Origin of the sequence: Undibacterium sp. TC4M20W (assembly GCF_049340245.1) — a bacterium.
Classification (GTDB): domain Bacteria; phylum Pseudomonadota; class Gammaproteobacteria; order Burkholderiales; family Burkholderiaceae_D; genus Undibacterium.
In genome coordinates this window covers 51578-164628 of sequence record NZ_JBMPPI010000005.1, presented here as the reverse complement: position 1 = coordinate 164628, position 113051 = coordinate 51578, and the positions used below count along the sequence as shown (strand labels likewise).

Here is a 113051-nt window from a genome sequence, read left to right as displayed (position 1 = left end):
CACCGAGGATAAACTGGAATTTTGAAAATGGCGACACCCTGACCACGCAGAGTTTTGTCAATGCGAACCGTTTTGATGGGCATTTCAGTGAGGTAAGAACGCCTGCTATCGTTGGCGTATTGCCACCAGAATTGATTGGCAAGGAGAATAGTTTAAAGCCAATTTATGCAAGTGACCTGCAAAATGTGCACTCCGATTTCTCCATGTTGCGTACCAACCTGAACTGGATACACAAGCTGGCAGATAGTGCCAAGCTCGATGTCAAACTTGGCCTGAACTACAACAAGCGCAATTCTGATGTGGAATTGTGGGGTTATGGCGAGAATAATGCACAGATACTTGATCGCAGGAGCATTTCTGGCGCTACAGACAAAGGCCTGACCATGAGCGGCAAATACAGTGCGCCATTTGTTCAGGATCACTCGTTTGTATTTGGCTGGGATGGCGCGTATAGCAAGCGTGGTGAAACACGTACGCAAGTTGACCTTAGTAACACTTTGCCGTTGATCAATCTTGACGAAAACTTCAATGCCGATGTGACCCGCATGGCGGTGTTTGCACAGGATGAATGGAATGTCACCAAGCAGTGGTCCGTGTACGGCGGCTTGCGCTGGGAGGGTATTGATACCCGTAGTAGTGGTGCCTTCAAAGCGAGTAGTACGGATCCGACGAACACGCCGTACAGTATCCATAACAGATTCAGCGTCTGGAGCCCGATACTGCAAACTTTGTACAAACTGCCAGACAGCAAGAACGACCAGATCAGGCTGGGGCTTACCCGTACTTACAAGGCACCAGATACCAGCCGTTTGATACCGCGCCGCTTCATCTCGAACGATAACAAGAACCCGAATAGCCCGGACAGCATGGGCAATCCTAATCTTAAGCCGGAGCTGGCCTGGGGTCTGGATATGGCCTATGAACACTATCTGCCTGGTGGTGGCATGCTCAGTGCCAGCGTATTTTTCCGCCGGATCAATGATTTTACGCGTACGCAGTTGGTCAAAGAGGGGACTGACCCGAATGCGGTGTACGTCACCATGCCAGTGAATGATGGTCAGGCAACGACCAAGGGCATAGAGCTGGAGGCTAAATTCCCTTTGCGCGCGATGGTGGAAGGTGCGCCGGCTATCGATTTCAGGGCGAATCTCTCTTTCAACTGGTCCAGCATCAGTAGTGTGCCTGGCCCGAATAACCGCCTGGATTCACAAACGCCTATCAGTGCCAATTTGGGCATCGATTACAAACTGGATAAAATACCATTGACCCTGGGCGGTAATGCCAGCTTCCAGACCGGTGGTCCGGTGAATATTTCTACGGTACAGAGCTCTTATTCCGTGCCCAAGCGTGTACTCGATGTATATGCCCTGTGGAAATTTGATCCCAAAACCAATTTGCGTGTTTCCCTGGGCAATCTCCTGCATCAGGATAATGTCAATATCGGAACTTACAGCGATAAGGGTTCAATAATCCAGACGTCGGTCACCCCTACCACCGTGACTGCCCGCGTCATGTTTGAGCACAAGTTCTGACATTATCAGCACTGAAACGAGAAGGGCACTTCAGTAATGAAGTGCCCTTTGTCTATATGCAGAGGCTTGGTGTTTAAGCCAAGCGGCCAACTCAGCTTATTTCTTGCTTTCTTGCTTTGGTCTGCAGTATGAAGGCAGGTTGGCTGGTGGTACTGTGGTCTTGTCTATGCCTTTGACGGTCATTTTTTCTGGTGGTGTGCCTGTGGCGCATACCCATGCCACTGGCACGATGGGCGCATCTTCAACCACTGCCGGGCGCAGGCTCAGTACCTTGCCTTTTAGTACACCGTGGGCATTATTGCCAAAAGTGATATTGACCACTCCTTCTTGCACCTCGACTGAGCTGATGAGGTTGCTGACAATTTTGTCGGCGACTGGCAAGCCAGCTGCAATATTGTCTGTCGGAAACTTCTTTTCAGTTTGCCAGGTAGCGGCGACCGGTTTTTTCGCGATATCGGCAAACTGTATGCCGACTTCCAATTGCTCCCTGACGACCTTGAACATATAGGATGGAACAGCCATGGCGGCCAGGATGGCAATGACGCCGATGACTATCATCATTTCCAGTAAGGTGAATCCTGAGTGTTTTTTCATAAAGCTGATTTTTGTTGAATGTTGAGTTTTTAGGAATATAGCGGATAAGCCTTGCTTATCACAATCTAAATATCAAGAGAATGTACTTCTGCAGCAGTTGGCGACACCTGTTGGTGCAATAAGCTATGACACAAGTAGCCCTATCGTTGATAATGCGGGCAAACCAATTATCTTTTGCATCATGAATGATCCTATCCCTATATTCGGCTTCACCACCACCTTGCTGGAGCTGCTTTCTTCTGCCTTGTCCGTCATTACGGTCGCTCTGAATATACGGCAGATACACTGGGCCTGGCTGTTTTCTATCCTGTCCTCTGGCATGTATGCAGCCGTGTTTTTTAACACCAGATTGTACGGAGACATGGGTTTGCAGTTTGTCTTTATCCTGGTATCGGTCTGGGGTTGGTTCAACTGGCTGCGTGGCGATGATAGTCATGAGCGTTTGCAAGTCACACGTTTGAATGCGCAGAGCAGGTGGAATTCTCTAGGGGTAACTGTGCTGGCCTTTGTCTTGCTGGCCTGGTTCCTCAAGACCTATACCGATACTGATGTGCCTTACGCAGACGGTTTTTTGACCGCAGGCAGTTTGCTGGGGCAGATTTTGCTCAGCCGTAAAAAACTGGAGAACTGGCATGTCTGGATCATCGTCGATGTGTTGTATGTTGGTCTGTATGTCTATAAGGGCCTGGTGCTGACGGCGCTGCTGTATGCAATTTTCGTTATGATGGCCATCATGGGCCTGCGTGCCTGGAGTAAAACATGTCCTCAGTAAACCGTGTCGTCATATTGGGGGCCGAGTCCTCAGGTAAATCCATACTGGCAGAAGCTTTGGCCGCGCATTACCAGACCTTGTGGGTGCCCGAGTATTTGCGTGAATTCGTTGAGCAGAATCAGCGTGTTCCTAAGGCAGAAGAGCAAATCCTCATCGCCAGGACACAGGTGCAACGCGAAACCGAGCTATTGAAGCAGGCTAAGCAATGGCTGTTCTGCGACACTGGCCCCATCATGACAGCTATCTATAGCCGCCATTATTTTGGCGAGCCGGATGCTGAACTGGCTGAACTGGAACTATCGCATCAATATGATTTTTGCATAGTCACTGCACCAGATTTTCCCTGGCAGCCAGATGGCTTGCAGCGTGAATCTGCCTATGTGCGTGACCGCGTACATCAGGAAGTATTGGATGTGCTGGATGAGAGGGAAATCCCTTTCTTGCTGGTTGAGGGAAGTAACCATTCCAGACTCGAACAAGTGCAGTTCGCTTTATCTTTCCTGTTGAGCTAATCCATAAAAAAAGCACTGCAACCTTGCGGAAGCAGTGCTTTTCGATTTGTTGCGATGATGGCTTAATTGCTTTCCATCAGGCTCTTCAAGTGATCAGCGCGGGCAGGGTGGCGCAGTTTTTTCATGGCCTTGGATTCAATCTGGCGTATACGTTCACGCGTTACTTCAAATTGTTTACCTACTTCTTCCAGCGTGAATTCGGTACTGGTTTCCAGGCCAAAACGCATGCGCAAGACTTTGGCTTCGCGCGGGCTTAAAGAATCCAGTGCCTCTTTCAGTTTCTCTTGTACGGATGCCTGCATCGCTGCTGCCATCGGCGACAAGGTCATGCTGTCTTCAATGAAGTCACCGAGTTGTGAATCACCGTCGTCACCGATAGGCACGTCGAGCGAGACTGGTTCTTTGGCAATCTTCAGGATTTCCCGGACCTTGCCTTCTGGCAAGCCCATTTTTTCAGCAATCGCTACCGGCTCTGGCTCCAGGCCAGTGGTTTGCAAGAGCTGGCGACGTACGCGGTTCATCTTGTTGATGGTTTCTATCATGTGCACAGGTACACGGATAGTGCGTGCCTGGTCGGCAATCGCACGGGCAATCGCCTGCCTGATCCACCATGTCGCATAGGTAGAGAATTTGTAGCCGCGACGGTATTCAAATTTATCCACGGCCTTGAGCAAGCCGATATTGCCTTCCTGGATCAGGTCCAGGAATTGCAGACCACGATTAACATATTTCTTGGCGATGGAAATGACCAGGCGCAAGTTGGCCTCGGTCATGGCGGCCTTGGCTTCGCTGGAACGTTTTTCACCAGCCACCATCTGCTTGTTGATTTCACGCAGGTCAAACAAAGGCAGACTGACATTGTGTTCGAGGTCGATCAGTTTTTGTTGCAATTCACGGGCAGCATGAATATTGCGGCCCAGGATGGCAGCATAGCTGGATGTGCCATTCATTTCCTTGTTCAGCCATTCTGGATTGGTCGCATTCTGGCGGAAATGCTCAACAAAATACGCGCGTGGCATGCCGCATTTATTGACCATCAATTCCAGCATCTGCTTTTCAGTCTGGCGCAGCGTCTTCATTTGCTTGCGCAGAGAGTCGCACAGTTTTTCTGCGGTCTTGACGCTGAAACGCATGCCTTGCAGTTCACGGGTGATAGCAATCTGCGCCTGCTGATAAGAAGGAGATTTATAACCATCCGTAGTGCGGGCAGCCTGCATTTGCTCAAAGCGCATGGCGACGATTGCAAATTTTTGCAGCACTACGTTTTTCATGTGCTGCAATTGCTCGTCGCTGATGCCACTGGCGTTTTCTGCTACTGCATCATCGTCGTCATCAAGATCGTCGAGATCATCATTGTCGCTGAGTTCTATGGCAGGTGCGTCAGATGCATCAGGGTCCAGCAGGCCATCGATGATGTCATCCACGCGGATTTCATCTTTGGAAATTTTGTCGGCAATCGCCAGCATTTCTTGTATCGTACCAGGGCAGGCAGAGATAGCTTGTACCATGTCTTTCAAGCCATCTTCTATGCGCTTGGCGATTTCGATTTCGCCCGAACGTGTCAACAGTTCCACGCCACCCATTTCACGCATATACATGCGTACCGGGTCGGTGGTGCGGCCAAAGTCTGAATCAACTGTGGCCAGCGCAGCGGCGGCGGCGGCTTCTGCCTCATCTTCAGTGACATTGTTGGCGACGTTATCGGTCAGCAGCATCATCGCAGCATCAGGTGCGGCGTCATAGACGGCAATGCCCATGTCATTGAGGGTGCTGACAACGCCTTGTATCATTTCAGCGTCGGCAACGTCGTCAGGCAGGTGATCATTGATCTCGGCGTGGGTCAGGTAGCTACGGTCCTTGCCCAGGTTGATCAACTTGGTCAGTTGCTTGCGATATTGTTCCAGTTGCGCTTCCTGGCTTGCTGCATTGGCGGGCGTTGGCTTTTTGGCCTTGACACGCGCTGCGCGCTTCATCTCTGCTGATTCTGCTGCATTCAATGCCTGGATTTCATCATTTTCAAAATGAAATTCAGAAGACTTGCGGCCACGCTTGGCAGGCTCGCGCATCGCCGGCAAGACATAGGCCGATGTGTCGATGTCCTTGATGCTGGTGACCGCAGTAGCAGGTGCAGCGGGTGCAGAGGCAACAGACGCTGCCACTGCAGCTGTAACAGCCGCCTTAACCGTTGTTGCAGCAGGCATGGAAGCTGCCGGTGTGAATGACGTAGCAGAACTGGCATTCGCCACAGGCTTGAGCGTGACTACCGGCGCAGGTGGTGCCAGTTTGCCTGAGCCTATGCGTGCTTCGCGTTTAATGACAACCGGCGCGGCAGCCGCAGGCTGGTCAGCCAGCAGCAATTTTTTTGCCAGCTTGGGGCCGCTCTTGCGGATCACAACTACGCGCGGCTTGGCGGCCTCTGTATCTGTTATATCTTTTGCTGCATCGGTTTTATGGATGCTTTCCGTAACATCGACAGCAGCTTCAGTATTTGTGTCGGCTAATGCTACCGGCAGGGCTGTGCTGCCACTGTCGTCGCTATCCGCCGTCATTGCATCCATTTCTGTGGATGCGCTTGCTGTTTCTTCAGGCGCATCGCTGCCGTCGGCCACCGCAGCCTGTAATCTGGAACGACGTTTGGTAATCACTGTCACCGGTGTTGAGACCAGTGTCGGTGTTTCTTCTATCGAATCTACTGGATTCGACACCGGTACTACCACCTGTACAGTTTGCACTGTGGCCGTGCGCGCTACGCTGAGCGCGGGGCGGTTCAGTTGCAGTTGCGGTTTTTTACCTAATGTCAGCGTTGAGCCTGTTTTTGTTGTAGGAGAAGTGTTTGAGTCAGTTAAGCTGTTTTTCATGTAACAAATTCGAATACGACAACAAATGCTTGTCAATGGTGTTAGGCAATAGCAAGGGCGAAAAAGCTGCTGGCGATCATCATCTACAGGATCAACGGCAGGCGTGGCGCGGATAAAAAAGCCCGCTGGTAAAAGCGGGCCAGGTCATCTTGCTGAATCTGGGCCTCAAAAGAGACGAAAGGGCAGAATTATCCTCGGCTTAGGCATTCTTGACAAGCAAGACTTTGCTTTCTTTTGCAGAAAAATTTATCCCTTGCCCGCGCCGGTAAGCAGACGAGTGGCCAAGGGCCTGATATCTACAGGCTTTGCCCCTTGTTACAGCATTTTTGTTTGAGGTTTCAAGTAGTGAATAGCTTGGCAATGTTTGATGTAGATCATATGTACTTACGCTAGCTCTTAAAGAAGTTGGACAAACTGTTAAGCTAGCGTCTTTGTGCCATTATTTGTTTTTATCGCCATGCACTTTACTTTTCGCCTGAAAGCCAGCCTGTTTTGCATGTGGCTGGGCTTGCCACTGATCGCTGCGGCGCAAACCGCCCAGCCTGCCCGGTCAACTTTGAAGGTGCCTGACACTCTCGAGCAGAGGCTGAAAGCCTGTACCTCCTGTCATGGTGCTGAGGGCAGGGCAGCAACTGATGGCTTTTATCCGCGTATCGCCGGCAAGCCAGCGGGTTATCTGTATAACCAGTTATTGAATTTCAGGGAAGGCAAACGTGCCTATCCTGCCATGCGCTATATGGTGGCCCATATGTCTGACGCCTACCTCAAAGAAATAGCAGACTATTTTGCCAGCCAGCATCCGCCTTATGCCGCACCACAGGTCGCCGATGCAAATGCCGTTCTGCTGGAACAGGGCAGGCAGCTTGTGATGCTGGGCGACAAAACCCGCAATTTACCGGCCTGTGTTTCTTGTCATGGCAAGAGCATGACGGGTATGGCACCTTTCATGCCCGGCCTGGTAGGCTTGCCGCGTGATTATCTGATTGCGCAATTGGGTGCGTGGCAAACCGGTAGTCGCAAGGCACATGCGCCAGACTGCATGCAACAAGTGGCCAGCAAACTCAAGCCTGAGGATATTGCAGCGGTATCAAGCTGGCTGGCAGCACAGACTGTGCCTGGCGATAGTCTTGCTCCCATATTGAAATCGACAGAATACGGACTATTGCCGATGAAATGCGGCAGCTTGACTCAATCATCTCCATAAAAATCATGAAAAAAATTCTCATGTCCGTCCTGCTGTTCTTGCTGGTCTGCATTGTTGCGGTAGCGGGCTTTGGCTACTATCTGGTCGATGACAAAAGTACTGCAAACACGGCTGCTGACAAAACAAATACGGCAGATCAACTGCTCAGGGGGGAATATCTGGTCAAGGCTGGTAATTGCATGGGCTGCCACACTTCACGGGGCGAAGCCGCCTTTGCCGGTGGACGCTTGTTGCAAACTGACTTTGGTAACTTCAGGACGCCGAATATCACGCCTGATGTAAAAACCGGCATAGGGAGCTGGACTGCCGACGATTTCTGGCAAGCCCTGCACAATGGCAAATCCAGAGATGGCAGCCTGCTATATCCATCCTTCCCATATACCAATTACACCCAGGTCTCACGCGCAGATGCTGATGCCATGTATGTCTATCTGATGTCCTTGCCCAAGGTCGAAAAGCAAAACCAGGCGCATGAACTGCGCTTCCCTTATGATCAACGGGCTTTGCTGGCTTTCTGGCGTGCAGCTTATTTCAGGCCCGCTAGCTATCAGGAAGACAAGAGCAAGTCTGTTGAATGGAACCGCGGTGCCTATCTGGTCAATGGATTGGGGCATTGCAGCGCCTGTCATAGCAGCCGCAATAGCCTGGGCGCGAATGCCGGTGTCAAAGATTTGTCTGGTGGCGAATTAACCAGTTGGTATGCGCCTGCACTGACCAATAGCAAAGAAGTCAATCTGGCTAAATGGTCACCACAAGAATTGATCGCCTTGTTGAAATCCGGCGTCAATCAGCATACTGCCGTCTCTGGCCCCATGGCTGAAGTGGTCGCCGGTAGTACCCAGCATCTGTCAGATGCTGATATCAAATCCATGGCCACTTATCTGCAGGCCATACCTACCGTGCAGGTGGCTGAGAAGGATGTCCTGGACAAGTTCATGGCAGGTTCTGAGCTGAGTGCGGAGCGCATGGAAGCAGTCATGAAACAAGGGGGAGCACTTTATAAAACCCATTGCATGGATTGCCATGGAGCGCAGGGAGAAGGTGTCAGCAATATTTATCCGGCACTGAAATCTAATCCCGGTGTGCTCAGCCATGCCTTGTCGAATCCGGTACGCATGGTCTTGTCTGGTGGCTTCCCGCCAGTCACGAAAGATAATCCGCGTCCTTACGGCATGCCGCCTTTTGCCCATACCCTCACTGACAGCGAAGTCGCCCTGGTACTCAGCTATGTGCGCAATGCCTGGGGCAATAAAGCCGAGCCAGTTACTCCAGCAGAAGTTAATCGCTACCGTACTGCTGCAATGGAATAGAGTGGAAAATTACAATTTGATGACAATTCACATACATTTTTAAACATTCTTGCGCTTCATCCGCTTTTACACTTGTGTTAATTGACATTGTTTGCAGATGGATTTGAAATCTGCCACCCGCTTGGCGACCTGTTATTACAGTTATGTTGGCGGCGTGTGGTGGTGTCTCGAGCACTGGTGTGAACGCTGATGTAGTGAGGTCAGTGAAAGGGCTGGAATTTCTCTGGCCCGGTAGTGGCAGACCTGGTGTTATCCGACGCCCCTGTAGCTATCACTTGTCGCACTGGAAGTGACACCACCACGAAGTAGAGTATGGCAGCAGCCGCAGCCGTAGCCTTTTAGCATTGGCTGCAATCGTTGCCATACTGCCGACATACTCGAATGACTCCATCCGCCTGCCCATGAAAAGTGTTATAGATCAGCAATTTCAGTTAAGATTGCTTCTTTATAAATCTTTTTCATCATATGCGATTCAGAATCATCACTCTGCTGCCAGCACTTGCTTTCAGCATCTCTTATCCTGCCCTTGCCGCCAATAATGTAGATCAACCCACTAAAACTGCGGGACCTATCAAGAGCCTGGCAGTCGATCAAAAATCAGATGCACGTTATGTAATTACTACCGTGCCGCAAGAGTCGGCCATGGAACGCTTTGAGATGAAAGATGCTCAGGGGCGCAATATTGCCTATGTTGCCATGACAGATGGTGATGTTGGTGGCCTGGTGTTTGTTGATAACAAACTCACGGGTGCGGTTTCCAAACAGGATGCGCTGGCTTTCTATAGCTGCCGTGGCTATGCTTCTGCCACCAAATATCATTGGGCTAAAGACGCCAATGCCTGGATAGAGGGTTTGCTGGCCGCCAGCCAGCCGACTTCCACAATCACTTTGCAATTCTCTGGTAAGTCGAGCTGGCGCAGTATTGTTGAAGTTGTCAATAATCCTTCGCTTTCCCAGATCGGCTCGCTGGTCGATATAGGTACCAATCCCCTGGGTATTTTGCGCAAACTCAATAATGCGCGCGAGTCCATGGCGGAGCGTGAATTGTTTGAAAAAACCAGGCTGCGCCTGATGGAGGTCACCACCGGCACCAGTGAAGGCAAAGTAGCAGAGATCATCAAGCCTGAAGATGTTTCATTCGCAGTCGGTGGCCTGGTCATGGCTTACCCACGATTCTCTATCGAGTATTTTATTGCTGATGGTGCGGTGAAGGCGATACAGCAGCCATCCTTCCATGTCCTGTCACACAAGCAGGCAGCATTATTTTATGTGACCAATACAAAATGGGAAATGTGCACGCCAGAAAACTGGCGAAATGCAATGCCGGTAGTGAATGTTCCGGCCCCTGCAGTGAGCGCAACGCCACCTGCGCAGACGACTGAGCCAAAATAAGTATCTGCATCAAGGTGGAATCCTTCGCACATCTCCGTCGCCATCTGCTGGGCCTGGGCCTGGTATTGGCATGGTCTTGTGCCGGACTGACAGCAGGGCAGGCAAAAGCACAAGAAAAAGTGCAGACCAAAGAAAGTACCTGCTATGGAACGGTCGCCAATGGCAGGCTGGAAGCTGGCGTCAGTTTGCCAGAAAAAGGCAATAATTTTTCTGCGTATAGTGCCCTGGGCGTCAGCCTGGGGCGCACGTATGTACATTCCACCGTTGCAGAAATTATTTCTCTGGCCTATCAAGAACTTGAGCAAACTGCCAGCGACAAAGTCTTTGTCTATGGTGAAACCGGCTGGAAAACAGGTGGGCGCATGAGGCCTCACCGTACCCATAAAAATGGTCTGTCTGTCGATTTCATGGTGCCCGTGCTTGATGTCCAAGGCATATCCCGGCCCTTGCCTGGGAATATGAATAACAACTATGGCTACGATATTGATTTTGATACACAAGGGCGCTTTGGTGACTACCGCATCGACTTTGCCGCCCTGGCCGAGCATTTATACCAGCTTGATCTTGCAGCAAAAGCCAAGGGCAGGGGACTTGCACTGGTGATTATTGACCCGCCTTATCAGGCAAAATTATTTGCCACGAAGCGTGGGCCTTATCTGCAAAAACACCTGAAATTCATGAAGGGAAAAGCCTGGATCAGGCATGATGAGCATTATCATGTTGATTTTGATTTGCCCTGCAAAAAAAACACTGCTTGATTTTAAAACGCACGACCGGATGACCTGAACTTACTTTAGCTGAATATGCCCTGGACCTTTGCCCATCCACTCGCCATATTGCCCCTGCGCCGCCTGGCACCGCAGCGTTTCAATCTGATGGCCCTGGTCATAGGCAGTATTGCGCCAGATCTTGGCTACTATGTGTTTGCTTTCGACCTGGCGACACTGGCGCACCAGTGGCCGGGTTTGCTGCTGGTGTGCCTGCCCTTAGGCTGGGCTGTATTCATGTTCTTGCGTTTGATGCAAACACATTTTATTTATCTGCTGCCACAGATGCAAAGGCAGGCATTGCAGGCGCATTTGTCCCCGTCGCGCAATTTGAATGTGTCGCAAGTGATCTGGATATCCTTGTCTTTACTGCTGGGGGCGATGACGCATATAGTCTGGGATGCATTCACCCACGCCAGTGGTTTTGCGGTCGCCTACTTTGATGTCTTGCGTGAGCCGGTAGAGATCGCCGGTTTTCATACCAGCGTCTTTCATCTGGTGCAGCATCTGAGTACCTTGATTGGTGTAGGGGGATTGGCTTACTGTTACTGGCAATGGCTGAGAAAACTTCCGCACATCGTCATACTCGAACCCAGGGAGAGTGATCAGTGGCGGTATATTTTAATTGCCAGCACTGCCCTGACTGCATTATTACTCGCGTTGCCGATGGCGTTTGCCATATCTGGCGCTAAGAATGCCAGTGCAGCAAAAGAGGCATTTTTGTTTCGCTTTGCGTTGTGTGCAACGACCTGTTTTGCCATACTGCTGACGATTGCCGCTTTACTGATCGCCAGGGCCAGAGTAAAACCAGAAGCACCGGAGTAAGCAATTGATGTTCAATCAGTGGCAATATGCCTTTTACTACCTCACCCTCATCAACTTAAATGCGTAGAGAATCATGAAAATTCAAAAACTGGCAGTCCTGTTTGTCGTCGCTACTCTGTCGGCTTGTGCCCAGGTACCAAAACAGGCGACAGTATTTCATTACGCCACGATAGATGCACTGCTCGCAGGTGCCTATGAAGGTGAGCTGACTGTTGATGAGCTGAAAAAGAAGGGTGATTTTGGCATAGGCACCTTTAACCGTGTTGATGGTGAAATGATTGTGCTTGATGGCGACGTATTCCAGTTCAAGGCAGATGGGACTGTGGTTAAAGCCAGTGGCGGACAATTGACGCCCTTTGCTGTAGTCTCCACTTTCAAAGCAGACAATCGCTTTGAAGTCAGCAAAGAAACCAGCATGAAAGAGCTGGAAGACATGCTCGATGAACGACTGGTCAATAAAAATCTTTTTTATGCAATCAGGGTAGATGGCGACTTCAAACAGTTGACTACACGTGCCATCTCGCCGCAGGACAAGCCTTATAAACCTCTGGCAGAAGTGACCAAGACCCAGACATTGTTTAACTTTAGCAATACCAAGGGCACCCTGGTTGCATTCCGCAGCCCCGGTTTTGCCAAGGGCTTTAATGTGCCGGGTTATCACTGGCATTATCTTTCTGATGACCGCAAGGCAGGTGGCCATGTTCTGGCACTCAGCCTTAGTCAGGGGACGATCAAGGTCGGGGCGGTATCAGATATAGAAATCAAACTGCCCGCCAACAGCATGTTTGCTAACACCAATCAGACTGTTGATCGAGCTACGGAATTGAAGGCAGTAGAGAAGCTGCGCAAGGACTGACGTAATCCCTGTTTCCTTAGTTTTTTGAACCAGGATCAGTACTCAGATTCCAGTTCAGGATATTGCCGTTCTTGTCGGTGACGGTCGTCATTTCCTTGAATATCCTGGCTTGCAAACTATCGGGCAGGCGCACGAAATCGACGCTGTTAACAAAGCGGTCACCGCGCATGAAGGCCCATGTAAAGAATTTCATGGTGGCGGTGGTTTGCTGCGCATCCCTGGCACGCTGTTGCATGATGATAAAAGTACCCATGCTGATAGGCCAGGTTTTTTGCCCTGGTTTGTCAGTCAGCATTTCTTCAAAATTGGCATCGGTTTTCCAACTGCTGTTTGACAGGGCTGCAGAAAATGCCTCGGCAGAAGGGGCGATGAATTTGCCATCGCGATTTTGCAACAGGGTGTAGTCGAGTTTTTCTTGCGTTACATAATTAAAGTCAATGTAACTGATAGCGTACGCCGTTTTCTTGATCGTGCTGGCAATATTGCTGCTGCCTTTGACTTGTATCAAACGGCTGTTCCAGGGGATAGTGAAATTCCTGCCATACTTGGCCTGCCAGTTTTTGCTGACCTTGCCCAGGTAATCAGAAAAATTGTAAGTCGTGCCTGAACCATCCTGGCGCACGATGACTTCTATATTCTTGTTTGGCAAGCGCAAGCCCGGATTAAGCGCCGTGATCGCAGTATCGTTCCAGCTGGTGATCTCGCCGGAAAAAATATTCGCAAGGACTTCGCCCGTCAGACGTAGTTCAGCGGTTTTGATACCTGGCAGATTGATTACCGGTACCACGCCTGAAATAGCTGAGGGAAACTGTATGAGTTTGTCCTTTTTCAGATCAGCCTGGCTAAGGGCCGCATCGCTGGCGCCAAATTCCACACTGTTTTCCTTGATTTTCTTGATACCGGCGGACGAGCCGCTGGCCTGGTAAGTGACCGTAACACCAGCGTTTTTGCTATAAGCATCCGCCCATTTCTGGTAAAGGGGTGCCGCCGCGGAAGAACCTGAACCCTGAATGTCGGCATGGGCAGTAAGGCTGGCAAGAGGGGAAAGCAGTAAAACCAGGGGGAAGAGCAGGGAGTTGCGTGTATTCATGATAAAAAATAAAGCTGAAAAGCCGGGAAACTGGAAACGAATTGGCGCGGATTATCTCACGAGCCTGAAAATTCCTCCCTAAAGCGGTATTTTCCGTAATGAACCTGTCATTTCTAGTGGCTATGCTTCTTCCTTGCATATCAACAATAAATTGTTTATATTGTTTACATGTTTTCTAATCTGGAGGCTGGAATGGTAACCGCAGCAACGAAAAAAGTAAGTACTGTAGTCGCAGGTGCAGAGAAAAAAGTCGTAGCCCTTAAAAAAACGCCTGTTAAGCCTGCTGTTGTGGCTGCCGGGAAGAAAGTCGTCAGCAAACCTGCTGCCGAGGTGAAAGTCGCTGCAAAAGCGCCTGTGAAAGCCCCTGTGCGCGCCAAGCCGACAGCCAGGCTGCCTGAAGCCAGACCCGTGGCCGACGTGGTCGTCGAAAAAGTCAAAAAGGCCAAGCTGGTGCGCGACAGTTTCACCATGCCAGAAAGCGAATATGCGGCGCTTGGTGCAGTCAAGAAAGCCTGCCTGAAAGCTGGCGTTGAAGTCAAAAAGAGCCAGTTACTGCGTATAGGCGTTGCCTTGCTGAGCAAGACCGACGTACCAGCGCTCAAAAAACTGATCGCAGGTCTGGCGCCGCTGAAAGCAGGCAGGCCAAAGAAAGAAAAATAATTCAGCTGCAGGAATGCGTGAATAGCAGGACATGATGCCGGGCATACATCCGGTATGTATCTGTTATGTATCTTTTATGTATTAGGTATGCGCTTTTGTTCTGCTGGCATGCAGTTTTTCAATACTATCCCCGTTCTGGTATCTGTTCGAGATCAGCCAAAACGGGGATTGTTGTTTTTCAGACTTGTCATAAAACCGACATCTTGCTGTCATCTTGCTGAAGTAATCCTTGATTATTCTTCGTTCGTCGGATCAACGAACAACATGACAAGGACGATGAATGCGATTACTCACGATACCCGCCGATGCTAATCCCAGTTTTTCCAAACTCAATCTGAGCCTTGCTACCACGGCAAAAGAAGTCAAAGAAGTACAGCGATTGCGCTATAAGGTCTTTATAGAAAGCATGGGCCTGTCTGCTTTGTCCAACCCTGATGGCCTGGATAAGGATGAGTTTGATGAGTACTGCGATCACCTGATCGTGCGAGACTCCAAAACCCTGAAAGTGGTCGGTACTTACCGCATACTGGGGCCAAATGCTGCCCGTCAGCTCGGTCGCTATTATTCCGAAACAGAATTTGACCTATCCCGCCTGCAACATATACGTAATAGCGTGGCAGAAGCTGGTCGTGCCTGCATACACCCTGATTACCGCAGTGGTGCCGTCATCATGCTGCTGTGGGCTGGCCTGGCTGCATACATGCGCCGTGAGCGTTGCTCGCACCTCATTGGTTGCGCGAGTATCAGCCTGACCGACGGTGGCCAGAATGCTGCGGCGATTTACCGTGGTCTGTCTGCGGCAGATTTCTCTCCGCTCGAATACCGCGTCACGCCACACACACCTTTCCCGCTCGATGAAATCGACAGCAGCACGACTGAGGCACGTATTCCGCCACTGCTGAAGGGCTATCTGCGTGCCGGTGCCTGGGTTTGTGGTGATCCTGCCTGGGACCCTGATTTCCATAGCGCTGATTTATTCGTCATGTTGCCACTGGCGAATCTGGATGACCGTTACGCACGCCATTACGGCACAGGGGAGCAATAAATATGAAACCAGCCGATCAGTTCCTGAGTAGCAAATTGTATAAAACCGGTAAGAAAGAAACCCAGCGTTTCCGCACTATCTGGATTTCAGATTTGCATCTGGGAACGAGCGGCTGCCAGGCGACCAAGTTGCTGCAATTTTTGCGTGCCACCGATTCAGATACCCTGTACCTGGTCGGTGACATCATCGACGGCTGGCAACTCAAGCGCCGCTGGTACTGGGACCAGACCCATAATAATGTGGTGCAGACTGTCCTGAAAAAAGCTAAAAAAGGTACAAATGTCATCTTCGTGCCTGGCAACCATGACGAGTCGATACGCCAGTTCATCGACCTCGATTTTGGCGGCATTAAAATCAGGGATGAGCTGGTGCACACCACGGCCGCAGGCAAGCGCATGCTGGTCTTGCATGGTGACCGGTTTGATGGCGTCATCGCTTGCGCCAAATGGCTGGCCTATGTAGGTGACAGCTTGTATACCGTCATCCTGAAATTTAACCAGATATTCAATAACTGGCGCGCCCGCGCTGGCATGCCTTACTGGTCGCTGTCACAATATCTGAAGCAAAAGGTCAAGAACGCGGTCAGCTATATCACGCAGTTTGAAGATGCACTGGCAGACGAGGCCCGTCGCAAAGGCCTGGATGGCATTATCTGTGGCCATATCCACAAGCCAGAAATACGTGACATCGGGGGCATCTTGTACTGCAATGATGGCGACTGGGTAGAAAGCCTGTCAGCCCTGGTGGAAGATGCTAAAGGCGAACTCAGGCTGGTAACCTGGCATGACATCTGCCACCCTGAGCATGTAGCAGATGCGGTGGCAGATATCGATGTGGACGAGACCGAACTGGAAACAGTCGCCGGATAAGTTCAGGTGCTTGCAGCCGGTTTGAACCAGGACCAGATGCGCAAACCAAACTGGTTGCAAGCCAGACCTGCTAGCACCAACAGACCAGCGCAGATTTTCCACCAGAATAAAGTCTCGTTCAATACGATAGAAGCGGTCAGCATGCCGACTACCGGCACTAGCAGAGTAAACGGCGCTATCGTCGCTGCAGGGTATTTACGCATCAGCCATGACCAGATGCCAAAACCGACTATGGTATTCGGGTAAGACTGGTAAGCAATGGCACCGATTGACGTCCAGTTCAGCTGCGCATAGGCTGCTTGCCAGGCATCCATGCCTTCCATCATGTAAGACGCCAGCAGCAAGGGTGGGCTTGCAATGGCCGAGCCCCACACCACCATCGCCAGCGGATTGACGACACCTATCTTCTTGGTGACGATATTGGCGATACTCCAGCACACCGCACCAGCAACCACCAGCAAGAATCCTATGATGGTTGCCTGCGCTTCCAGATGCATGGCAACCAGCGCCATGCCAGACAAGGCAATCAATGCACCCAGTACCTGCACGAATTGCGGTTTCTCACCCATGATGACAACGGCCAGACCCATGGTGATGAATGCCTGCAATTGCATGACCAGGGATGCCAATCCCGCCGGGAAGCCGAGCTTGATACCGCAAAACAAAAGCGTGAACTGGAAAGCAAACTGGAACATGCCGTAGGCAGCCACCCATTTCCATGATGTCTTGGGAAATGACACAAAAAATACCAGGGGCAGGGCAGAGAAGATAAAGCGCGATGCGGTGAACAGCACAGGCGGCAATCCTTGCAAACCGATTTTGATGACTACGAAATTGATGCCCCAGGTGATGACTGCAATCAGGGCGGCAAGGATGTGCGTGGGTTTCATCGTGCTTTATGGGTAAAGACGGCCCTACATACTAACAGCAAGCGGGGTTTGCTGCAGAGAGCCAGTATTTTTACCTGTGGATAAATGAATTTCAGGAGCGCTTATTTAACCACCAGGTCAGGCGACATGATGGCTTTCAGATAGGTCTGCATAATCTCGTTCTCGCGCTGCTTTTGCGTGATCCACCAGACATTGCCTTTGCGTACGCTGTACTCTTGCAAAGGGTGGCCCAGCAATTCAGCGGCGACCTGGCCCAGATAGGGCTGGTGGCCAATGATGAGTACAGGTTCACGGCTGTTCGGCCAATTGGCTGCGGTTAGTACATCGCTGACCGTGGCTGCCGGCCCCAGTTCGGGAACGACTTTATATTTCCTGCCGCAGGCGATCAGGGCTTCAGCCGTATCTCTGGTGCGTATGGTGGGGCTGGCCAGTATCCTGCAGGTTTCAGGCAAAGTACTGTCCAGCCAGTAAGCAATTTTGCTTGCCTGCTTGTTGCCCTTGCCTGTCAGTTTTCTGAATTCATCAGTCAGTTCAGCTGTCGCTGGTTCTGCTTCTGCATGACGCCAGAGGATGAGTTCCATTATTGATTATCCGTATCAGCCAGGGTGCCCAGAGTTTGCATCAGATGTTGCTGGGCACAGAAACGTACTTGCTTGGCTCTGGATTTCTTGCGGTCGTAATGTCCGTCTGAATCCAGTGTCCAGGCATTCACATTGTCTTTCAGATAGGGTTCCAGACCTTCAGAAATAACGCGTTTTTTCAATGACTTTTCCAGTACAGGGAAAGCCACTTCTATACGACGGAACAGATTGCGATTCATCCAGTCGGCACTGGCAAGATACACATCATGCGCCAGATCATTGCGGAAGTAATAGATACGGCTATGTTCGAGAAAGCGGCCTATGATGGAGCGCACCTTGATGTTTTCAGACAAGCCAGGTACGCCCGGGCGCAAGGCGCAGGCACCGCGTATGATCAGGTCAATCTTGACGCCATCTGCCGACGCAGCATACAGTGCCCGGATGACAGATTCATCGAGCAATGCATTCATCTTGGCGATGATGCGGGCAGGGCGGCCTTCACGGGCTATGCGCGCTTCATTGCGTATGGCTTTAATGATTTGCGGTTGCAGGGCAAATGGTGCCAGCCACAGATAATCAAGTTTTTTAGGTTTTGTCAAACCAGTCAGGTGGATAAATACTTCATTGACTTCTGCCGCCATCTCAGGATGGGCTGTCAGCAAGCCAAAGTCTGTATAAAAACGCGTGGTCGATGGATGGTAATTGCCAGTACCCAGATGGGCATAATGTCGCAAATTACCGCCTTCTTCGCGGCGTATCACGAGCGCCAGTTTTGCATGGGTCTTCAGGCCAACCACGCCATATACAACCTGGGCACCGGCGCGCTGCAATTTGTCGGCCCAGTTGATATTCGCTTCTTCATCAAAGCGCGCCATCAATTCGACGATGACGGTAACTTCCTTGCCCAGTCTTGCCGCCGTGATCAGGGATTCCATCAAATCCGAATTCATGCCGGTGCGATAGATAGTCTGCTTGATCGCGACTACACTGGGGTCTTGTGACGCCGAGCGTATGAAGTCAATGACGGTCTGAAAAGGCTGGAAAGGGTGATGCAAGAGTATGTCTTGCTTGCGCAGCAAAGTGAAAATATCAGCGTGCGCATACTTGCCTATGGCCTTCGCCGAGAACGGTGGGAAGCGCAGATTAGGCTGTTTGACATGATCAACCAGTTCACCGAGCCTGACCATGTTTACCGGGCCATCCACCGGATACAGACGGTCGCTGTCGAGGTTGAACTGTTCGAGCAAGAATCTTGACAAGTCCTCAGGGCAGTTCTTTGCCACTTCCAGGCGTACTGCCGCACCGAACTGACGGGTTTGCAATTCACCCTGCAATGCCTGGCGCAGATTCTTGACTTCTTCTTCATCGACCCACAGGTCGCTGTCACGGGTGACGCGAAACTGTGAATAATTGATCACCTCACGGCCATTGAACAAGTCTTCTATGTGTGAGTGTATGACTGAAGACAGCAGGCAAAACGCCATGCCATCGTTCGACAATTCATCCGGCAGGCGGATGATGCGCGGCAAAACGCGCGGTGCCTTGACGATCGCAATTCCTGTGCCACGGCCAAAAGCATCCTTGCCCGCCAGCGAGACAATGAAATTCAAACTCTTATTGACTACCTGCGGGAAAGGATGGGCAGGGTCCAGGCCAATTGGTGTTAGCAGGGGTCTGACTTCACGTTCAAAATAAGATTTTACCCAGGCACGCTGAGCTTCATTGCGCTCGGAATGACGCAGCAGATGTATGCCTTTTTTGGAAAGCTGCGGCAGGATCTCCTGATTCAGTAATTCGTATTGCCTTTTTGCCAATTGATGACACTCGTCGCTAACGCGCTTGAGCATGGCCTGGAAGGTAGGGTGTTGTACCAGTTCACCATCTATCGTGTTCTGTGCCAGCAGGCTGGCAACCCTGACTTCAAAGAACTCATCGAGGTTGCTGCCGACGATGCATAAATATTTCAAGCGTTCGAGCAAGGGGATGCTGCGGTCCTCAGCCTGAGCCAGCACACGCCAGTTGAAAGCAATTTGTGACATCTCCCGGTCCAGGAAAATCACCGAACGTGACAATTCTGGTACCGCCACTGGCTTGGCTTGCTTGGCAAGTGCCTTGATTTCAGTGTCAGGAACTTGTTTCATGTCTTCCGGCGCAGTTGCTGAAGAGGGTGTTTCCTGATTTGGCATAGTTTTTTGCATGTCATAAAGGACGTCATATATATACGCAAGCATTCTAGACGTCTTAAATGACAAGTTTATGACAAAAAAGTGATAACAAGTGCAATTATTTCACAGGCTTTGCTTCACGTCATAATCTTGTCATATTTGGCTTGTACAGTGCGCCTCGTAGTACTGAATACTGTTATTTAACTCTGAGGTGAACATGCAAATCAAACGTGTTGTCAAAACTCTCATCGCTGCAATTGGCGTCGCTGTCACATTTGGCGCTGCTCATGCTGCCGACATTACAGGCGCTGGCGCGACTTTCCCATATCCAATTTATGCAAAATGGGCAGAAGCTTATAAAAAAGCCAGTGGCAACGGTCTGAACTATCAATCCATCGGTTCCGGTGGTGGTATCAAACAAATCAAGGCAAAAACTGTCGATTTCGGTGCATCCGACATGCCTTTGAAGGCAGAAGAGCTGGAAACTGAAGGCCTGGTGCAATTCCCAGCCATCATCGGCGGTGTAGTTCCAGTGGTTAATCTGGACGGTATCGCTCCAGGCAAAATGAAGATGACAGGTGAAGTACTGGCCGCCATCTACATGGGCAAAATCACTAAATGGAATGCACCAGAAATCGCAGCCATCAATGCCGGTTTGAAATTGCCTGCTGAAGATATCACTGTCGTACACCGCTCTGACGGCTCTGGTACTACTTTCCTGTGGACAGATTACCTGACCAAAGTCAGCCCTGAGTTCAAAACTGCTGTTGGTTCTTCCACAGCCGTTAAATGGCCAGTCGGTGTAGGTGGCAAAGGTAACGAAGGCGTAGCTTCCAGCGTCAAGCAAATCAGAAATTCCATCGGCTATGTTGAATACGCTTATGTGAAGAAAAACAAGATGACTTACACCTTGTTGAAAAATGCTGATGGCCAGTTCGCTGAACCAGATGATGAAAACTTCAAATCCGCTGCTGCTGGCGCTGACTGGAGCAAAGCTCCAGGCATGTACCTGGTATTGACTAACCAGCCTGGCAAAATCACCTGGCCTATCACTGGTGCTTCTTTCATCCTGTTGCACAAAGCGCAGGCTGATGCTGAAAAAGGCAAAGAAGTATTGAAATTCTTTGACTGGGCATTCAAAAACGGTGGCGCAATGGCTGCTGAACTGGAATATGTTTCCTTGCCAGCACCGGTTGTCAAACTGATCGAAGACAACTGGAAAGCAAAAGTCAAAGATGCTTCCGGTAAAGCGCTCTGGTAATAAAAAGTTTGACCCTGTTCAGACATTGAACTAAACAAATCGAGGCAATCCGGAACTGTCCGGATTGCCTTCCGGTGGAAAAGACACCCATGACTACCCAAATGTCCTCCGTCAACATGACTGCACCAACTGCAATCCCACCCGCTAATAACGCACTACCTCAGGCCGGTCAGATCGACCTTGCGAAAATGGCTGCAGTAATGCGCCGCCAGCGTTGGCAAGATTTCTTTTTTCATAAACTGACCTTTACTTTCGCCGCCCTTGTGATGGTGGTGCTGGTCGGTATTATTATTTCTCTGTTCCTGCGCTCGATTCCGGCGATGAAGGAATTTGGCCTGTCATTCATCTGGACCATAGAATGGGACCCGGTCAATGACAAGTTTGGCGGCATGATCGCCATCGTCGGCACACTGGTGACATCGGTCATCGCCCTGTTGATTGCCTTTCCTGTCAGTTTTGGTATTGCCCTGTTCCTGACCGAGATTTGTCCTAACTGGCTCAAGCGTCCACTGGGTACGGCAATTGAATTGCTGGCTGGTGTACCGAGTATTATTTATGGCATGTGGGGTTTGTTTGTATTTGCGCCCTTGTTTTCGCAATATGTGCAACCGGCCCTGGCTGCAACGCTGGGTAAATTGCCGGTGATAGGTATTTTGTTCTCCGGCCCCATGATAGGCATGGGCATGCTGTCAGCCGGTATCGTCCTGGCAATCATGATTATCCCTTTCATTTCTTCAGTCATGCGTGACGTGTTTGAAGTGGTGCCGCCGGTACTCAAGGAATCCGCTTATGGCCTGGGTTGCACCAAGTGGGAAGTAGTCCGTAAGATTGTGCTGCCATACACAAAGATAGGTGTAGTGGGTGGTGTCATGCTGGGTCTGGGTCGTGCACTTGGCGAAACCATGGCAATTACCTTCATGATCGGTAATTCGCATCACCTGTCCTGGTCGTTGTTTGCCGCCGGTAATAGTATCGCTTCCACTCTGGCAAATGAATTTGCAGAGGCAGAAACAGTCTTGCACACATCTTCCTTGTTCTTGCTTGGCCTGATTCTGTTTGTCATCACGTTCATTGTTTTGTCGGCTGCCAAACTGATGTTGCTGGGCTTGTCCAGAAAAGAAGGAGCCAAATAATGGAAAACTCAACAATGCAATCTGCCAGCAACCCGGTGTATCGCCGCCGTTTGCTGATGCATAAACTGGGCATAGGTTTGTCGTCATTTGCGATGGCACTGGGTATATTTTTCCTGATGTGGATATTGTTTACCCTCATGACAAAAGGACTGAGTGCCGTCAATGTAGCCATGTTCACAGAGTCAACGCCTGCCCCAGGCAGTGATGGCGGCGGTTTGATGAATGCGATCTTTGGTAGCTTTGTGATGGTCGTCAGTGCCGCCCTGATCTCAACACCTATCGGTATTCTGGCTGGTATTTATCTGGCAGAGTATGGTGATAAAAGCTGGTTTGGCTTCGTCACACGTTTTGTGACCGACATCATGCTCTCTGCACCGTCCATCGTGATAGGCTTGTTCGTGTATGCAATCTATGTTGCGCACGTCAAGCATTTCTCTGGCTGGGCTGGCAGTATCGCCATTTCACTGATTGCCATTCCAGTGGTTGTCCGTACTACCGATAATATGCTGGGTCTGGTGCCGACGAGTTTGCGTGAAGCTGCATTTGCGCTGGGCGCACCTCGCTGGAAAGTGGCTTTGCTGATACGTTTGCGTGCCGTCAAAGCAGGCGTCGTAACAGGTATTTTGCTGGCAGTGGCACGTATCTCCGGTGAGACTGCACCTTTGCTGTACACCGCCCTGAGCAATCAGTTCTTCAATGCCGACATGAACAAGCCTATGGCCAACTTGCCGATGGTGATTTATCAGTTTGCGATGAGTCCCTACGACAACTGGCGTGAGCTGGCCTGGGGTGGTGCATTGTTGATCACCTTCAGCGTCCTCGGTTTGAATATTTTGTCGCGTACTTTGTTTAACCAAAAAACACAGCATTAATACTGGCCTCGATATGACTACTACTCAAGACAACCAACAGAAAAAAGCAATCGAAATCGGCGGGCTGAATTTCTTTTATGGTGCGACACGCAGCCTGCGCGATATCAATCTGAATATCTACGACAAAAAAGTCACTGCCTTCATCGGTCCATCAGGTTGCGGCAAATCGACTTTGTTGCGTACCCTGAACCGCATGTATGACCTGTATCCTGGCCAACGTGCTGAAGGCAATATCATCTATAACGGCAAAAATATCCTGGATGCGGATCAGGACATTAACTTGCTGCGCGCCCGCGTCGGCATGGTGTTCCAGAAACCTACACCTTTCCCTATGTCGGTATATGACAACATCGCTTTCGGTGTGCGTCTGTATGAAAACCTGTCCAAGGGCGAGATGGATGAGCGCGTTGAATGGGCCTTGAAAAAAGCCGCAATCTGGACAGAAGTGAAAGACAAACTCAACAAGAGCGGTCTGAGTTTGTCAGGTGGCCAGCAACAACGTCTGTGCATCGCGCGTGGCGTATCCGTGAAACCGGAAGTCTTGTTGCTGGACGAGCCAACCTCAGCGCTGGATCCTATCTCTACAGTCAAGATCGAAGAACTGATCAATGAACTGAAAGAGGAATATACCATCGCCATCGTCACCCATAATATGCAGCAGGCAGCCCGTTGTTCTGATTACACTGCTTATATGTACCTTGGTGAACTGGTCGAGTTTGGTGAGACTGATCATATCTTCATGAATCCGGTGAAGAAAGAAACTCAAGACTATATTACTGGCCGTTTCGGCTAACAGACGTACCATGCTTGCGCAGATTTATCCGTGGGAGCACGGATAGATTATATTGCGCGAGCTGGCGTTTATATTTTGCAATTGCGAATTCAGGAGAAACCTGTGACAGGCGAACACTCTTCAAAACAATACGATATGGATCTGGAGACTATACGCTCCAAGGTCTTACTGATGGGCGGCTTGGTGGAAAGCCATTTTCATGATGCGATGTCCTGCTTCCGTACCGGTAATGCGGTACAGGCAGAAGCCGTGATTCAGTCTGACCTCGAAGTCAATCGCCTCGAAGTGGCACTAGACGATATGTGCAGTCACCTCATCGTCAAACGCCAGCCAGCAGCAAATGACTTGCGCACTGTCATGGCAACCGGCAAGGTCATTACTGATCTTGAACGCATCGGTGATGAATCAACTAAAATTGCCCGTATCTCCAGAGATGCAGCAGCTGGCAAACGTGGCGTACCGATGTTCAGCGGCTATGAAACCGTGCGTGTACTGGCCAGCAGTGTGGCAGACATGTTGCATCAGTCTCTCGATGCCTTTGCCCGTCTTGACGGTGGCAAGGCTGTACAATTGATTGCTCAGGATGCGCTGATTGACAATGATTTTCGCTCCATCATGCGTAACCTGATTACTTTCATGATGGAAGATCCAAGTACGATATCATCGTCGCTAGATGCGCTGTGGGTAGCCAAGGCGATAGAGCGTATCGGCGATCATGCAAAAAATATTGCTGAACATACGATTTATATCGTTGAAGGCAAGGATATCCGTCATTCAGATTATGTGGCTAGCAAGCAGGAACAACAGAACTAATTATTGATAATGGCTACAGACACAACAATACTCATCGTAGAAGATGAACCGGCAATCGTAGAACTGGTCAGTTTTTCCCTGCGCGCTGCAGGCTGGAACACTTTTGCTGTCAACACGACAGCAGAAGCCTGGGAATATTTGCAGCGCCGTACACCTCAATTGATTTTGCTGGACTGGATGTTGCCTGATCAGAGCGGTTTGCGTCTGTTGTCCAAGATACGCTCAGACCGTCAGTTCAATGAAATCCCCGTCATCATGCTGACCGCAAAGAGCATGGAAGAAGACAAGATTGCTGGTCTTGACCATGGTGCTGACGATTATGTCACCAAGCCTTTTTCGCCGCGTGAACTGACTGCCAGAATCAAGGCCCTGCTGCGCCGCAAGAGCCCTGAGCATGCCCAGACCGCCCTGACGGCAGGCTCTGTAGTACTTGACCCTGTCAGTTGCACGGTCAAGATAGAAGACAATAAGGTCGATATTGGCCATGCTGAATACAAGCTGCTGAAATTCTTCATGGCGCATCCGGAACGCGTATTTTCACGCAGCCAGTTGCTTGACAAAGTCTGGGGCGACCATGTCGTCATCGAAGAGCGGACGGTAGATGTCCATGTTCTGCGTCTGCGCAAAGTCTTGAAGAATGCAGAATCTCTGATCAAGACCGTGCGTAGCGTTGGCTACATGCTGTCTGAAAAATAAACTGGCAACAGCGCTCATGCTATTTACGGCATCGCACACTGCATAAGCTATATGCAGTGTGGCAGCGCCATTCCTGTTTGGGAATACCTTGCAAACATTGCTCACTGATATCAGTAAAACCTATATCATTACATTTGTGCATTACATTTCAAGCAATTACTGAGAACCCTCAGGACCCACTATGTCTCCACGCCTTATTTTCTGGATTTCTGCATTTGTACGCATCGTCCTGGTTCTCATGGGAGCCGCATCTGCTATGTATATATGGGGTCCGGTAACAGGTTTGGTGTTAGGCCTGATCGGTATGGTGACCCTGTTTTGCGTACAGCTATTTTATTTGCAGCGCCTGGCAGACTGGCTGGATAACCCGAATAGTTCACGTTTGCCCGATGGCTGGGGGGCCTGGACTGATATATTTTCACGCCTGTATAAGCTGCGTCGTGATGATGAAAAAAACCAGGCTGAGCTGGCAGAGTGGCTTGCACGTTTTCGCCAGGCCATGACCTTGCTGCCGGATGGCGTGGTCATTATGGATGATGTGCTGTTTCTGGAATGGTGTAACCCGGCAGCAGAAAGCCACCTTGGCCTGAGCCATGCGCAGGACAAGGGCATGCGCGTGACCAATCTGGTGCGTAGCCCTGAATTCATGGATTACATTATCCTCGGGCGCTACGAGACACCGTTGACGCTGTCCTTCCGCGACCGCAAATTGATTGCCCACATCATCCCGTTTGAAAACCGCCGCCAGATTCTGGTGACGCATGATGTGACTGAATCAGAGCGCATAGACATGATGCGACGCGACTTTATCGCCAATGCATCGCATGAATTGCGTACCCCGCTGACTGTGATTAATGGTTTTCTGGAAATCGCTTCCATGCAGGATGACCTCGATAACCACACCCGCAATATGCATCTGAAACTGATGACAGAGCAGGGTGAGCGTATGCAGCGTCTGGTAGAAGACATGCTGACCCTGACGCGACTGGAATCGGTGGATTATCCGCCACGGCCAGAGCGCATCAGCATGCTCGGTTTGCTGGAGCAGATATTGCAAGAGGCGCATGCCCTGTCTGCTGGCAAGCATAAAATCACGCTGGAATGTACTGGCCCCGACATTCGCGGTAGTAATGATGAAATCCGCAGTGCGCTGACCAATCTGGTCACGAATGCGATCCGCTATACACCTGAAAATGGCAACATCAAGATCAGTTGGATAGATACTGCAAATGGCCCTAAATTTGCGGTGTTGGACGATGGTATAGGAATTAGTGCCGAACATATCTCGCGCCTGACCGAACGGTTTTACCGCGTCGATAAAAGCCGTTCGCGCGAGACCCAGGGCACGGGTTTGGGGTTGGCGATCGTTAAACATGTGCTGCTCAGGCACAAGGCGAATTTGTTGATTGAATCTACACCTGATGTGGGTAGTAAATTCTGCGTGCAGTTTCCGTGTTCGGCAGTCAGCGTATAAAAGCTGTCTTTCAAGAAAAAAAAGCCGCATCGGCGGCTTTTTTATTTCTTGTTTTCGTGATAGATGCGAAGTAACTCTGAGACTGGAATATCATTAATCTTCATGCCGGTAACATCACTGCTTTCTATAGTGATGTTTTTAAATGAACAGTTTGCGAAGCGGCATGCTTCCAGATCAACGCTAAAAAATTTGCTGGCCCGTAAATTTATTTCATTAAAATTTGAGTCAGCCAAATCCATACGATGAAAATCCCTGCCTTGCAAAAGTTTGCTGTCTTCCATTAGATGTCTCTTCACATTAAATTTAGTGATTACCCACTGCCTGCGTAGTGGGCAAATAATAATGTCGCCAGTCCGATTAGTTAGCTGAACGCAGCAGGGGCTGGGTTCTTTCCTTCAGCCATTCCAGCGCCGTACCGCTGACGCGTGGGGACAGACGCTGCAAGACTGTAGCATGGTAATCATTGAGCCATTTGATTTCGTCTTCACGCAATAAGTCTACTGTGATGCAGCGTGTGTCTATGGGACAGAGCGTCAGTGTTTCAAATTCCAGGTACTCACCAAATTCGGTTTGCATGGCTGGCACGTTCAGCAGCAGGTTTTCTATGCGCACGCCCCATTTGCCAGGGCGGTAAATGCCGGGCTCATTGGAGGTGATCATGCCGGGCTCCATCGCCATATGGGATTCTGCTATTGCAGGGGAAATGCTTTGCGGACCTTCATGCACATTCAGGAAATAGCCTACGCCATGGCCAGTGCCGTGACCATAGTTAACGCCATCAGCCCAGATAGGCGCTCGTGCCACGGTATCTAGCATGGGCGACAGCGTGCCACGCGGGTAACGCATTTGCGAGAGGTTGATCATGCCCTTCAAGACCAGGGTGAAGTCACGCTTTTGCGCTTCTGATACCTGGCCTACAGGAACAACGCGGGTGATGTCCGTTGTGCCATTCAGGTATTGTCCACCGGAGTCGATGAGCAGCAGTCCATCACCTTCGATGACGGAATGTGATTCCTTGGTGGCGCGATAATGCGGCATGGCACCGTTGGCATTGAAGCCAGCGATGGTATTAAAACTGGGTGAGACAAAATGAGGCTGACGTGCACGGGCCGCACAAATTTCTTCATCTATAGTCAGCTCAGTGATGCGCTGCTTGCCGAATGCACCTTCCAGCCAGGTGAAGAATTCACACAGTGCTGCGCCATCCTGCTCCATGGCTTCGCGCACGAATTGAGCTTCTTCTGCAGTCTTGCGGGATTTGGCAAATACAGAGGGATTGATGGCTTCGATGACTTTCACTCCGTCTGGAATACTTTGGCGGAAACCGTAAGTGATTCTGCGCGGGTCTATCATGATGCTGCTATCTGCTGGCAGGGCTGCCAATGCAGTAGCTGCTTCGCTATAGTCTGCCAGGCTGATGCCATCTTTGGCCAGTACCACAGCCAATTCTGTCGGAACTTTGCCTGCCGAGACGAACAATTTTGCATCAGTCTGGCTGATCAGCGCATGACCAACAAAGACAGGGTTATAACTGACATCAGCGCCACGCAAATTGAAAATCCAGGCCAGGTCATCGACAGTAGAAATAAAATGCCAGTCAGCGTTTTGGCTACGCATCTGTTCGCGTAACATCGCCAGTTTGTCGGCGCGGGCGACTACTGCATAGGGTGCTGCATGTTCATAGATCGCAGCCTGTGGCAGGCTGGGGCGCTCGTCCCACACTTTATCCAAAAGATCATGGCTGGTATTGAATCTGATGCCCTTGCTTTGTAAGGCATGTTCCAGTGCCCTGGCAGTTGCCAGACCCAATACTGCGCCATCTACACCCACCGTTTGTCCGGGCTGCAAATTGCTGGCCAGCCAGTCTATGTAAAGTGTGGCTGCAGCAGATGCGATTTTCATCATCTTGATGCCAGTTGGTGCCAGTTCTGTTTCTGCCGAACTCCAGTAGCGGCTATCTACCCACAGACCTGCAAAATCCGCTGTAACAATTAGCGTGCCTACCGAGCCAGTAAAGCCAGAGAAATAGCTGCGTCCTTGCCAGCGGTCAGGCAAATACTCTGACAGATGCGGATCGGAGGACGGCACGATATAGGCATCCAGACCCTGCGCATGCATGACAGCGCGTAATTGCACGAGGCGGGCAGGGATGGGGGAAGTGATGGCAGAAGGGCTAACAGGGCTGTTCATGGATGGATTTCCAAAGCAGGATAGACAGGATTGAGGCTAAGTTTAATACGAAGACGGCGTAAATACAGGCCGAGTTTGACGGTATGGCTTAAGTTATTTCGTAAGTTATTTCGTAAGTTATTACTTAAGTCATTGCTTAAACATCATCACTCGTCTGGATTAACAAAACTGGAGAATAGTATACCTAAAATATATTATATAAGAGCAGATATGCCGATTTCTTTAATTTCTTAAGAATCGCCGCATGACATGCGGGGCAGGCTCATTCGAATTGGCGTGGGAATATTCAAGCTCAGGCGCGAGTTCAAATTCAAAGGCGGCATACAAGTCCAGCAGACGGGGCTGGTCACTGCGTACACCGAGGCGTAATTCTTCTATGCCAGATGTCTGCGCCGCATGAATCACGGCTTCGAGTAAATGCTGTGACAGGGCTTCACCCCGAAAAGCAGGCAAGACCCCCATGCGCAGCATTTCCCAGCAATTATTTTCTGTATCCAGCGGCAACCAGCGCACCGAACCTACTGGTTCATCATTCAGCAACAGGACAAAACCGCCACCCTGCATCAAGTCATTGCAGACACGCTCACTGCTTTCATGGTGGCCGCTGGAGGTAGCGGCTACCTTGTCAGTCCAGCAAGTGCGGGTCAGATGCGCTATGAGTTGCGCATCTTCTATGACAGCTTCACGGACAACAATATTCATACGCTGGTACTGTATCTACGCACAAAAGATATTAACGTACACGCATGCCAGGTTGGGCACCAGGCCAGGCTTCCAGTATGTACAAACCTGGGTTAGCCTTTTCATCAGCAGCAGATGCTGCCAATACCATGCCTTCTGACATGCCAAACTTCATCTTGCGTGGTGCCAGGTTAGCCACCATGACAGTGAATTTGCCTATCAACTGCTCTGGCTGGTAAGCAGACTTGATGCCTGAGAACACATTGCGGGTACGGCCTTCGCCTACATCCAGCGTCAGGCGCAAGAGTTTGTCTGAACCCTCTACATGTTCACAATTGACGATCTTGGCAATGCGCAGATCAACTTTGGCAAAGTCGTCGATCTTGATTTCTTCGGCCAGTGGTTCGATATCACTGGATGCAGTTTCAGTAGCAGCCGCTACACCCTGATCTGGCTTTTCAAATAATTCATCAAAAATTTTCACATCGATTCTTTGCATCAGATGTGCGTAAGGATTGATTTTATGCAGATGTGGTAATGGTGTCGCTACATCTGCCCATTGCAGTGGGTCGATATTCAATTGCGTTTCTACCTGTGTTGCCAGTTGCGGCAAGACTGGTTTCAGGAAGATAGTCAAAATACGGAAAGCTTCCAGCAAGCGGCTACAGACTTCCTGCAATTTTGCATCGTTCTCGGCCTTTTTTGCCAGTTCCCAGGGCTTGTTGGAATCGACATAGGCATTCACCAGGTCAGCCTGTTCCATCGCTGCACGCAAGGCTTTGCCGTATTCACGTGCTTCAAACAAGGCCTGAATTTCTGGCGCAACATTGCGCAAATTATTGAGGAAAGCGTCATCTGCTGTTGCCCAGTCAGTCGCCACCACGCCGTCGAAGCGCTTGGTGATGAAGCCGGCAGCACGACTGGCGATATTGATGTATTTGCCAATCAGGTCAGAATTGACACGTAATGCGAAATCTTCTGGATTCATGTCCAGATCTTCAACCTTGGCATTCAGTTTGGCGGCGAAGTAATAACGTAGCCATTCTGGATTCATGCCCAGCTCAAGATAGCGCAGTGGTGAAATGCCAGTACCGCGCGACTTGGACATTTTTTCGCCAGATATATTCACAAAGCCATGCGCATAAACATTATCCGGTGTTTTATAGCCAGAAAACTTCAGCATCGCTGGCCAGAACAGGGTATGGAAATAAGTGATGTCCTTGCCGATGAAATGGATTTGTTCAGTCGTCGGATCAGCCATGAATGCATCGTAATCACGGCCGATTTTACCGAAGTAATTTTTCAGCGAAGCGAGGTAACCCACAGGTGCATCCAGCCAGACATAGAAATACTTGCCCGGTTGGTCAGGAATCTCGATACCAAAATAAGGCGCATCGCGGCTGATATCCCAGTCGCCCAGGCCGCCTTCGCCTTCCAGCCATTCCTTGCATTTATTCGCTACTTCAGACTGCAGGCGGTTGTCTTTCAAAGCCCAGCCACGCAAGAATTCCACGCATTTTTCATCAGACAGTTTGAAAAAGAAATGCTCGGACGATTTCATGATCGGTGTCGCACCAGTCAGGACAGAATAAGGATTCTTCAATTCTGTCGGCGCATACACGGCGCTGCAGACTTCACAGGAATCGCCATACTGGTCCTTGGCGCCGCATTTAGGACATTCGCCCTTGATGTAACGGTCAGGCAGGAACATATTTTTGACTGGGTCAAAAAACTGTTCTATGGTCTTGCTGGTGATGAAGCCAGCAGACTTCAGCTTGCGATAGATGTCCTGCGACAACTGATGGTTTTCTTCGCCATCAGTTGAATGCCAGTTATCAAACTGTATATGGAAGCCGTCGAGGTATTGTTTGCGTCCGGCAGCGATCTGCGCCACAAAAGCTTGAGGCGTGATGCCAGCTTTTTCAGCAGCTATCATGATAGGTGCACCGTGTGCATCATCCGCGCCGACGAAATGTACCTCGTGACCAGACATTCGCTGATGCCTTACCCAGATGTCAGCCTGGATATATTCCATGATATGACCAAGGTGGAAGGGCGCATTAGCGTACGGCAGGGCAGTGGTAACAAACAGCTTACGGGTCATGGTTGATGCACTTTTTATGAACGGACAAGAGCATTATTCTAACAGCGAATGCATAAATTGCAGCCGCTATGCCCTGATCCTGGGGGTAGTAAGGGAGTTTTTGTGTTATTTTGTTAATGGATGCCGTTCAAACTACCCAGGCACCATTCCTATAGACAACTTCATCGTCCAGTTTTACGGCTTCGGTAACGGCGAAAACATCGACATGATGGCGGCCTTCACCACGCTTGATATGCGGCTTGGCATAGCTGCCATGCTTGGCCCCCAGGGATAAATGGACACCGCACATGCGCTCATAAGTGCCTATGTCACGTACCGTCTTATCTTTGGAAAAGGCCTTGTTCATTCCAAAACCCAGTTCGCGCACCCAGACTACGCTGTCGTCAGCACGAATATTGGCCAGCACCCGATCAAATTCAGGCGTGGAATTGATGGCATCAACGACCTGGCCTTTTTCCACGATCAGGGTAATCGGCTGTTCCGGGCGATTGACGGTAAATGTCGTGTCGCCAAAGGCAAAGATGCGGATTTGACCATACACATCTTCCAGCGCCACCGATTCGGTGAACACTTCACCAATAGGGAACTGGCCGCCGACATTATTCATCAGGCGATAGTCGCCGACATTGAGCTTGGCTGGCTCAAATCGGCCACTGAAGACCAGTTCAGCGCCGCCACTATCGACGACACCACCGCTGGCCTGGTCAATTTTTTGTTTGAGCGCATTGCCAGTGCCGCGATAGTAGTTGGCATCATAGGCCAGCGACTCTATGTAATACAGGTTTTCATCACCTTCCATTCGTGCAAGGTGTGGATGTTCTATGACCTTCAAACCACGTTTGAATAACTCCACCCGCAGCCTGTAGGCTTCGAGGCGAAAATTGGTAGATTGTATTAACACCGCCAGATCAGACGCCTGCAAGGCATTCAAGGTCGATAAAATCAGTTCTGGTGTTTCTGCATCAAAATCGATAAAGCGTGCATTGGGCAAGCACGCGCGATAGGCGCTGGTCAGTGCCACTGCCAATGGACAGCGCTGGTCATACACGACTACAGCCTGATGTTGATCAGTATGTTCAAAGGCCAGTTGCAGGATGTCGCGCAAATGCTGTGCTGCTATTGCAACTGTTGCCGCAGGCAATATCTCCATCGGTTTTTCTGGATTTGTAGCTGGATTAACGATGGGGATGGTCATGATTTTGCCTGCGCCTGCCACATCAATAGATGCAGGCAGTTTATTTACGGTGAGAGCTTTAGCTGAGGCCGCTATTTTAACTTCTAACAGCAAAGCATGGATTTGATTTAGTGCAGTTTTCAAGGCATTATGCTTAACTTTATGGAAACTAAATGTGTATAAATACATAATATCCATGAATCTGCAGTGCTTATCTGTAGTAGTTAATCTGTATTACTTAATTCAGCGTACTCAATAAATGATGAGCAAATGTCAGGATGCCATATTGCTCATCAAAATATAAATTCACAGGGAATGAACATGATCGCCAAGCAGTTTTTAAAGTGGGTATTAGCCTTATTTGTTGCAGTCTTTAGCCATTTTGCTTACGCGCAAAATGCGGCTGCCGATGCAGAGGTCAAAGCAGCATTCGACGAAGCAAAAAAAGTCATGCAGGCAGGCCCGGCAGAAATCAAAATGATAGATCAGGCAGTATTGAAAGTGCCAGCCGGCCAAATTTTTATCCCCATGCCTGAGGCTGGTCGCATCATGCGTGCCATGGGCAATTCGTCTGACCCTAGTTTGCTTGGTGCCATCTTCCCAGAAGAAGGGCACTGGATGATTGTCGCGCGCTACCAAAAATCTGGCTATATCAAGGATGATGATGCCAAAGACTGGAATGCCGACGATTTGCTGAAAAGCTTAAAGGAAGGTACGGAAGCGGGAAATAAAGAACGTGTACAGCGCGGTATCCCTGAAATGCAACTGGTGGGCTGGGCAGAAAAGCCGAATTACGAAGCCACAACCCACAGGCTGGTGTGGTCAGCAATTACCAAGGACAAACAGGGCAGCAGCGACAGGCAGGGCGTGAATTACAATACCTATGCGCTGGGCCGTGAAGGCTATATCAGCCTGAACCTGGTGACGGCATTGAACGATTTGCCACAACAAAAATCCATCGCTAAAGATTTATTGGGGCATCTGGAATTTACAGACGGCAAGCGTTACAACGATTTTAATATCAGTACCGATAAAGTCGCTGAGTATGGCCTGGCAGCTTTGGTTGCCGGTGTCGCTGCCAAAAAACTGGGTTTGTTTGCCCTTATCTTCGCTTTCTTTGCCAAGTTCGCCAAACTGGCGCTGGTTGCCGTGGTAGGCTTGGGCGCATTGATAGGCAAATTGTTTGGCCGTAATAAAGCGTAAAGTTATAAAAGCTTGAAGCTATGAAGCTTAAAGTCCAGGCAAAAATAAATAGGATGTAATAAAAATGATGAAGCTGCTGTTCCTGCTGTTTTCCGGCGTCAAATTTAGCAAATTGCTGGCGTCGGGCGGCACCATGATTATTTCTGTCGCTGTCTATGCCTGGATATTTGGCTGGTGGTATGCCGTGGGGTTTGTCTTGCTCATGTTTGTGCATGAAATGGGCCATTACATCGCTGCCCGCCAGCGTGGTCTGAATGTAGGCCTGCCTACCTTCATCCCTTTTTTGGGGGCCTGGATAGAATTAAAAGACATGCCGCATGATGCCGAGACCGAGGCTTACATTGGCCTGGGTGGGCCATTAGCTGGCACTGTTGGTTCTATCCTCTGTTACTTCCTTGCCCGTAATTACGATAGCGATTTATTGATGGCGGTAGCGTATTCAGGCTTCTTTTTGAATCTGTTCAATATGATACCGCTGTCGCCTTTTGACGGTGGTCGCATCACTGCCGTGCTGACTCCGCGCATCTGGTTTGTCGGTGTGCCGGTGTTGCTGGCTTTGTTTTATTATCGCCCCAGCCCCATGCTGATCATTATCGGGTTACTGGCCTGGCCACAATTGTGGCGCGCCTGGAAATATGATCCTCAGGCGGAAGAGAACAAGGCTTACTACAATATGTCTGGTGAGGTACGTTTTACCTATGCGGCTTATTACCTGATCTTGCTGGGTTTTCTGGCGGTCATGACGAATGATGTGCACGAGCTGGTGCAGACAGCACGTCAGGTCAAAGGGATTTAGTTTATTGTTCCGTAAGTTTTGCTGATCGAAGGCGGGTCTGGGTAATGATTCCGCCTGCCTCTGCCTCTTCCCATCTTCCCATCTTCCCATCTTCCCATCTTCCCATCCTCCTGGACTTGCTCATGCTTGCTGGCGGCATGTATGAATTTACTCTTCCATTTGCGCTTCCCTTTAGCTGAATGATGGTGCTTGTTGCGCTACCATTTTTCGTCTAAATCTCAGATGAAAAAGCAATTTACTGAAAATTCTTCCATGCTTGTAAAAATAATCATGTGCGTGATTGATGTGCGAATCAATTGCTGACTGAGTCATTTTCATAGGAGGAATGCGTACAAAATCCCGTTTTTCATCCCATCCTGTTGATGGCGCCTGGTCTTGACCTCTTGTTTTGATAGCGCTACCATTTTCATCAATACGCCAAGCTTAAGTTGTCATTTTTCTGATGAAAAGAACCATGTCCAATCCATCAAGTACGCCAGTACTCGTCAATTTACAAGTCATCCCGGTTGCCGGTCATGACAGCATGTTGCTTAATCTCAGTGGTGCACACGGTCCATTTTTTACCCGCAATATCGTAATACTCAGCGATAGTCTGGGTAATACCGGTGTTGGTGAGGTGCCAGGTGGCGAAGCCATACGGCAGACCATACTTGATGCCCGTGATTTGCTGATGGGTAGGGGTATAGGCGATTATCAAGGCATATTGAACCGGGTGCGGGATGCTTTTGCACACCGGGATAGTGGCGGGCGCGGCAAGCAGACTTTTGATTTGCGCATTGCCGTGCATGCTGTCACAGCACTGGAATCTGCCTTGCTGGATTTGCTGGGCAAGTTCCTGGAAGTGCCAGTCGCTGCGCTGCTGGGGGAAGGGCAACAGCGTGCTGCTGTGAAAATGCTGGGCTATCTGTTTTTTGTCGGTGACCGCAGACTCACTGAACTTCCCTACATCAGCAACCGCGATGCCGACGATGACTGGCTGCGCTTGCGCCATGAAGCAGCCATGACACCCCAAGCGATTGTGAAGCTTGCCGACGCTGCCTATAAACGCTATGGCTTTAACGATTTTAAACTCAAGGGCGGCGTCTTGCGCGGTGAAGATGAAATGGAAGCCGTTACTGCGCTGGCTGAAAGATTTCCACAGGCGCGCATCACGATTGACCCCAATGGTGGCTGGTTACTCAAAGATGCCATACGCCTGTGCCGCGACAAGGCAGATGTACTGGCCTATGCAGAAGACCCTTGCGGTGAAGAAGGAAGTTTCTCTGGACGCGAAGTCATGGCTGAATTCAAACGGGCTACGGGTTTGTCAACTGCCACTAATATGATCGCCACTGACTGGCGCGAACTAGATCATGCAGTACGCCTGCAGGCGGTGGATATTCCCTTGGCTGACCCACATTTCTGGACTATGCGCGGGGCGGTCAGGGTCGCGCAGTTATGCCAGCAATGGAGGCTGACCTGGGGTTCGCATTCCAATAATCATTTCGATATTTCGCTCGCGATGTTTACGCAAGTGGCCGCTGCAGCACCTGGCGACATCACGCCAATTGATACTCACTGGATATGGCAAGATGGCCAGCGCCTGGGCAAGCAGCCTTTGCAAATTATTGATGGCATGGTGCAGGTGCCGCAAACGCCAGGCCTGGGTGTAGAGCTGGACATGGCCGAAGTGGAGCGTGCGCATCGCCTGTATCGCAGCATGGGCCTGGGCACGCGTGACGATGCAGTGGCCATGCAATATCTGATACCTGGCTGGAAGTTTGACCGCAAAAGACCTTGCATGCTGAGATAAGACATTTTCCTGATCCATGTCCTGCGCTGAATTGCGCGAACTTCAACTATTTATGGGTATCCATTCCATGCGAACATCACGATTGCTGCGGGCGCTACGGCTTTTTTTCACTGGTTTCTTATTCCTGCTTATAGGTTTGTATGCGGGATTGCATACGGATATGCTGCAAGCAGCACAAACCAGCCCAACTATCCCGGCGCGCAGCACCTATGACTTCAACCCCGGCTGGAAACTATATGTCGGCGATGCACCGGGCGCAGCAAATTCCGCCTTTGATGATGCCAGTTGGAAGGCCATCACTTTGCCACATGCATGGAACGAAGATGAAGCATTTAAAAAGGATATCGCTGATCTTTCGACTGGCATTGCCTGGTATCGCAAGCGTTTCCGTTTGCCTGCGGGGGCTGTGGCGGGCAAGGTTTTTCTGGAGTTTGAAGGTGTGCGCCAGGCGGCAGAAGTGTTTGTGAATGGCAAATCCGTCGCCTTGCATGAAAACGGCGTCATGGCTTTTGGCGTCGATATCAGTGAGGCTGTGACTGCGGGTGAAAACACCATTGCAGTGCGCACTGACAATGCCTGGGATTACCGTGAAAAAGCGACTAACCAGCGCTATCAATGGTCGAACAATAATTTCAATGCGAATTATGGTGGCATCCCCAAGAATATCCGCCTGCATCTGAGTGGCCGCCTGTATCAGACCTTGCCCTTATATTCCAATCTGGGTACTACCGGCACTTACATCTATGCGCAGGATTTTGATGTGGCCAGCAAGGCCGCCACGATTACTGCCGAATCCCAGGTCAGAAATGAAACAGCTGCCGCCAGCAGCGTGGTCTATGAAGTTGCCATCACCGATCTCGATGGCAAGAAGGTCGCCACATTTTCCAGTCAGGCACAAACCATCGCGGCTGGTCAGACAGTAATAGTGAAAGCCAATGCACGTGTCAGCAAACTGAATTACTGGAGCTGGGGTTATGGTTATCTTTATGATGTCGGCACAACACTGAAAGTGAATGGCCGTGCTGTGGATATCGTGCATACCCGCACCGGCTTTCGCAAAACTGAATTTGCCAATGGCATGATCAAATTGAATGACCGTGTACTGCAAATGCATGGCTATGCACAACGTACCTCGAATGAATGGCCAGCAGTTGGCATGTCAGTGCCGCCCTGGTTGAGTGACTACAGCAATCAGTTGATGGTAGCAAGCAATGGCAACCTGGTACGCTGGATGCATGTGACGCCCTGGAAGCAGGATGTGGAATCTGCCGATAGGGTAGGGCTGATACAAGCCATGCCAGCAGGTGACTCTGAAGCAGATGTTGATGGCCGTCGCTGGGAACAGAGAGTGACTTTGATGCGGGATGCTGTGATTTATAACCGCAATAATCCCAGCATCCTGTTCTATGAATCCGGCAACAAAGGTGTCAGTGAAGCCCATATGCGCGAGATGAAGGCCATACGTGATCAATATGACCCTTATGGCGGGCGCGCTGCTGGCAGCCGGGAAATGCTGAACAGCCAGGTAGCAGAATATGGCGGTGAAATGCTCTACATCAACAAGAGTGCCAGGCTGCCTTTCTGGGCCATGGAGTATTCGCGTGATGAAGGTCTGCGAAAATACTGGGATAACTATACTGCGCCGTATCACAAGGATGGTGATGGCCCTCTGCACAAGGGGCAAGATGCCAGCATCTACAACCGCAATCAGGATTCCCACGCCATAGAAAATGTACAGCGCTGGTACGACTATTGGCGCGAACGACCGGGCACCGGCAAACGGGTCAGTAGCGGTGGCGTGAATATCGTTTTCTCTGATACCAATACCCATCATCGCGGTGCTGAAAATTATCGCCGTAGTGGCGAAGTTGATGCCATGCGCATACCCAAAGACGGCTTTTATGCGCATCAGGTTATCTGGGATAGCTGGGTGGATGTAGAACAGCCACGCATACATATCATAGGCCACTGGAATTATACGCCAGCGACCACCAAGGCGATAACAGTGGTGTCCAGTGCGGATGCAGTGGAATTGTACTTGAACGGCAAATCACTAGGCAGGGGTGAGCAAAGTTCACGCTTCCTGTTCAGCTTCAGGGACATAAGCTGGCAGGCTGGTGAGTTGCGCGCCGTTGGTTATGCCGCAGATGGCAACAAGCTTTGTGAAGCCGTATTGAAAACAGCGGGTGAACCGGTGGCTTTGCGCCTGAGTGTCAAAGCTGCGCCAACTGGCTGGCGTGCCGATGGCGCTGACCTGGCGTTGGTTGAGGTGGAAGTCATAGACGCAAACGGCCAGCGCAATCCTGTGGCACTGAACCTTGTTAATTTTAAACTGGATGGCCCGGCAGAATGGCGCGGCGGTATTGCGCAAGGTGAAAATAATTTCATCTTGTCTTCCAGTTTGCCGGTGGAGGGAGGTGTCAATCGCGTGTTGTTACGCAGCACTACCCAGGCCGGGAAAATACGCCTGACTGCTATCACCGCAGGCTTGCGACCTGCGAGTCTGGAAATGACTACAAAACCGGTCAAAGTAGATGCCGGTCTGGGTACACAACTGGCTAGCGCGCAATTGCCGTCCTACCTGGGAAGAGGTCCGACTTCAGCTACCGCTTCATTCAAAGCATCCCGCCTGGCGATGGATATTGCCAAGGTCACAGCGGGTAGCAATGCCGACACTGCCGCCAAGTCCTTTGATGACGATGAAACCACCGCCTGGCACAGCAGCAGTGTGCCAGGTGAAGCATGGATAGCCTATGAACTGGTGCGTCCAGCCACCCTGACCGAAGCTGTTTTTAAATTCACTGGCTGGCGTGAGCGTAGCTACCCCATACGTATCAGTGTTGATGGCAAGCTGGTCTACGAGGGTTTGACACCCAAGAGTCTGGGTTATGTCAGCCTGCCTTTAAAGGCTGTGCATGGCAGTATCGTCAAAGTGGAGCTGACAGGTATGGCAACAGACAGCGACAAGGCATTTGCCATGCAAGAGGTCGCCAATCAAAAGAATACGGATACCGGTGCCAAAGTCGTCGCCAAAGGAGCGCTGTCGATTATTGAGGCAGAATTCTATGAGGCTCTGCATTAAATAGTGAGGGTAGCCAGTCTGTTGCCGTCAGCAGGCTGGCTATATTTGGATGTCTCAAGTTATTAAAAACTGGGCTTGTTCACCATCAAAAAGTACACGCCTATCATGGCGATGAATGCTGGATAGCCCAGCCATTCCCATATCTTTGCATAGCGCCAGTACATCTCTGGCAGCACAGTCGTATTGTTGGCATCGGCAACTTCGAGCATGGCTTTCATGCGTATTTGCAGCCATACCACAGGCAACCAGCAGGCACCGGCAAACAGGTACAAGACAAAGGACCACATGATCCAGGGTGTGCTCAAGGGCCAGCCTGCCATGTGCACCATGGCAAAACCGGTCAGGGGCTGAATAATCACAGCAGGTGTGGTAAAGCACCAATCAGCCAGTACCACCAGCCGCGCGACCACGACTTGCGCCTTGAATTGCCTGCTGCGGTTGGTAAAGAACATATAAAACGCCGAGCCAAAGCCGGTACCAACCAGTAAGACAGAAGACAGGACGTGCAGGGTTTTAAGCAAGAGATAGGTGTTCATTTTGTGTCTTTTCGTGTGACTGTTTGATGAGCAAATAAATAAACGAGTAAAGCCAGGATAGGCAGGTTTTTCAGGACCGGGCCAAATGGATGTAAATAATATTCAGGCGAGTAAATCGCAATGATGCCGCTATAGCCAACAATCAGGGCAATCTGCATCAGCCATAAAATGCGCCTTGGCCAGAGCAGGGTAGCCATACCCAGGCACAGATCCAGCGTCGATGCGGCCATCAGCATGAACATCGCAGGCGCACCGCTAAGGCCGAGAGGTTGCAATAAAGCCAGGCTGCCAGAGATCGGGTAAAGACCAAATGATACAGCGGCAGTAACAAACCAGACCAGTGCCAGCACATAGCGAAACAATGGCAGGCTCCAGCCCGCAATCGCGCTGCTGGCGAGCATATGGGCGGGGATGCCAGTGAACCAGTCTTTATGCGATCTTGCTGGCCTGCCCAGGTGTGTTGCAAAGCTCGTAGCATCAGCAATATTGTCTTGCTCGAGCATGCGTAAACTATCTGGTGTCAGCAGATTTTGCGGCAGCAGTGTGGCCGCGCGGGCGGCGAAGCGCATCACAGGCATGGGAATAGAAAACATGCATTGCGCAGGCATGCCCATGGCTGTTCGATAAATTTCCAGCATGCGCCGGTAAGACAGCGCTTGCGGGCCAACGGCATTCAAGACCATGCTATGACGGTTTTCATCAACAAGCCAGAGCGCGATTGCCGCGCACAAGTCATTTACATGAACGGGTTGTACTTGTTGCTCACCACGCCCCGGCAAACCAAGCACAGGTAAGCTGGCCATGCCGCGGAATAACTGGCTACTGCCACCGTCAGTGCCAACCACCAAAGAAGGGCGCAGGATCAGGTAGTTGAGGCCGCCAGGACCGATATCCATGAGTACCTTGTCAGCAGCGCGCTTGCTGCGCATATAGCCCGTCATGGTTTCAGAATGTTCAGCCTCGTTCGTGCCACCGAGAGCAGATATTTGTATGACTGCTTTGACGCCACATCTGGCGGCTGCATAAAACAAGGCAGCAGGTGCATCGCGATGAATGGCATCGAAACTTAACTCTGTCGTTTCATTGAGTATGCCGACGGCATTAATGATGACATCGATTTGCCCAAGGCTGCGCAGATGTTTTTCCCAGATGGCTGGCTCGGTATCCTGCGCATAATTGATCGCTATTTCTTCAGGATCAGTCAGGCGTTCAGGCAGTTTGGGTTTGCGTACACCGTGACAGACTTCATGCCCGGCATCTTGCAAAATCTGACTGATATGGCGGCCTAAAAAACCTTGGGCGCCGCAAATAAGAATTCTCATGATCTTGTTTTTGTAAGGGCTTACGCAAAATTGTCCGGTCAAGGCGCTGCACTGCAACTGTGCCGGTTTTGCGTAAATTTTATTTGATGTCGCAGCGACCTTCTTTGCAAGCGCGGCTACGTTTTTCAGCACGTCTGGCGGCAATGCGCAAAATGGAATCTGCAAATACTTCAGAAACCCAGTGACGGTTTTTGGCGAAATGCTCATAGCCCCAGTTACAGATGGGTTTGAGTATGGGCCAATTACTGAATGCTGTCAGCCAACCAAGGCCCGCAGCACGGTAGGCGAGGTGTATGACTTCTACACCAGTCACGACTGTACCATCGGGTTTGATGCCATGAATGACGCGCATCACTTCTGTCAAACTCACGCCATATTTTGCGACATCAAAACCAGGTGCTGAAGCATCAATGAAATTCAATTTATTCAATTGATCGCGCTCACGCAAGTTGTCCATCTCCAGCTTGCAGACAGGGCAGGATGCGTCGTACAGAAGGGTCAGTGGATAGTCGCTCATTTTAATCTTTCTCAACTTTAACTTTTATTTCTGATATTTCTGTCTAAACAGAAATGTATCTTCAAAAAAAATGCCTGAGCATTTTTTCTTGTGCGTATCAGATGAATACTGTTGCAACACGCTTATTGCTTGTCATCCCCACGCACAAATTTTTGTACTGCCGCACCCATCTTCAACAGCTTCATCAGGGTATTTGGTTCCAGTCTCAGCATTTCATCAGTCCAGGTGGTGACGGTCTTCATCAACGCCAGGGTTTCTGCTATGCGCAACTGTGTGGCCTTGTCTTCCTGATCCAGATCCGGGCTATCCAGACATTGTTGCAAGGTGGCGATAGTGGGGTTGAACTCCCTTTCCTTACGCTCGCGTACTACTGTGCGAAACAATTCCCAGACATCCAGCGAAGTTTCATAATGCGCCCTGCGGTCACCCATGACATGCGCCAGTTTTACCAGCTTCCAGTTTTGTAGCTCTTTCAGTGAATTGGACACATTCGATCTTGCCACACCCAGTGTGTCTGCAATTTCTTCTGCCTGCATGGGGCAACCGACGATATACAGCAGAGCATGAATCTGGCTCACGGTACGGTTAACACCCCATAAGGTGCCCATTTCGCCCCAGTGCAGGATAAATTTTTGTTTGACGGGTGTAAGTTCCATAAGCACAGTGTAGTTAATTCCCTTATTTCAGTCAAGACAGAAATAAAAGAATTATTAATTTCCTTAATGAAAAGATAAAATTGCTCACAATGAAGCTTAAATCTTAGGGGGCATAGATGGATGATGTACATGCAGTATTAAATTTCTGGTTTGGCCTGGATGCCGACGATGCAAAGACTGCGCAATCCCAGGCCAAGCTATGGTGGTCCAAGAGTGATGACCTCGATGCTGCAATCAGGGATGGCTTTGCCAACCTGACCGAACAAGCCATACAGGGTGAATTGTCGGGCTGGGAAAATACGGTCGAGGGCAGGCTGGCATTGATTATTCTTTGTGATCAGTTCCCCAGGAATATGTACAGGAACCTGCCTGAATCTTTTGCCTATGATGAGCAGGCCAGGCTTTACTGTGAGGCAGGCCTGCAATTGCAGGCAGACCGTCAGTTGCGCCCCATACAAAGAGTATTCTTTTACCTGCCACTCGAGCACTCAGAGTCGCTGGCAGATCAGGACAAGTCAGTTGCCTTGTATGATGCATTGCGCCGCGAGGTGCCAGAAGCACAGCGCGAGACTTTTGATGGTTTTTATAAATTTGCGATAAAGCACCGCGCGATCATTGGCCGTTTTGGCCGTTTCCCGCACAGGAATGCGATATTGGGACGTACATCAACTGCGGATGAACTGACATTTTTAGCTGGACCCGGCTCTTCATTCTAAAGCCAGAATTATCAGGCAATCTACCAGGGAGTACTCAAGCATGACAGAGCAACTTGCAAGGCCGGGCGTTTATGTTACTGAAGTGGATGGATTTTCCAGTGCTGTGGTGGCAGTGCCCACCGGTATTCCGGTATTTCTTGGCTATACGGCAAAAAATAGCGCAAAGACAGCAAAAGCAGCCAGCGCAACTCTGCCTGTACGCATTTCGTCTATGGTGGAATACATTGATATCTTTGGTGCTGCTCCACAGATAGAGTACGACTATGTCAGCAATAGCCAGGCAACACCGCCATATCAGGCCAATAAGGCTGCTCCGGCTTTTGGCTTGTACTATGGCCTGGAATTGTTTTTCAATAATGGTGGCGGGATTTGCTATGTACTTTCACTTGGTACGTATGATGATGTGATTTCTGCCGGAGCTTTTGGCAAAGACGTCTATACGCATGCATTGCCTGTTGCTGCTGCTTGCACAGAAGCCGATTTGCTGGTCATGCCAGATGCTGTGCATCTTAGCTTCGATGACTGGGTTAGCGTGTCGCAACTGACATTGCAAAGCTGTGAACAGTCGCAGCACATCATATGTGTACTGGATGTGCACAATGGCTATTTGCCTGCGGATGGCACTGCACAAGACCCCATTACAGGTGGCAACGGCAGCGGTGGCTTCTACAAGATTGCCGGGCTGGGTGAAGAGTTCAATAAATATGGTGTCAGTTATTATCCATGGCTGAATACGAATATCGTTAGCCTCAGTGATGTAGATTACAGCTGGATTTCTGCCGCCAGCTTGCCCTTGGTGGTAGCAGATTTGACGACAGAAGCCCCCGCTTTATTTCCACCCTCTACTTCAGATGCGCTTTCGCCCAAGTTGCAGTCTTATCTCAATATCGTCAACGCATTGACTCAGGCAGGCGATGCAGTGGCAGTGCGCCAGCGTCATCAAAGCCTGATGGCGGTGTCACCCCTGTATCGATCCTGCATGAGTAATATCGCTACCAGCGTTAACCTGTTGCCGCCAGCAACCGCGATGGCGGGCGTATATGCACGTACCGATCATACTTTTGGCGTTTTTCAGTCGCCCGCCAATACAACAATCATCAATGCCATTTCTCCGGCAGTGACTATCAGTGATCAGGAGCAGGAAAATTTAAATATGCCCTTGAATGGCATGGCGGTGAATGCCATACGCACGTTTCCCAACTACGGGCTGCTGGTTTGGGGTGCACGCACTCTGGCCGGGAATAGTGATGACTGGCGTTATATCAGTGTAAGGCGCACCATGATTATGCTGGAGCAATCAATAAAAACTGCATTGCTGTCTTATGTGTTTCAGCCCAACACTAACCTGACTTGGGTAGCGGCTACTTCTACGATTAGCAATTTTTTGAATACGCAATGGAAGGACGGTGCACTGGTTGGTAGCAAGGCAGCTGATGCATTTAGCGTCAGTATAGGGCTGGGTAGCACCATGAGCTCGCAAGATATACTGGATGGCGTGATGAACGTCACAGTAAAGGTCGCGCTGGTACATCCTGCAGAATTTATTGTACTGACTTTCCAGCAACAAATGCAAACAAGCTAAGCTTATTAAACTGTTTGCGAGTGCCCGGTGCTTTGCCGGGCACTCTCCGAATCACATCAAATCAATCATAACCAAATGTCGCCGTCTTGCTCAAGTTGCGGGGTGCTGGCGGTGCCTTGGGCACGAAACTGAACTGGAATTTGACATTGGTCGGGCCATCGTTCGCCACTTGCACGGTTTGCGCCAGTGGTTCGCCAAACATATTCGGCGCCCAGGCTTTGACTTCATACTTGCCCGCTGGCAGGTTATTAAGGGCGACACTGCCTGACGCATCGGTCTTGGAAAAATATGGCGTATCAACCACATAGATAAAGCCGCGCATCCAGTCATGGAAGTGGCAAACCAGGGCAACTTCTCCCGCTTTATCAAATACGATGGGAGCTGGCTCTTCTTTTTTGCTATTCACACGCAATTCAAAAGTCTTGGCAGGAGAAAATGATTTCAGGTGATGCTCGTGATTATCCTTATTGGGAAAACGCACTTGAGTGCCGCTGCGTATGACAGTCAGGAAAGGGCTGAAAGCATAATTCTCTTGCGCCACGATGCTGGTGTCGCCGGGCTTTTTGGCAGGTGAGGGCGTATCCAGCGGCGTTGCAAACAGGACGGCATTACCCATGGCTTGCCCATTCTTGTCGGTCAGATGTCCCACCAGCAAGCCAGCCTGGGCAGCCAGGGAATAACTGAATAATCCTAAAGCAGTCAATGACAGGCAGAATTTACGGGGCAGCAGTTTTACTAGTATTTGCATCAATTTCTCCTGATTTTCTTGTAAAAACAAATGAGCGCAGGGCTATTATGCTTGAACTTTATTTGGCAAGGGAGTTTGCGTTTCCTCAAGAGGCCCACTTACAACAGGCCTGTCATCAAGGATTAAGCAAGGATTAAGCAAGGATTCATCAAGGGTATATGCAGCCTCGGCACGCAAATTGCGCTAGACTTGCAGGATATCTATGGAGAATTGCATGAGTATTACAGTAGAAGACATTAAAGCCGTATTGGCAAAAGTGACAGACCCAAACACAAATAAAGACCTGATCGCGACTAAATCAGTAAAAAATATCAAGATAGAAGGCCCAGATGTCAGCCTGGATGTGGAACTGGGCTACCCGGCCAAAAGTCAGTTTGAACTGATACGCGCTGCCGTTGTGGCTGCCATTGCTGTCTTGCCTGGCGTGGGCAAGGTCGCGGTCAATGTGACCTCAAAAATCATCGCCCATGCCGTGCAGCCTGGCATCAAGCTCATGCCTAATGTGAAGAATATTATTGCTGTGGCCTCAGGCAAGGGTGGGGTCGGCAAATCGACTACCGCTGCCAATCTGGCTCTGGCCCTGGCTGCTGAGGGCGCGGCTGTCGGTATTCTTGATGCCGACATTTATGGCCCTTCCCAACCCATGATCATGGGTATCTCTGGCCGTCCTGAAACGGTCGATGGCAAAACCATGGAGCCACTGGAAAACCATGGCCTGCAAGTCTCTTCCATCGGTTTCATGATAGACCCGGATGAACCCATGGTCTGGCGTGGCCCCCTCGTGACCCAGGCCATGCAGCAATTGCTGGGGCAAACCAACTGGCGTGATCTGGATTACCTCATCGTGGATATGCCACCAGGTACGGGTGATGTGCAGTTGACGCTGTCGCAAAAAGTGCCGGTCACTGGTGCGGTCATCGTGACGACGCCACAAGACATTGCCTTGCTGGATGCGCGCAAGGGTCTCAAAATGTTTGAAAAAGTCGGCATTCCTATTCTGGGCATCGTTGAGAACATGAGTATCCATATCTGCTCCAACTGCGGCCATGCCGAGCATATATTTGGTGAGGGTGGCGGGCAAAAGATGTGTGCCGACTTTGGCGTCGATTTCCTCGGTGGCCTGCCTTTGACGATGAGCATACGTCAGCAAGCTGATTCCGGCACACCTACCGTAGTTGCCGAACCTGATGGACAAATTGCTGGCCTGTATAAAGACATCGCCCGCAAAGTCGCTATCAAGGTTGCTGAAAAAGCCAAGGACATGACCAGCAAGTTTCCGACCATCACCATACAACATACCTGAGGTGCAGGCGAGTATGGATAGTAAGGATAAGCAGGCTGATTATGCTTACATGCAGCAAGCGCTGGAGCTGGCCAGACGTGCGACCATAGAAACTTCACCGAATCCCAAAGTGGGTTGCGTGATCGTGCGTGATGGCCAAGTGCTGGGACAGGGCTGGACGCAGCCAGTCGGGCAGGCTCATGCAGAAGTGCAAGCCTTGCGCGATGCCGCTGCTAAAGGCCATGACGTGCGTGGCGCTACAGCCTATGTCACGCTGGAACCGTGCAGCCATTTTGGTCGCACACCACCTTGCGCAAACGGTTTGCGTGATGCCGGTATTGCGCGTGTGGTCGCTGCCATGCAGGATGCCAATCCACAAGTAGCCGGGCGCGGTTTAAGTATCTTGCGTGAAGCTGGTGTCGAAGTTGAATGTGTTACTTTTCCTGATCTCGCTTTGCAGGCACGTGAATTGAACATAGGTTTTTTCCAGCGCATGGAAACCGGCAAGCCCTGGGTCAGGATGAAAGTTGCTGGCAGTCTCGATGGCATTACAGCTCTGAGCAATGGTCAAAGCCAATGGATTACCGGGCCGGCAGCAAGGCAGGATGGCCATCAATGGCGGGCGCGTGCAGATGCGATTTTGACTGGCATAGGCACGGTGCTGGCAGACGACCCCATGCTGAATGTCCGCGGCATAGACACGCCACGTCAGCCGCAAAAAATTATAGTGGATTCACATCTGCGCATCTCGCCACAAGCCAAAGTGTTGCAAGGCGGTACCTTGGTCGTCTGTGCTGCACCTGATACTGAAAAACAGGGTCAACTGGAACAGGCGGGAGCTGAAGTAATTTGCTTGCCGGGTACCAATCAGCAAGTGAATTTGCCCGCCCTGATGCAAGAGCTGGGGCGCAGACAAATCAATGAATTGCATGTGGAAGCAGGCGCGACCCTAAATGGTGCATTGATTGCGCAAGGCTGCGTCAATGAATTATTGTTGTATCTGGCACCCAAGCTGCTGGGTAGTGGCGCTGGTTTATTTAATTTACCTGAATTGACACATGTAGATCAGGCGAGTGTTTTGCAATTTCACGAAATCAGCCAGGTGGGAGATGATGTGCGGATACTGGCTCGCTTGAAATAAATCATTTATATGTGAAGCCGGAAAATGTAAGGCAGAAAAGAAAAAAAGATCGTTGAATAATCAACGATCCTTTTTAACTGGTCGGAGTACAAGGATTCGAACCTTGGACCCCCTGCTCCCAAAGCAGGTGCGCTACCGGGCTGCGCTACACTCCGAAAAACTGGTCTGTCTAGTCTGATATTTACTGACATTTATTATTTCAGTCGAACCAGCTTGAAAAAACAAGATCTGTATCTACTGAAATAAAAGGGACCGTCTGTGACGATCCCTAAAATCTGGTCGGAGTACAAGGATTCGAACCTTGGACCCCCTGCTCCCAAAGCAGGTGCGCTACCGGGCTGCGCTACACTCCGAAGACCGCAATAGTACTGTTTTGAGACTTGCTTGTCAAGCCGTTTGACTTTACATCCCCTATACAACAAGTATTTATAATGATTTTTTGCTTTCAAAATAGCGTTGCTGTCCAGTAATTGGATCATCAAAACAGATGGATTTTGCCAGTAACTGCAAAGGAGCAGAAAAATCGTCCGCCTTGCAGGGCAGGGCCACCGGATAAAATGCATCATTCAAAATGGGTGCGCCGAGACTGCTCATGTGCAGCCGCAATTGATGTTTTCTACCGGTCACAGGCTGCAATTGATAGAGGCTATATTCGCCACGTCTTTCCTTGATATCAAGCAGGGTTTCTGAATTTGCCATGCCTGCCACTTCGCGCATGACAAAGAACTTGTCGGCTTCTTCTATACGGCTGTAATGCCGTAGCGGGAAAACCAGTTCTGGCAAATCCTTCGCAATGGCGTGATAGGTCTTTGTCATGCTTTTGCGCTGGAACAGGGATTGATATTGTCCGCGGGTGGCTGGATTATGTGAAAACAGCATGACGCCTGCGGTTTCCCTGTCCAGCCTGTGTATGGGGGTCAGGTCCATCAAGCCAGTATTTTTCTTCAGCCTGACCAGCAGGGTTTCTCGCAAAAACCGACCTGATGGAATCACTGGCAGGAAGTGCGGTTTATCGACCACCAGCAAATGCTCATCCTGGAACAGGATTTCTTCATGAAACGGGATAGGTGTTTCATTCTCGATTTCACGGTAGTAGTAAATACACATGCCGCGTTTGACAGCGCTATTTGCAAGCAGGACTTTGCCGTGTTGATCAACGACCTCATGTTTATCCAGGCGTGCTTGCCAGGTACTTGCACTCACATCCGGGAAGTGATTTTGCAAAAAACTGAAGACATTGTCCCAATGGCCTTCGGGTATCCAGATATAGCTGGGCGCGATACCGTCGCGTACTGGTAAGGGCAGGGGCAGGGTAGGCTGGGCTTGCATGTCTGATCGTTTATCGGATGGTCTGTTGGCGCCGCCATACTATCATGCAGGCATGGAGCAGGAGCTTGGCGGGCTGCCTGAGATCATGAAACTATCCGTCCGGGATGTTAAAACGGTAAAATGCTGGTTTTAACCATTATCGCGTTCTAGTATGTCAGCTATATCGACAGCAGGGCGCAGGCTAGTGATCTCATGACTGTACGTACCCGTTTCGCTCCCAGCCCTACCGGCTATCTCCACGTTGGTGGTGCCCGCACTGCCTTGTTCAGCTGGGCATTTGCCCGTCATTTTGGTGGCACTTTCGTGCTGCGCATAGAAGATACCGATCTTGAGCGCTCAACGCCAGAAGCTGTGCAAGCCATTCTTGACGGCATGAACTGGCTTGGCTTGCATCATGACGAAGGCCCTTACTATCAAATGAAACGCATGGAGCGCTATAGCGAAGTGCTGGCCGACATGCTGGCAAAAGGCACGGCATATCACTGCTTTTCCTCGCCGGATGAAGTTGAAGCTATGCGTGACCGCCAGCGTGCAGCAGGTGAAAAGCCGCGTTATGACGGTACATGGCGTCCTGAAGCTGGCAAGACTTTGCCAGCGATTCCGGCGGACCGCAAGCCGGTCATACGTTTTAAAAACCCGCTGGATGGTGAAGTCAGCTGGCTGGATGTCGTCAAGGGGCAAATCACTATCGGCAACCGTGAACTGGATGACCTGGTGATTGCCCGCCCTGATGGCACGCCTACCTACAACTTCTGCGTCGCAGTCGATGACTGGGATATGCAAATCACCCACGTTATCCGTGGCGATGACCATGTCAATAACACACCGCGCCAGATCAATATCCTGAACGCACTTGGCGCGACCCTGCCGCACTATGGTCATTTGCCTATGATCTTGGGCCCTGATGGCCAAAAACTGTCCAAGCGCGATGGTGCTGCTAGTGTGATGGACTATCCGCTGCAAGGCTATCTGCCGGAAACCATGCTCAACTATCTGGCGCGCCTGGGTTGGAGCCACGGTGACGATGAGATATTCTCTATGGAGCAAATGTGCAGCTGGTTTGATTTAAGCCATTTGTCTGCTTCTGCTGCCCAGTTCAATCCTGAAAAACTGGCCTGGATCAATAACCACTACATCAAGGCCGCAGACAACACGCGCCTGGCTGGTTTGATCAAACAGCAAATGCTGGATGATGGCGCGCAGTTTGATAATGCACCCGCACTGGAAGCCGTAATCGCACTGTTGAAAGAGCGCACCAATACCACAGTAGAGCTGGGGCAGGCTGCCATGCTGTTCTATCGTCAGCCAGTAGCAGACCCGGCATTGTTGACACAGCATGTGACAGATGCGGTATTGCCAGCCTTGCGCCAATACGCCGAACTGTGCAAAACCGTGGAATGGAACAAGGCAGCCCTGTCTGCCGCCATGAAACAAACCCTGGCTGACTTCTCGCTGAAGATGCCACAACTGGCCATGCCTTTGCGCTTGCTGCTGACAGGTCAATTGCAAACACCATCCATCGATGCCGTCATCGAGCTGTTTGGCCGTGAAGTCGTTACGCAGCGCCTGAGCGTAATTGCAGGCTAGAAAGTCTGGGGGCTTTACATCTGACGATGTATCCCCTATAATCTTGTTTCTGTTCTGCAGCGTCGGGGGTATAGCTCAGCTGGGAGAGCGCTTGCATGGCATGCAAGAGGTCAGCGGTTCGATCCCGCTTACCTCCACCAAATAAAGTGGCAGAGCAGAACATTACTTGTTGTCCCCATCGTCTAGAGGCCTAGGACATCACCCTTTCACGGTGAGTACAGGGGTTCGAATCCCCTTGGGGACGCCAATAAACTTCATTATTTATTGTGGACAGCAAGTAATTTACGATTTAGGTCAGCAACACGGACAGAATCTGTCCCCATCGTCTAGAGGCCTAGGACATCACCCTTTCACGGTGAGTACAGGGGTTCGAATCCCCTTGGGGACGCCAGTAAGTTCTCGTTAAGAGAGTGAAAAAAGCCTTGAGAAATCAAGGCTTTTTTTGTTTTTGCGGCATGCTTTTCTCTTCAGTTTATTTCAACTACGTATTTTGACTATATTATTTCGATAATAAGCATTCAACATGGTGTGTCAGCGAGGATGAGGGCGGAAATGGGTAAAATAAAAAATCCCCAGGTCGCAAAAGTATTCAACAACTATTCGCCGCACATACGACAAAAGCTGATGCTCCTGCGGCAGTTGGTCCTGGATGTCGCATCGGAACATAAAATATCTGACACATTGGAAGAAACCCTGAAGTGGGGTGAACCGAGTTATCTAACGAAGACTGGCAGCACAGTCAGAATAGATTGGAAAAGTTCGGCGCCAGAACAATACGCCATGTATGTTCATTGTCAGACCAGGCTGCTTGATACTTTCAAAGAGCTATACAGCGACAAACTAAAGTTCGAAGCTAACAGAGCCATCATCTTTCATCAGGATGATGAGATTCCTGTTGATGAGGTAAAGCATTGCATACTTTTGGCGCTCACTTATCACGACAGAAAGCATCTACCCATGCTGGGTGCATAAACAATATGCGTTGTTTGATGTTTTGTTTGTGCTGATTTCTGTCGTGTTGTTTGCTATGGCTTTATTATTGACTTACTTCTTGATGTAAATCTTGTCAAACTCACCGCCATCATCAAAGTGTTTTTTCTGCGCCTGCTTCCAGCCGCCAAATACATCATCGACAGTAAACAAATTCACAGGCTTGAAAGAGGCTGCATATTTCTTTGCTGCGATTTCTGAGCGTGGGCGCAGGTAGTGTTTGGCGATCAGGTCCTGGCCAGCTTCGGTATAGAGAAATTGCAAATAGGCTGTGGCGATTTTGCGGGTGCCCAGTTTGTCGGCTACCTTATCTACCACCGCGACTGGGGATTCTGCCAGGATAGAGATTTTTGGATAAACGACTTCAAAGTTGTCGCCAAATTCCTGACGTACGAGTTGCACTTCATTTTCAAAGGTCACCAGCACATCACCAATTTCACGCTGGGTGAAGGTGGTGGTGGCACCGCGTCCGCCACCATCAAGCACCGGTACATTCTTGAACAGATTTTCTACCAGTTGGCGTGCCTGAGCTTCTGTGCCGCCGGTCTTGATGACTGAGCCCCAGGCTGCCAGGTAGCTGTAACGGCCATTACCTGAGGTTTTTGGGTTGGGGATGATGACTTTCAAGCCCGGTTTGCCAAGGTCATCCCAACTGGCGATGTGCTTGGGGTTGCCCTTGCGCGTCAGGAAGACCATGGTTGAATAAAACGGTGCTGCATTATTCGGGAATTGCTTGGCCCAGTCTTGTGGCAGCAAGCCCTTGTCTGCGAGGATGTCGATATCATTGGCCTGGTTCATGGTCACGACCGAGGCTTCCAGTCCATCAATCACCGAGCGTGCCTGTTTGCTGGAACCACCGTGGGATTGGTTAACACTGATGCTTTCGCCGGTTTTCTTTTTCCAGTCCGCGACAAAGGCGGGATTGATGTCCTTGAATAATTCCCTGGTCACGTCATAGGATGCATTCAGTATGCCGGTGGCAGCTTGTGCCGTGCTGTAAAAGGCAAGCAGGCTGACACTGGCAATCAGCAATGCGGCGGCGAAAGTGGTGCGGCGCTGGCGTTGGCGGGTTTTGATTAACTGTTTTACATGTGCGATTTTGCTCATTTTTTGCTCTCGGTTTGCGGATTGTCCATCTTGCGCAAAAATGCCAGACTTGTGAACGATGATATTTTTACTTGCTTAGACTCGTAAGGAATAAGTGGCATGGAATAAGTGACATGGCCTACGCGAAATTGCAAAACGGGCCAGGTATTTCTTGCCGGAGAAAAACAAATATGCATACTCAAAATTAGTCTGATAACAGCTTGCGTCCGCTGTACTGCAAAGACATTAAATTTGCTACACTGAGTCTCTTGATATATTTATCCAGGTCAAAACCGATGAAAATGACTACTCCCCTGATGGCAGCCCTGTTGACTGCAAGCACCTCAATTTCACTGACTGCCATGACTGCATTGCCCGCCCAGGCGGCGGATAGCAAGGCGGCCAGCGCCTCTGCACATGCAGCCAATGCCGCGCAGGGTGGTATAGACTGGCGCAAGGACAATAATGTAGATGCGGCTTTTGCCCAGGCCAAGGCCAGCAACAAGCCCTTGTTCTTGTATTGGGGAGCAATCTGGTGCCCGCCTTGTAACCAGGTAAAGGCGACAATTTTCAATCGTCAGGAATTCATCGATAAATCACGTCATTTCATCCCGGTATATCTGGATGGCGATACCCCAGGTGCACAAAAATTTGCATCGCAGTTCAAAGTACGTGGTTATCCGACCATGATACTTTTCAAACCTGACGGCACAGAGATCACCCGTTTGCCCGGTGAAGTTGATTCTGAACGTTATTTGCAAGTGCTGACCCAGGCCCTGAATACCACGTTGTCTGTGCAGGACACAATGAAACTGGCACTGGCGGGCAATAAAAATCTCAAGGATGAGGATTGGAGTCTGCTGGCCGATTATTCATGGGATGATCCCGAGCAAAAACTGGTGCCAGGCAAAGAACTGGTGGCGACTTTGCTCAAGTTGTCTGAACTGAGCCCGGCTGGTTTGCATGCCACGCGTTTGTACCTGCGCGGCATTTATGCAGCAGCGACAGCCAAGCCAGGCCAGGCATTACCAAGCATAGACAAGGCCCAGGCAACAGATAAAGTCTTGAAAGCCATCAATGATCCCAAAACAGCGCGCGACAATATGGATTTGTTGAGCAATGCTGCCGGGGAGATCACCGAGTTCCTGACTGTCGCCAAATCAGAGCCACGCAACAAGCTGATACGTGCCTGGAATGCGGCAGTGGTCAAGCTGGCTGATGATGCCACGATTTCCAAGACCGACAGGTTGGGCGCGGTCGGTGCTCAGGTCGCTCTGGCCAGTCTGAATAATGCCAAGCCAGAAGCGGCTTTGCAAAAGGATGTGCAAAAGCGTGTAGCTGCGATAGAGCAGGCAACTACCGATGCCTATGAACGCCAGTCTGTCGTCAATGCTGCTGCCCATGCGCTGGGAGATGCTGGTTTGCTCGATGATTCTGACAGCTTGCTCAAGGCTGAACTCAAGCGTTCACATTCCCCTTACTATTTCATGTCCACCCTGGGTTCGAATGCCAAGAAGCGTGGTGACAAAGTCGCTGCAGCAAACTGGTATGAGCAAGCCTATAACGCCGCCAAGGGCCCGGCTACCCGTTTGCAATGGGGTTCCAACTATGTCAGCAGTCTGGTAGAACTGGCGCCAAATGATGATGCGCGTATAGAAAAAGCCGTGCAAAGTGTTTTTGGCGAAGCCGCAAAAGTAGATAATGCCTTCTATGAACGCAACCGTGCGTATCTGGAAAAAATGGGTAAAAAACTCATAGACTGGAATAAGGAAGGCAAGCACCAGGTCGCATACCAGAAAGCCCGTAGTCAGCTCGATGGCATATGCGGCAAACTGCCCGCGAATGACCCGCAAAAAGCAGTTTGCCAGGGTGTGCTTAATAAGTCTTGATACATAAATCCTGATACATAAATCCTGATTCCTGATAGCAGTCTTTGCACAAAACAAAAATCCCGCGACTTGATATCGCGGGATTTTTTTATGGGCTTTTCAATGCAACTCAGTCTGGTTTGAACTGGTGAGCAAAGGTAAATTCATCCGTCCTTGCCTTGTAATGCAGACCCTTGCGCATGGCCCAGCTGGCGTACTGGTGATGGAGGGGGATGGCTGCATAATCCTGCAAGGCGGCCGCCATGGCTGTTTTGGCAAATGCTTCGCGCTTGTCTGCTTCGACAGATGCGAGCGAAGATTGTATCGCCTCATCCAGTGCGCGGTTGCTGTATTTTCCCCAGTTCCAGCTACCCCAGCCATTGTCGGCATTAACAGTACCCAGAGTGGTACGTAACGCGAAGTCACCCGCCAGTGAACCCCATCCCAGCAAGGCCATGCTGTAGTCACCCTTGGACGCTTTGGGGAAATACACTGCCAGCGGTTGCGTTTCTACCTTGGCCTGTATGCCTATCTTGCTGAGGAATTGTGCGACGGTCTGCACTATCTGTTCATCATTGATATAGCGATTATTGGGGCCGTGCAGGGTAATCGCAAAACCATTTGGATAGCCAGCTTCAGCCAGCAGTTTTTTAGCGCCTTCCGGGTCGTAGGCCTCTACCTTCAGACTATCGTTATAGCCAAACACGCCAGGGGCGACGAGGTTGGATGCCGGCACTGCCAGGCCTTCCAGGATACGTTCTGTCAATGCCGTACGGTTGATGGCCTTGGCAATCGCCTTGCGCACGCGTATGTCTTTCAGGGGATTGGTCGCCAGCGGTTTGCCAGCCTTGTCGGTGATGTAGGGTGAAACCCTGGCCTGGTGATCCAGTTGCCAGAACAGCGTGCGCCAGGAAATTTTTTGTTCCAGCTTGAATTTGGCATTACTTTTGAGCTTGCTCAAATCTGCTGGAGGGATACTCTCTATCGCATCGACATCACCAGACAAGAGCGCAGCCATACGAGGCGCACCGGCAGTGATGATGCGGAAGGTGACTTTGTCCCAGGCTGACTTTTCACCCCAGTAAGCATCGTTTTTTGTCAGCTCCACTGCGTCACCGCGTTTGAAGCTGGCAAATTTATAAGGGCCGGTGCCAATTGCTGCCTTGCCGCTGTTGAAGTCATCGGTGCTTGCCTGCAATGCTGCTTTTTTTGAAACGATGAATACAGAACTCATGTCCAGCGGCAGCGGGCCGTATGCCGTCGCTGTTTTCAGGCGCAGGGTATGGGCATCAACGATCTGTTTGCCAATAATTTGTTTGGTAAAGCTGGTGTAGGGGCCAGGGCTGTTTTTTATCTGTGCTGGCCTGTCCAGGGAAAACACCACATCTTCTGCCGTCATCTCGCTGCCATCATGGAACTTCACGCCAGGCCGCAATTTGAATTCCCAGGTGGTCGGGTTAATCGCCTTCCATGACAGCGCCAGGCCAGGTGCAACGCGGCCATCTGAATCAATACTGACCAGTGCCTCGAACAAATGCGAGGCCATGGCATTGTTCGGCCCGCTATTGAAATAGTGTGGGTCCATGGAATTGACGTCAGCGGCAAGGCCTATCTTCAGGTTGGCTGCAAGACTGTGTGCAGGCTGGGAAATACCCAGCGAGACTGCGAGCAGGGCGGGGAGCAGGAGCTTTTTTGTGGTGAGAAGCATAAGCAACTTTCAAGTTTCAATCTTGCAAGCTTACCATTGCCTGCGTTTTTCATCAGGGCCGCGAATGTATTTGTATATTTGAAATGAGATGAAGTGAGATGGAATGCGTTCTGACATGTTGATAAAACCAGCTTGCAAATTTAGAAATTTCGAATTTTGAAATTTACAAATCGAAGCACATTCTGCAAGAGCGAAATGAATCGGGTTGTCGCGCAGGTTCTGCGAGGGGCTACAGGGATTTTTCCTGTAACAATCCACAGTTTTGCTTATTTTGATTTACATGCCGTTACTTGTGAAAGCTATTCGCATGAAACTATATTGATTACATTGTACGAATGAATAAGCAAGTCATTATTCTTCTGCATAAATACTTCAACAGTTTCAATAACGGGTATAAAAAATAGATGAAAAACCTGACAAAAATTCCTGGCTTGCTGGTGTTGTTGATCACCGTAAATATCTGTGCTCTTCCTGTGCATGCTGCAGGCCCTTCGATTGAGGCCGAAGCCCTGCACGTACTGAACCGTCTTGCCTATGGCCCGCGGCCTAGCGATATAGAACGCGTCAAAAAAATGGGTGTGGATGCCTATATCGAGCAGCAGTTGAATCCGCAATTCCTGCCCTTGCCAGATGGCTTGCAAAAGAAATTGAAATCACTTGATGTCATGAGCCAGAGTGCAGGCTCGGTCTTGTTTGATTATCAAAAAGCCTTGAAAGATACCAGTGATGAATCTGATGCTGCGCAAAAGAAACGCCGTGAACTGGTCGGCCGCATCATTGAGCAAACCGCAGAATCCAGGCTATACCGTGCCATAGAAAGCTCGCATCAGCTGGAAGAAGTGATGGTGGATTTCTGGTTCAATCATTTCAATGTGTTCAATGGTAAAGGCCTGGACCGCGCGCTCGTTGCCAGCTATGAGCGCGATGCGATACGTCCCTATGTCTTTGGCAACTTCCGTGATTTGCTGGGTGCGACGGCCAAGCATCCTGCCATGTTGTTTTATCTGGATAACTGGCTATCCACGTCCGCAGACTTTCACGCCAATGGCAAGCAGGGCAAGGGCGGCGGACAAAAAGCCAAGTCCAGCGGCCTGAATGAAAACTATGCACGTGAAGTCATGGAGTTGCATACCTTGGGTGTGGATGGTGGTTATACCCAGAAAGACGTGACCGAACTGGCGCGCATGCTGACCGGCTGGACCTTTGATCCGCGTGCCATGGTCAGGAGTAATCAAAACTTTTACTTTGATGCAGACAGGCATGATAAAGGCAGCAAGCTATGGCTGGGTAAATCCATACCTGTGCGTGGTCAGGCAGAAGCAGAATTCGCGCTCGATGTGCTGGCAACACATCCATCTACTGCCCATCACCTGAGTTTCAAACTGGCACAGTATTTTGTCGCTGACAAACCTGCACCCGCCTTGGTCGAGCGGTTGGCCAAGCGTTATCTTGATACGCGTGGTGACATACGGGCTGTATTGCAGACACTGTTTGCCAGTGCCGAATTTCGTGATCCCCAAAATGCGGGCGTGAAATATAAAACCCCGTATCAATATGTGGTGTCCGCCATCCGGGTCAGTGATGTCAATGTGCAAAATGTCCGGCCCGTGTTGGGCGTACTGGCACAACTCGGCATGCCTTTATACGGCAGCCAGACACCTGATGGTTATAAAAACACTCAGGATGCGTGGATGAATCCGGATGCCATCAGTCGCCGCATCAACTTTGCCACCGCACTCGCAACTGGCCGTCTGCCATTCGATAAAGAGATAGAGGACGGCGACAAAATGGGCAAGAAGCAGTTGGCAAAACAGGCTGAGGAAAAATCAGACCGGCCCGCGGTCATGCCTGCTGTCAGTGCCACTGCCTTGTTGCAGACACTGGGGCCAGGCTTGTCCGGGCGCAGTATAGAAATTGTGAATGGCAATCCCGAAGCCTTGCGTGCCTCACTGATATTGGGCAGCCCGGATTTTATGCAGCATTGAAACAAGCAAGCTTGCAGATAAAGAGAGCAAAATGAAACGCAGAAATTTCTTATATTCCATGGCCGCAGGAGCGGGGTTGTTGATTCCAGTGGGACGGGCGGCATGGGCTGCCAGGGCGAATGGTGTAGCAACCGAGGCCGCGACAAAAAACAAGCTCATCGTCATCATGTTGCGGGGTGCAGTCGATGGTTTGAATGTGGTTGCACCTTATGGTGACAGCAATTATGCGCGCTTGCGCCCGGCTATCGCACTGGCAAGGCCGGGGCAGACCGATGGTGCAATAGATCTTGATGGCTATTTTGGTCTGCATCCCGCACTGGCAGACTTGCATGATCTTTGGCAGCAAAAGAAAGTGGCTTTTGTGCATGCCAGTGGCTCACCGGATTTTACCCGTTCGCATTTTGATGCCCAGGATTATCTGGAGTCTGGCACGCCTGGTCGTAAAGGCACGACAGATGGCTGGATGAACCGTTTGCTTGGTAATTTGCCTGGTACGACGACGCCAACGCGCGCAGTCAGTGTCGGTGCGGTCATGCCCCGTATTTTGTCAGGCACGGTTGCCGCCAGTAATATCGCCAGCGGTGCGGCGGGTACCAAGGCGAATGTACTGGACCGACCCAAGGTCGGTGCAGCTTTTGAACAGATGTATAAGGACAACGATAAATACGCCAAAGCCTTCAGCGATGCCAAAGAAGCGCATCAGGAAATGATGGGCGCTTCCATGGAAAAAGAACAGCAGGCTGCCGATGGCGGCGCGCCTTTGCCCAATGGTTTTCCTGATGACAGTACCCGCGTTGCCACCTTGCTCAAGAATGATCCTAAAATCCAGATGGTATTCATGGCATTGGGTGGCTGGGATACCCACGCCAACCAGGGCGCAGGTAAAGGTCAGTTGGCAAATCGTTTGTCACCGCTGGGCCTGGGTCTGGCGAATCTGGCCAGACGTCTTGGCCCCATGTTTGATGACACCACGATCGTCGTGATGTCAGAGTTTGGTCGTACTGCCAAACAGAATGGCAATGGCGGCACCGACCATGGGCATGGCAATGTCATGTGGGTGCTTGGGGGAAAAGTTGCTGGCGGCAAGGTATATGGCGACTGGCGTGGCCTCGGCAATGATCAGTTATATGAGGGACGGGATGTGCCTGTGACTACCGATTTTCGTTCAGTATTGACGCAGGTCTGTGAGCGGCATATGGGTTTGTCTGACAATCAATTGCTCAAGGTTTTTCCTGAACAGGTTTATGCCAGGTCCAGTTTTAATTTATTTGTGAACAAAGCCTGATTGCTGATTAATTGCTGATCATAGTAAGAAAAAAAGCCACTCTGGATTAAACCGGAGTGGCTTTTTTGTATGGGTACGGTGTTCAGGCAGTGGTATTGATGGTTGTGCCAGTCACTTGCCCGCTGGTATTGACGACTGGTTTGGGTTGCTCTGGCGGCGGTGGTTCTGGCTGCTTGACATTTTGCTTGCTGGCCAGTTGCGCCTGTTGCTCGGCCTGTGAGGCGGTAATTCTTTTTTGATCTGCAATGGCATCAGCCGCACCGGAGTCGCGGTCAGCTGCCGCGCCTATGGTTTCCGCACTTTGTTTCTGCTGACCGGCAGCAGCCTGCTGCAAGAGTTGCTGTTGTTGTGCAACTTGCGCTGCGCTCGAAGATGTAACGGACGTGACCATAATATTAACTCCTAAGACTAGAACCAGGATCATTTCAACATAGCGAGCCTGGACCAAAATTACAAGCGATTTAACCACAAATTGCAGTTTGTTGCCATGCGTCAATGTTAATCAAGTCCGCTCAATTGATAGTGCGTATTCATTTTTCAACTTTGCTTATACGAATAGTTGTATATACAAATGCATATATATGATTGGAAAAAACTTGTTGCCTTCGATAAAGTTGAGTCCAACAGCAACAACAGCCGGTCAGATATTCAGTGATACGTATAGAGCAGTTAGCAAAGATTTATAGCCATCAGGGCCGCGAAGTAAGGGCCTTGCATAATATTAATTTCAATATAGAAACGGGTCAGGTTTTTGGCATCATAGGCCGTTCCGGTGCAGGTAAAAGCACGTTGTTGCGCACCTTGAATTTACTGGAGCGTCCCAGTGCGGGCAAAGTGGTAATTGATGATCAGGACATCACCAGTTTTGACACGCAACAACTGCATGCCTTGCGCCAGCGTGTAGGCATGGTATTCCAGCATTTCAATTTGCTGCATGCAAAAACGGTCATCGACAATATTGCCTTTCCGCTCAAGCTGAGTGGCAAATATACAAGGCAGGAAATCCAGGCAAGGGTAAACGAATTACTTGAGCTGGTAGGTTTGCAAGACCAAGGTCATAAATATCCATCGCAATTGTCTGGTGGACAAAAGCAGAGGGTGGGCATAGCCAGGGCGCTGGCAAATTATCCACATCTATTGTTATGCGATGAGGCGACCTCGGCATTAGACCCTGAGACCACGCAAGCGATCCTGCGCCTGTTATTGGATATCAATAAAAAACTGGGCCTGACCATCGTCTTGATCACCCATGAAATGCAGGTGATACGCACTATCTGCGACAAGGTGGCCGTGATAGATGCGGGAGAGATTGTTGAGCTCGGTGATGTGGTTGATGTGTTCCTGCATCCTCAGCATGCGGTGACACAAAGCCTGGTCGCAGAAAACCAGGCACTGGACCTGTCTGTGCTGGAGCGTAGCGACCAGGACGCTGACCGTCACTTGCTGCGCTTGAGCTATGTAGGCACAAGTACGCATGAGCCCATCATTACCCGTATCGCGGCGCAGGCTGGTGTCGATATCGCCATTCTGCAAGGCGTGATAGGGCGCATCAAGGATACGCCTTACGGGCAATTGCTGGTGGAGTTGCACAGTACGCAGGAACAGTCAGCGACTGTCGAGGATTTATTGAAAAATGCTGGTGTCAGGGTGACAAGAATCAGCGCAGCGGCAGAGGTGCACTGATGGACTTTTCTCAAATTGACTGGAGTGATATCGCACTGGCGACACTCGATACCTTGACGATGACAGGTGCCTCTTTGCTGTTCACCGTGGTGCTGGGTTTGCCCTTGGGCGTGCTGCTGTTTTTGACAGGTAAAAAGCAATTGCTGGAGCAGGGCCTGCTGTATGCAGTGTTGTCGGTAGTCGTGAATATTTTGCGCTCTATACCTTTCATTATTTTGCTGATCGTATTGATCCCTTTCACGCTGTTATTGATGGGGACATCGCTGGGGGTGCCGGGAACCATACCGCCGCTGGTAATAGGAACAACGCCGTTTTTTGCACGCCTGGTAGAAAACGTGTTGCGGGAAGTAGATAAAGGAATTATTGAAGCCTGCCAGGCCATGGGTGCCAGGACCTGGCAGATTATCTGGCATGCATTGTTGCCAGAGGCATTGCCGGGTTTGCTGGCTGCAGCAACAGTAACGACGATTGCTCTGGTGTCGTATGCAGCCATGTCGGGCGTGATCGGTGGTGGTGGTCTGGGTGACCTGGCGCTGCGTTATGGTTACCAGCGTTTTCAAACTGAGGTCATGGTAGTGACGGTATTTATTTTGATTGTACTAGTGCAGTTGCTGCAATTTGTCGGCGACAAGCTGGTGTTGAAATTCACACGTAAGTGATTAAGCAAGTAATTAAGTAAGTAACTAAGTAAGTAACTAAGTAAGTAAGTTTTTATTTTTTAAATTGGAGCCACTATGTCTTTGAACTTGAAACGTCGTTTTACTTTGATACTGGCAGGTAGCCTGACAGCCGCTGCCGTGTTTTCACCAGTTGCATTTGCAGTAGAAACCTTGAACATCGCTGCCAGCCCCGTGCCACATGCAGAGATACTGGAATTTATCAAACCGCAACTCGCCAAAGAAGGCGTGGATTTGAAAGTAAAAGTGTTTACTGACTACATACAGCCAGCAGTGCAGGTCAATGAAAAACATCTGGATGGTAATTTCTTCTTGCATCAACCTTACCTGAACGAATTCAAGAAAAGCCACAAGAATGATATCGAAGTACCTATCGCCAAGGTGCACGTAGAACCTTTCGCTGCCTATTCAAGCAAGTACAAAAAGCTCGCTGACTTGCCAGATGGTGCAACTGTCGCTATCCCAAATGATCCATCCAATTCTGGCCGTGCCTTGCTGTTGCTGGCAAAACAGGGTTTGTTGAAATTGAAGGATCCAAAAAATATCTCTGCAACGCAAAAAGATATTATTGAGAATCCTAAGAAGCTGAAATTCAAGGAACTCGAAGCAGCAACTTTGCCGCGTGTATTGAATCAGGTTGATCTGGCCTTGATCAACACCAATTATGCGATAGAAGCAAAACTCAATCCGGTCAAAGACTCGCTGTTTATCGAAGATGCGAATTCGCCTTATGCAAATTTGCTGGTGGCGCGTGAAGATAATAAAAATAGCCCGGCCTTCAAAAAACTGGTGGCTGCCTTGAATTCACCTGAAGTCAAGAAATTCATTGAAGACAAATACAAGGGTGCAGTGGTTCCTGCTTTTTAATAGTCTCTTCAGATAATAAAACACCCCGGCAAAAGTTTTCTTGCCGGGGTGTTTTGCTTTATATGCTGCTTTATATGCGGAGTTATATTCCGCTTTATATGCCACTTTATCTGCTGGTCGATGCCGGCTCAGTTGCTGCCTGCTTCAAATTCACATAGGGGCTGCGTGCAAAGCTTTTCAGATAATCGATGTTGTCCCTGAATTCTTCATCTCTCATGGCATTGCCTTTTGGCGTGCTGTATTCCAGCAAAAGATTGTCGTCATTGGAGAGTGTGGTTTCGCTCAATGCCAGCATCTGTTTGACCTGTTCAGGATTGAGCACCTGTGCGCCAGAAACAGATGCTATGCCGTTCTTGTAAAGGTCGATATAGGTCTTCATGGTCTGGTTATTGGCCATCGCTAATAAATGTTTTTCCTTTTCAGCATCAGGGAAAGCATCTGGACTATTGCTGGCTATCATTGCGCCTTGCTTGCCTACGTTATAAATCCAGACATAGCGGAATGAATGCGACAGGCTGGCAATCATGACTCTCAGGTTTTGCTTAGACATATGCGCCAGTTGAAACCATTGCTTCAATATGCCTTTGTCGGCTAGCCTGGATTTGGCCAATGCATAAAATTCCTGGTTATACAGAGAGGCTGCACCTGCGAACCAGATGGATGACAGTTGTATCGCAATCAGATCGTATTTTTTGTCGGTCAGCGACAAATGATTCCTGCCATCGGTATACAGGAATGACACGCCAGGTTTTGCAGCGAGATTCTGATTGACGTCGGCAAAATGACGGTTGGCGATATTCACCAGGTCGCGACTCAGATCAACTACTTCCATCGATTTGAAACCCGATTCATGGATGGCCATGGCCGTGACGCCAGTGCCATATCCTATGACCAGGGCATTGTCGTAGTTATTCAAATGCAGCATGGGTATCAACCCAAAACCTGCCTGCGCCAGCATTTCACTACCGGCTTCCATGACATTATTGCCCTGGAATTTGCCATTCGTGGTCAGGGTTTTAAATTCCTTGCCTTGTTCGGTTTGCGCCATGACCGCAGTCAGGCCACCATCCGCACTCTCCGCATGGTCTATCATTTTCCAGCCCGCATAGTAAGTCGGCTTGAAATAAGTGTTGATGCCGGTGGCGATTGCGTTCAGGTCCAGTTGCTTGGGGCAGGCAATGAGCAAGATCGTGGCGGCAATAGCGCTGCCATATTGTTGCAGGGCGGGCGCAGATTTGTCGCGCGATTTCCAGGTCGCTATCAATAGCAGGGTGAAGGCCACCACACCGCACAATAAACTGGTATAGAAGCCGCCGATAGCTGGCAGGAGCAAAAATCCAGCCAGTAACACGCCAGCGATATTGCCCAGGGTATTGATGGCAGAAGGGAAGCCTATGCCGTCATGCTGGCCTTTGGAAGCGATCGTCATGCTGACAGGATAGAGAGCACCAATTGCAAATGCTGGTGGCAGGGCAATGATGACTGCAGGAATGGCGCGCAAAAATTCCCTGAACCAGAAAGAATAGGGGACCGTGCTTTTTGCCAGACCATAGAAATACAAAGAAGAAAGATGCCACAAAAAAGTGGAGCACAAGATCGTGCAGGTCAGCAAGAACAAGGCGTCATTTAATTGCTCACTGGTGGAGCGCTTGCTTGCCTTGCCTGCATATTTGCCACCGAGGGCCAGGCCAGCCAGAAAGCACGTCAGCATCAGGGAAAAAGCATAAGTGCTATTGCCTATGACCACCGCCAGCAAGTGTATGGTCGAGACTTCCATCATCATGGTCAGTGCGCCGACGATAAGCAGGACGAACAGGCCAAAGCGATAAGAGCCTTGCGCCAGCAGATCAGTTTTGCCTTGCTCATGTGCTGGCAAGTTGTCTGCTGTTTTTGTTTCGCTGACCAGCAAGAATGCCAGCAGCGCCACCATGATATCGATTGCTGAGGACAGCCACAGCGTGCCATTCATACCCAGCGCAGGAATGATCAGATAGCCCGACAATAAGGCACCAGATGCCGCACCAAAAGTATTGGCAGAGTAAAACCATGAAATAGAAGCCATGCAGGATTTGCTATCCGCAACGGCACGTACCAGCAGCGGAAAGGTCAGGCCCATGAGTATGGTGGGGAAGAGCAGCACAAGGGCACCCAGCAAGACCTGATAAATGACGAGAGAGCCAGAATCGGGCCTGTAGCCGACTGCAATCATTAAATAGATATCGTGCGCGAATGAAAATATAAACGGCGTACACAGACAGTAGAGGGCAATGGCCAGCTCTGCCATGGCATACATGCGCACCGGGAAGCGTGTGCGTTTTGCCACGCCTGCACCTATTGCAGCGCCGATTGCCATACCAGCCATGTAAATCGCCAGCACAGTGTAAGTGGCGCTGGACTGGCTGCCAAATACCAGGGCAAGCTTCTTTGCAAAATAGATCTGGTAAGCCAGTGCCGCAAAACCGGAGGCAAAGAAAATTCCAAACAAGGTGTTTATTTTTTTCACGGTGATATTTTTAGTGAGCGTCTTCCAGGCGCTGGTGGATGGGAATTTATTCTTTGCTATTTATACCATATTCGACAATAGTTTAAGCGAATGATAGTAAAAAGATTTTGAATGTTAATGATGTTGCCGAATATTGTCAAATGACTAAATTATGACCTTGTTTTTCAGGCTTATGATGGTTGATAAAAAGACCATCTTGTCTCTGTCAGCCTATGATGGAGAGGTGAGCGCTGCTCTCATGTAAATTGCCGGACGAAAAAAAACGCCGCTGTATCAGCGGCGTTTTTCGCAAAGTCTTTACGTCTTATTGCTTAGTTACGTACGACTTTTTTGTATTCATTAGTGCGTGTATCGATTTCGATCATGTCGTCCTGGCTGACGAACAGTGGCACTTGAACGATATGGCAATTTGCTTCGATTGCATTTTCGATCTTGGCTTCTTTCAGTACGTTGCCTGAAGTATTGCCTTTAACTGCTGGCTCAGAGTAAATGATCTGGCGAACGATAGTAGTTGGCAATTCTACAGAGATTGCTTTGCCGTCATAGAATACTGCTTCGCATTCCATGCCATCTTTCAGGTAATTCAGGGATTCACCCATGTTTTCTGCTTCGATTTCATACTGGTTGTATTCTTGATCCATGAATACGAACAGTGGGTCAGCGAAGTAAGAATAAGTAACTGGTTTTTTGTCCAATACAACTACGTCAAACTTGTCGTCGCCACGGAAGACGTTTTCTTGTGGGCTGTTGGTCAACAAGCTTTTCATTTTCCACTTGTAAGTGAAGCCTGTGCGGCTGGAGCCGTTGACGTCAGAGCGCAAAACGATCATTGGTTTGCTATCGACCATAATGATGTTGCCAACACGAATTTCTTTTGCAAATTTCATAGCGAGTATACGTAAAAAGTAGGTTGCATAAAAATCATCTGTTGCCTACTGGCAAAAAATCACCGCAAGCCCACGTTTGATTGAGATTTAAAACAGGTTAAAAATTAACCCAACATTATACTGCATCTTTTTGGCTTGCTACCCGAACTGTATTGACGAACTTCAATAAATTGCCCGTCATATCCCCATTTTCGCGCATTTTTTCCTGCCATTTGCCAGAAAGCTGTGCAATTTCAGGGAGGTCGGCTTGAAAGCCCTGCCATATTTCTACCCAGTCCAGTGGCGGATGGCTGACGCCATTCCAAGCATGTGACAAGGCAACCAGGCTTGCTGTCGCAGATGTAGTGGTTTTTAAAAATGCATTCAATTTCACATGATGCAGATTTTCATCTTGAGGGTAGATATGCCAGATGAAGGGTTTATTGGCCCACTGCGCCCGCACGAATGAATCTTCGCCACGGACAAAGTTGATATCGCAGGCCCATAGCAATTTGTCGTAATCTGCCTGGGGGATAAATGGCAGGACACGCACAGTCAATGCACCTTGACTGCCACTGACACCGGCTTTGGATGCTTGCCCCAGAAAAGCTGTTATTGCTTCACTTGCCACACCTTCAGGCACGAGGCAAGTCATGGCCTGGTCAGCCTTTTGCCATATCTTGAGCAAATCAGCCACAGGTGCATGTGGGTAGCAAAACAGTGATACTTTTGTGCTATTGATCTCAGTTTCAGTCAGCCCCAATTGCAGCAAGAAGGCAGCAACAGCCTGAGTGTCAGCTTGAAATGCAGCTCTTTCATGGTCCAGGCTGGCTTCGCGCAACAGGCCACCGGTTTTCTTGTTGAAGCCGGGAAAAAAGAAATGCTTGATCAATGACAAGGAAGGATGGGGCGAGGGCAGGGTATGGCAGCCTTCCACCCATTCCTCTGCCGTCAAGCCTTCAAGATTGAGCCAGACCGGGCGTGGCTCACACTGTGCCATTGTCTGAATATAGCCTGGCGGGATATCGCAGGCAAAAAACTCTATGACGATATCGGCAATGTCAGCAACCGTAAATGTGCCTTGCTGATCGCGCCAGTGTCTGACGGTAACGCCCGCAATTTCCTGCACTTCGGCATCAATATTCACTGGCGGGCAGATGCGCTGGAAGCTGCGCAAATCATCCACCCATAGCGTGACGGCGATGCCATGTTCTTGCTGTAATTGCCTGGCCATGCGCCAGCAAATCCCTATATCGCCGAAATTATCGACGACCTTGCAAAACAGGGCCAAAGTTTTTGCTGCGTGAGTCGTATTTATTTCTGTTGAATGCATTGCAATATGTTTTTGAAAGCGTACCTGAAAACGTACTTAAAAGCGGTTTTTCCATTCACGCAAGGCAGCGAAATGGCTGACATCGTTTTGTGTGGCGGGGATTTTACCGCTTTCCAAAAGGCGGCTGATGACTGTGCTTTCGCGGCTACGCAAGAATGGATTGGTCTGCTTTTCCAGTCCTATCTGGGTAGGCACCGTAGGTATGCCTTGTTCACGTCTGGCTTGTTCGCGTTTGATACGCTCCAGCAAATCCTGGTTGCCAGGCTCTACCTCTTTGGCAAAGCGCAGATTGGATAGCGTGTATTCATGGGCGCAATATACTGCCGTATCATCGGGCAGGGTAGCCAACTGGTCCAGCGAATGCAGCATTTGTGCAGGCGTGCCTTCAAACAAACGACCACAGCCACCTGCAAACAGGGTGTCACCACAAAACAGCCAATGTTGTTCAGGTGCGAAATAGGCAATATGGCCTAGCGTATGCCCGGGCACATCAAGAACTTTGAGCTCCAGATTGATGCCGGGCACGCTTACTACATCATCTTGTTGCAGCTTTTGCGTGACTACAGCGATCTTGTCATTGGTGGGGCCAAATACGGGCACAGCTGCATGTTCCAGCAAGCGTGGCACACCGCCAATATGATCTGCATGGTGATGAGTGAGTAAAATAGCGGACAATGTCAGTTGATGCTGTGCCAGGGCTTGTAAAATTGGTATGGCATCGCCAGGATCAACCACGGCAGCATGCTGGCCGTCATGGATAATCCATAGATAATTGTCGTCAAAGGCGGGGACAGTCAATATACTCAGGGAATTCTTCATATCAGGCATGGATGCTTTGGAAAAAAACATTATAGACCTTGGAGCATGGTTAGAGCTGCCGGCGGGTAGCTATATCCGTCAATGGGAGCAGGCCATGCTCGATAAATTGACGGTCGATATCTTTGGTTTCAATGCCTTGCAGATAGGTTTGCCGCAAATTGATGCGTTGGCAGCCAGTCGCATGCCACATCGCTGGCTGACCAATTCCCGTATGCCGGATGAAAACCAGCCGGGGCAAAAGCGACCTGTTGTGGTCGTGCATGACTTTGCTGAGCTGCCTTTTGATGCACACAGCATAGATTTGATTATCTTGCCACACGTGCTGGAATTTGCTGAGGAACCACACCAGATCTTGCGCGAGGTGGAAAGGGTGTTGATACCAGAAGGCCGGGTTATCATCACTGGCTTTAACCGTGCCAGCCTGTGGGGCGCAAGGCAGGCGACCGGGCGTTTGAGCAAAAATTATTTCCTGCCCAAAGAGGGGGAATTCATCAGTCCGCCGCGTTTGAAGGATTGGCTGAAGTTATTGAATATGGAAGTGGGTAGCAGCGATTTTGGTTGTTATGCCCCTCCCGTTAAATCGGAAAAATGGTTGCAACGTTATCGCTTCATGGAAAAAGCAGGGCAACGCTGGTGGCCTTATTTTGGCGCAGTGTATATATTGCAGGCCGTGAAAAGAGTCAAAGGCATGCATTTGATAGGGCCCGCATGGAAGCAAAAGCGGGTATCCAGTACACATGCCTTGCCAGTTGCAAACAAATCAAAAGAATCAAATGGATAATATAGAAATTTACACAGATGGCGCCTGCAAGGGTAATCCTGGCGTTGGCGGCTGGGGCGCTTTGCTGATCGCTGGCAATAAAGAAAAAGAATTATTTGGCGGCGAAAAAGAAACCACCAATAACCGCATGGAATTGATGGCAGTGATACAGGCTCTGGGTGCGTTGAAGCGGCCCTGTCATATTACCCTGCATACCGATAGCCAGTATGTATTGAAGGGCATCACTGAGTGGATCACTGGCTGGAAAGCCAAGGGCTGGAAAACAGCCTCCAAGGCACCTGTAAAGAATGTCGATCTGTGGCAACAACTTGATGCCGCACGCACCATTCATGAAATCGACTGGCGCTGGGTGCGCGGCCACACTGGCCACCCAGGTAACGAAAGAGCCGATCAACTGGCTAACCGTGGTGTTGAGTCAGTACTGTAAAAAGAGACGAAATATCTCATGGACATAGCGAACATTCACACCAGCATACAACAAGGCGACCATGGCGCATTGAGCATGCCCGGGGTGCCTGAAAGCTTTGAACATGTGAGCGACCGTGCCGAATTCAAAAGGGCGCAACATCGCCCGGGTGTGGAGCTTTACCGCGCCCATATCGTCGCCCATGCCTTTGAACCGCACACGCATGAAGCTTTTGGCCTGGGTTCTATCGCCAGCGGGGTAGAGCGTTTTCGCTATCTGGGTAGCGATCATCTGGCGCCGCAAGATTCAGTTGTAATGATGAACCCGGATGAATTGCATACTGGCAGGGCAGAGACTGATACCGGCTGGCGCTATCGCATGATGTATATAGACCCGGACGTGGTAGCAGAAGTCACGGGTGAACGTGGCTGGTGGTTCAGGGATGCGGTTGCCCACGATGCCAACAGTGCGCGCAAACTGGGTGTCATGCTGGAGCAAATCTGGCAAGCGACCGACAAGCTGGGTTTTGATAGTCTCTTGTTTGATATCCTGTCTGAATTCAAGCGCTTTGCCAGTGCGCCGCAAGCACCTGTACCTCTGGCGAAACAACGTTTTGCCACGGTGCTCGATTATATGCGTGCCAGCATGGCAGAACGCATCAGCCTTGAGCAACTGGCGCTGGTTGCCGGGCTTAGTCCCTTTCATTTTTTGCGCAGCTTCAAGGCGCAATATCATGCGACACCTCAGCAAATGCTGATGGCCTTGCGCCTGTATGAAGCCAAGTGCCTGCTCGGCAAAGGCTTACCTCCGGCCCAGGTGGCTGCTGCAACTGGCCTGACTGACCAATCTCATTTGAACAAGGCCTTTGTGCGACGCTATGGCGTGACACCGGCGCGCTATCAACAGCAAATGAGCGCGTAAAAAGCAATCTGGTACAAGACTGCTTTCTCATATTGTTTTAAGCTGATTTTTTTCAGGGGATGAACAGCATGGGTATCGGTGTTTTGTATGCGATGGCAGCAGGTTTGATGTGGGGGCTGGTATTCATCGGCCCTTTGCTCTTGCCTGAATATCCTGCGGCCTTGCAATCATTTGGCCGCTATCTGGCATTTGGCCTGATCACTCTGCCTATAGCCTGGATGGACAGGCGACAATTGCGTTTGTTGAACAAGTCAGACTGGATAGAAGCATTGAAGCTGGCAGCGGTCGGCAATATTCTGTATTACCTTTGTCTTGCCAGTGCCATACAACGCTCAGGCGCACCGTTGCCTACGATGCTGATAGGTACGCTGCCAGTCGTCATCGCCATTACCGCCAATTACCGTAATGCCCAGCGTGACGGCAGCATTGCCTGGCGACGCATGTTGCCATCACTATTGATGATTTTTGCTGGTGTCGCTTGCGTCAACAGCGTAGAAATTGCCGCATTGCAGGCAGCTTCAAACAAAGATATCCAGACTTATATCATAGGCGGCCTGTTTGCTCTGGTTGCTGTGGCTTGCTGGACCTGGTACCCATTAAGAAATGCAGACTGGCTGCGCCATCACCCGGACCGCAATCCCAGGGTCTGGGCCAGTGCCCAAGGCGTTGCAACCTTGCCGCTGGCTTTGCTCGGTTATATGGGGCTATGGGTATACATGGGTGTGACTGGCCAGGATTTTTCGATGCCATTCGGCCCCCGGCCACAATACTTCATCACATTGATGCTGATCATCGGTCTGTTTGCATCATGGCTGGGCACGATGTGCTGGAACCAGGCCAGCCAGCGCTTGCCTACCAACCTGGCCGGGCAACTCATTGTGTTTGAAACGCTGGCTGCCCTGGCCTATGCCTTCATTCTCAGCAAGCGCATGCCAGAACCCATGGTTTTGCTTGGTATCGTTTTATTGATTATTGGTGTTGTCGCTGCCTTGCGTGTCAAACCTCAAGCCACTCATTAGTGATTGTCACTATTTTGCTGCTAATTACTTCCTGGAAATATGCTATGCAAAGAAACGAATATGTTGATTTAGAATTAACTCTATTTTTTTGTATTCACTAATTTAAGGATGCTTGCCCATGCAGGAAAATATAAGTAGTAGAAATGCAGGGATTGATTTCTTACGGGGACTGGCAATTTTGTTGGTCTTGCTTTTGCATTTCTCCCTGGGCTTGGGTCTGAAAGATAGTCCTCTGGGTAGTTTGCTCAGACCAGAATTATTGCGCGCCATCGTCTTGAATGGCAATTATGGTGTCACTATCTTCTTCACCATTTCCGGTTATCTGATTACCTCCAACTCTATCAAACGCTGGGGTAGCTGGGCAAAAATTAACTGGCGTGAATTTTATCTGCTGCGGATTGCACGTATCATGCCGCCGCTGCTATTGGCATTGCTGATCATTGTCACGCTCGGCGTTCTGGGCGTGCCGAATTTTGATAATGCAGATAATGGCAAACAGTTGCCGGCATCATACTTCTTTATTGCTGCCGGTTCAGTGCTGACGCTCTGGCATAACGTTCTCATGCAATCTGCGGGCTATTTTAATTATTGCCTCAACATTTACTGGTCGCTGTCTGTCGAAGAAATGTTTTATCTTTGCCTGCCTTTACTGTGCATCACCTTGCGCAAGCAGAATTTATTTGTATTGCTCTGTTTGGGCCTGATAGTTTATGCGCCGATCTACCGCAGCCAGCATCTGAAAAATGAAATTGAATACATGTATGCCTATTTTGCCTGTTTTGATGCGATTGCCATAGGCTGCCTGACTGCATTGCTGGCACAAAAAATCGAGTTGAGCAAAACTGTCGCGATTTGTTTGCGCTGGTTTTCCATAGTGGCTTTAGCGACTGTTTATTTGCGTGGCATAGGCGGGCACGAAATCGAAGGTTTTACGCTGATTTCACTTTTCAGCGCCGCTTTTTTGATGGCGACATTACAACCATCCGAGCAAGGCTGGGCAAGTCGCAGGGGTTTAACATGGCTGGGCTGGATGGGCAGGCATAGTTATGAGCTATATTTGTTCCATATCATCGTGCTGGCGCTTATGCGCAATGTCGTCAGCAAGAAGACATTGTCATATGAAATGCGTTTGCCTTGTCTGTTTTTATTCCTGTTGCTGAGCGCGGTAATTGCTGGTTTGGTGGCACGTTATGTAGCAGAGCCAGCAAATGCGTATTTACGTAATAAAACCAGAAGTTCACATACCAGCTTGCAAACTACGTAATAAAAAAGATGCGGGTTCGAATTGAAGCCGCATCTGTCATCTGTATTTTAACTATACGAGTTATTCATATAAGCATCGTTAAAATCAGAATGCGTAATTCACAGTAGTCATCAAGATCGGGCTGGTTTTCTTTTTCGTCAGTGGGCTGTCAGCAGCATCGCCCATCACTTGCGATACACCGGCAGCACTGCGTACTGACCAGTTTTTATCGATTGAATGGGTCCATGCAACTGTTGCCATCGCCTGTGAGAAACCTGCTTTAGGCGCAAAGGTTTTATAACCGGAGTTGGTGCTTTGTGTCGGTGTTACGCCAAAATAAGTCTGGTTATATTTCGCATCGCTGTAAGTCAGGTTACCCGCAATTTCTACCCTGTCTGTTGCTGTCTGGAATACAGGTGCTGCCAGACCAAATTTGTAGGCATTGCCATTTTCCCTGTGTGACAGCGCCAGGTTGGTATCGATACTTGCCTTGATGCCAGGGCCAAATGTGGTACCTGCATGCAGGTTGACTGTTGCTGAACCAGAGATATTGCCCATGCCTTTCAAGTCATCTGAGCTGAACAGGGATTTGGAGTCGCGTGAATCTTCACGGCCTGCACGGTAACCCAGTGCTGCGCTGAAATAAAAATCATCTACTTTCGTACCAAAACCGACGCCGCGCGTGGTGCTGGCAAAGAAACCGTTTTTGTTTTGGTATTCACCGTAAATAGCAGGGCCAAAGCGATTTTTCTTTGCGCCCAGATACTCGGGTGCGTAGAACACACCAGCACCGACCACCGTAGTAGATTCAGGTTCTTGTGATGTTTTGTCTTGTGCGTGTGCAGAAAATGACATGGACATCAAGCTGGAGAAAGCGATGGCTGTCAGTGTAAATATGTGTTTCATGGTGATCCTTAATCAATAAAAGCTAAACAGTCCCGCAGCATTTACGCCGCGCTGCTACTCCCCGGCGGAGAGCACGGAGCGAAGTCTCGCAAATATGAAAAAACTATGCCAATGGAAAATCGCAGGCTCTGCCTGCATGCACAAAACGTATTGTGATCCAGTACTTTTTGCGAAATTGACTTATGCAAGGGTTGCAAAGAAGGGCTTTCAGGTGTGGTGCAGATAAGCAGGTTAAATGCTTGTACCCGCATGAAAGAGACAGGATTGTTAAATTTTATTTGTTTTTAGATAATCACTTGCGTAATTTGCAATCATGATGGATGATGTTAAATAAGCTAGTAAAAATGTTAAATATGCCTTTTGTATTCATTATTTTCAAGCTGGCATATCGCGTTAATGGACTGTTACCCGTCGGGAGAATTCATGATTCGCCTCAAGCACCTGTTAATTGAACACCGTGACAATAGTTTTGATCACAGGCTCAAGCTGCTCAAGCATGCCCTGCAGACCGCCATAGAGCTGGAGCATTCGACCATCCCGCCTTATCTGTATGCCTTGTATTCAATCAAGACAGACCAGAATCTGGAAATCGCCCATCTCATCAAATCCATCGTCAAGCAAGAGATGTTACACATGTCGCTGGATTGCAATGTCCTTAATGCCATAGGCGGGCATCCGAAAATTGATCATCAGCACTTTATTCCTCACTATCCCGGTAATCTGCCAGGTTCGGTGGAGGACAGTTTGATTGTCCCTCTGGCTGCACTATCCAAGCAATTGCTACTCGATGTTTTCATGGTCATAGAAGAGCCCGAGAAAACCGTGGATGGCACAACTCCTCCGGCAAATGGCGTGACCATAGGCGAGTTCTATGCACACATCAAAAAAGAAATTTGCGAATTGTCCAGGATGGGTAATATCTTTATCGGTCCGCCTGAAAAGCAATTGGTGACAGGCTTCAGGGAATTGCAAAACAAGGGTGTCTATGACGAGGCAACGGCGCTGGCGGCGATAGACATGATTGTTGAGCAGGGCGAGGGCAGCGATACCAGCCCCATTGACCCTGAGTATGAGCTCGCTCATTACTACAAATATGCAGAGATTTATCATGGCCGCAAACTGATCGCCAACCCTACGCCAAAACCTGGCCAGCCAACCTGGGTATTTGAAGGCCACCGCATAGAGTTTGATGCTGGCGGCATTTATCCAGTCATCAGTAATCCAAACCGACATAGCTATGCCGGCAAGCCGCGCATTACCGACTTGAACCTGACTTTCAACAGCACTTACTCTGACATGCTGCGCAAATTGCACAATGTCTTTAACGGCCAGCCTGACAATCTTGCACTGGCCTTGCTGTCCATGCAATCACTCAGAGAACAGGCACAGTTGCTGATGACGCAGGAAGTCGTTCCTGGTCAGACTGCCGGACCCACATTTGATTATATTCCCGCCTGATATTCTGGAGAGCAGCAATGACGCAAACTAACTGGTGGATGTTCCATGGCGATACTGCGCACACGGGTGAAGTGCAGGGCAGTGATATCAGTCGTGACACACTTGATCAATTCACGCTATTGCACGACATCGCCATCCCTGGCCCGGTCTTGTCCGTGCCTGCCATCGTTGATGGTTATCTGTATGTAGGCCTGGCGAATAATCATGAATTGCCGGGTGCGAATGGCGGCAAGTTCATGAAAATAGAATTATCCAGTGGCATGACGGTGGCGCATTATGAATGGCCGATAGACCCGACAGAAGGCGATACACACGGCTTCATGGGCATGGGTTGCACACCGGCTATCTGGGACAATAAAGTCTATTTCAGTGCCTTCAATGGCAAGTTCTATTGCCTGAATGCGACAGACCTGAGCTTGAACTGGGTCGTGGATTTGCGCCACGCTGATCCTGATTTCAACCAACCCACATCCAATCTCGGCGATGTCTCGGCAGGTGTTCCTGCAGCAGGCTGGTCATCTCCGGTGGTAGCGGCTGCAGATGGCACTAATGGCCTGGTTTTTGTTGGCATGGGTGAGGGTGAAAACCCCGGCTGCTTTGGCTTTATCTATGCCATGGATGCCCAGACTGGCCAGGTGCAGTGGATATACTGTACCTGCCAGTATGAAGAAGGCGTACCCAATCTGCCTAATGTTTTGCCGCCAGAATCTGTGAGTGGCACTTTGCCCGCGATGTACACCATAGGCCCGAATAATCCTGCCATACGCGGGGCATCGGTGTGGTCGTCGATTGCCTACGATGAGCGGCTTGATCGCCTATACTGCGCAACCGGCAATCCTGTGCCTGACAGTGCCTTGCCCAGCAAGGGTTTTTCCAACGGTATATTGTCGCTGGATGCATCCAGTGGTCAATTCCGTGGCTTTAGCCAGCCACCGGCAGAAAGCAGTTATCGTGCTACTGACGTCGATGTCGATTTTGGTGGTTCACCAACATTAATGACGGTCAATGGCCGCCGTATTGTCACGGCTGGTTGCAAGAACGGTGGCTTCTTCAGGTTTGATGCAGCGACGCTGGAATTGCTGAACTGGCGGCAATTACTGCCTTTCTATAACGATGGCACCCAGATACCTACGGTCGATCCTCATGTGTCGCCCAACGACCAGCGCATGGATCCCTATGTGCCAAATCAAGAGTCAGATGAAGAAGACCAGGAAAATTATTCTGGCACCTACAGCACGGCAGCGGTGCACACTGCTCTGGGTCGTCTGTTCATCGGTGTGGGCGGCAATAATTATCATAATGTTGAAGCTGGTATCGATTACCGTACTACGCCTTTCATGCGTGCCCTGGATTGGGAAACTTTGGAAGATGCCTGGGCCATGGATGACAGCGATCCGCGTCTGTACATAGAGTCGCAACCACCGATGTATCGCACGCCCGGCGAATCCGGTTTGAGTTCACCTGTTGTCGTCAATGACCTGGTGTTTTTTTCCACGTCCAAAGTGGCTGTGTATGCCTTTGATGTATACAGCGGCAAGATGTTGTGGAAGGATGATCTGGGTGACCAGACCGGTGGCATGAATGGTGGCTATGGCTATTGCCTGGGGCCGGCAGTGGCAGGCAATTATATGGTGGCCGGTGCGCTGGTATTTGGCAAACAGGGCGGGGTATTGCGTATCTATGGTTTGAAAGACCAGGAGAATCAACATGCTTGAAGTTATCTTGTTTGGTATTGTCGCCGGGCTCGACAATTTGCAGGCCAGCACTTCGCTGGGGCTATTACCCATGCAGCGCAAACGCATGCATATGCTGGCAATCGCATTTTGTGCCTGTGAACTGGGTGCTGCAATAATGGGCCTGTTGCTTGGGCGTGGCCTGATCAGCATGCTGGGCCCGCTTGCCTCCCATATTGCGCCATTTGCGATGCTGGCTTGCGGCTTCATTATCTTGTGGCTGGCTTACCGGAGTGAAGCCAGAGGTTTGCCACAATTCGTCAATCATCCGGGCTTTTTGCTGGGCTTGCCTCTGGCGCTGAGTCTTGACAATGTCGTCGCTGGCGCAGGTGTCAGCTTTTCCAGTGCACCTGTGATGACTTCGGCCATTATCATCGGTGTCATCAGCGCAGGCATGGCTTGCTTTGGCCTGTATTTCGCCAACTGGATACGTAATTTTTTGCCCAGGCGCGTGGAATTGCTGGCCGGTGCCTATATGTGTTTTCTGGCTGTACGCATGATGTATAACGACTGACGGACTGTTCATCATGCCAAAAGACCAGAGCGAGCGCACGGCCATGCAGGCCTATGTGCGCAATCTTAATTTTCCCAGCAGTGTGGCGGTTTCCCCTGCCGGGCAGGTTTACATTGCTGAGACGGGTTTGCCATTTGATGGTGCAGCCAAAGGCGGGCGCATACTCAGTGTCAGTGAAGGTGGCAGCGTCCAGGAATTATTGAATAATTTACGCCAACCAGTGAATGGTCTGGTCTGGCATGACAACAGCCTCATCATTTCTGAAGGCGGTTACCCAGGCCGCATCAGCCGCCTTGATTTGCAAACGAGCACCTGGACAGTGTTGCTGGATGATCTGCCTGGCTTTGGCAATTACCACACCAATATGGTGGCGGTGGGGCCAGACAATAAAATGTATTTCGGCCAGGGGGCCATGACCAACAGCGGCATCATAGGCACAGATTCACACGACCTGGCGTGGTTGCGCGAAACCAGACATGCGTCTGATATACCTGGCTATGACATTGCGCTTAGTGACCATCTGGCGACAGTCACCGACCCTGAAGGTCAGCAGGTTTCCACCAGTGCATTTGCCCGCTTTGGACAAGTCCACACAGGCGGTACCCGCTTGCAAGGCCAGACGCCATGCACCGCCAGCATCATGCGCTGTAATCTGGATGGTTCGGACCTGGAACTGGTAGCCTGGGGCATACGTAATGCCTTTGGCTTGTTATTTCTGCCGGATGGCAGGCTGATTGCGACCGAGCAGGGCACTGATGTGCGTGGTGTGCGGCCAGTCTGGAATTGTCCTGACTTTCTGTTTGAAGTAAAGCCAGGTGCCTGGTATGGCTGGCCAGATTATCTTGGCGGCTTGCCCATCAACGCGCCAGCCTATCGCAATCCGCAAGGTGAAGGACAAGATTTTGTACTGGCTAATCATGCAGAACTACCAGCGCCAGAAAAACCCTTGCTTGCCTTCGATATCAATGCCTGTGCAGTCAAGATGGCGCAGATACCTGCCGGGCTGCGCCATGCCGGTGATCTCATCGTCGCGCAATTTGGCGATGAACGTCCCATGACCGGGCCGCCGGGGCCAAGAGTAGGGCGTAATCTTATGCGTGTAGATACCAAAGACTGGAGCAAGCATGCCTTGCCGGCTTTGGCGTCTGTGCCCTGGCACCGGCCGATTGATGTCGCTTTCTCGCCAGATGGTGCATTCATGTATGTGGTCGATTTTGGCGATTTTGAATTCACTGAAAAAAAAGATATACGTGCAAGCGCCGCTAGCGGCTGTGTCTGGAAAATCCCTGTCAATAATATGGAGCTGACATCATGAGCCAGGTTTCATTCGAAAAAGATATTGCGCCACTGTTCAATCAGTTTCGCGCATCCATGATGTGGCGGCTGGACCTGACCAAATATGATGATGTCAGGCTCAATGCCAGCATGGTATTGAGCCAGTTACAGGGTGGCATGCCGCCACCGCCTTATCCACCTTTCACCAAAGAACAGGTTGCGATGTTCCAGACCTGGATCAATGAAGGTTACCCAAAATAGTCAGTTGATTAAATTTGCAGAAGGAATTTCATATGAGCCTCAATGCACAAACCCTCATCGGTAGCTGGGAAATGGTCGAAGCCTGGGATATAGGTGACGACCCCAGCGACCCGACCAAGAAAACCTACCCCTGGGGTAATCCGTCAGCAGGTTACTGGGTCTATGACAAGAGCGGCCACTTCAGTCTGATGATTTCGCAAAATCCGCCGCTAGCGATACCAGCAGACCCTTTCAGCGGTCAGCCACAATCATCCTGGCTGACACCGCAAAAGCCCTGGGAAGTGCCACACTCCCTGCTGATAGACAGCTTCGCCACTGCCAGCCCGTATGCTTATTTTGGTACCTATACCGTAGAGATGGATACCAATCACCCGCATCTGGGCGGCACGATAGTCATGAACGTATTTGCTGACGTCATGCGTGCCTATACCGGCACAGTGCAAAAGCGCAGCTTTGTGTTTGATGGCAAGGATTATCTGAATGTAGGTACGCCAGGCCAGTACTTGCGACGCTTGAAGCGGCTGACGTGATTTTATGCATGTGAGCAGACATTTATAAAGTCTTAGCCGGGGCTTACCTGCTGCAAAGAAAGGTAAACTCCGGTTTTTGATTGCCCCAAGGATTGCCAGAAAATTCCATCTCGTTCACAAGCCAGCCAGCCTGCGCAGAGCCTCACCCTGTACACGGCGTACTATCATATGGCTGGCTTCCACAGCGCCGATGGAATCGTAAAATTCCTTACTCATCTGTTTATCCTTGACGGTCAGCCATTCTATTTTCGAGCATCCTGCATCGACGGCAATACCGGCGAGATGCTGCATGATGCTGAGCCCAAATCCTTGACGTCTGAATTCAGGTTGCACATAGATGGCTTGCATATACATGTCGCGCACGCCAGTAAAAGTGCCCCATTTCCAGGAATAAATGACAAACCCCGCAACAGCTTCATCCACCATAGCAAATTTAGCAGAGATAGCTGGATGGTTGCCAAACAGGGCCAGTTCAAGCGCTGCAGCATCTGTGCGAATCTCGGCTATGCCATCGCTCTTCCCCAAGTCCAGAAGCATATCCAGCAAGGTGTTGATATCCGTTGTCGCGAGGTCTTTAAATTTCATTTGTTGGGGTCAATGATATTTTCTTCAAGAGCTCTGCAAGCAAGCCAGATCGCTTCACCTCCGTCAGTCTTGCCTCAGCTTGAACATGGAATGATGCTGCATTAAACGCTCAATCACTTGCCAAGCATGCGGATCAAGGTAGCATCTCTGTCTATGAAGTGATGTTTGAATGCGCCGACTATATGCAAAAGTATCGCTGCAATCAGGATGTAGCCAGCGGCCTGGTGCAAGCTTTCACCAGTCTCAGCCCAGAATTTGCTATAGGCCAATACCTGGTCCGGGTTGCCTGGCATATGTTGGGCTGGCACGATGACCAGACCAAAGATGCCAAAGCCATGGCCGCTGGCACCAGAAAACAGCATGCCTGTCACCGGCAAGGCCAGTGTAGCAATGATCAACACCCATTTGATGATTTTTGCCAGGCGCTGTTCAAGCTGCGTGTAGTCTGCCGCCGCTGCCGGCCAACCATTTTTAATACGCCAGAAGACGCGCAACAGGGCAACAAATAAAACCAGCACACCCACGGATTTGTGGATCGGGTACAAAGCCCAGGCTTCGGCACGCGTCATATATAAGCCCACGGCACATAAAGCCATGATGACGATGCCTGTGATCCAGTGCAAAGAAATCGTGATCTTTCTGAGTTTACCCGCTTTGTCCATTGCCACATCCTCAAATTAATTTGTTAGTAGCAGGATGGACATGTGATGGGATTGAAAGTTTCAATTTAGCTTGCAAACTTTCAGGATTTTTATGACGCTTATCTGGATAGATGCTCCCTGAGCTGGATAACATTGCCTTCCGGATCGTAGCCATCGCAGATGCGGTAATGCTGGAATTCCCATTCGTAGTTCTCTGCATCTATCCTGCCACCAAGCTTGGCGGCCACATCCCTGGCTTTGCTGATGCTGGCAACAGACAGCATTAATTTGATCGCGGTGTCTGACCTTAGCTGCGGCGGGACCAAAATTTCGAAGGTGTTGGCAATTTGCGGCGGGATGGCATGAATAACCAACTGAAAATGAGGCAACTCGAAAATCGTATAGTCGTCATTTGCGTGAGTAGCGGTCGGCCGCAGGACTTGCTCGTAAAAACCGCTGAGCTTGCTCAGATTCTTGGCATAGATGACAGCACCTGGGGTAGGTAAGTGCGACATGATAGTCCTCGGCTTGTTTAAATCGATAATTTTATGTTATTTTTTTGATATTGTCAGCGCACAAAGCCAGGGATCGGCAAAATATAGACAGGCTAGCTCACCTTACATTCATCCTGAGGCTGCTGATGAAATGAGTTTTAGCACATACGCAAATCACTTACAAATTTTACACGGATTGGTTTTTTCTTATGCGTTAATATATAAAGGCGTATGCAAAGACGCCAAAGACGCCAAAGACGATGGGTATCGTAGTTCAGTACGAATTATGAGGAAAAAGTCTTTTGCGGTTTATAATTTCAGCTGTTACAACTTTAATGTGCATTTTTTGTCACTGACATGGTTAACATTTCCGGAACCAAGTCGGGCAAATAAAGTCTTAATGACTATGAATCAGGTTTCCAAGCAAGTACATCCGGATTTTCATCAGCATCAGAAGGGGCAATTGCGATCCATAGCGCTGGCCGCCCTTGTGCATGTCGTTTTGTTAAGTTTTTTATGGATAGGTGTGCGCTGGCAAAATAAGGAAAGCAACGCAGTTGAGGCTGAGGTCTGGGATATGACCACCCGTGAAGCTGCCCCCAAGCCTGTTCCGGTTCCCGATCCTGTCGTAGAAGAAAAGCCGAAAGAGCCTGTGCCGGTCAAGGAAGAAGTGCGTCAGGAAGATCCTGAAATTGCCCTGGCGCAGGAAAAAAAGCGTAAATTGCTCGAAAAGAAAAAAGAAGAAGAGCATCAACGCGAACTTGCTGAGAAAAAACGCAAGGAAGAGCAGCAGGAAAAACTTGCCGAACAAAAGCGCAAGGATGAAAAACTTACTCAGGAAGCAGATAAGAAAAAGCTGGCGGCCAAAGAAAAAGAAAAATCCGAAAAACTCCTAAATGACGAAAGAGAAAGGATAAAAAAACAGCTAGCTAATGCAGGTAACGGAAATTCTGGTAACAGTGAAAAATCTACGGGCAATAACCGCGGTGACCCCAGCTATAGCGCAAAAATTGCAGCCAAGGTCAAATCTAATACAAGTTACACTGGGACTGACAGTACGGCCGGTAATCCTACAGTGGAATACACGATTAACCTATTGCCAGATGGATCACTACGTGGTGCAATACGCAAAGTTAAATCCTCGGGAATTCCAGCGTTTGATGATGCGGTTGCTGCTGGCATAGAAAAATCAGCTCCATTCCCGCGTGACAAGACTGGTCAAGTTCCACCCAGTGTGACGGTGGTTAACCGTATGAAGGAAGAATAAACTCCAATGATGTCTATGTTGAAGAAAATAGCTGTAACGGCTGTGATTGCAGCGGTCGCCAATTTATCGGGGTTCGCTCCTGTCTCTGCCCAGATCAGGGTAGAAATATCAGGCGTTGGCTCCAACCAGATACCGATTGCAATTGCCGGATTTACCGACGAGGCCCTGACGCCTCAGCAAGTGACCAGCATCATCAAGGATGACTTGAACCGCAGCGGCTATTTCAAGATCATCGATGCCAACACAGTTTTGAATGAAAACGCTGTCGTTAATTTTGGCGACTGGAAATCCAAAGGCGCAGATGCGCTGGTGGTTGGCAGCGTACAAAGCCTGGTAGATGGCCGCTTTGACGTGCGTTATAAATTGTTCGACACAGTCAAATCGAATGCCCTGTCTGGTTTTTCGGTCACTGCGCCGCCAAACAATATACGCCTGACAGCCCACAGGATAGCTGACGATATCTACGAAAAATTGACTGGTGTACGCGGTATTTTCTCTACGCGCATCGCTTATGTGACAAAGGCTGGTTCTGAATATCGCCTGGAAGTGGCCGATGCTGATGGTGATGGAACCAAAATCGCCTTGCGTTCTTCAGAACCCATCATTTCTCCGGCATGGTCGCCAGATGGCACCAAGGTTGCCTATGTGTCCTTTGAAAAGCGCAAGCCTGTAATATTGGTACAAAACCTGATCACCGGTGAAAGAACAGAAGTTGCCAATTTCAAGGGTAATAATTCAGCACCGGCATGGTCTCATGATGGCAGCAAATTGGCAGTGGCTTTGTCGCGCGATGGTCAGACCCAGATTTTTACGGTAAATGCCAATGGCGGTAATCTGCAAAAATTAACCTCCAGTTCATCGATTGATACTGAGCCGCAATTTTCTGCCGATGGTCAGTCTATCTATTTCCTGAGCGACCGCAGCGGCGGCCCACAAATTTATAAAATGAGTGCAAGTGGTGGTGATCCAAAACGCGTGACCTTTACCGGTTCATACAATATCACCCCAAGAATATCCCCTGACGGTAAGACTTTGGCTTATATTTCACGTCGCGATGGCAAGTTCCAGTTGTATGCACTGGATTTGGCCAGCGGCCAGGAATTAAGACTGTCTGATACTACCAAGGACGAGTCACCAAGTTTTTCACCAAATGGACGCTACATCATGTACGCAACTGAGTCTGGCCGTCGTGGCGCGCTCGCGGTAGTGTCGATTGATGGCAAGGTGAAGCAGAAATTGACGGTCCAGGCCGGAGATATTCGGGAGCCCACCTGGGGTCCTTTCATGAAATAAGCTGTATTGACTAATTGCTTATCTATTTTAAATCAGGAGAGAAAATGCGTACTACATCCCAATCCAAAACCCTGGCAATCTTGATTTCCAGCGTTGTTCTGATGACAGCTTGTGCTTCCAAAGTTCCGCTGGAAGACAAGAAAGTCGAAGATAAATCTACGACTACGACAACGGCGTCCAGCACAGACACAAATACAGTAAAACAAGTCACTGCAACTGTTGATCCATTGACGCAAGGTGCATTGGCCAAGCGTAGCGTGTATTTTGACTATGACAGCTATGTTGTAAAAGAAGAGTTCAAACCAGTGGTTGATGCACATGCCAAGTTCCTTGGCACTAACAAAAACCGCAATATCCTGATCCAGGGTAATACGGATGAACGCGGTGGTCGCGAATACAATCTGGCATTGGGCCAAAAGCGTGCAGAAGCCGTACGTAAATCCCTGACTTTGCTGGGTGTGTCCGATGCGCAGATCGAAGCTGTTTCTTTGGGTAAGGAAAAACCAAAGGCAACAGGTAGCGATGAAGCTTCCTGGGCAGAGAATCGCCGCTCCGATATTCTGTACAAGTAATCTCGTGTTTGAAAGCCTCGTTTGAGGCTTTCTTTGCATTTGGCACTGCATCTTTGATGTAAAGCTGCAGTGCGTATCCATTTTTTCAGATCGCCATGAAACTTAATTCCATACGCACCACCATTCTTGCTGCCGCGCTGTCTTGCGCATTTTTGCCTACTATGGCGTCTGCCGGTATTTTTGACGATGATGAGGCGCGCAAAGCCATACTGGATTTGCGGGCAAAAGTGGATGCGGTCAATGCCAGGCTTGATTCCAGACTGGAAACCAAGGCAGACAAGGGTACTGCACTGGAGCTGGCAAATGAAAATGAAGCGCTGCGCGCAGAAATATCCAAGTTGCGCGGCCAGATCGAAGTGTTGACCAATGATCTCACCAATGCGCAAAAGCGCCAGCAGGATTTTTACATCGATCTCGACAATCGTATTCGTAAATTGGAACCCAAACGTGTGACAGTAGATGGCCAGGACGCGACTGTCGATGTTAATGAGCAGCGTACTTATGATGCTGCTGGCACCCTGTTTAAAGCTGGTGACTATAAGGCTGCAACGCCTGCCTTATCCAACTTCCTGATGAATTATCCACAATCCGCTTATGCAGGAACTGTGCAGTACTGGCTGGGTCTTGCTTACTTCATGCAGCGTGATTACCGCAACGCCATCGCTAACATGCAACTGGTAGTAAAAAGCTACCCAGACCACCCCAAGGTACCCGATGCCTTGCTGAATATCGCCGCTTGCCATATCGAACTCAAAGAAAAACCTGCAGCCAAAAAAGTGCTGGAAAGCGTTCTGGCCAAATACCCGGACACTGAAGCTGCGCAGGCAGCCAAAAATCGTTTGGCGGGGTTGAAGTAAGTCAGCCCCATAGTGGCGTTGCTGAACGGCGACGCCAGAATCTCTTGCCTTGCATACTGTCCTCCCTATAGCAGGACAGGAAAATCAGGCCTGCCTGACAGGCCTGTCCTTTCTTATTCCTGTAACGCCGTTGACAGAGTATCTGGAACATACTATAATTTTGGTCTTTCGGGGGTCGTTAGCTCAGCTGGTAGAGCAGCGGACTTTTAATCCGTTGGTCGCAGGTTCGAATCCCGCACGGCCTACCACGAATTACAAAGACTTAGGTCGTGTTACTAAGTCTTTAAATTTTTTAGCAATTGCAATAATTTTGGGTCGTTAGCTCAGCTGGTAGAGCAGCGGACTTTTAATCCGTTGGTCGCAGGTTCGAATCCCGCACGGCCTACCAAGATTTATGGCAAAAAGCCAACCTTACGGGGTTGGCTTTTTGCTTTTCTGCATTTGGCATAACCTCAATACCTCAATACCTCAATAAATTGAGTTTAAGTATTGCCGCTGATATTTCAATCAGGCGACTTACCTGCAACAACGTCAGGAGCTGGCATCATAAATAAATGGCTGTTACTAGGCATTGCCATCATTGCTGAAACCATCGCTACTTCATCATTGAAAGCGAGCGAGGGGTTTACCAGATTGTGGCCATCAGTTTTAGTGGTGCTGGGATATGGTTTGGCGTTTTATTTTCTGTCGCTGACTCTGCGTGTGATACCTGTGGGTGTGGCTTATGCAGTCTGGTCTGGTGTTGGCATCGTGCTGGTCACTCTTTTAGGATGGTTTTTGTTTGGGCAAAAACTGGATATGCCTGCCCTGATTGGTATCGCCTTCATCATGGCTGGTGTGATTATCATGAATGTATTTTCCAGGGCTGCCGCGCATTAAATCACCGCAGCCTTTGATTATAAGTGCTTCAGGCGCGCTGCCAGTGCATGACCCAGTTCTCTTGCCAGCTTTGTCCCTGGTCGCGTGAGATGCTCTGGTACCAGCGGCAGGAATTGCTGGTGATCTGGTCCCAGACGCCACGCACCAGTATGGCTTGTTCTCCGTCCTTGTATTCTGATTCCCAGGTGCCTACGCCATTAACAAAACTGCCCAGGGATGGTGGTGGGGTCAATACGCCATTTTTTCCATTGACCCAGTAGTCGGCCCATAACTTTCGTTCTGTATCGAGCAGCCTCAGGCCCATGCCGCTAAAGTCGCGTGCGGGTATGCGCAGTTCTTCTACGCTGGCGATGCCGCCAAGTATTTCAATGACGCTGGCTTCGCCTTCAAAAATATCCCATTCCTTGTCTTTCAGGCGGCGGTGTTTGATTTTCCAGTTGCCAGACAAGAAGTGAAAGTCTCCGGGCTTGCCTGTTGCAGCAGGAGTGGCTGGAGATGATATGGTCGCTGTTGTTTCTATTGCCGTTGCTGATGCGGCAAGCCCCGCAGCCAGTTGCAGCAAATTGCGGCGTTTCAGATCGGATGGGTCTGTCGGTTCAATTTCGTTTTTGGCGATGGTGCTCATAGGGTCTCCTTGCTTATTGATCAGAGTAATGTGTGTTGCTGTCATTCATCCTGCTGGTGACGGGCAAAGCTTAAATCGCTAATAGGCTATTATTTATCCTAATTGTTTGCCATGATGCATGCTTGCCCTTTAATGATTGCGTAATTGACACAGACTGTGTCATCCATACTTTTGAAGGGGAAATTTCTCTGAAAGACTGTTAAGGTAAATTACGACCTGATTTGACATCGACTGTGTATGACGAAAGCCTGTTTTTTTGCCGGGTAAGTACTTATGCCTTATCATGCTGGACCTTATGTTAGTGCACGATGAATGAAAGCCATGAAAAAGAAAACTGCCAGTACCGCCCCTGCGGATAAGTCGGAAAAGCATGAAATACGCCCTGGCCAGTCGCTGGAGTTGCTCAAGGAACTGCACATCCTCACGCGTGATGGCAAGATGAACCAGGATAGCCGCCGCAAGCTCAAGCAGGTTTATCATCTGTACCAATTCATAGAGCCGCTATTGCAGAAATTGCAGCAAGACCATGCCGATATCAGCCTGGTGGATCATGGTGCGGGCAAGTCTTATCTGGGATTCATTCTGTATGACCTGTTCTTCAAATCTGAGCAGGCACAAAGCAAGGCCAGAATTTATGGCATAGAGACGCGTGATGAACTGGTGCAGCGCTCGACCGAACTGGCGCAGCGCCTGGATTTTCCTGGCATGTCTTTTTTGAATTTATCTGTTGCCGATTCGATTACTTCATCGGCTCTGCCAGAAAAAATCGATATCGTCACGGCCTTACATGCCTGTGATACCGCTACAGATGATGCAATACAGTTTGCGCTAAAGAAAAAAGCACAGTTCATGGTACTGGTACCTTGTTGTCAGGCAGAGGTCGCAGCAGAGTTGCGCAAGTCCAAGGGCGATGCGGTACAAAATAATCCATTGTCAGAAATGTGGCGTCACCCCATACACACGCGCGAATTCGGTAGCCAGATCACCAATGTACTGCGTTGCCTGCAACTGGAAGCACATGGATATCAGGTTAGGGTCACGGAACTGGTAGGATGGGAACATTCGATGAAAAACGAACTCATCGTGGCAGAATACAAGGGCTTGCCAGCCAAACGGCCAGGAGAGCGTTTGGCTGAAGTGCTGAAAACCACAGGGCTGGAAGCCATGCAGAGAAGATTTTTTGTCCAGTCTTAAGCATTTTGTGGCACACAGACCACCGCAGTTTATCAAGGTCACTGTATGGTCATAAAAAATGATTAATATCATTTATGCTTATTCTGCAATTCACCTGTTTTTTCGGTGCGTTTTTTGATTGTTATATTCACACTCAGTAAAGGATAGAAAACATGCTGGCCGCCGTTGATCTAGGTTCCAACAGTTTTCGCATGCACATCGCCCGGCATGAAGGCGATGTCATCAAAGTCATCAAGAGCGCGCGCGACCCTATACGTCTTGCAGCAGGCCTGGATAAAAATGGCAACTTGACGCCAGAGGCCATGCAGAAGGCGATTAATTGCCTGGCGCGCTTTCGTGAAATTCTGAATGCCTACCCGGTAGAAAGCGTCAGGGTAGTCGCTACCAATACCATACGCATTGCAAAAAACGCAGCGCAATTATTGCCGCTGGCAGAGGCTGCCATAGGTTGCCCGATTGAGGTAATTTCTGGTGAAGAAGAAGGGCGTCTGATCTATATCGGTGTATCGAATGCCGTGGCAGTGCCAGGTGAACGTCGGCTGGTCCTCGATATCGGTGGTGGCTCGACTGAAGTGATACTCGGGCATGGGCATGAGATTTTGAAGGTCGAATCCTTCAGCATAGGTACAGTCAAGCATAGTGCAAGTTTCTTCCCTGACGGACGTTTGACGGATGCCGCATTTGAAGCTGCCATCCTGTCGGCCCGCTCCATGTTTGAAGATGCGGCACCACCTTACCAGCCACAACACTGGCGCAAGGCCTACGGCTCCTCAGGTACCATGCGGGCGATTTCTGATGCCATCAGCAAAGGTGGCCTCGGTGATGGCAGCCTGACCCTGAAGAGCCTGAATGCACTCAAACAATATTGCGTGCAATGCGGGCAGATAGATCAGCTGGAGTTGAGCGGCATCAAGCCTGAGCGAGTCGCGATGGTAGTAGGTGGGCTCGCCATACTGATAGGCCTGATGACAGAATTTAATATCAGTGTCTTGCAGCCGATAGAAGCCGGTTTGCGCATGGGGGTGATGTGGGATTTGTACCTGCGCGCCACCAGACGCGACCGCCGTGAAGTTGCCGTCGAATCGTTTGCGAATTTATTCCGTACTGATATGTCGCGGGCGAACCGCGTCGCAGATATGGTCAAGTCCCTGTATCTGCAATTGAAACCTGCTGGCGATACCTATGTGCGCTTATTGCAATGGAGTGCGACCCTGCATGAAGTCGGCATGGCGATTTCGCATACCGGTTATCACAAGCACGGCGCTTACATGATAGAGAATGCCGACATGGCGGGCTTTACCACGCGTGAGCAAAGAGTGATGAGCAAGCTTATCCTCAGTCAGAAAGGCAATCTGCGCAAGGTCGGTGATGGTCTGGCTGACCAGGATTTTGCCAAGGCGGTGCTGGCACTGCGTCTGGCAGTGATGCTCATGCATTCACGCGCTGAAATTGATTTTGAAGATGTGCGCCTGAAAATGAAAGGCAGAGTTGAGCTTGAAATGAAACGCGACTGGGTCAGTGTCCACCCCACAGTTGCTTACTGGCTGCAAAAAGAAATTGAAGCCTGGCGTGAGATAGGCATAGATTTTCTGGTCCGGGCGAACGTGTAATTTTTCCTGCACCTTACTAATCCCTCCCTGCCATCACGATTGTGCCTGGCAAGGAGAGCTAAGCAAATTCGATCAAACGCAATCAAATGCAATCCGCCACCATAATGGACCTGAACACGCGACCCAGGCGCTTGCCTGATTTGTTATAGGCCTCGAAAATTATCGTGCCACCAAATTTGTTGGCTTTACTGCCTGCACCCCCGACCATATCGTAATAATGCACCTTGCTCACTTCCTTTAATGGGAATGAAACCAGCGGTTTTTGTCCGGCATAGGGGTCTTGTTGCAATTTATGGATATGAATGAGGGCGGTCTCTGCTTCATTAAGTTTGCCAAAGGCGGCTGAATACGGATCTGTCTCATAGTCCAGTGCAGGCGATATCAGGTACTCTTTCATCTTGATATCCTGATTGGCGGGCTTGCCGTCAATTTTCCCTGCGAGCTTGCCGTCTGCCAGTTTGTCTATCTGTATTTCAAACTGGTGCTTGCCATTCCCAAAATCAGGGAAATTGGCACGGCATTTCAATACTTCATCTGCGCTTGCAAGACTGGCGAGCAGGCTGCCTGCGATTACAAAAATATACTTGAGGGTATTCATCATGTCCTTACTCATAGGTTTGCCTGAATGCGAGCTATAAGGATGACATATTCTCTATCTAATGCCACGTATAGACTAAAAAGTATTAAATGGCAGTACTGCGGGCAATAAAAAAGCGATGCCAGATAAGCTGACATCGCTTTTTGAATGGATCATGCCGTATCAGAAATCAAATTGTGCTGATACTTTATAAGTGCGCGGCGCACCTGGGAATAAATAACCACCCAATGATTGGGTCACATCACGCCAGTAAAACTTGTCAAGTGCATTGTCGATGTTAAAGCGCAGGGTAGTGGCCGTATTGCCGATTTGCGTTGCATAGCGCGCCCCCAGATTGACGACGTGATAGCCAGGCACGGTAACGCTATTGTCCGGGCTGAAGGCCTTGCTGCTGGCGTATTGCCAGCTCGCATTCACATTCAAACCCTTGACTTCAGCTATCACATAATCTGCATAGACTGTCGATTTAAAGCGTGGCACATTCATGACGCGCTTGTCATCAAGGCTGCTGATGCCGGTGTTTTGCTGTTTGGCATCCAGTGCAGTGATGCTTGCACCCAGATTCAGTTGCGATGTCAGCTTGCCCTGGGCAGAGAGCTCCAGGCCAGTATGCAGGGCTTCACCATTGCTGACATAGGTATTGCTGCTATTGGTATATTCCAGCGGTTTCTTGATGCGGAAGATGGCTGCAGACAGGCTCAGGTCGCGTTGTACATCGGCCTTCACACCAAATTCAATTTGCGTGGATTTGCCTGGGTTCAGCATCTGGCTGGCATTGCTGGTGCCGAATGGCGCGATGCCGCCGTGTTCCAGCCCCTGGGCAAAACTGCCATACACAGAAACTTGTTGTAATGGTTTGAATACCAGTGCAGCTGTCGATAGGAATTTGTTCTGGTCGTAGCCCGGATTATCAAGTTGCGTGCGCGAGATGTTCAGATGACGCAGACCCAGATGCAATTTAAGGTTGTCTTGCAGACTGATAATGTCCTGTACAAATGCTGACCATTCCTTGTCAGTACGGCGCAGCAAAACCGGGCCGGTTTTATTTGCAGATGGTATTACGCTGACAGGACGGAACAAATTACTGCTGCCCGCATAGTCATATACATAATCACCAAAATAATCTTTGCGCTGTGAATTGCTGAGGCCAACAGCCATCTCGTGCTGCATGCCAGCCAGATTGAGTTTGCCATTCAGCAGGGCTTGTGTGCCCCACAGTGATTTGGATTCATTCACGCTTTGATAGTCATACACATCATAGTCGCCATTTGCGCAATAGCCTGGATACAGATTGGCGGCGCCACAGCCATAAGGGAAAGCCGTGTAGTCGTCGCGTTTGAATTCATGTTTGTTGGCGGCGACACTTGCGCGCCAGTCAGCATTGATCTGGTACTCAAAACGCAGGCCAAGATTGCTGTTGCGGGTATCTACCGGTCTTGCCCATGGCTGAGCATTGAGCATCAGGTCTGCAGGGACACCACGTGGTAAATCCGTGCCATTGAATAATTGAAAACCTGGCACTGACAATTGCGATTTGTGCTGGTAGTCGGCATCGATTTGCAGCAGTGCTTGTGGTGTGATGTGCCAGTCAAATGCGGCAGAAACAAACTGACGGTTACCATCGGCTCCTTTGACATAAGAGCGCAGGCGTTCACCCGCTGCATTGATGCGAAAGCCAAATTGCTTGTCGCTGGAATTGTCACTGATATCCGCTGCGCCATATACAGTGCCACGCTCACTGATTTCAAATGTGGCAGAGCGAACTGCATAGCTGGCAGGGCGTTTGGTCACATAATTAATGATGCCGCCTGGCGTACCAAAACCAGCCTGAAAGCCTGCTATGCCCTTGAGTATTTCTACACGCTCCTTATTTTCCAAAGGAATGGAAGCATCACCAGGAATGGCAAAACCGTCTTTGCGGTAGCTGCTGGAATTATCCAGGGCAAAACCACGTATGGAGAATTGCTCGGCATAACCAATGGCGTTATACGCATCATTGACACTGGCGTCATATTTCATCGCATCCGTGGTCTGGCGTATGCGCAGGTCCTGCATCTGTGCCGTGCTGAAGGCATTGACTGAGTTAGGCGTATCCAGCAGTGCCGCATCAATAAAACCTGTGACTTTGCTGCGCTCTACCTTGTTTTCTGTGCCTTTGCTGCCAGTGATGGTCACTTCTGGCAGGGATTTCTCATTTCCTGCAGTGCTCTGGGCGTGCGCAGATGACAGCAGCAGGCAAGCCTGGGCGATAGCGCAGGCAATGATGGTAGGACGTAAAAAGTGTGGGCGTACAGTAAAGTCAGACATGATGTGCTCTTGGTTTGCTTTTAATGCGTTGTGGATGGCAGCGCGGGAGCAAACAAAGAAGCAGGAGGGACCGGGACTTTGCGCTTCCCTTCGCTGGCATTATCCAGATCAGGTAGAAGGGACTCTCTCACCCGGAAATGATTATTCCCAGGACCCCTAGCGTTGAGCCTAGTTTAACATGAAACCGATGCGGCTTTATTTTGACTTTACGAACGCTGTCGCATTTGAGTGAAAAGCGACAGCGTGCCATTCTCATTGCAAACTCAGATTATTGAGTTTAACGAAAGCCTGCGACCATTTTTTTGTTACCTTCAACATAGATTGCGTTGAAGAACAACAAGCTTTTGTTTTTTTCTTTGTATGTTGCAACAAGTTTGTTGATTGTCTTATCTTCTGATAATTCGACCAGTTCCAGAGGGATAATTTCCTCAGCAAGCGAAACTTCATGCAGTACCACATTGTTAAATGGCTCATTGCCAGCATGATAAGAAAAAAGCTTGACGTTGTTGGCTTGTTCAGAAAAATTGATGGCAGTTTGCTGGGCCAGTAAAGTTTTTGTTCCACTGATTTGTGCGTCCATGATGGTCTCCTTATTTGGTTGTATTAAATGCGTCGAGCAATGTTTTGAGATAGGCTTTGTTCGACTGGGTTTTTTTCAATTCAGCATCAAGGTTTTTCCAGACATCGTCATTGCTGATGTTGGCAGGCATGTTGCTGTCCAGTGCTTTCAATATTTTTTTCGCACCAGCGATGTCACCATTCAAGTACATCTCTCTGAGTTTTTTTCTCAATGTGTAGATTTGATTAAAGTCATCCACTGTGGCATCAAGCACCAGATTGGCACTATCTTTTTCATTTTTTTCTGCGCTGACCGCGTCTTGACCGGCCTTGTTGGCTACTGCAATAACTGCCTCATGCAGCGTTCCAGCATTAAACAGGCTGACCAGGTCAATTTCTGCTTGTTCCAGCGAATATTCTTCAACGCTGAGAAGGGCCAGTTTTTTATAGATGTCAGCACTGATGTTGGCGCGAGATGTCCGCATCTGTGCCACCAGCGTACCGTAGGTTTTATCTGCAAAGAAATTTTTGTCGATTGACAGTCTTGAACCTTTGACGCCTGTCAGCAAGGCGGTCAGATTCTTACGAGCCCTTTCGGCACCGGTCAATGTGGCAGCAGTGGACAAGGCCAGTTCAAGTATGTCTGCGCCAACCTCTGTCTGGGCACGGTTTTCAAACATGCTTCTTTCAAATGCAGAGTAATTGACTTCGATTTCCCTGCGTATACTCAAGACGATGCGATTACGGATAGTTTTTGCTGCTGAGGCGTCTTTTTCTCCAATCGCTTTCTGATAAGCAGTGATATCTGTTTCTTTTTGTTTCGACGTATACCCGGTTTTAGTTATTGCTTCGATCGGTGCCGGGGCTTCGATTTTTTTGATTGGTATAGAGCAGGCTTGTAAAAGCAAAATCACAAATACCCCGGCCAGGTATTTGCTATAGTTTGGAATTGACATGATGTTCTCCCGGAAGATTTTATTGTGTAAATGCAGGGGCTTCAAACTTCCACCAAGCGCAAAGTCCACATGTCGTCGGCCAGATTTCTGTCCGTGACATAGGAGTAAGGGATATAAAAATAGCCTTGGTCTCCCCAGTCGGTGCCCCACGAATTTTGTGCAATGAAGCATTGTGTGGCATCGTCATAGCCGACAGCCATAACGGCATGACCACCGATGGTTTTCTCGCCGCCATTTGGCAGGTTCAGTTTGCCGGTTTTTCTGACTTCTTCACTCCGCAAACTTTCATAGGCAGTGAATCCAAACACAAAGGGATATTGATCTGCAAGACAAGCCTTGAATTGGCTTAGTGATTGTGTCAGTCGCTCGTATTGTATTGACTGGTAATTTTTTGCTTTGTCATAGCATTCTTTGTCTGGCGCGAGGGAAAACTTACTGACGTCATATGGCCAGTTGGTCTCTGGGCATACACCTTCATTGGCGATCGTTTTAAATCCATCCCGGATGTATTCACCGCTATCTGAGCCTTGTGTTCCCTCCAGCAGGCGACCGTTGTAATAAATAAATAAACGCGAGGGCTGGAAAGCAAATTCTCGCTTTTCCCTCAGTTGACAAAAGTAGTGCGCGCTGGCAATGGCATTTGCCGTGCACGAGCCCAGATTGCCTTGAGATACTACAGGTGGGCAAAGTGGGCGCAAATCTACTGCGGCCGGCAAATTGTTGAGCAATTCGAATGATGCCGAATAGCTACGATCCCGGATATCTGGTAAATCTGGCTTCCATCCAAAAAAATACTTGGTTTCCATGTTGGTATTGGCAGGCATGATAAGTCCTTCTTTCGTTGTGGAGTTTATTTTCAGAAACCAAATCTTCATGTCTGAACTTGCGTATTCATCAGCCTTGCTTGCATCGACATTGTTGATATTTTTGCTTTCTGTATTGCCAATATTAGAAGCTGAGTTATGGAAGGAAAATCACTAAAAATGGGGAGGGCGTTGCGCTGCTGAAAAGCTTAGGATGCACCGTACCGGATTAATTTCGACAGGTTCTTTTTTGCGTCATGACGGAAGTCAAGTCTGTGTCATTATTTTTGAATAGCTTTCCCATTTTTTGATAGTGACTTTTACAGGGAAATAAAGTAATTTTCTGATATGAATAAATTGACATCAAAAATTGACGTTGCTCTGGTGGAAGATGATGCGGCTACGCGGGAACGTTTTTGTGCGTCAATTGCAGCTTCTGAATATTTGCGTTTGGTTTATGCAGCGGTATGCGGCAACGATATGTTGAATTGGCTTAAAGACCATCATGCGGATGTCTTGCTCAGTGATTTGGGTTTGCCGGATATCAGCGGTATTGACGTCATCCGGTACTGTGCAATCCGGCATCCTGCAACTGACATTATGGTGATCAGTATGTTTGAAGATGAATCACATGTGCTTGCCAGTATTGAAGCGGGTGCATCCGGGTATTTACTGAAGGATGCAATGGATGATGATATTGAAAAGCAGATCATGTTGCTGAGTTCTGGTGGTGCACCTATGACACCGGTGATTGCCCGGCTGGTATTGCGTAAATTCCGGAAAGAACCCGCCCCTGCCGTTGATGTGCCTCCAGGCGGGGCATTGACCCCACGTGAACTGGAAGTGCTGAACTATATTTCGCGAGGATTTAAATATGCAGAGGTGGCACGTTTGCATGAAGTATCGATACATACCGTGCATACACACATTAAAAATATCTATGTGAAATTGGCAGTGCATTCCAAAAGTGAAGCTGTGTATGAAGCAAACAAATTAGGCTTGTTGAAATAAACTAATGTATCGGAGGTTCCATGTTTTCAAGTATAAATGAACTCTCACCCTCGCCAGATAAACTGCAAACCGGCGATCTTCTGTTCCCCAGGACACCAGACTCAAAAATTCCCTTGGCCCCATCTTTCAATGCTGATTTTCTCCAGTTTAAGAGTTTGAATGATGAATCACAGATATTAGCGAATGTGAAAGAGCGAATCTGGACTGTAGATGGTGCTGGAGATGGGGACACAAAGCAATTCTTTTTGCTGGAAAAATTTTATGGCGATTCTTTATATGACATGCCGGAAAACAAATTACTGCATGAGGCCTTTAAGGTCAAAGACGCCATCAGTTCTTTCTTGCCGGATTTTTCTAACATCTTTGGATTTGATGCAAACAGTACGTTGGATGATTTTCTGAAAAATCCATTGGTCATGTTATTTCGCGCTGGTTTGGGTGGCCCGGACAATGAATTTAGCCTGGGAAATTTCGATGGGCATCTTGGACCATATTATATTGGTCATGTTGCCATGGCTGTACGGCGTGATCAGCAGGTGTTTGTGATTGAGGCGAATGCCTCAGATTTTAGCCATTACCGTGTTTCTTTGCATCCGTATGATGATGCAGCTGAATTAAGCCAGGAGATTGCATGGCCGACGGGTGCAGGCATCGAGCGCTTGCGTTCCTGGCGCAATCAGAAACTCGCAAGGGGAAACTATATCTGGGCCGCTAGACCAAAAGATGCAGGTCAGGAGCTGTCACTTGAAATGAAGCAAATGGTCGAGGCACAAGCCAAATTAATGCTGGGCAGACCTTACGATATGTTTGACACCAAGACCTTGGGCGATGATGATCGCATTTATTGTAGTGAGTTTATTTTCAGAGCATTCAAGTTAGGTGCCAATATAGATGTTACTGATCAGGCGACATGGCAATGGGTAGTTGATCGCCTGTTGGACTTATCCGATATGCATGGCCCAAGCAAGGCCCTTTTATCTGAGGTATTAACGCATGCATTGAGCTTGGCGGGCATACAGCTATCGCATCCATTCCCGTGGATGACTCCAAAGATGCTTTATCATAGCCAAGTGCTCGACACTAGCTACCACAGGCCACCTAACTTCCCAGCTGGTAAAGCGGGATCAGGAAACTTTCCCTACGCCTGATGTGTTGATGTTAAAAAAGAGGCCATCCAGTTTCTGGACAGCCTCTGTTTTTAAAGGTATGCGCTTAAAAAATCATTGTGCAATTTGCGATTCGGGTTATGCGCTGCAATCGCAGAAGTCAGGGATGCATGATTTGGGTAGGCTTCCTGAAACAGCGCCCGGTCCGCAGCACGATAATATGGAAGGTAATAGCTACCGCCAGCCGCGATTGCGAATCGTGCTGCCTTGTTAAAACATATTATGGCTGATGGATCTGGCACGCCACCTGAGACTTTTACACTCAAATCAACAGCCACACATACCATGCTTTCTTTTGGGCAGTATGAAAGAAATGTCGTATGGTCGGTTTTCTCTGGTTGAACTATCCTTAGCGTTGTGCTCAAGACTGACACTGCATTTGTTTCTTGGTACAAGGATTTTAATTTTTTCACAAAAGGCAGCAATTCACGCAATGGGACAAAATATTCCTGGAGCATGTCAGTTTCATCGGTGCCTTTATGCAGAACAAAGGAAATGGCAGAGCGCATCCAGTTCATGCGACTTTTAATTGTGTGGTCGCCAGGGTAATATGCTTTGACCAGTTGCCATAATTTGGAACGTGCGTCTGTGCTTTGGCGAGAAACAGCCCATGCCTTACTGGTAAATTCGCCCGTGGCCCATTTTTCAATATCAAGTTTTTCATTGCTTGCGGCGCTTTGCAGCGTGTTGACATAATCAACGCTGAGTACCTCGTCATAAAGCTTTTTTGGATCAAAGGACAGCCATGCATAGTGCATGTCCGGCCAGGTGCTGGTATTGTCTCTGTCAACGATCTTTTTCTGATAGTCCTCCAGGCTGATTAATTTTGCATCCTGGCGTAATAGATCATTTCTCCCTACATGCAGCGTCGCTTCAAGAATGACTGCGCAGCTACCATATCCGCCAAGCACTGCTTTGCATAGCTCGTCTGCTGGCGTCACTGTTGTGGTATCTCCATTCGGCAATAAAAGTTCCAAACTTTTGACGGTGGAAGATAATGGTCCTTTTCTGGCGTCGCGGCCATGGCAGTTGACACTCAGCGAACCACCGACTGAAAAACCTGCTGACGATTGATGTACTAATGGAGCCAAACCAAATTGGTTCAGGTGATGATGGACGTCAGACCAGGTCGCACCAGCCTCTACCGTGACAGTGTTATCCGTCGTGTTTACTTCGGTAATTCTGTTCATTAACTCAGTGATCAGCATCGCACCATTACTGCATGTCGCTTGCCCACCCTGACTGTGACGTGAACCTGCGATTGATAATTTCTCTGTGTCATCATGATCAGTCAGATAAGTTTTCATTTCATCTTGATCTGCGATGATGGGCATGGATGAAATCGATGTTGCATTAAGTCCGGTAAGGTCATGAATGGTGATCATAGTGCCTCCACGTATTTGAGTGTTGTAATACCAACTTGGAATGGGGAATTTTATTGCTTAAATTATACTGACATAGTTTAATGACATCAGTCTATAAGTTGTTTTATTTAAAATAAATCACCTGAATTAGGGATGGTCATCATGGCCTTGTTGCAAAAGTGCTTGATTTCCGCTGGGATATTTCTTGTGCTTATGTTGGCTGAAGGCCGTTTTGCACAGGCGCAAGTATTACGCCTTGATCATGCAAGTCTTTTGGATATCAATACAGGTGTGCAGCTTGGCATCGTTGCATTGCCTGACTCCTGGAATGTATACAAGCCCATGCGTGCTGGCGTGATGCGTTATTCGTTCACATTTGTATTAACGCAGCAAGTTGCACAGACCTATGCAATCTTTCTTCCACGGGCAGGTAATCGTATAAGGGTCGAGGTCAACGGCGTGATGGTCGGCAGCAGGGGCGAGCTTAACGACCAACGTAAAGACTTTGTGCATACTCCGCATATGTTCAACATTGCAAATGGTGTCTTGAATATTGGTGAGAATACAATCTTTGTGACGATTGCTGGTGAAGTGGCACGCTATGCTGGTTTGTCTGAAGTATGGATAGGTCCGCTAAAGGATGTCAGCCCCATGTTTGAGCAAAGAATGGTCTGGCAAGTTGGTGGATCTCTTGCCACGATCAGTATTTGTATGTTTTTGTCTTTGATTTTTTGTGGTTTTGGTTGGGCCGCGGGATCCCGTGCGTACGTCATCTTTGGTATGTCTGCTCTACTTTGGGGTTTTCGTACTACCTATGCACTGACAACAGAGCCGATATTTCCCTACAAATGGTGGGGGTGGGCAATAGACATGGCTTACGGTGGTGCCGTCGCTTGTCTGATCTTCAGTACCGTCAACATATTGAGAATGAAGTCCGTCTGGACTGTAAGAAGCATATGGCTTTTTGCGGTGATAACAGTATTGCTGACATTTTCCTATAGCTTTGGCGAAAGTTATCTGGCACGCAAGGTATGGTTATTTGTGATGTTGTTGTATGTATTTTTAACGACTATCTTGCTGTTTGCCAAATGGAGGAAAAAAACCAGCTTTCAAAATAACTTGTTGCTTGGTGCTGCAGTTATTGCCCTGTCTTTTGGTATTTATGACCATATTGTTGTTGTACATATGAAGCATGGCTATCAGACATTTGCGTTGGCAAGATTTTCCATTCTCTTTTTCATGTTGGCGATGAGTGTCATCATGGCTATGCGCTTTACACGCTCGGTACAAGCCACAAGACGTAGTCTTCTGCGCACGCGAAATAATCTCAATAAAGCCCTGAGTAAGCTCGAGCGGGCAAATGCAGAGAAGAAGGAAGGGCAAATCAAAGAAGCATTAATACTTGAACGGCAACGTATCATGCGTGATATGCACGATGGGTTCGGCTCGCAACTGGCTGGTATGTTAAATCATGTTCGCACTCAAATCATGCAACCAGCTATCATGGAGCAAAAAGTCAGGGAGTTGATTGATGAGCTACGGTTGACTATTGATGCGCTGGAGCCAATGGAGGGTGATCTGGGGAGTGTTTTGGGTGCATTACGCTATCGTCTCGAACACCGTTTTAACGGTGCCGGAATAGAATTGGTCTGGGAGGTTGGTGAGCTACCGACAATACAGGAAATGAATCCGGTTAAAGTTCAGCATGTGCAAAGAATTATTCTTGAGGCATTTACCAACATCATTAAACACGCTCAGGCTACTCAGGTGACAGTGAGTACTAAAGTCAATGCTGACTCAATTTCAGTCATCATTCAAGATAATGGAATTGGTTTTGACTTGGCAATTCCTTCAAAAGGTCGTGGTTTGAGCAACATTCGTAACAGAGCGTCTGAGTGTGGTATGCAATTGCAGATTCTGTCTTCATCGGGTGGGTGTTCACTTATCCTGATTTTACCAATTGCTGCATGATGAGCATTTACCTGCTATTGAACTTTCCATTTCGCACTGACTCACAAAAAATAATTTGATGTTTTCTGAGGCGTTCACATTTTTTGTTGATTGAAATTGCGCCACAAACCTTCAGCTGAATAGACGACCAGCGCTGCCCAAATGGCGATAAAGCCTGCCAGTTTGTTGGAGTCGAAAGGCTCGTGATATAGCCAGACGCCCAGCAGTAACTGCACCAGCGGCGAGATGTATTGCAGCAATCCCAGTGTCGTCATCGGTATGCGCCTTGCGCCTGCCGCGAACAGTAACAGGGGAATGGCAGTGATAGGGCCGCTGATGAGCAGCAGCATCTTGATATCCACACTGCTGGCGATGAAGCTGTTTTGTCCTTGTGCAGTAAGCCAGCATAGCCAGCCAAAGGCAAATGGAAAGAGCAGGGCAGTTTCCAATGACAGGCCTTCCAGTGCACCCAGGGCAGAGGTCTTACGCAGCAAGCCATAAGTGCCAAATGTCGTTGCCAGCACCAGGCCTATCCATGGAAGGTGGCCAGTCTGTATGGTCAACCAGGCGACGCCTATAGCAGCCAGGGCTACTGACAGCCATTGACCAGGGCGCAGTTTTTCACGCAGCAAGACTGAGCCTATGAGGATATTCACAAGGGGCGTGATGAAATAACCGAGGCTGGCATCAACGATGTGGCGGTGATTGACGGCCCATATATAGACAAACCAGTTGGCGGACAACAGCACCGCACTCAGGGCAAAGCCGGCTATCAGTTTCGGTTGCCTGATTGCTGTGCTGACCCAGGCCCATTGCTTGCGCCAGGTCAGTACACCAACCAGGAATAGCAATGACCACAGCATGCGGTTCAGCAGGATTTCCAGCGCAGGGACGTCGTGCAGGGTTTTGAAATAGATGGGGAACAGGCCCCAGAGGAAATACGCGGAGCCTGCAAACAAAATACCTTGGCGCATGAGTAGCAATCAATCTGTAAGGCTTGCGGCAGCAAGCAAGACAAACATTATCGCTTGAAAAGAAATTGTTTGCTGCCAGCGCCTATTTGCTTCTTGCTGTCGCCAGGTGTTTGCATAGAGCTTCGGTACCATCGAGTATGCGTGGCCCGGCGCGGTTCAGCCAGTCACCTTTGACTGCATAGAAATTGTTTTTCTTTACCGCTGTCAGGATGGGATACTGCTTCCAGTCTGCCATGCTGTCGATATTTTCACCGCTGCTGAAGATGACCTCAGGGTTCGCTGCCAGCACTGCTTCATTGGTGATGGTGGAGCTCAATTCTTTGAGTTGGCCAAATACATTTTTGCCGCCGCACAGACGTATGGAGTCGGACACCATATGCGTGTCATTGATGGTCATCAATGGCCTGCGTATCATTTGATAATATACGCTGACCGGTGCTGCCCCTGCTGGCAATTGATAAGTCTTGCGCAGATTGTCGAGACGCTGCCTGAACTTTTGTGCATTGGCTTTGCCGGTACTTTCAGTGCCAGCCAGTGTCGCCAGTCTTTCTATCGAAGTTGCCACCATTTCAAAATTGTGGGGCTCACTTTCAAAGACAGTGATGTGGTTGCTGCGCAATTTATTGGCCAGGATTTTTGCATTGCCTGTTCCCCAGACAATGACCAGATCTGGCTTGAGGGATAGCAGGCGCTCCAGGTCCAGTGCAAAAATATTGCCTATCGATGGCAGTTTTTTCGCAGCTTCAGGATAGTCGCTGTAATCGGTTACTGCGATGATGTTATTTGCCGCGCCAGCCTCGAACAACATCTCGGTAATATGCGGTGCCAGGCTGACGATGCGTTGCGCAGGTTTTTCTAGCGTGACAGTGCGTTGCGCATCATCCAGTACAGTGATGGCAGCATACGAACTAGTTGATGCAAGACTCCCAGTCAGGCAGGTTGCAAGTGCAAGACTGCCTGTTAGCAATTGAAAACGACGCATCAAATTTCCAGGTTGTCGATCAGGCGTGTGCCACCCAGTTTGGCGGCAGCAACTACCACCAGCGGCAATTGCTGGGCGAGGTCTCCAGCAGATGGTGGTTGCAGGTCGGCGCGTTTGCGTATGGAGATGTAATCCGGCTTCCAGTTGCGTGTCGCCAGTTTTGCCATGGCTTGGCGTTCGAGTTCAAACATATCCAGATGGCCGCCGCGTACTTCTGCTGCGACTTCATTCAGGACTTTGTACAGGGCAGGTGCCTCGGCGCGTTCTTCTGGTGACAGATACATATTGCGCGAAGATAGGGCCAGACCGTCTTCTGCCCTGAAAGTTTCAGCGGCGATGATTTCTGTCGGCAAGGCAAATTGCTTGCTCATATTGCGTACGATCATGAGCTGCTGATAATCTTTTTTACCGAAGACGGCAACGCGTGGCTGTACGCAAGAAAACAGTTTCAATACGACAGTAGTGACACCAGTGAAGAAACCAGGGCGGAATTCACCTTCGAGTATATTGCCCAAATCATCTGGTGGGCGCACGCGGTATTCCTGCGGTTCTGGATACAGGTCTTTTTCAGTCGGTGCAAACAGAACATACACGCCTTCTTTTTCCAGCTTCTCTACGTCAGCCTGGAAAGTGCGCGGGTATTTGTCGAAATCTTCATTCGGGCCAAACTGCAGGCGGTTCACGAAAATCGAGGCGACTACCGGGTCACCATGTTTTTTTGCCAGCCGCATCAGGGATAAATGCCCTTCATGCAAATTGCCCATGGTAGGTACAAATGCAGTACGCAATTGCCCACTCAACTGGTCGCGCAATTCTTCAATGGAGGAAATGATTTTCATGTTACGGCTCTTTAGTGAGGAATAGTATTGTTCTTGCCATCAGGCAGGCGAGTAGGCGAGGCGCACATAGATAGGCGCAAAGGCTTCTGCCTGGGTGATTTCTATCAGGGTTTCTTTAGCCAGTTCAAGCAGGGCGACAAAATTGACGACCAGCACAGGCGCACCACGGCTGACATCAAACAGATCGGAGAATTCTACAAACTTGGATGACTGCAGCTTGCGCAAAATCCCTGTCATGTGTTCACGCACCGACAGTTCTTCACGGCTGATCTTGTGATGGGCGACGAGAGTAGCGCGCTTCAATACATCTGCCCAGGCAGATTGCAGGTCAGCGATATCGACATGCGGCCAGTGCAGCACGGTGTTTTGTTCGACGAACACCTGGGCGTGCAAAAAATCACGGCCCAGTTGTGGTACTGCATTGAGATCGTAAGCAGCCAGCTTCATCTGTTCGTATTCGAGCAGACGGCGTACCAGTTCTGCGCGGGGATCATCGGCTTCTTCACTGTCTGTGCTCTTGTTGGAGGGCAGCAGCATGCGGGATTTGATCTCGATGAGCATGGCTGCCATCAACAGATATTCGGCGGCCAGTTCCAAATTGTGTTTGCGTATCTGATCGACGTACTGCAGATACTGTAGCGTCACTTGCGCCATCGGAATATCAAGGATATTGAAGTTTTGCTTGCGTATCAGGTATAGCAGCAAATCCAGTGGGCCTTCAAATGCCTCCAGGAATATTTCCAGCGCGTCAGGGGGGATGTACAGATCAGTCGGCAGCTTGAATAGCGGCTCACCATACAGCTTGGCAAATGCCAGACCATCGACAACATCAGGCGTGCTGTCGGTTGCGCCAACCAAGGGTAAATCGGTTGGGGTTAACGCTGCGGTGGCGCTCACTGGCTTTCCGGATTGATCAGAGTATCAAGGCAGGCTGTATTAGCCTTAGCCTTAGCCTTTGTTTTGATACACGTAGGCTTGCTGGTTGATGCGCGATTCCAGATTGCGTTTTTGCGTGTCCAGGTCTATCGCTTGCTTGTCCCACAGCAGGGCACGGCCATCGCGCTGGCTTTGTTCCAGTGCAGGATTGGCTTTTTTCAGGTCTTTGATGAAGTTGGTTGCTTCGGATTCGTACAAAGAAAATTGCTTGGAGAATTTCATAATTTGAAATAAACACGAAAAGTCGGATGAAGCCGCATTTTACTCTGCTTTTGGCCTTGCCATGCGGTTTTGGCCCTTGAGTAAAGCTTCAGGCATGCAGAGAAATCAAAGGTCTTTGACTTCCAGCCATTTTTTTACGTGCACTGGACGATAGTTGGCAAACTTCTGCAAGAGCAGGGCTGGGTTGGTTTCCATATACAGCAAGTCCAGATGGCCAGGCCGCAAGAAGCCCTGTTCTACCGTGTGCAAGAGAAAATCATGCAATTTCCGGTAAAAATCATTGATATTGTATAAACCAACAGGTTTCTCATGAAAGCCCAGTTGCGACCAGGTCAGCACTTCAAATAATTCTTCGAGCGTGCCTATGCCACCAGGCATGGCGATGAAGGCGTCCGACAAATCAGCCATCATGGCTTTGCGTTCATGCATATTGGCAACGACATGCAGGGAGCTCAGGCCGGTATGGCCAACCTCTTTATCCATCAGTGCTTTAGGAATGACACCCGTGACTTTGCCGCCCAGGCGCATGACTTCATCCGCAATGACGCCCATGAGGCCAACATTGCCGCCGCCATACACCAGGCCAAGGTCTTGCCTGACCAGTTCAGCAGCCAGTTGGCGTGCTGCAATGGCATAGTCTGCCGTAATGCCTGGCGAAGAGCCACAATAGACGCAAATATTCTTCATGCTGGATTGATCTTGCGCAAATAGTCTTGCGACAGTTTTTCAAAGACGTTCTTGGTTTCGCCGCGCAGGTAAGGGCTGATCAGCACAATCACCTGATAACATCCACGTGCCAGCGACTCCGACATAGTTTGCAGTTCGGTATATTTACGCGGATTGCGCACATATTCATACGACAGCCAGTAAGTTGCGACGACCACCATATTGGTGGCCAGGGCATCGATATCGATGTCACTAGCTTCAAACTCACCGTCGGCGCGCAAACCATTGCAGAGTTCGGTCGCGACCTTGATCTTGTGCGTCAGTATCTCTTTGAAGTTCAGTTCCAGCTTGCGGTTTCGTGAGAGCAAGTCATTCAGGTCGCGATAGAAAAAGCGATAACGCCAGACCAGTTCAAACGTCAGGTGCAGGTAAGTCCAGATATCCTGGATATTGGCTTTGCGCCCTTCGGGGAAAGCCAGCTTCTTGTTGATCTCTGCCTCGAACTGCACAAAGATGGAATTGACGATATCGTCTTTATTGCGAAAATGATAATAAAGATTGCCCGGGGAAATATTCATTTCCTCAGCAATCACGGTCGTGGTGATATTGGGTTCACCGAATTCATTGAAAAGGCGCAGGGATAACTCAAGTATACGTTCCCTGGTGCGACGAGGAGCTTTGTGTTGCATGTCATTCTTCTCGATAATTTATTTCATAAGAATAACATTGAAAGCGCAACATCAAAAGAGTATCAGGTTCCTGACTGCGCTTTCAGCTCAATTTCTGAGGGAATATGGATCAATCGGGTCTTGGCCAGACGGTCATGCAAGAACTGGCCTTGCTTGTCGAAACGGGCGGTGTATGCCCAGGCCAGCATGCCAGCGATGACCACGCCAGCCATTTGCCACTCTTTGAGGCCCAGTTGATGGTCCAGAGCCATGGCAGGCAAAAACCACATCCATGCAAGGCAATAGCGTACTATAGCCTTCACCACAGGCAATTTGCCGCCATCCAGATCAACCACCTTGATACGCCAGGTCTGCATTGCCAGGGTTTGGCCACTGCGGCTCCAGCAAAACACAAAATATGCACCAATGACAAGAAACAGCCAGAACTGACGAGTATGACGTAAAGTCAGGGCATGCCTGCTCTGCGTGATCACATCAAAGATAAAGCCTGAGACAAAAACGATGCCAAACAGCAGCATGGCCTCATAGACCATGCAAATCAGGCGGCGGCGTATGGCTGGAGCAGTCAGATCAGAATTCACGGGATTACTTGTTTTGGGACGCGGGCACGCTGGCGGCGGTGGTATCGGTTGCAGTAGCTGCCGGTGGTGTAGCGGCAACTGAGGCGGCAGGTGTGACAGGTGCAGCAGGTGTAACAAGAACTGCCGCAGGCGGTGTAATGACTTTAACTGCTGGCGCTGATGTAGTGGGCGGCGTTGGGCCTACCTTGATAGGTGCCAGGATTTTCGGATTCTTGACAGATTCCGATGGCAGATTGGTCACACTTTTCTTTTTCTGGTTTTCATCTGCGAGGCGTTTTTTTTCTTCTTCACTCAGCTGTTGATATTGTTGCCATTGTGCTGACTTATGCTCAGGCTTGAGTTGTGTTGATTTTGCGTAGTTTTCGCGGGCGGCCATACGCTGCTCAGGGGTCAGTTTGACCCAGTCACGCATGCGTTCTTGCAACCTGGCTTGTTCGTCAGGCTTCATCGTTGCGTAGCGATCGGCGATCCCCAGCCATTTTTTCTTACCGAGTTCTGACATCTTGTCCCATTCGGGACTCAATGGTGCCAAAGCCTGTTTCTGTGCAGCGCTGAGTTCTGTCCACAGCGGTTTGCTCAGGGTACTGCCGCCCAGCAGGCCAGTGCTGGCCTTAGCTGTATTAACTGTACTTTGTGGATTGGACGCAGGAACAGAAATACCGCCGGCAAAAGCCAGCGGTATTGCAAGAGACAGAATAATGAGACAAACAGTATTCGGTATTAACGCAAACGTCACTACTACTCCTCTGTTTTGTTCAAATAAGCACTGAACCCGGTATCAACATAGGCGGCTGGCGGTAATTCATCCACCAGGACGGCAGTATCGATATCTGCCAGTTCATTAATGTTTTGCTGTTGCTCGTATTCATAAATGCCCAGCAAGCCCACAACCAGGACCAGCAAGGGCAGGGCCAGGCCCAGCTTGCCCATCCAGGAACCTGGTCCCTGGAAAGAAAAGCCAGAGTTGCCAGCCAGCACGCCCTTGAATACCTTCACGGCTGCCGGTGCTTCCTGCTTCTTGCGGGCCAAAGCCGCTTTGCGTGCCAGCGCCAGCCTGTCAAGGGTAGGGGCAGGCAGGCTTTCTGCTGACTCGTTCAGCGCCCGTCTTACCTTGTAAGCAAACTCAAGGTCTTTAGCTTCTTTTGAGTAATTCATAGGTGTATTCCTTTCGCCTTGAGCGTGACGGCCAATGCGTGTGTTGCCCTGGAGCAGTGTGTTTTGACGCTGCCTTCTGAGCAACCCATTGCAGCGGCGGTTTCCGCTACATCCATGTCTTCCCAATAACGCATGAGGAACGCTTCCCGTTGACGTGCTGGAAGTTTTTTTATTTCTTCGTCAATTATGTTAAGAACTTGCTCACGTTCTATCTTGTCTGCACTGGATTCGGATGATTCCGAGCCTTCTTCAGCATAACTTTCCAGCAAGTCAAAATTATCGTCGTCCTGATTATTGGACGGCGTGATGCTGGAAAACAGGCTAACCCAGGTGTTTCTGACCTTTTCCCGGCGAAAAAAATCCAGGATAGTGTTTTGCAGTATGCGCTGGAACAGCATGGGCAATTCTGCCGCAGGTTTGTCGCCATATTTTTCGGCGAGCTTGATCATTGCCTCCTGGACAATGTCCAGGGCAGACTCTTCATTTCTTACCGTATAGACAGCATGTTTGAAAGCGCGTCGTTCTACACCTTCCAAAAAGCTGGATAATTCTTTGTCTGTGGCCATTGTTGGCAGTTACGCGCTTTACGTTCGCTTTGCGTTGAGTTACGTTGTTATAGCAGGCGCGGCTTCCTCATTGTCGTTACGCATTGGCTTTGATTAATGACGATCAATGGCGTTAAAACTAAAGAAGCTGGCTATGCAAAATTGCGCACATGCTAGCAAAAATACGTGCTTATGTCCTGAATTTTGTGGCTTATTGTCATTTGATAACATTTTAAGGGCAAATAAGTTTCTTTTCTTATAGAATTTTCCTTGACCAAATTGCTGCGACGCAGTACCTTGTGAGTCCGCTCCAAAATCTCGGGGCACAAAATGCTTGTCTGGAACAGCCCACAATGCCGTCGCCGACAAGTTCGCTTTAAGAAGCTGTTTGTTCTGACCCATGCCACAAGCGTGAGAAGTCTGTCGTTGTAAAGCCTTAATACTGATTGAACGAGTGCACTAAGCCTTGCCTGGTACCATATCCAACGGATGTGTAAAGGGGAATGTGACCGCACGTAAAGGGATCTCAGCTTTCCGGTATTTACATGTCGATTTCGCCAGGAAAGAACATCCGATCAATCTCCTATGGACCTTGAAAGGACACAATTTATGAGTTCAGAATTTACAGGCGCAGAGATACTTGTCAAGTGTCTTGCCGAAGAGGGTGTTGAGCATGTATTCGGATATCCGGGTGGTGCCGTACTCTATATCTATGATGCAATCTTCAATCAGGACAAGTTTCAACACATCCTGGTGCGTCATGAGCAGGCTGCAGTACATGCTGCTGATGCTTATTCCCGTTCCTCCAATAAAGTAGGCGTGGCCCTGGTCACTTCCGGACCTGGTGTTACCAATGCGGTAACCGGGCTGGCAACTGCTTATATGGATTCGATACCCATGGTGATCATTTCAGGCCAGGTGCCCAGTGCCGTTATCGGCCAGGATGCTTTCCAGGAATGTGACACCGTTGGTATTACCCGTCCCTGCGTAAAGCATAATTTTTTGGTGAAAGACGTCAGGGATCTGGCCGAGACCGTCAAAAAAGCATTCTATATTGCAACGACAGGTCGTCCGGGCCCTGTGCTGGTGGATATCCCCAAGGATATCAGCATGCACAAAACTACCTATAGCTACCCTAAAGAAGTCGAAATGCGCTCTTACAAGCCAGTCGATAAAGGGCATGCAGGTCAAATTCGCAAGGCTGTGCAACTGCTGTTGCAGGCTGAACGTCCCATGATTTATACCGGTGGCGGCGTGATACTCGCGCATGCTGCGCCGGAGCTGAACAAGCTGGTCGATCTGCTCGGCTTTCCATGTACCAATACCCTCATGGGTTTGGGCGCCTACCGTGCCAGCGATGAAAAATTCGTCGGCATGCCGGGCATGCATGGTACTTACGAAGCCAATATGGCCATGCAACACTGTGACGTGCTGATCGCCATTGGCGCACGTTTTGATGACCGCGTGATCGGCAATCCCAAGCATTTCTCTTCGCATCCACGCAAGATCATTCATATTGATATTGATCCTTCGTCGATTTCCAAGCGCGTCAAGGTTGATATTCCTATTGTGGGCAATGTCAAAGACGTCTTGCAGGAAATGTTGTCACAACTGAGTGCAGTTGAGACACGTCCTGATCCAAAGGCGCTGGCTACCTGGTGGAAGCAGGTCAATGAATGGCGTGGCCGTGAATGCCTGAAATACCCGACTTCAAATGAAGTCATCAAGCCACAGTCCGTGGTTGAAAAAGTCTGGGAAGTGACCAAGGGCGATGCCTTTGTTACCTCGGACGTTGGCCAGCATCAGATGTGGGCTGCGCAATACTACCGCTTTGATAAGCCACGTCGCTGGATCAATTCCGGTGGCCTGGGGACCATGGGCGTGGGTTTGCCGTATGCCATGGGTGTGCAGATGGCTAACCCGGATGCGACTGTTGCCTGTATCACTGGCGAAGCCTCGATACAGATGTGTATACAAGAGCTGGCAACCTGCAAGCAGTATCACCTGACACCAAAAATTATCTTGTTGAACAACCGCTTCCTTGGCATGGTCAGGCAGTGGCAGCAAATTGATTATGGCTCACGTTATTCCGAGTCTTACATGGACTCTCTGCCCGATTTTACCAAGCTGGTGGAAGCCTATGGCCACGTCGGCATGAAGATAGAAAACCCGGCAGACGTCGATGGCGCAGTGCGTGAAGCCTTTGCCATGAAAGACAGGCTGGTATTCATGAACTTCATTACTGATCAAACCGAGAATGTCTGGCCTATGGTCAAGGCAGGCAAGGGCTTGACTGAAATGTTGCTGGGTTCGGAGGATCTGTAATGAGACATATTATTTCCATCCTTCTTGAGAATGAAGCCGGTGCCTTGTCCCGTGTGGTCGGTCTGTTTTCTGCGCGCGGCTATAACATTGAAACCCTGACGGTTGCACCGACTGAAGACCCGACCCTGTCGCGTATGACGATCGTGACTTCTGGTTCTGACGACATCATCGAACAGATCACCAAACATTTGAACCGCCTGATTGAGGTAGTCAAAGTGGTTGATCTGACCGAAGGCGCGCACATAGAACGCGAACTGATGCTGATCAAAGTAAGGGCGGTCGGCAAGGAGCGCGAAGAAATGAAGCGTACCGCAGATATTTTCCGTGGCCGCGTCATCGACGTCACCGAAAAGACCTACACCATAGAATTGACTGGTAATAAAGGTAAATTGGATGCTTTCATCGATTCAATCGACCGCACGGCAATTCTGGAAACGGTACGTACCGGTGGTTCAGGCATAGGACGCGGCGAACGCATCCTCAAGGTTTAAAAAATAGTTTCAGGCATACGCCATCCCCTACAAAAATACTTAATTATTAGGATACAAAATGAAAGTTTTCTACGACAAAGATTGTGATCTCTCCCTGATCAAAGGCAAAAACGTTGCTATCATCGGCTACGGTTCTCAAGGCCATGCACACGCACAGAACTTGAATGATTCCGGCTGTAAAGTGACTGTCGCCCTGCGTAAAGGCGGCGCTTCATGGGATAAGGCAAAAAATGCCGGTCTGAACGTGGCTGAAGTGAACGACGCAGTCAAAGCAGCTGACGTCATCATGATCTTGCTGCCAGATGAAAACATCGCCCAGGTGTATGCTGAAAACGTTGCTCCTCACGCCAAACAAGGCGCAGTGCTGGCATTTGCCCATGGCTTCAATGTCCACTACGGTCAAGTTGTGCCACGCGCCGATCTGGATGTCATCATGATCGCTCCTAAGGCACCTGGCCACACTGTACGTGGTACTTATAGCCAGGGCGGCGGCGTGCCTCACCTGATCGCTGTGTATCAGGATAAATCCGGCTCTGCCCGTGACATCGCCTTGTCCTACGCAATGGCTAACGGTGGTGGCCGTGCCGGCATCATCGAAACCAACTTCCGTGAAGAAACAGAAACTGATTTGTTCGGTGAGCAAGCGGTTCTGTGCGGTGGTGCAGTTGAACTCATTAAGGCTGGTTTCGAAACCCTGGTTGAAGCTGGTTATGCACCAGAAATGGCTTACTTTGAATGTCTGCATGAATTGAAACTGATCGTTGACCTGATCTATGAAGGCGGTATCGCCAACATGAATTACTCGATCTCCAACAATGCAGAATACGGTGAATATGTGACTGGCCCTAAAGTCGTTACAGAAGACACCAAAAACGCCATGCGCCAATGCCTGAAAGATATTCAGACTGGTGAATACGCGAAGAGCTTCATCCTGGAAAACAAAGCCGGCGCGCCGACTTTGATCTCCCGCCGTCGTTTGACTTCTGAGCATCAGATCGAAGAAGTGGGCGCGAAATTGCGTGCCATGATGCCTTGGATAGCGAAGAACAAACTGGTTGATCAAAGCAAAAACTAATTGCTGAGATCGCCGGGCATCATCCAGCGTGCGCTTGCAGGCGCACGCAGCTCGAAGGCTAAAAGTCGTCCACTTGGACGACTTTTTTTACGCCTTCAAGTGCACTTGGATCGCTAAAAACAAACTGGTTGATCAATCCAAAAACTAATTTTTAAGATCGCCGGGCATCATCTCGTCTGCGCTTGCAAGCGCAGACGGCTCGAAGACTAAAAATCGCCCGCGAGGGCGATTTTTCTTTAACTTTATCGAGATTTTGTAACTGCCGTGTTTTCCGCAAAATCAATTCTAAGCAAATTTTTAGTCTCGTCAGTTTGCAAGTAAATAACGTGTAACGGAGAGATGGTATGGTAATTATTAAAATTGCATATCTTCTGGTAAAGTGGCGGGTTTTTGGGTGTTCAAACAAATTGTAAGGGTTGAGAATGAAAGTCGTTATTGCAGTATTGATAGCGGGATTGTCTTTAGCTGCTTGTGGCGGTGGGGGTGGTTCAAATCCGCAGTCCAGTATCACTGCCGGAACTACAACAGGTACGACTACCGGAACTACAACAGGTACGACTACCGGAACCACAACAGGTACGACTACCGGAACTACAACAGGTACGACTACCGGAACTACAACAGGTACGACTACCGGAACTACAACAGGTACGACTACCGGAACTACAACAGGTACGACTACCGGAACTACAACAGGTACGACTACCGGAACTACAACAGGT

Annotated in this window: 106 protein-coding genes, 7 tRNA genes and 1 riboswitch (1 of these 114 cut by a window edge); of the genes, 64 read left to right on the top strand and 49 right to left on the bottom strand. The window is 49.6% G+C overall.

Annotated elements, in window-relative coordinates:
• A protein-coding gene (locus ACO0LL_RS08860; RefSeq protein WP_422950489.1) for a TonB-dependent receptor plug domain-containing protein crosses the window boundary here: on the top strand, nucleotides 1–1532 show its 3' portion. The gene continues 772 nt to the left of window position 1, outside the view; 1532 of the gene's 2304 nt are visible here — the last part of the coding sequence; its start codon lies beyond the left edge, outside the window; its stop codon occupies nucleotides 1530–1532.
• A 96-nt stretch (nucleotides 1533–1628) separates the two neighbouring features.
• On the opposite strand, the gene ACO0LL_RS08855 is transcribed toward ACO0LL_RS08860, so the two are convergent.
• Nucleotides 1629–2126 (bottom strand): pilin, encoded by a 498-nt coding sequence (locus ACO0LL_RS08855; RefSeq protein ID WP_422950488.1) that lies wholly within the window; start codon nucleotides 2124–2126, stop codon nucleotides 1629–1631.
• Between the two features lie 181 nt (nucleotides 2127–2307).
• Here ACO0LL_RS08855 and pnuC point away from each other — a divergent pair, with 181 nt between their 5' ends.
• Both pnuC and ACO0LL_RS08845 read left to right on the top strand, forming a co-directional pair.
• On the top strand, nucleotides 2308–2898 hold the full coding sequence (pnuC, locus tag ACO0LL_RS08850) for a nicotinamide riboside transporter PnuC (protein WP_422950487.1): 591 nt from the start codon (nucleotides 2308–2310) through the stop codon (nucleotides 2896–2898).
• Entirely contained in the window at nucleotides 2886–3410 is a 525-nt protein-coding gene (locus ACO0LL_RS08845) for an AAA family ATPase (RefSeq protein WP_422950486.1), read from the top strand. The genes pnuC and ACO0LL_RS08845 overlap by 13 nt, the downstream gene beginning before the upstream one ends.
• Nucleotides 3411–3472: 62 nt before the next feature.
• Here ACO0LL_RS08845 and rpoD read toward each other — a convergent pair whose 3' ends face one another.
• Nucleotides 3473–6268 (bottom strand): RNA polymerase sigma factor RpoD, encoded by a 2796-nt coding sequence (gene rpoD, locus ACO0LL_RS08840; protein WP_422950485.1) that lies wholly within the window; start codon nucleotides 6266–6268, stop codon nucleotides 3473–3475.
• Between the two features lie 433 nt (nucleotides 6269–6701).
• Between rpoD and ACO0LL_RS08835 the strand changes: the two genes are divergently transcribed.
• From ACO0LL_RS08835 to budA, 6 genes are all read left to right on the top strand, one after another.
• Nucleotides 6702–7472, top strand: coding sequence for a c-type cytochrome (locus tag ACO0LL_RS08835; protein ID WP_422950484.1), 771 nt, complete (start codon nucleotides 6702–6704; stop codon nucleotides 7470–7472).
• Nucleotides 7473–7477: 5 nt separating this feature from the next.
• Entirely contained in the window at nucleotides 7478–8782 is a 1305-nt protein-coding gene (locus ACO0LL_RS08830; protein ID WP_422950483.1) for a c-type cytochrome, read from the top strand.
• 465 nt (nucleotides 8783–9247) lie between these two features.
• Nucleotides 9248–10174 (top strand): hypothetical protein, encoded by a 927-nt coding sequence (locus ACO0LL_RS08825; protein ID WP_422950482.1) that lies wholly within the window; start codon nucleotides 9248–9250, stop codon nucleotides 10172–10174.
• Nucleotides 10175–10188: 14 nt separating this feature from the next.
• Nucleotides 10189–10932 (top strand): penicillin-insensitive murein endopeptidase, encoded by a 744-nt coding sequence (locus tag ACO0LL_RS08820; protein WP_422950481.1) that lies wholly within the window; start codon nucleotides 10189–10191, stop codon nucleotides 10930–10932.
• Between the two features lie 45 nt (nucleotides 10933–10977).
• Nucleotides 10978–11766, top strand: a complete 789-nt coding sequence (locus ACO0LL_RS08815) for a DUF4184 family protein (RefSeq protein WP_422950480.1) — start codon at nucleotides 10978–10980, stop codon at nucleotides 11764–11766.
• A gap of 73 nt (nucleotides 11767–11839) precedes the next feature.
• Nucleotides 11840–12622 (top strand): acetolactate decarboxylase, encoded by a 783-nt coding sequence (budA, locus tag ACO0LL_RS08810; protein ID WP_422950479.1) that lies wholly within the window; start codon nucleotides 11840–11842, stop codon nucleotides 12620–12622.
• Between the two features lie 16 nt (nucleotides 12623–12638).
• On the opposite strand, the gene pstS (ACO0LL_RS08805) is transcribed toward budA, so the two are convergent.
• Nucleotides 12639–13712 (bottom strand): phosphate ABC transporter substrate-binding protein PstS, encoded by a 1074-nt coding sequence (pstS, locus tag ACO0LL_RS08805; RefSeq protein ID WP_422950478.1) that lies wholly within the window; start codon nucleotides 13710–13712, stop codon nucleotides 12639–12641.
• 192 nt (nucleotides 13713–13904) lie between these two features.
• On the opposite strand from pstS (ACO0LL_RS08805), the gene ACO0LL_RS08800 reads away from it, so the two are divergent.
• The 3 genes from ACO0LL_RS08800 to ACO0LL_RS08790 all read left to right on the top strand — a co-directional run bounded on the left by ACO0LL_RS08800 (nucleotide 13905) and on the right by ACO0LL_RS08790 (nucleotide 16286).
• Complete coding sequence (locus ACO0LL_RS08800; protein ID WP_422950477.1) at nucleotides 13905–14372, top strand: hypothetical protein; 468 nt, start codon at nucleotides 13905–13907, stop codon at nucleotides 14370–14372.
• Nucleotides 14373–14652: 280 nt separating this feature from the next.
• Nucleotides 14653–15417, top strand: coding sequence for a GNAT family N-acetyltransferase (locus ACO0LL_RS08795; protein WP_422950476.1), 765 nt, complete (start codon nucleotides 14653–14655; stop codon nucleotides 15415–15417).
• 2 nt (nucleotides 15418–15419) lie between these two features.
• Nucleotides 15420–16286 carry a UDP-2,3-diacylglucosamine diphosphatase gene (locus ACO0LL_RS08790; RefSeq protein WP_422950475.1) on the top strand — a complete coding sequence of 289 codons (867 nt, stop codon included), beginning with the start codon at nucleotides 15420–15422 and terminating at the stop codon, nucleotides 16284–16286.
• 2 nt (nucleotides 16287–16288) lie between these two features.
• On the opposite strand, the gene ACO0LL_RS08785 is transcribed toward ACO0LL_RS08790, so the two are convergent.
• The 3 genes from ACO0LL_RS08785 to ppk1 form a co-directional block, all read right to left on the bottom strand.
• Nucleotides 16289–17176, bottom strand: a complete 888-nt coding sequence (locus ACO0LL_RS08785) for an EamA family transporter (protein ID WP_422950474.1) — start codon at nucleotides 17174–17176, stop codon at nucleotides 16289–16291.
• A gap of 101 nt (nucleotides 17177–17277) precedes the next feature.
• Nucleotides 17278–17757, bottom strand: a complete 480-nt coding sequence (gene sixA / locus ACO0LL_RS08780; RefSeq protein WP_422950473.1) for a phosphohistidine phosphatase SixA — start codon at nucleotides 17755–17757, stop codon at nucleotides 17278–17280.
• The gene (ppk1, locus tag ACO0LL_RS08775; protein ID WP_422950648.1) at nucleotides 17757–19898 is read right to left on the bottom strand and encodes a polyphosphate kinase 1; all 2142 of its coding nucleotides are present in this window, start codon (nucleotides 19896–19898) and stop codon (nucleotides 17757–17759) included. The genes sixA and ppk1 overlap by 1 nt, the downstream gene beginning before the upstream one ends.
• A 241-nt stretch (nucleotides 19899–20139) precedes the next feature.
• Here ppk1 and pstS (ACO0LL_RS08770) point away from each other — a divergent pair, with 241 nt between their 5' ends.
• The 7 genes from pstS (ACO0LL_RS08770) (at nucleotide 20140) to phoR (ending at nucleotide 26964) form a co-directional block, all read left to right on the top strand.
• Nucleotides 20140–21183: a phosphate ABC transporter substrate-binding protein PstS gene (pstS, locus tag ACO0LL_RS08770; RefSeq protein ID WP_422950472.1), complete on the top strand. Its 1044-nt coding sequence runs from the start codon at nucleotides 20140–20142 to the stop codon at nucleotides 21181–21183.
• Nucleotides 21184–21371: 188 nt separating this feature from the next.
• On the top strand, nucleotides 21372–22316 hold the full coding sequence (gene pstC / locus ACO0LL_RS08765) for a phosphate ABC transporter permease subunit PstC (protein WP_422950647.1): 945 nt from the start codon (nucleotides 21372–21374) through the stop codon (nucleotides 22314–22316).
• Nucleotides 22316–23188: a phosphate ABC transporter permease PstA gene (pstA, locus tag ACO0LL_RS08760; RefSeq protein ID WP_422950471.1), complete on the top strand. Its 873-nt coding sequence runs from the start codon at nucleotides 22316–22318 to the stop codon at nucleotides 23186–23188. The genes pstC and pstA overlap by 1 nt, the downstream gene beginning before the upstream one ends.
• A gap of 13 nt (nucleotides 23189–23201) precedes the next feature.
• Nucleotides 23202–23981, top strand: coding sequence for a phosphate ABC transporter ATP-binding protein PstB (gene pstB, locus ACO0LL_RS08755; protein ID WP_422950470.1), 780 nt, complete (start codon nucleotides 23202–23204; stop codon nucleotides 23979–23981).
• A gap of 102 nt (nucleotides 23982–24083) precedes the next feature.
• Nucleotides 24084–24794: a phosphate signaling complex protein PhoU gene (gene phoU, locus ACO0LL_RS08750; RefSeq protein ID WP_422950469.1), complete on the top strand. Its 711-nt coding sequence runs from the start codon at nucleotides 24084–24086 to the stop codon at nucleotides 24792–24794.
• A gap of 9 nt (nucleotides 24795–24803) precedes the next feature.
• On the top strand, nucleotides 24804–25490 hold the full coding sequence (gene phoB / locus ACO0LL_RS08745; protein ID WP_162041889.1) for a phosphate regulon transcriptional regulator PhoB: 687 nt from the start codon (nucleotides 24804–24806) through the stop codon (nucleotides 25488–25490).
• A gap of 181 nt (nucleotides 25491–25671) precedes the next feature.
• Nucleotides 25672–26964, top strand: coding sequence for a phosphate regulon sensor histidine kinase PhoR (gene phoR, locus ACO0LL_RS08740; protein ID WP_422950468.1), 1293 nt, complete (start codon nucleotides 25672–25674; stop codon nucleotides 26962–26964).
• A 41-nt stretch (nucleotides 26965–27005) separates the two neighbouring features.
• Here phoR and ACO0LL_RS08735 read toward each other — a convergent pair whose 3' ends face one another.
• The 5 genes from ACO0LL_RS08735 to ACO0LL_RS08715 form a co-directional block, all read right to left on the bottom strand.
• A complete protein-coding gene (locus tag ACO0LL_RS08735; RefSeq protein WP_422950467.1) occupies nucleotides 27006–27245 on the bottom strand; it encodes a hypothetical protein in 240 nt (79 codons plus the stop codon).
• Between the two features lie 76 nt (nucleotides 27246–27321).
• Nucleotides 27322–29154, bottom strand: coding sequence for an aminopeptidase P family protein (locus ACO0LL_RS08730; protein ID WP_422950466.1), 1833 nt, complete (start codon nucleotides 29152–29154; stop codon nucleotides 27322–27324).
• Between the two features lie 222 nt (nucleotides 29155–29376).
• On the bottom strand, nucleotides 29377–29856 hold the full coding sequence (locus tag ACO0LL_RS08725; RefSeq protein ID WP_422950465.1) for a GNAT family N-acetyltransferase: 480 nt from the start codon (nucleotides 29854–29856) through the stop codon (nucleotides 29377–29379).
• Between the two features lie 31 nt (nucleotides 29857–29887).
• Nucleotides 29888–31939: a methionine--tRNA ligase gene (metG, locus tag ACO0LL_RS08720; protein WP_422950464.1), complete on the bottom strand. Its 2052-nt coding sequence runs from the start codon at nucleotides 31937–31939 to the stop codon at nucleotides 29888–29890.
• Nucleotides 31940–32066: 127 nt separating this feature from the next.
• Nucleotides 32067–33134 (bottom strand): hypothetical protein, encoded by a 1068-nt coding sequence (locus ACO0LL_RS08715; RefSeq protein WP_422950463.1) that lies wholly within the window; start codon nucleotides 33132–33134, stop codon nucleotides 32067–32069.
• A 300-nt stretch (nucleotides 33135–33434) separates the two neighbouring features.
• Here ACO0LL_RS08715 and ACO0LL_RS08710 point away from each other — a divergent pair, with 300 nt between their 5' ends.
• The 4 genes from ACO0LL_RS08710 (at nucleotide 33435) to ACO0LL_RS08695 (ending at nucleotide 39986) form a co-directional block, all read left to right on the top strand.
• Nucleotides 33435–34316 (top strand): DUF2167 domain-containing protein, encoded by an 882-nt coding sequence (locus ACO0LL_RS08710; protein WP_422950462.1) that lies wholly within the window; start codon nucleotides 33435–33437, stop codon nucleotides 34314–34316.
• 64 nt (nucleotides 34317–34380) lie between these two features.
• Nucleotides 34381–35112, top strand: coding sequence for a site-2 protease family protein (locus ACO0LL_RS08705; RefSeq protein ID WP_422950461.1), 732 nt, complete (start codon nucleotides 34381–34383; stop codon nucleotides 35110–35112).
• 454 nt (nucleotides 35113–35566) lie between these two features.
• Entirely contained in the window at nucleotides 35567–36904 is a 1338-nt protein-coding gene (gudD, locus tag ACO0LL_RS08700; protein WP_422950460.1) for a glucarate dehydratase, read from the top strand.
• A 160-nt stretch (nucleotides 36905–37064) separates the two neighbouring features.
• A complete protein-coding gene (locus ACO0LL_RS08695; RefSeq protein WP_422950459.1) occupies nucleotides 37065–39986 on the top strand; it encodes a sugar-binding domain-containing protein in 2922 nt (973 codons plus the stop codon).
• Between the two features lie 62 nt (nucleotides 39987–40048).
• Here the strand turns inward: ACO0LL_RS08695 and ACO0LL_RS08690 are convergent, their stop codons facing one another.
• The 4 genes from ACO0LL_RS08690 to ACO0LL_RS08675 all read right to left on the bottom strand — a co-directional run bounded on the left by ACO0LL_RS08690 (nucleotide 40049) and on the right by ACO0LL_RS08675 (nucleotide 43017).
• On the bottom strand, nucleotides 40049–40522 hold the full coding sequence (locus ACO0LL_RS08690; protein ID WP_422950458.1) for a DUF2269 family protein: 474 nt from the start codon (nucleotides 40520–40522) through the stop codon (nucleotides 40049–40051).
• Entirely contained in the window at nucleotides 40519–41844 is a 1326-nt protein-coding gene (locus tag ACO0LL_RS08685) for an SDR family oxidoreductase (RefSeq protein ID WP_422950457.1), read from the bottom strand. The genes ACO0LL_RS08690 and ACO0LL_RS08685 overlap by 4 nt, the downstream gene beginning before the upstream one ends.
• 79 nt (nucleotides 41845–41923) lie before the next feature.
• A complete protein-coding gene (locus ACO0LL_RS08680) occupies nucleotides 41924–42361 on the bottom strand; it encodes a thiol-disulfide oxidoreductase DCC family protein (protein ID WP_162041878.1) in 438 nt (145 codons plus the stop codon).
• A gap of 122 nt (nucleotides 42362–42483) precedes the next feature.
• The gene (locus ACO0LL_RS08675) at nucleotides 42484–43017 is read right to left on the bottom strand and encodes a GbsR/MarR family transcriptional regulator (RefSeq protein WP_422950456.1); all 534 of its coding nucleotides are present in this window, start codon (nucleotides 43015–43017) and stop codon (nucleotides 42484–42486) included.
• A gap of 116 nt (nucleotides 43018–43133) precedes the next feature.
• Here ACO0LL_RS08675 and ACO0LL_RS08670 point away from each other — a divergent pair, with 116 nt between their 5' ends.
• Complete coding sequence (locus ACO0LL_RS08670) at nucleotides 43134–43733, top strand: DUF924 family protein (protein WP_422950455.1); 600 nt, start codon at nucleotides 43134–43136, stop codon at nucleotides 43731–43733.
• A 40-nt stretch (nucleotides 43734–43773) separates the two neighbouring features.
• Nucleotides 43774–45315, top strand: coding sequence for a phage tail sheath family protein (locus ACO0LL_RS08665; RefSeq protein ID WP_422950454.1), 1542 nt, complete (start codon nucleotides 43774–43776; stop codon nucleotides 45313–45315).
• Nucleotides 45316–45376: 61 nt separating this feature from the next.
• On the opposite strand, the gene ACO0LL_RS08660 is transcribed toward ACO0LL_RS08665, so the two are convergent.
• Nucleotides 45377–46063 carry a carboxypeptidase regulatory-like domain-containing protein gene (locus tag ACO0LL_RS08660; RefSeq protein WP_422950453.1) on the bottom strand — a complete coding sequence of 229 codons (687 nt, stop codon included), beginning with the start codon at nucleotides 46061–46063 and terminating at the stop codon, nucleotides 45377–45379.
• 214 nt (nucleotides 46064–46277) lie between these two features.
• On the opposite strand from ACO0LL_RS08660, the gene apbC reads away from it, so the two are divergent.
• Nucleotides 46278–47366, top strand: a complete 1089-nt coding sequence (gene apbC / locus ACO0LL_RS08655) for an iron-sulfur cluster carrier protein ApbC (RefSeq protein WP_422950452.1) — start codon at nucleotides 46278–46280, stop codon at nucleotides 47364–47366.
• Between the two features lie 13 nt (nucleotides 47367–47379).
• Complete coding sequence (gene ribD, locus ACO0LL_RS08650) at nucleotides 47380–48486, top strand: bifunctional diaminohydroxyphosphoribosylaminopyrimidine deaminase/5-amino-6-(5-phosphoribosylamino)uracil reductase RibD (protein WP_422950451.1); 1107 nt, start codon at nucleotides 47380–47382, stop codon at nucleotides 48484–48486.
• Nucleotides 48487–48564: 78 nt separating this feature from the next.
• Here the strand turns inward: ribD and ACO0LL_RS08645 are convergent.
• From ACO0LL_RS08645 to ACO0LL_RS08635, 3 genes are all read right to left on the bottom strand, one after another.
• Nucleotides 48565–48641: transfer RNA gene (locus ACO0LL_RS08645), tRNA-Pro, on the bottom strand.
• A gap of 121 nt (nucleotides 48642–48762) precedes the next feature.
• Nucleotides 48763–48839 (bottom strand) — tRNA-Pro (locus ACO0LL_RS08640).
• Nucleotides 48840–48912: 73 nt separating this feature from the next.
• A complete protein-coding gene (locus ACO0LL_RS08635; protein WP_422950450.1) occupies nucleotides 48913–49815 on the bottom strand; it encodes a pseudouridine synthase in 903 nt (300 codons plus the stop codon).
• 192 nt (nucleotides 49816–50007) lie between these two features.
• Between ACO0LL_RS08635 and gltX the strand changes: the two genes are divergently transcribed.
• The 5 genes from gltX (at nucleotide 50008) to ACO0LL_RS08610 (ending at nucleotide 52374) form a co-directional block, all read left to right on the top strand.
• Nucleotides 50008–51402 (top strand): glutamate--tRNA ligase, encoded by a 1395-nt coding sequence (gene gltX / locus ACO0LL_RS08630; protein WP_422950449.1) that lies wholly within the window; start codon nucleotides 50008–50010, stop codon nucleotides 51400–51402.
• 64 nt (nucleotides 51403–51466) lie between these two features.
• Nucleotides 51467–51542, top strand: a tRNA-Ala gene (locus ACO0LL_RS08625).
• Nucleotides 51543–51573: 31 nt separating this feature from the next.
• Nucleotides 51574–51649: transfer RNA gene (locus ACO0LL_RS08620), tRNA-Glu, on the top strand.
• A 68-nt stretch (nucleotides 51650–51717) separates the two neighbouring features.
• Nucleotides 51718–51793: transfer RNA gene (locus tag ACO0LL_RS08615), tRNA-Glu, on the top strand.
• A gap of 161 nt (nucleotides 51794–51954) precedes the next feature.
• On the top strand, nucleotides 51955–52374 hold the full coding sequence (locus ACO0LL_RS08610) for a DUF1801 domain-containing protein (protein WP_422950448.1): 420 nt from the start codon (nucleotides 51955–51957) through the stop codon (nucleotides 52372–52374).
• 72 nt (nucleotides 52375–52446) lie between these two features.
• Here the strand turns inward: ACO0LL_RS08610 and ACO0LL_RS08605 are convergent, their stop codons facing one another.
• On the bottom strand, nucleotides 52447–53499 hold the full coding sequence (locus ACO0LL_RS08605; protein WP_422950447.1) for a sulfate ABC transporter substrate-binding protein: 1053 nt from the start codon (nucleotides 53497–53499) through the stop codon (nucleotides 52447–52449).
• Nucleotides 53500–53774: 275 nt separating this feature from the next.
• On the opposite strand from ACO0LL_RS08605, the gene ACO0LL_RS08600 reads away from it, so the two are divergent.
• Nucleotides 53775–55367, top strand: a complete 1593-nt coding sequence (locus tag ACO0LL_RS08600; RefSeq protein ID WP_422950446.1) for a thioredoxin family protein — start codon at nucleotides 53775–53777, stop codon at nucleotides 55365–55367.
• Between the two features lie 109 nt (nucleotides 55368–55476).
• On the opposite strand, the gene ACO0LL_RS08595 is transcribed toward ACO0LL_RS08600, so the two are convergent.
• Nucleotides 55477–57054, bottom strand: a complete 1578-nt coding sequence (locus ACO0LL_RS08595) for an ABC transporter substrate-binding protein (protein ID WP_422950445.1) — start codon at nucleotides 57052–57054, stop codon at nucleotides 55477–55479.
• A gap of 404 nt (nucleotides 57055–57458) precedes the next feature.
• Between ACO0LL_RS08595 and ACO0LL_RS08590 the strand changes: the two genes are divergently transcribed.
• Together ACO0LL_RS08590 and ACO0LL_RS08585 are read left to right on the top strand one after the other, a co-directional pair.
• Nucleotides 57459–59039 (top strand): DUF1800 domain-containing protein, encoded by a 1581-nt coding sequence (locus tag ACO0LL_RS08590; RefSeq protein WP_422950444.1) that lies wholly within the window; start codon nucleotides 57459–57461, stop codon nucleotides 59037–59039.
• A gap of 31 nt (nucleotides 59040–59070) precedes the next feature.
• The gene (locus ACO0LL_RS08585; RefSeq protein ID WP_422950443.1) at nucleotides 59071–60324 is read left to right on the top strand and encodes a DUF1501 domain-containing protein; all 1254 of its coding nucleotides are present in this window, start codon (nucleotides 59071–59073) and stop codon (nucleotides 60322–60324) included.
• Between the two features lie 82 nt (nucleotides 60325–60406).
• Here ACO0LL_RS08585 and ACO0LL_RS08580 read toward each other — a convergent pair whose 3' ends face one another.
• Nucleotides 60407–60715, bottom strand: a complete 309-nt coding sequence (locus ACO0LL_RS08580; RefSeq protein WP_422950442.1) for a hypothetical protein — start codon at nucleotides 60713–60715, stop codon at nucleotides 60407–60409.
• 260 nt (nucleotides 60716–60975) lie between these two features.
• On the opposite strand from ACO0LL_RS08580, the gene ACO0LL_RS08575 reads away from it, so the two are divergent.
• The 3 genes from ACO0LL_RS08575 (at nucleotide 60976) to ACO0LL_RS08565 (ending at nucleotide 63551) form a co-directional block, all read left to right on the top strand.
• Nucleotides 60976–62007 (top strand): methionine ABC transporter ATP-binding protein, encoded by a 1032-nt coding sequence (locus ACO0LL_RS08575; protein ID WP_422950441.1) that lies wholly within the window; start codon nucleotides 60976–60978, stop codon nucleotides 62005–62007.
• The gene (locus ACO0LL_RS08570; protein WP_162041859.1) at nucleotides 62007–62666 is read left to right on the top strand and encodes a methionine ABC transporter permease; all 660 of its coding nucleotides are present in this window, start codon (nucleotides 62007–62009) and stop codon (nucleotides 62664–62666) included. Before ACO0LL_RS08575 ends, ACO0LL_RS08570 begins: the two co-directional genes overlap by 1 nt.
• Nucleotides 62667–62741: 75 nt before the next feature.
• Nucleotides 62742–63551: a MetQ/NlpA family ABC transporter substrate-binding protein gene (locus tag ACO0LL_RS08565; RefSeq protein ID WP_422950440.1), complete on the top strand. Its 810-nt coding sequence runs from the start codon at nucleotides 62742–62744 to the stop codon at nucleotides 63549–63551.
• Nucleotides 63552–63657: 106 nt separating this feature from the next.
• Here the strand turns inward: ACO0LL_RS08565 and ACO0LL_RS08560 are convergent, their stop codons facing one another.
• The 4 genes from ACO0LL_RS08560 to gloB all read right to left on the bottom strand — a co-directional run bounded on the left by ACO0LL_RS08560 (nucleotide 63658) and on the right by gloB (nucleotide 69102).
• Nucleotides 63658–66054 carry a fused MFS/spermidine synthase gene (locus ACO0LL_RS08560; protein WP_422950439.1) on the bottom strand — a complete coding sequence of 799 codons (2397 nt, stop codon included), beginning with the start codon at nucleotides 66052–66054 and terminating at the stop codon, nucleotides 63658–63660.
• A gap of 311 nt (nucleotides 66055–66365) precedes the next feature.
• Nucleotides 66366–66941, bottom strand: a complete 576-nt coding sequence (locus ACO0LL_RS08555; protein WP_422950438.1) for an elongation factor P — start codon at nucleotides 66939–66941, stop codon at nucleotides 66366–66368.
• Between the two features lie 115 nt (nucleotides 66942–67056).
• Nucleotides 67057–68253 carry an elongation factor P maturation arginine rhamnosyltransferase EarP gene (gene earP / locus ACO0LL_RS08550; protein WP_422950437.1) on the bottom strand — a complete coding sequence of 399 codons (1197 nt, stop codon included), beginning with the start codon at nucleotides 68251–68253 and terminating at the stop codon, nucleotides 67057–67059.
• 36 nt (nucleotides 68254–68289) lie between these two features.
• Nucleotides 68290–69102, bottom strand: coding sequence for a hydroxyacylglutathione hydrolase (gene gloB, locus ACO0LL_RS08545; protein ID WP_422950436.1), 813 nt, complete (start codon nucleotides 69100–69102; stop codon nucleotides 68290–68292).
• Here gloB and ACO0LL_RS08540 point away from each other — a divergent pair.
• The 5 genes from ACO0LL_RS08540 to ACO0LL_RS08520 all read left to right on the top strand — a co-directional run bounded on the left by ACO0LL_RS08540 (nucleotide 69080) and on the right by ACO0LL_RS08520 (nucleotide 73463).
• The gene (locus tag ACO0LL_RS08540; protein WP_422950435.1) at nucleotides 69080–69853 is read left to right on the top strand and encodes a class I SAM-dependent methyltransferase; all 774 of its coding nucleotides are present in this window, start codon (nucleotides 69080–69082) and stop codon (nucleotides 69851–69853) included. The two genes, gloB and ACO0LL_RS08540, sit on opposite strands and share 23 nt — an antisense overlap.
• On the top strand, nucleotides 69846–70280 hold the full coding sequence (gene rnhA, locus ACO0LL_RS08535; protein ID WP_110254005.1) for a ribonuclease HI: 435 nt from the start codon (nucleotides 69846–69848) through the stop codon (nucleotides 70278–70280). The genes ACO0LL_RS08540 and rnhA overlap by 8 nt, the downstream gene beginning before the upstream one ends.
• Nucleotides 70281–70355: 75 nt before the next feature.
• Nucleotides 70356–71180, top strand: a complete 825-nt coding sequence (locus ACO0LL_RS08530) for an AraC family ligand binding domain-containing protein (RefSeq protein ID WP_422950646.1) — start codon at nucleotides 70356–70358, stop codon at nucleotides 71178–71180.
• 68 nt (nucleotides 71181–71248) lie between these two features.
• Nucleotides 71249–72199: a DMT family transporter gene (locus tag ACO0LL_RS08525; protein WP_422950434.1), complete on the top strand. Its 951-nt coding sequence runs from the start codon at nucleotides 71249–71251 to the stop codon at nucleotides 72197–72199.
• 118 nt (nucleotides 72200–72317) lie between these two features.
• Entirely contained in the window at nucleotides 72318–73463 is a 1146-nt protein-coding gene (locus ACO0LL_RS08520) for an acyltransferase family protein (protein WP_422950433.1), read from the top strand.
• 84 nt (nucleotides 73464–73547) lie between these two features.
• On the opposite strand, the gene ACO0LL_RS08515 is transcribed toward ACO0LL_RS08520, so the two are convergent.
• A complete protein-coding gene (locus tag ACO0LL_RS08515) occupies nucleotides 73548–74348 on the bottom strand; it encodes a MipA/OmpV family protein (protein WP_422950432.1) in 801 nt (266 codons plus the stop codon).
• A 423-nt stretch (nucleotides 74349–74771) separates the two neighbouring features.
• Here ACO0LL_RS08515 and ACO0LL_RS08510 point away from each other — a divergent pair, with 423 nt between their 5' ends.
• From ACO0LL_RS08510 to ACO0LL_RS08485, 6 genes are read left to right on the top strand one after another with little or no spacing between them, the layout of a single operon-like run.
• Complete coding sequence (locus tag ACO0LL_RS08510) at nucleotides 74772–75806, top strand: ferritin-like domain-containing protein (RefSeq protein WP_422950431.1); 1035 nt, start codon at nucleotides 74772–74774, stop codon at nucleotides 75804–75806.
• A gap of 17 nt (nucleotides 75807–75823) precedes the next feature.
• Nucleotides 75824–77521 (top strand): PQQ-binding-like beta-propeller repeat protein, encoded by a 1698-nt coding sequence (locus ACO0LL_RS08505; RefSeq protein ID WP_422950430.1) that lies wholly within the window; start codon nucleotides 75824–75826, stop codon nucleotides 77519–77521.
• Nucleotides 77514–78053, top strand: coding sequence for a manganese efflux pump MntP family protein (locus tag ACO0LL_RS08500; RefSeq protein WP_422950429.1), 540 nt, complete (start codon nucleotides 77514–77516; stop codon nucleotides 78051–78053). The genes ACO0LL_RS08505 and ACO0LL_RS08500 overlap by 8 nt, the downstream gene beginning before the upstream one ends.
• Nucleotides 78054–78066: 13 nt before the next feature.
• The gene (locus ACO0LL_RS08495) at nucleotides 78067–79368 is read left to right on the top strand and encodes a PQQ-dependent sugar dehydrogenase (RefSeq protein WP_422950428.1); all 1302 of its coding nucleotides are present in this window, start codon (nucleotides 78067–78069) and stop codon (nucleotides 79366–79368) included.
• The gene (locus ACO0LL_RS08490) at nucleotides 79365–79589 is read left to right on the top strand and encodes a hypothetical protein (RefSeq protein ID WP_422950427.1); all 225 of its coding nucleotides are present in this window, start codon (nucleotides 79365–79367) and stop codon (nucleotides 79587–79589) included. Before ACO0LL_RS08495 ends, ACO0LL_RS08490 begins: the two co-directional genes overlap by 4 nt.
• Before the next feature lie 32 nt (nucleotides 79590–79621).
• Nucleotides 79622–80119: a lipocalin-like domain-containing protein gene (locus ACO0LL_RS08485; protein ID WP_422950426.1), complete on the top strand. Its 498-nt coding sequence runs from the start codon at nucleotides 79622–79624 to the stop codon at nucleotides 80117–80119.
• Between the two features lie 114 nt (nucleotides 80120–80233).
• Here ACO0LL_RS08485 and ACO0LL_RS08480 read toward each other — a convergent pair whose 3' ends face one another.
• The 3 genes from ACO0LL_RS08480 to ACO0LL_RS08470 form a co-directional block, all read right to left on the bottom strand.
• Nucleotides 80234–80704: a GNAT family N-acetyltransferase gene (locus tag ACO0LL_RS08480; RefSeq protein ID WP_422950425.1), complete on the bottom strand. Its 471-nt coding sequence runs from the start codon at nucleotides 80702–80704 to the stop codon at nucleotides 80234–80236.
• 113 nt (nucleotides 80705–80817) lie between these two features.
• Nucleotides 80818–81366, bottom strand: coding sequence for a cytochrome b (locus tag ACO0LL_RS08475; protein ID WP_422950424.1), 549 nt, complete (start codon nucleotides 81364–81366; stop codon nucleotides 80818–80820).
• 98 nt (nucleotides 81367–81464) lie between these two features.
• The gene (locus tag ACO0LL_RS08470) at nucleotides 81465–81860 is read right to left on the bottom strand and encodes a hypothetical protein (RefSeq protein ID WP_422950423.1); all 396 of its coding nucleotides are present in this window, start codon (nucleotides 81858–81860) and stop codon (nucleotides 81465–81467) included.
• Here ACO0LL_RS08470 and ACO0LL_RS08465 point away from each other — a divergent pair.
• The 7 genes from ACO0LL_RS08465 (at nucleotide 81859) to ACO0LL_RS08435 (ending at nucleotide 86707) form a co-directional block, all read left to right on the top strand.
• Nucleotides 81859–83106, top strand: a complete 1248-nt coding sequence (locus tag ACO0LL_RS08465) for a TonB C-terminal domain-containing protein (protein WP_422950422.1) — start codon at nucleotides 81859–81861, stop codon at nucleotides 83104–83106. The two genes, ACO0LL_RS08470 and ACO0LL_RS08465, sit on opposite strands and share 2 nt — an antisense overlap.
• Nucleotides 83107–83121: 15 nt before the next feature.
• On the top strand, nucleotides 83122–84399 hold the full coding sequence (gene tolB, locus ACO0LL_RS08460) for a Tol-Pal system beta propeller repeat protein TolB (RefSeq protein WP_422950421.1): 1278 nt from the start codon (nucleotides 83122–83124) through the stop codon (nucleotides 84397–84399).
• Nucleotides 84400–84443: 44 nt separating this feature from the next.
• On the top strand, nucleotides 84444–84971 hold the full coding sequence (gene pal / locus ACO0LL_RS08455) for a peptidoglycan-associated lipoprotein Pal (protein WP_422950420.1): 528 nt from the start codon (nucleotides 84444–84446) through the stop codon (nucleotides 84969–84971).
• A 95-nt stretch (nucleotides 84972–85066) separates the two neighbouring features.
• Complete coding sequence (gene ybgF / locus ACO0LL_RS08450) at nucleotides 85067–85828, top strand: tol-pal system protein YbgF (protein WP_422950419.1); 762 nt, start codon at nucleotides 85067–85069, stop codon at nucleotides 85826–85828.
• A 172-nt stretch (nucleotides 85829–86000) separates the two neighbouring features.
• Nucleotides 86001–86076: transfer RNA gene (locus ACO0LL_RS08445), tRNA-Lys, on the top strand.
• Nucleotides 86077–86140: 64 nt separating this feature from the next.
• Nucleotides 86141–86216 (top strand) — tRNA-Lys (locus tag ACO0LL_RS08440).
• Between the two features lie 158 nt (nucleotides 86217–86374).
• Complete coding sequence (locus ACO0LL_RS08435; RefSeq protein ID WP_422950645.1) at nucleotides 86375–86707, top strand: SMR family transporter; 333 nt, start codon at nucleotides 86375–86377, stop codon at nucleotides 86705–86707.
• A gap of 28 nt (nucleotides 86708–86735) precedes the next feature.
• On the opposite strand, the gene ACO0LL_RS08430 is transcribed toward ACO0LL_RS08435, so the two are convergent.
• Nucleotides 86736–87332, bottom strand: coding sequence for a hypothetical protein (locus ACO0LL_RS08430; RefSeq protein ID WP_422950418.1), 597 nt, complete (start codon nucleotides 87330–87332; stop codon nucleotides 86736–86738).
• A 321-nt stretch (nucleotides 87333–87653) separates the two neighbouring features.
• Between ACO0LL_RS08430 and ACO0LL_RS08425 the strand changes: the two genes are divergently transcribed.
• Nucleotides 87654–88526 carry a class I SAM-dependent methyltransferase gene (locus ACO0LL_RS08425; protein ID WP_422950417.1) on the top strand — a complete coding sequence of 291 codons (873 nt, stop codon included), beginning with the start codon at nucleotides 87654–87656 and terminating at the stop codon, nucleotides 88524–88526.
• Between the two features lie 152 nt (nucleotides 88527–88678).
• The gene (locus tag ACO0LL_RS08420) at nucleotides 88679–90136 is read left to right on the top strand and encodes a Ppx/GppA family phosphatase (protein ID WP_422950416.1); all 1458 of its coding nucleotides are present in this window, start codon (nucleotides 88679–88681) and stop codon (nucleotides 90134–90136) included.
• 82 nt (nucleotides 90137–90218) lie between these two features.
• On the opposite strand, the gene ACO0LL_RS08415 is transcribed toward ACO0LL_RS08420, so the two are convergent.
• From ACO0LL_RS08415 to ACO0LL_RS08395, 5 genes are all read right to left on the bottom strand, one after another.
• Nucleotides 90219–90734, bottom strand: a complete 516-nt coding sequence (locus tag ACO0LL_RS08415; RefSeq protein ID WP_422950415.1) for a hypothetical protein — start codon at nucleotides 90732–90734, stop codon at nucleotides 90219–90221.
• Between the two features lie 162 nt (nucleotides 90735–90896).
• Entirely contained in the window at nucleotides 90897–93041 is a 2145-nt protein-coding gene (locus ACO0LL_RS08410; RefSeq protein ID WP_422950414.1) for a TonB-dependent siderophore receptor, read from the bottom strand.
• Nucleotides 93042–93109: 68 nt separating this feature from the next.
• Nucleotides 93110–93209: riboswitch (TPP riboswitch) on the bottom strand.
• Nucleotides 93210–93318: 109 nt separating this feature from the next.
• Nucleotides 93319–93621 carry a hypothetical protein gene (locus tag ACO0LL_RS08405; RefSeq protein WP_422950413.1) on the bottom strand — a complete coding sequence of 101 codons (303 nt, stop codon included), beginning with the start codon at nucleotides 93619–93621 and terminating at the stop codon, nucleotides 93319–93321.
• Nucleotides 93622–93631: 10 nt separating this feature from the next.
• The gene (locus ACO0LL_RS08400; RefSeq protein ID WP_422950412.1) at nucleotides 93632–94555 is read right to left on the bottom strand and encodes a hypothetical protein; all 924 of its coding nucleotides are present in this window, start codon (nucleotides 94553–94555) and stop codon (nucleotides 93632–93634) included.
• 41 nt (nucleotides 94556–94596) lie between these two features.
• A complete protein-coding gene (locus tag ACO0LL_RS08395) occupies nucleotides 94597–95379 on the bottom strand; it encodes a C1 family peptidase (RefSeq protein ID WP_422950411.1) in 783 nt (260 codons plus the stop codon).
• 327 nt (nucleotides 95380–95706) lie between these two features.
• Here ACO0LL_RS08395 and ACO0LL_RS08390 point away from each other — a divergent pair, with 327 nt between their 5' ends.
• Together ACO0LL_RS08390 and ACO0LL_RS08385 are read left to right on the top strand one after the other, a co-directional pair.
• A complete protein-coding gene (locus tag ACO0LL_RS08390; protein WP_422950410.1) occupies nucleotides 95707–96369 on the top strand; it encodes a response regulator in 663 nt (220 codons plus the stop codon).
• Between the two features lie 20 nt (nucleotides 96370–96389).
• Nucleotides 96390–97517 carry a YiiX/YebB-like N1pC/P60 family cysteine hydrolase gene (locus ACO0LL_RS08385; RefSeq protein ID WP_422950409.1) on the top strand — a complete coding sequence of 376 codons (1128 nt, stop codon included), beginning with the start codon at nucleotides 96390–96392 and terminating at the stop codon, nucleotides 97515–97517.
• A gap of 50 nt (nucleotides 97518–97567) precedes the next feature.
• On the opposite strand, the gene ACO0LL_RS08380 is transcribed toward ACO0LL_RS08385, so the two are convergent.
• On the bottom strand, nucleotides 97568–98920 hold the full coding sequence (locus tag ACO0LL_RS08380) for an FAD-binding oxidoreductase (protein ID WP_422950408.1): 1353 nt from the start codon (nucleotides 98918–98920) through the stop codon (nucleotides 97568–97570).
• A gap of 141 nt (nucleotides 98921–99061) precedes the next feature.
• Here ACO0LL_RS08380 and ACO0LL_RS08375 point away from each other — a divergent pair, with 141 nt between their 5' ends.
• Nucleotides 99062–100870, top strand: a complete 1809-nt coding sequence (locus tag ACO0LL_RS08375) for an ATP-binding protein (protein ID WP_422950407.1) — start codon at nucleotides 99062–99064, stop codon at nucleotides 100868–100870.
• Between the two features lie 74 nt (nucleotides 100871–100944).
• Here the strand turns inward: ACO0LL_RS08375 and rarD are convergent, their stop codons facing one another.
• The 12 genes from rarD to ACO0LL_RS08315 all read right to left on the bottom strand — a co-directional run bounded on the left by rarD (nucleotide 100945) and on the right by ACO0LL_RS08315 (nucleotide 108840).
• Complete coding sequence (gene rarD, locus ACO0LL_RS08370) at nucleotides 100945–101823, bottom strand: EamA family transporter RarD (protein WP_422950406.1); 879 nt, start codon at nucleotides 101821–101823, stop codon at nucleotides 100945–100947.
• Between the two features lie 82 nt (nucleotides 101824–101905).
• Entirely contained in the window at nucleotides 101906–102805 is a 900-nt protein-coding gene (locus ACO0LL_RS08365; RefSeq protein ID WP_422950405.1) for a cobalamin-binding protein, read from the bottom strand.
• Nucleotides 102805–103644, bottom strand: a complete 840-nt coding sequence (gene panC / locus ACO0LL_RS08360) for a pantoate--beta-alanine ligase (RefSeq protein WP_422950404.1) — start codon at nucleotides 103642–103644, stop codon at nucleotides 102805–102807. The genes ACO0LL_RS08365 and panC overlap by 1 nt, the downstream gene beginning before the upstream one ends.
• Before the next feature lie 39 nt (nucleotides 103645–103683).
• Nucleotides 103684–104541 (bottom strand): segregation and condensation protein A, encoded by an 858-nt coding sequence (locus ACO0LL_RS08355; RefSeq protein WP_422950403.1) that lies wholly within the window; start codon nucleotides 104539–104541, stop codon nucleotides 103684–103686.
• Between the two features lie 51 nt (nucleotides 104542–104592).
• Complete coding sequence (locus ACO0LL_RS08350; RefSeq protein WP_162059367.1) at nucleotides 104593–104802, bottom strand: DUF3460 family protein; 210 nt, start codon at nucleotides 104800–104802, stop codon at nucleotides 104593–104595.
• Nucleotides 104803–104907: 105 nt separating this feature from the next.
• A complete protein-coding gene (locus ACO0LL_RS08345) occupies nucleotides 104908–105489 on the bottom strand; it encodes a TIGR00730 family Rossman fold protein (protein ID WP_422950402.1) in 582 nt (193 codons plus the stop codon).
• Nucleotides 105486–106157, bottom strand: coding sequence for a TetR/AcrR family transcriptional regulator (locus tag ACO0LL_RS08340; protein WP_162041829.1), 672 nt, complete (start codon nucleotides 106155–106157; stop codon nucleotides 105486–105488). Before ACO0LL_RS08340 ends, ACO0LL_RS08345 begins: the two co-directional genes overlap by 4 nt.
• A 62-nt stretch (nucleotides 106158–106219) precedes the next feature.
• Nucleotides 106220–106738, bottom strand: coding sequence for an RDD family protein (locus ACO0LL_RS08335; protein ID WP_422950401.1), 519 nt, complete (start codon nucleotides 106736–106738; stop codon nucleotides 106220–106222).
• A 4-nt stretch (nucleotides 106739–106742) separates the two neighbouring features.
• Complete coding sequence (locus ACO0LL_RS08330; RefSeq protein WP_422950400.1) at nucleotides 106743–107474, bottom strand: DUF3106 domain-containing protein; 732 nt, start codon at nucleotides 107472–107474, stop codon at nucleotides 106743–106745.
• A 2-nt stretch (nucleotides 107475–107476) separates the two neighbouring features.
• Nucleotides 107477–107893 carry a DUF3619 family protein gene (locus ACO0LL_RS08325; RefSeq protein WP_422950399.1) on the bottom strand — a complete coding sequence of 139 codons (417 nt, stop codon included), beginning with the start codon at nucleotides 107891–107893 and terminating at the stop codon, nucleotides 107477–107479.
• Nucleotides 107890–108459 carry an RNA polymerase sigma factor gene (locus tag ACO0LL_RS08320; RefSeq protein ID WP_162041826.1) on the bottom strand — a complete coding sequence of 190 codons (570 nt, stop codon included), beginning with the start codon at nucleotides 108457–108459 and terminating at the stop codon, nucleotides 107890–107892. The genes ACO0LL_RS08325 and ACO0LL_RS08320 overlap by 4 nt, the downstream gene beginning before the upstream one ends.
• Nucleotides 108460–108552: 93 nt before the next feature.
• Nucleotides 108553–108840: a hypothetical protein gene (locus ACO0LL_RS08315; protein WP_422950398.1), complete on the bottom strand. Its 288-nt coding sequence runs from the start codon at nucleotides 108838–108840 to the stop codon at nucleotides 108553–108555.
• 207 nt (nucleotides 108841–109047) lie between these two features.
• Here ACO0LL_RS08315 and ACO0LL_RS08310 point away from each other — a divergent pair, with 207 nt between their 5' ends.
• Genes ACO0LL_RS08310 through ilvC form a run of 3 tightly spaced genes read left to right on the top strand, consistent with a single transcriptional unit; the run spans nucleotide 109048 to nucleotide 112329 of the window.
• Nucleotides 109048–110763, top strand: coding sequence for an acetolactate synthase 3 catalytic subunit (locus tag ACO0LL_RS08310; protein WP_422950397.1), 1716 nt, complete (start codon nucleotides 109048–109050; stop codon nucleotides 110761–110763).
• Nucleotides 110763–111254 (top strand): acetolactate synthase small subunit, encoded by a 492-nt coding sequence (ilvN, locus tag ACO0LL_RS08305; RefSeq protein WP_422950396.1) that lies wholly within the window; start codon nucleotides 110763–110765, stop codon nucleotides 111252–111254. The genes ACO0LL_RS08310 and ilvN overlap by 1 nt, the downstream gene beginning before the upstream one ends.
• Nucleotides 111255–111312: 58 nt before the next feature.
• Nucleotides 111313–112329: a ketol-acid reductoisomerase gene (gene ilvC / locus ACO0LL_RS08300; protein WP_110253979.1), complete on the top strand. Its 1017-nt coding sequence runs from the start codon at nucleotides 111313–111315 to the stop codon at nucleotides 112327–112329.
• The last annotated feature ends 722 nt before the right edge of the window (nucleotides 112330–113051 follow it).

Excerpts from the sequence above, each read along its gene's own strand:
- ACO0LL_RS08855 (WP_422950488.1), bottom strand. The coding sequence starts at position 2,126 with ATGAAAAAACACTCAGGATTCACCTTACTGGAAATGATGATAGTCATC.
- pnuC (WP_422950487.1), top strand. The coding sequence starts at position 2,308 with ATGAATGATCCTATCCCTATATTCGGCTTCACCACCACCTTGCTGGAG.
- ACO0LL_RS08845 (WP_422950486.1), top strand. The coding sequence starts at position 2,886 with ATGTCCTCAGTAAACCGTGTCGTCATATTGGGGGCCGAGTCCTCAGGT.
- rpoD (WP_422950485.1), bottom strand. The coding sequence starts at position 6,268 with ATGAAAAACAGCTTAACTGACTCAAACACTTCTCCTACAACAAAAACA.
- ACO0LL_RS08830 (WP_422950483.1), top strand. The coding sequence starts at position 7,478 with ATGAAAAAAATTCTCATGTCCGTCCTGCTGTTCTTGCTGGTCTGCATT.
- ACO0LL_RS08825 (WP_422950482.1), top strand. The coding sequence starts at position 9,248 with ATGCGATTCAGAATCATCACTCTGCTGCCAGCACTTGCTTTCAGCATC.
- ACO0LL_RS08815 (WP_422950480.1), top strand. The coding sequence starts at position 10,978 with ATGCCCTGGACCTTTGCCCATCCACTCGCCATATTGCCCCTGCGCCGC.
- budA (WP_422950479.1), top strand. The coding sequence starts at position 11,840 with ATGAAAATTCAAAAACTGGCAGTCCTGTTTGTCGTCGCTACTCTGTCG.
- pstS (WP_422950478.1), bottom strand. The coding sequence starts at position 13,712 with ATGAATACACGCAACTCCCTGCTCTTCCCCCTGGTTTTACTGCTTTCC.
- ACO0LL_RS08800 (WP_422950477.1), top strand. The coding sequence starts at position 13,905 with ATGGTAACCGCAGCAACGAAAAAAGTAAGTACTGTAGTCGCAGGTGCA.
- ACO0LL_RS08795 (WP_422950476.1), top strand. The coding sequence starts at position 14,653 with ATGCGATTACTCACGATACCCGCCGATGCTAATCCCAGTTTTTCCAAA.
- ACO0LL_RS08790 (WP_422950475.1), top strand. The coding sequence starts at position 15,420 with ATGAAACCAGCCGATCAGTTCCTGAGTAGCAAATTGTATAAAACCGGT.
- ACO0LL_RS08785 (WP_422950474.1), bottom strand. The coding sequence starts at position 17,176 with ATGAAACCCACGCACATCCTTGCCGCCCTGATTGCAGTCATCACCTGG.
- sixA (WP_422950473.1), bottom strand. The coding sequence starts at position 17,757 with ATGGAACTCATCCTCTGGCGTCATGCAGAAGCAGAACCAGCGACAGCT.
- ppk1 (WP_422950648.1), bottom strand. The coding sequence starts at position 19,898 with ATGAAACAAGTTCCTGACACTGAAATCAAGGCACTTGCCAAGCAAGCC.
- pstS (WP_422950472.1), top strand. The coding sequence starts at position 20,140 with ATGCAAATCAAACGTGTTGTCAAAACTCTCATCGCTGCAATTGGCGTC.
- pstC (WP_422950647.1), top strand. The coding sequence starts at position 21,372 with ATGGCTGCAGTAATGCGCCGCCAGCGTTGGCAAGATTTCTTTTTTCAT.
- pstA (WP_422950471.1), top strand. The coding sequence starts at position 22,316 with ATGGAAAACTCAACAATGCAATCTGCCAGCAACCCGGTGTATCGCCGC.
- pstB (WP_422950470.1), top strand. The coding sequence starts at position 23,202 with ATGACTACTACTCAAGACAACCAACAGAAAAAAGCAATCGAAATCGGC.
- phoB (WP_162041889.1), top strand. The coding sequence starts at position 24,804 with ATGGCTACAGACACAACAATACTCATCGTAGAAGATGAACCGGCAATC.
- phoR (WP_422950468.1), top strand. The coding sequence starts at position 25,672 with ATGTCTCCACGCCTTATTTTCTGGATTTCTGCATTTGTACGCATCGTC.
- ACO0LL_RS08735 (WP_422950467.1), bottom strand. The coding sequence starts at position 27,245 with ATGGAAGACAGCAAACTTTTGCAAGGCAGGGATTTTCATCGTATGGAT.
- ACO0LL_RS08730 (WP_422950466.1), bottom strand. The coding sequence starts at position 29,154 with ATGAACAGCCCTGTTAGCCCTTCTGCCATCACTTCCCCCATCCCTGCC.
- ACO0LL_RS08725 (WP_422950465.1), bottom strand. The coding sequence starts at position 29,856 with ATGAATATTGTTGTCCGTGAAGCTGTCATAGAAGATGCGCAACTCATA.
- metG (WP_422950464.1), bottom strand. The coding sequence starts at position 31,939 with ATGACCCGTAAGCTGTTTGTTACCACTGCCCTGCCGTACGCTAATGCG.
- ACO0LL_RS08715 (WP_422950463.1), bottom strand. The coding sequence starts at position 33,134 with ATGACCATCCCCATCGTTAATCCAGCTACAAATCCAGAAAAACCGATG.
- ACO0LL_RS08710 (WP_422950462.1), top strand. The coding sequence starts at position 33,435 with ATGATCGCCAAGCAGTTTTTAAAGTGGGTATTAGCCTTATTTGTTGCA.
- ACO0LL_RS08705 (WP_422950461.1), top strand. The coding sequence starts at position 34,381 with ATGATGAAGCTGCTGTTCCTGCTGTTTTCCGGCGTCAAATTTAGCAAA.
- gudD (WP_422950460.1), top strand. The coding sequence starts at position 35,567 with ATGTCCAATCCATCAAGTACGCCAGTACTCGTCAATTTACAAGTCATC.
- ACO0LL_RS08695 (WP_422950459.1), top strand. The coding sequence starts at position 37,065 with ATGCTGCAAGCAGCACAAACCAGCCCAACTATCCCGGCGCGCAGCACC.
- ACO0LL_RS08690 (WP_422950458.1), bottom strand. The coding sequence starts at position 40,522 with ATGAACACCTATCTCTTGCTTAAAACCCTGCACGTCCTGTCTTCTGTC.
- ACO0LL_RS08685 (WP_422950457.1), bottom strand. The coding sequence starts at position 41,844 with ATGAGAATTCTTATTTGCGGCGCCCAAGGTTTTTTAGGCCGCCATATC.
- ACO0LL_RS08680 (WP_162041878.1), bottom strand. The coding sequence starts at position 42,361 with ATGAGCGACTATCCACTGACCCTTCTGTACGACGCATCCTGCCCTGTC.
- ACO0LL_RS08675 (WP_422950456.1), bottom strand. The coding sequence starts at position 43,017 with ATGGAACTTACACCCGTCAAACAAAAATTTATCCTGCACTGGGGCGAA.
- ACO0LL_RS08670 (WP_422950455.1), top strand. The coding sequence starts at position 43,134 with ATGGATGATGTACATGCAGTATTAAATTTCTGGTTTGGCCTGGATGCC.
- ACO0LL_RS08665 (WP_422950454.1), top strand. The coding sequence starts at position 43,774 with ATGACAGAGCAACTTGCAAGGCCGGGCGTTTATGTTACTGAAGTGGAT.
- ACO0LL_RS08660 (WP_422950453.1), bottom strand. The coding sequence starts at position 46,063 with ATGCAAATACTAGTAAAACTGCTGCCCCGTAAATTCTGCCTGTCATTG.
- apbC (WP_422950452.1), top strand. The coding sequence starts at position 46,278 with ATGAGTATTACAGTAGAAGACATTAAAGCCGTATTGGCAAAAGTGACA.
- ribD (WP_422950451.1), top strand. The coding sequence starts at position 47,380 with ATGGATAGTAAGGATAAGCAGGCTGATTATGCTTACATGCAGCAAGCG.
- ACO0LL_RS08635 (WP_422950450.1), bottom strand. The coding sequence starts at position 49,815 with ATGCAAGCCCAGCCTACCCTGCCCCTGCCCTTACCAGTACGCGACGGT.
- gltX (WP_422950449.1), top strand. The coding sequence starts at position 50,008 with ATGACTGTACGTACCCGTTTCGCTCCCAGCCCTACCGGCTATCTCCAC.
- ACO0LL_RS08610 (WP_422950448.1), top strand. The coding sequence starts at position 51,955 with ATGGGTAAAATAAAAAATCCCCAGGTCGCAAAAGTATTCAACAACTAT.
- ACO0LL_RS08605 (WP_422950447.1), bottom strand. The coding sequence starts at position 53,499 with ATGAGCAAAATCGCACATGTAAAACAGTTAATCAAAACCCGCCAACGC.
- ACO0LL_RS08600 (WP_422950446.1), top strand. The coding sequence starts at position 53,775 with ATGAAAATGACTACTCCCCTGATGGCAGCCCTGTTGACTGCAAGCACC.
- ACO0LL_RS08595 (WP_422950445.1), bottom strand. The coding sequence starts at position 57,054 with ATGCTTCTCACCACAAAAAAGCTCCTGCTCCCCGCCCTGCTCGCAGTC.
- ACO0LL_RS08590 (WP_422950444.1), top strand. The coding sequence starts at position 57,459 with ATGAAAAACCTGACAAAAATTCCTGGCTTGCTGGTGTTGTTGATCACC.
- ACO0LL_RS08585 (WP_422950443.1), top strand. The coding sequence starts at position 59,071 with ATGAAACGCAGAAATTTCTTATATTCCATGGCCGCAGGAGCGGGGTTG.
- ACO0LL_RS08580 (WP_422950442.1), bottom strand. The coding sequence starts at position 60,715 with ATGGTCACGTCCGTTACATCTTCGAGCGCAGCGCAAGTTGCACAACAA.
- ACO0LL_RS08570 (WP_162041859.1), top strand. The coding sequence starts at position 62,007 with ATGGACTTTTCTCAAATTGACTGGAGTGATATCGCACTGGCGACACTC.
- ACO0LL_RS08565 (WP_422950440.1), top strand. The coding sequence starts at position 62,742 with ATGTCTTTGAACTTGAAACGTCGTTTTACTTTGATACTGGCAGGTAGC.
- ACO0LL_RS08555 (WP_422950438.1), bottom strand. The coding sequence starts at position 66,941 with ATGAAATTTGCAAAAGAAATTCGTGTTGGCAACATCATTATGGTCGAT.
- earP (WP_422950437.1), bottom strand. The coding sequence starts at position 68,253 with ATGCATTCAACAGAAATAAATACGACTCACGCAGCAAAAACTTTGGCC.
- ACO0LL_RS08540 (WP_422950435.1), top strand. The coding sequence starts at position 69,080 with ATGGATGCTTTGGAAAAAAACATTATAGACCTTGGAGCATGGTTAGAG.
- gloB (WP_422950436.1), bottom strand. The coding sequence starts at position 69,102 with ATGTTTTTTTCCAAAGCATCCATGCCTGATATGAAGAATTCCCTGAGT.
- rnhA (WP_110254005.1), top strand. The coding sequence starts at position 69,846 with ATGGATAATATAGAAATTTACACAGATGGCGCCTGCAAGGGTAATCCT.
- ACO0LL_RS08530 (WP_422950646.1), top strand. The coding sequence starts at position 70,356 with ATGCCCGGGGTGCCTGAAAGCTTTGAACATGTGAGCGACCGTGCCGAA.
- ACO0LL_RS08525 (WP_422950434.1), top strand. The coding sequence starts at position 71,249 with ATGGGTATCGGTGTTTTGTATGCGATGGCAGCAGGTTTGATGTGGGGG.
- ACO0LL_RS08520 (WP_422950433.1), top strand. The coding sequence starts at position 72,318 with ATGCAGGAAAATATAAGTAGTAGAAATGCAGGGATTGATTTCTTACGG.
- ACO0LL_RS08515 (WP_422950432.1), bottom strand. The coding sequence starts at position 74,348 with ATGAAACACATATTTACACTGACAGCCATCGCTTTCTCCAGCTTGATG.
- ACO0LL_RS08510 (WP_422950431.1), top strand. The coding sequence starts at position 74,772 with ATGATTCGCCTCAAGCACCTGTTAATTGAACACCGTGACAATAGTTTT.
- ACO0LL_RS08505 (WP_422950430.1), top strand. The coding sequence starts at position 75,824 with ATGACGCAAACTAACTGGTGGATGTTCCATGGCGATACTGCGCACACG.
- ACO0LL_RS08500 (WP_422950429.1), top strand. The coding sequence starts at position 77,514 with ATGCTTGAAGTTATCTTGTTTGGTATTGTCGCCGGGCTCGACAATTTG.
- ACO0LL_RS08495 (WP_422950428.1), top strand. The coding sequence starts at position 78,067 with ATGCCAAAAGACCAGAGCGAGCGCACGGCCATGCAGGCCTATGTGCGC.
- ACO0LL_RS08490 (WP_422950427.1), top strand. The coding sequence starts at position 79,365 with ATGAGCCAGGTTTCATTCGAAAAAGATATTGCGCCACTGTTCAATCAG.
- ACO0LL_RS08485 (WP_422950426.1), top strand. The coding sequence starts at position 79,622 with ATGAGCCTCAATGCACAAACCCTCATCGGTAGCTGGGAAATGGTCGAA.
- ACO0LL_RS08480 (WP_422950425.1), bottom strand. The coding sequence starts at position 80,704 with ATGAAATTTAAAGACCTCGCGACAACGGATATCAACACCTTGCTGGAT.
- ACO0LL_RS08475 (WP_422950424.1), bottom strand. The coding sequence starts at position 81,366 with ATGGACAAAGCGGGTAAACTCAGAAAGATCACGATTTCTTTGCACTGG.
- ACO0LL_RS08465 (WP_422950422.1), top strand. The coding sequence starts at position 81,859 with ATGATAGTCCTCGGCTTGTTTAAATCGATAATTTTATGTTATTTTTTT.
- ACO0LL_RS08470 (WP_422950423.1), bottom strand. The coding sequence starts at position 81,860 with ATGTCGCACTTACCTACCCCAGGTGCTGTCATCTATGCCAAGAATCTG.
- tolB (WP_422950421.1), top strand. The coding sequence starts at position 83,122 with ATGTTGAAGAAAATAGCTGTAACGGCTGTGATTGCAGCGGTCGCCAAT.
- pal (WP_422950420.1), top strand. The coding sequence starts at position 84,444 with ATGCGTACTACATCCCAATCCAAAACCCTGGCAATCTTGATTTCCAGC.
- ybgF (WP_422950419.1), top strand. The coding sequence starts at position 85,067 with ATGAAACTTAATTCCATACGCACCACCATTCTTGCTGCCGCGCTGTCT.
- ACO0LL_RS08430 (WP_422950418.1), bottom strand. The coding sequence starts at position 87,332 with ATGAGCACCATCGCCAAAAACGAAATTGAACCGACAGACCCATCCGAT.
- ACO0LL_RS08425 (WP_422950417.1), top strand. The coding sequence starts at position 87,654 with ATGAAAAAGAAAACTGCCAGTACCGCCCCTGCGGATAAGTCGGAAAAG.
- ACO0LL_RS08420 (WP_422950416.1), top strand. The coding sequence starts at position 88,679 with ATGCTGGCCGCCGTTGATCTAGGTTCCAACAGTTTTCGCATGCACATC.
- ACO0LL_RS08415 (WP_422950415.1), bottom strand. The coding sequence starts at position 90,734 with ATGAATACCCTCAAGTATATTTTTGTAATCGCAGGCAGCCTGCTCGCC.
- ACO0LL_RS08410 (WP_422950414.1), bottom strand. The coding sequence starts at position 93,041 with ATGTCTGACTTTACTGTACGCCCACACTTTTTACGTCCTACCATCATT.
- ACO0LL_RS08405 (WP_422950413.1), bottom strand. The coding sequence starts at position 93,621 with ATGGACGCACAAATCAGTGGAACAAAAACTTTACTGGCCCAGCAAACT.
- ACO0LL_RS08400 (WP_422950412.1), bottom strand. The coding sequence starts at position 94,555 with ATGTCAATTCCAAACTATAGCAAATACCTGGCCGGGGTATTTGTGATT.
- ACO0LL_RS08395 (WP_422950411.1), bottom strand. The coding sequence starts at position 95,379 with ATGCCTGCCAATACCAACATGGAAACCAAGTATTTTTTTGGATGGAAG.
- ACO0LL_RS08390 (WP_422950410.1), top strand. The coding sequence starts at position 95,707 with ATGAATAAATTGACATCAAAAATTGACGTTGCTCTGGTGGAAGATGAT.
- ACO0LL_RS08385 (WP_422950409.1), top strand. The coding sequence starts at position 96,390 with ATGTTTTCAAGTATAAATGAACTCTCACCCTCGCCAGATAAACTGCAA.
- ACO0LL_RS08380 (WP_422950408.1), bottom strand. The coding sequence starts at position 98,920 with ATGATCACCATTCATGACCTTACCGGACTTAATGCAACATCGATTTCA.
- ACO0LL_RS08375 (WP_422950407.1), top strand. The coding sequence starts at position 99,062 with ATGGCCTTGTTGCAAAAGTGCTTGATTTCCGCTGGGATATTTCTTGTG.
- rarD (WP_422950406.1), bottom strand. The coding sequence starts at position 101,823 with ATGCGCCAAGGTATTTTGTTTGCAGGCTCCGCGTATTTCCTCTGGGGC.
- ACO0LL_RS08365 (WP_422950405.1), bottom strand. The coding sequence starts at position 102,805 with ATGCGTCGTTTTCAATTGCTAACAGGCAGTCTTGCACTTGCAACCTGC.
- panC (WP_422950404.1), bottom strand. The coding sequence starts at position 103,644 with ATGAAAATCATTTCCTCCATTGAAGAATTGCGCGACCAGTTGAGTGGG.
- ACO0LL_RS08350 (WP_162059367.1), bottom strand. The coding sequence starts at position 104,802 with ATGAAATTCTCCAAGCAATTTTCTTTGTACGAATCCGAAGCAACCAAC.
- ACO0LL_RS08345 (WP_422950402.1), bottom strand. The coding sequence starts at position 105,489 with ATGAAGAATATTTGCGTCTATTGTGGCTCTTCGCCAGGCATTACGGCA.
- ACO0LL_RS08340 (WP_162041829.1), bottom strand. The coding sequence starts at position 106,157 with ATGCAACACAAAGCTCCTCGTCGCACCAGGGAACGTATACTTGAGTTA.
- ACO0LL_RS08325 (WP_422950399.1), bottom strand. The coding sequence starts at position 107,893 with ATGAATTACTCAAAAGAAGCTAAAGACCTTGAGTTTGCTTACAAGGTA.
- ACO0LL_RS08320 (WP_162041826.1), bottom strand. The coding sequence starts at position 108,459 with ATGGCCACAGACAAAGAATTATCCAGCTTTTTGGAAGGTGTAGAACGA.
- ACO0LL_RS08315 (WP_422950398.1), bottom strand. The coding sequence starts at position 108,840 with ATGGGTCAGAACAAACAGCTTCTTAAAGCGAACTTGTCGGCGACGGCA.
- ACO0LL_RS08310 (WP_422950397.1), top strand. The coding sequence starts at position 109,048 with ATGAGTTCAGAATTTACAGGCGCAGAGATACTTGTCAAGTGTCTTGCC.
- ilvN (WP_422950396.1), top strand. The coding sequence starts at position 110,763 with ATGAGACATATTATTTCCATCCTTCTTGAGAATGAAGCCGGTGCCTTG.
- ilvC (WP_110253979.1), top strand. The coding sequence starts at position 111,313 with ATGAAAGTTTTCTACGACAAAGATTGTGATCTCTCCCTGATCAAAGGC.